Origin of the sequence: Exiguobacterium sp. U13-1, assembly GCF_001750115.1 — a bacterium.
GTDB lineage: Bacteria > Bacillota > Bacilli > Exiguobacteriales > Exiguobacteriaceae > Exiguobacterium_A > Exiguobacterium_A acetylicum.
In genome coordinates, this window is the sequence record NZ_CP015731.1 from 57,672 (window position 1) to 170,816 (window position 113,145).

General features: G+C 49.2%; 122 protein-coding genes, 1 tRNA gene, 1 pseudogene and 3 riboswitches (2 of these 127 running past the window's edge). Of the genes and pseudogenes, 43 read left to right on the forward strand and 81 right to left on the reverse strand.

From position 1 onward, the window contains the following. The 27 genes from mreB to prfA form a co-directional block, all read right to left on the reverse strand. On the reverse strand, positions 1–889 hold the 5' portion of the coding sequence (gene mreB, locus ESP131_RS00265; RefSeq protein ID WP_029342734.1) for a rod shape-determining protein MreB. Its footprint begins 92 nt before the window's first position; the window shows 889 of its 981 coding nt (coding positions 1–889); its start codon is at positions 887–889; its stop codon lies off the left edge, out of view. Between the two features lie 217 nt (positions 890–1,106). Next, entirely contained in the window at positions 1,107–2,411 is a 1,305-nt protein-coding gene (murA, locus tag ESP131_RS00270) for a UDP-N-acetylglucosamine 1-carboxyvinyltransferase (protein WP_029342735.1), read from the reverse strand. Between the two features lie 251 nt (positions 2,412–2,662). Next, a complete protein-coding gene (locus ESP131_RS00275; RefSeq protein ID WP_231925663.1) occupies positions 2,663–2,881 on the reverse strand; it encodes a DUF1146 domain-containing protein in 219 nt (72 codons plus the stop codon). 331 nt (positions 2,882–3,212) lie between these two features. After that, entirely contained in the window at positions 3,213–3,626 is a 414-nt protein-coding gene (locus ESP131_RS00280; protein WP_029342737.1) for a F0F1 ATP synthase subunit epsilon, read from the reverse strand. 26 nt (positions 3,627–3,652) lie between these two features. Further along, positions 3,653–5,071, reverse strand: coding sequence for a F0F1 ATP synthase subunit beta (gene atpD, locus ESP131_RS00285; protein WP_029342738.1), 1,419 nt, complete (start codon positions 5,069–5,071; stop codon positions 3,653–3,655). Positions 5,072–5,107: 36 nt separating this feature from the next. Continuing rightward, on the reverse strand, positions 5,108–5,959 hold the full coding sequence (atpG, locus tag ESP131_RS00290) for an ATP synthase F1 subunit gamma (protein ID WP_047394533.1): 852 nt from the start codon (positions 5,957–5,959) through the stop codon (positions 5,108–5,110). A 42-nt stretch (positions 5,960–6,001) separates the two neighbouring features. Beyond that, complete coding sequence (atpA, locus tag ESP131_RS00295) at positions 6,002–7,510, reverse strand: F0F1 ATP synthase subunit alpha (protein WP_023469496.1); 1,509 nt, start codon at positions 7,508–7,510, stop codon at positions 6,002–6,004. A 19-nt stretch (positions 7,511–7,529) separates the two neighbouring features. Next, positions 7,530–8,063, reverse strand: coding sequence for a F0F1 ATP synthase subunit delta (locus tag ESP131_RS00300; RefSeq protein ID WP_029342740.1), 534 nt, complete (start codon positions 8,061–8,063; stop codon positions 7,530–7,532). Further along, positions 8,063–8,596, reverse strand: coding sequence for a F0F1 ATP synthase subunit B (gene atpF / locus ESP131_RS00305; protein WP_023469498.1), 534 nt, complete (start codon positions 8,594–8,596; stop codon positions 8,063–8,065). The genes ESP131_RS00300 and atpF overlap by 1 nt, the downstream gene beginning before the upstream one ends. 127 nt (positions 8,597–8,723) lie before the next feature. After that, positions 8,724–8,936, reverse strand: a complete 213-nt coding sequence (gene atpE / locus ESP131_RS00310; RefSeq protein ID WP_023469499.1) for a F0F1 ATP synthase subunit C — start codon at positions 8,934–8,936, stop codon at positions 8,724–8,726. Between the two features lie 75 nt (positions 8,937–9,011). Then, positions 9,012–9,755, reverse strand: a complete 744-nt coding sequence (gene atpB / locus ESP131_RS00315) for a F0F1 ATP synthase subunit A (protein WP_029342742.1) — start codon at positions 9,753–9,755, stop codon at positions 9,012–9,014. A gap of 8 nt (positions 9,756–9,763) precedes the next feature. Beyond that, a complete protein-coding gene (locus tag ESP131_RS00320; RefSeq protein ID WP_023469501.1) occupies positions 9,764–10,150 on the reverse strand; it encodes an ATP synthase subunit I in 387 nt (128 codons plus the stop codon). Further along, entirely contained in the window at positions 10,147–10,365 is a 219-nt protein-coding gene (locus tag ESP131_RS00325) for an AtpZ/AtpI family protein (protein WP_069940036.1), read from the reverse strand. Before ESP131_RS00325 ends, ESP131_RS00320 begins: the two co-directional genes overlap by 4 nt. Before the next feature lie 777 nt (positions 10,366–11,142). Next, positions 11,143–12,276: a non-hydrolyzing UDP-N-acetylglucosamine 2-epimerase gene (gene wecB, locus ESP131_RS00330; RefSeq protein ID WP_069940037.1), complete on the reverse strand. Its 1,134-nt coding sequence runs from the start codon at positions 12,274–12,276 to the stop codon at positions 11,143–11,145. A gap of 124 nt (positions 12,277–12,400) precedes the next feature. Next, complete coding sequence (gene upp, locus ESP131_RS00335) at positions 12,401–13,030, reverse strand: uracil phosphoribosyltransferase (protein WP_029342745.1); 630 nt, start codon at positions 13,028–13,030, stop codon at positions 12,401–12,403. A gap of 72 nt (positions 13,031–13,102) precedes the next feature. Continuing rightward, positions 13,103–14,059: a tol-pal system YbgF family protein gene (locus ESP131_RS00340; protein WP_069940038.1), complete on the reverse strand. Its 957-nt coding sequence runs from the start codon at positions 14,057–14,059 to the stop codon at positions 13,103–13,105. A gap of 152 nt (positions 14,060–14,211) precedes the next feature. Next, a complete protein-coding gene (locus ESP131_RS00345; protein ID WP_047394522.1) occupies positions 14,212–14,880 on the reverse strand; it encodes an ABC transporter ATP-binding protein in 669 nt (222 codons plus the stop codon). After that, on the reverse strand, positions 14,877–15,905 hold the full coding sequence (locus tag ESP131_RS00350; protein ID WP_029342748.1) for an ABC transporter permease: 1,029 nt from the start codon (positions 15,903–15,905) through the stop codon (positions 14,877–14,879). The genes ESP131_RS00345 and ESP131_RS00350 overlap by 4 nt, the downstream gene beginning before the upstream one ends. A 75-nt stretch (positions 15,906–15,980) precedes the next feature. After that, positions 15,981–17,336 (reverse strand): HAMP domain-containing sensor histidine kinase, encoded by a 1,356-nt coding sequence (locus ESP131_RS00355; protein WP_069940039.1) that lies wholly within the window; start codon positions 17,334–17,336, stop codon positions 15,981–15,983. Next, positions 17,333–18,001, reverse strand: coding sequence for a response regulator transcription factor (locus ESP131_RS00360; protein ID WP_029342750.1), 669 nt, complete (start codon positions 17,999–18,001; stop codon positions 17,333–17,335). The genes ESP131_RS00355 and ESP131_RS00360 overlap by 4 nt, the downstream gene beginning before the upstream one ends. A gap of 74 nt (positions 18,002–18,075) precedes the next feature. Beyond that, on the reverse strand, positions 18,076–19,335 hold the full coding sequence (gene glyA / locus ESP131_RS00365; protein ID WP_029342751.1) for a serine hydroxymethyltransferase: 1,260 nt from the start codon (positions 19,333–19,335) through the stop codon (positions 18,076–18,078). A gap of 111 nt (positions 19,336–19,446) precedes the next feature. Further along, on the reverse strand, positions 19,447–19,986 hold the full coding sequence (locus ESP131_RS00370) for a TIGR01440 family protein (protein ID WP_023469511.1): 540 nt from the start codon (positions 19,984–19,986) through the stop codon (positions 19,447–19,449). Continuing rightward, positions 19,986–20,426: a ribose 5-phosphate isomerase B gene (gene rpiB / locus ESP131_RS00375; RefSeq protein WP_029342752.1), complete on the reverse strand. Its 441-nt coding sequence runs from the start codon at positions 20,424–20,426 to the stop codon at positions 19,986–19,988. Before rpiB ends, ESP131_RS00370 begins: the two co-directional genes overlap by 1 nt. Before the next feature lie 5 nt (positions 20,427–20,431). Then, on the reverse strand, positions 20,432–20,947 hold the full coding sequence (locus ESP131_RS00380; RefSeq protein WP_023469513.1) for a low molecular weight protein arginine phosphatase: 516 nt from the start codon (positions 20,945–20,947) through the stop codon (positions 20,432–20,434). Positions 20,948–20,964: 17 nt separating this feature from the next. Beyond that, entirely contained in the window at positions 20,965–21,963 is a 999-nt protein-coding gene (locus ESP131_RS00385) for an L-threonylcarbamoyladenylate synthase (RefSeq protein WP_047394502.1), read from the reverse strand. Then, entirely contained in the window at positions 21,960–22,808 is an 849-nt protein-coding gene (prmC, locus tag ESP131_RS00390) for a peptide chain release factor N(5)-glutamine methyltransferase (protein WP_029342755.1), read from the reverse strand. Before prmC ends, ESP131_RS00385 begins: the two co-directional genes overlap by 4 nt. Beyond that, positions 22,808–23,866: a peptide chain release factor 1 gene (prfA, locus tag ESP131_RS00395; protein WP_069940040.1), complete on the reverse strand. Its 1,059-nt coding sequence runs from the start codon at positions 23,864–23,866 to the stop codon at positions 22,808–22,810. The genes prmC and prfA overlap by 1 nt, the downstream gene beginning before the upstream one ends. Before the next feature lie 156 nt (positions 23,867–24,022). Here prfA and ESP131_RS00400 point away from each other — a divergent pair, with 156 nt between their 5' ends. The 8 genes from ESP131_RS00400 to treC all read left to right on the forward strand — a co-directional run bounded on the left by ESP131_RS00400 (position 24,023) and on the right by treC (position 32,526). After that, a complete protein-coding gene (locus ESP131_RS00400) occupies positions 24,023–24,391 on the forward strand; it encodes a GntR family transcriptional regulator (RefSeq protein ID WP_029342757.1) in 369 nt (122 codons plus the stop codon). After that, the gene (locus tag ESP131_RS00405; RefSeq protein ID WP_029342758.1) at positions 24,385–25,251 is read left to right on the forward strand and encodes an ATP-binding cassette domain-containing protein; all 867 of its coding nucleotides are present in this window, start codon (positions 24,385–24,387) and stop codon (positions 25,249–25,251) included. Before ESP131_RS00400 ends, ESP131_RS00405 begins: the two co-directional genes overlap by 7 nt. Further along, complete coding sequence (locus ESP131_RS00410; RefSeq protein WP_069940041.1) at positions 25,244–26,218, forward strand: hypothetical protein; 975 nt, start codon at positions 25,244–25,246, stop codon at positions 26,216–26,218. The genes ESP131_RS00405 and ESP131_RS00410 overlap by 8 nt, the downstream gene beginning before the upstream one ends. 170 nt (positions 26,219–26,388) lie before the next feature. Beyond that, positions 26,389–27,747 (forward strand): alkaline phosphatase, encoded by a 1,359-nt coding sequence (locus tag ESP131_RS00415; RefSeq protein ID WP_029342760.1) that lies wholly within the window; start codon positions 26,389–26,391, stop codon positions 27,745–27,747. An 11-nt stretch (positions 27,748–27,758) separates the two neighbouring features. Beyond that, positions 27,759–28,406: a DUF4352 domain-containing protein gene (locus ESP131_RS00420; protein ID WP_069940042.1), complete on the forward strand. Its 648-nt coding sequence runs from the start codon at positions 27,759–27,761 to the stop codon at positions 28,404–28,406. Between the two features lie 128 nt (positions 28,407–28,534). Then, the gene (gene treR / locus ESP131_RS00425; RefSeq protein ID WP_069940043.1) at positions 28,535–29,242 is read left to right on the forward strand and encodes a trehalose operon repressor; all 708 of its coding nucleotides are present in this window, start codon (positions 28,535–28,537) and stop codon (positions 29,240–29,242) included. Positions 29,243–29,424: 182 nt separating this feature from the next. Continuing rightward, on the forward strand, positions 29,425–30,864 hold the full coding sequence (gene treP, locus ESP131_RS00430; protein ID WP_047394480.1) for a PTS system trehalose-specific EIIBC component: 1,440 nt from the start codon (positions 29,425–29,427) through the stop codon (positions 30,862–30,864). Between the two features lie 21 nt (positions 30,865–30,885). Then, positions 30,886–32,526 (forward strand): alpha,alpha-phosphotrehalase, encoded by a 1,641-nt coding sequence (gene treC, locus ESP131_RS00435; RefSeq protein ID WP_069940044.1) that lies wholly within the window; start codon positions 30,886–30,888, stop codon positions 32,524–32,526. 124 nt (positions 32,527–32,650) lie between these two features. On the opposite strand, the gene ESP131_RS00440 is transcribed toward treC, so the two are convergent. Beyond that, positions 32,651–34,009, reverse strand: coding sequence for an alanine/glycine:cation symporter family protein (locus ESP131_RS00440; protein WP_029342765.1), 1,359 nt, complete (start codon positions 34,007–34,009; stop codon positions 32,651–32,653). 188 nt (positions 34,010–34,197) lie between these two features. Here ESP131_RS00440 and ESP131_RS00445 point away from each other — a divergent pair, with 188 nt between their 5' ends. Beyond that, on the forward strand, positions 34,198–35,901 hold the full coding sequence (locus ESP131_RS00445; RefSeq protein WP_047394473.1) for a methyl-accepting chemotaxis protein: 1,704 nt from the start codon (positions 34,198–34,200) through the stop codon (positions 35,899–35,901). Positions 35,902–35,946: 45 nt separating this feature from the next. On the opposite strand, the gene ESP131_RS00450 is transcribed toward ESP131_RS00445, so the two are convergent. The 9 genes from ESP131_RS00450 to ESP131_RS00490 form a co-directional block, all read right to left on the reverse strand. After that, a complete protein-coding gene (locus tag ESP131_RS00450; protein WP_047394469.1) occupies positions 35,947–36,768 on the reverse strand; it encodes a DUF6612 family protein in 822 nt (273 codons plus the stop codon). A gap of 212 nt (positions 36,769–36,980) precedes the next feature. Next, positions 36,981–37,439, reverse strand: coding sequence for a 6,7-dimethyl-8-ribityllumazine synthase (ribH, locus tag ESP131_RS00455; RefSeq protein WP_035395821.1), 459 nt, complete (start codon positions 37,437–37,439; stop codon positions 36,981–36,983). After that, a complete protein-coding gene (locus ESP131_RS00460) occupies positions 37,436–38,626 on the reverse strand; it encodes a bifunctional 3,4-dihydroxy-2-butanone-4-phosphate synthase/GTP cyclohydrolase II (protein WP_069940045.1) in 1,191 nt (396 codons plus the stop codon). Before ESP131_RS00460 ends, ribH begins: the two co-directional genes overlap by 4 nt. Continuing rightward, entirely contained in the window at positions 38,626–39,252 is a 627-nt protein-coding gene (gene ribE / locus ESP131_RS00465) for a riboflavin synthase (protein WP_029342770.1), read from the reverse strand. The genes ESP131_RS00460 and ribE overlap by 1 nt, the downstream gene beginning before the upstream one ends. After that, positions 39,237–40,277, reverse strand: a complete 1,041-nt coding sequence (ribD, locus tag ESP131_RS00470; RefSeq protein ID WP_069940046.1) for a bifunctional diaminohydroxyphosphoribosylaminopyrimidine deaminase/5-amino-6-(5-phosphoribosylamino)uracil reductase RibD — start codon at positions 40,275–40,277, stop codon at positions 39,237–39,239. Before ribD ends, ribE begins: the two co-directional genes overlap by 16 nt. Positions 40,278–40,437: 160 nt before the next feature. Further along, positions 40,438–40,582: riboswitch (FMN riboswitch) on the reverse strand. 183 nt (positions 40,583–40,765) lie between these two features. Further along, positions 40,766–41,971 carry a M20 family metallopeptidase gene (locus ESP131_RS00475; protein WP_047394456.1) on the reverse strand — a complete coding sequence of 402 codons (1,206 nt, stop codon included), beginning with the start codon at positions 41,969–41,971 and terminating at the stop codon, positions 40,766–40,768. 22 nt (positions 41,972–41,993) lie between these two features. Next, complete coding sequence (locus tag ESP131_RS00480) at positions 41,994–42,812, reverse strand: MetQ/NlpA family ABC transporter substrate-binding protein (RefSeq protein ID WP_069940047.1); 819 nt, start codon at positions 42,810–42,812, stop codon at positions 41,994–41,996. A 19-nt stretch (positions 42,813–42,831) separates the two neighbouring features. Further along, the gene (locus ESP131_RS00485) at positions 42,832–43,482 is read right to left on the reverse strand and encodes a methionine ABC transporter permease (RefSeq protein ID WP_029342774.1); all 651 of its coding nucleotides are present in this window, start codon (positions 43,480–43,482) and stop codon (positions 42,832–42,834) included. Next, positions 43,472–44,500: a methionine ABC transporter ATP-binding protein gene (locus ESP131_RS00490; protein ID WP_069940048.1), complete on the reverse strand. Its 1,029-nt coding sequence runs from the start codon at positions 44,498–44,500 to the stop codon at positions 43,472–43,474. The genes ESP131_RS00485 and ESP131_RS00490 overlap by 11 nt, the downstream gene beginning before the upstream one ends. An 86-nt stretch (positions 44,501–44,586) precedes the next feature. Further along, a riboswitch (SAM riboswitch) is annotated at positions 44,587–44,690 on the reverse strand. Positions 44,691–44,939: 249 nt separating this feature from the next. Then, a riboswitch (SAM riboswitch) is annotated at positions 44,940–45,041 on the forward strand. A 67-nt stretch (positions 45,042–45,108) separates the two neighbouring features. Between ESP131_RS00490 and ESP131_RS00495 the strand changes: the two genes are divergently transcribed. Beyond that, a complete protein-coding gene (locus ESP131_RS00495) occupies positions 45,109–45,867 on the forward strand; it encodes an alpha/beta hydrolase (RefSeq protein WP_069940049.1) in 759 nt (252 codons plus the stop codon). 82 nt (positions 45,868–45,949) lie between these two features. Here ESP131_RS00495 and ESP131_RS00500 read toward each other — a convergent pair whose 3' ends face one another. Next, positions 45,950–46,564 (reverse strand): thymidine kinase, encoded by a 615-nt coding sequence (locus ESP131_RS00500; protein ID WP_069941005.1) that lies wholly within the window; start codon positions 46,562–46,564, stop codon positions 45,950–45,952. 183 nt (positions 46,565–46,747) lie between these two features. On the opposite strand from ESP131_RS00500, the gene ESP131_RS00505 reads away from it, so the two are divergent. Continuing rightward, on the forward strand, positions 46,748–47,398 hold the full coding sequence (locus tag ESP131_RS00505; protein ID WP_029342778.1) for a DedA family protein: 651 nt from the start codon (positions 46,748–46,750) through the stop codon (positions 47,396–47,398). 35 nt (positions 47,399–47,433) lie between these two features. Here the strand turns inward: ESP131_RS00505 and ESP131_RS00510 are convergent, their stop codons facing one another. After that, the gene (locus tag ESP131_RS00510) at positions 47,434–47,679 is read right to left on the reverse strand and encodes a type B 50S ribosomal protein L31 (RefSeq protein WP_023469546.1); all 246 of its coding nucleotides are present in this window, start codon (positions 47,677–47,679) and stop codon (positions 47,434–47,436) included. A gap of 91 nt (positions 47,680–47,770) precedes the next feature. Next, entirely contained in the window at positions 47,771–49,144 is a 1,374-nt protein-coding gene (gene rho, locus ESP131_RS00515) for a transcription termination factor Rho (RefSeq protein ID WP_029342779.1), read from the reverse strand. Positions 49,145–49,497: 353 nt separating this feature from the next. On the opposite strand from rho, the gene ESP131_RS00520 reads away from it, so the two are divergent. Then, complete coding sequence (locus tag ESP131_RS00520; protein WP_047394443.1) at positions 49,498–50,175, forward strand: C40 family peptidase; 678 nt, start codon at positions 49,498–49,500, stop codon at positions 50,173–50,175. A 71-nt stretch (positions 50,176–50,246) separates the two neighbouring features. Continuing rightward, positions 50,247–51,014, forward strand: coding sequence for an SDR family NAD(P)-dependent oxidoreductase (locus ESP131_RS00525; protein ID WP_069940050.1), 768 nt, complete (start codon positions 50,247–50,249; stop codon positions 51,012–51,014). Positions 51,015–51,196: 182 nt separating this feature from the next. Here ESP131_RS00525 and glpX read toward each other — a convergent pair whose 3' ends face one another. The 5 genes from glpX to ESP131_RS00550 all read right to left on the reverse strand — a co-directional run bounded on the left by glpX (position 51,197) and on the right by ESP131_RS00550 (position 55,634). Then, positions 51,197–52,162 carry a class II fructose-bisphosphatase gene (gene glpX / locus ESP131_RS00530; RefSeq protein ID WP_029342782.1) on the reverse strand — a complete coding sequence of 322 codons (966 nt, stop codon included), beginning with the start codon at positions 52,160–52,162 and terminating at the stop codon, positions 51,197–51,199. Positions 52,163–52,194: 32 nt separating this feature from the next. After that, positions 52,195–53,442, reverse strand: coding sequence for a UDP-N-acetylglucosamine 1-carboxyvinyltransferase (gene murA / locus ESP131_RS00535; protein ID WP_029342783.1), 1,248 nt, complete (start codon positions 53,440–53,442; stop codon positions 52,195–52,197). Positions 53,443–53,470: 28 nt separating this feature from the next. Beyond that, positions 53,471–54,118: a fructose-6-phosphate aldolase gene (gene fsa, locus ESP131_RS00540; protein ID WP_023469552.1), complete on the reverse strand. Its 648-nt coding sequence runs from the start codon at positions 54,116–54,118 to the stop codon at positions 53,471–53,473. A 154-nt stretch (positions 54,119–54,272) separates the two neighbouring features. Further along, on the reverse strand, positions 54,273–55,127 hold the full coding sequence (gene fba / locus ESP131_RS00545) for a class II fructose-1,6-bisphosphate aldolase (RefSeq protein ID WP_023469553.1): 855 nt from the start codon (positions 55,125–55,127) through the stop codon (positions 54,273–54,275). Positions 55,128–55,259: 132 nt separating this feature from the next. Then, positions 55,260–55,634, reverse strand: coding sequence for a response regulator (locus tag ESP131_RS00550; RefSeq protein ID WP_069940051.1), 375 nt, complete (start codon positions 55,632–55,634; stop codon positions 55,260–55,262). 94 nt (positions 55,635–55,728) lie between these two features. Here ESP131_RS00550 and ESP131_RS00555 point away from each other — a divergent pair, with 94 nt between their 5' ends. Beyond that, positions 55,729–56,238, forward strand: a complete 510-nt coding sequence (locus ESP131_RS00555; protein WP_035395788.1) for a DUF2529 family protein — start codon at positions 55,729–55,731, stop codon at positions 56,236–56,238. A 533-nt stretch (positions 56,239–56,771) separates the two neighbouring features. Here the strand turns inward: ESP131_RS00555 and ESP131_RS00560 are convergent. The 7 genes from ESP131_RS00560 to rpoE form a co-directional block, all read right to left on the reverse strand. Beyond that, positions 56,772–58,094 carry a PTS sugar transporter subunit IIC gene (locus ESP131_RS00560; RefSeq protein WP_023469556.1) on the reverse strand — a complete coding sequence of 441 codons (1,323 nt, stop codon included), beginning with the start codon at positions 58,092–58,094 and terminating at the stop codon, positions 56,772–56,774. Positions 58,095–58,106: 12 nt separating this feature from the next. Next, positions 58,107–59,513, reverse strand: coding sequence for a GH1 family beta-glucosidase (locus ESP131_RS00565; RefSeq protein WP_069940052.1), 1,407 nt, complete (start codon positions 59,511–59,513; stop codon positions 58,107–58,109). A 12-nt stretch (positions 59,514–59,525) separates the two neighbouring features. Next, the gene (locus ESP131_RS00570) at positions 59,526–59,834 is read right to left on the reverse strand and encodes a PTS sugar transporter subunit IIB (protein ID WP_023469558.1); all 309 of its coding nucleotides are present in this window, start codon (positions 59,832–59,834) and stop codon (positions 59,526–59,528) included. Continuing rightward, the gene (locus tag ESP131_RS00575; RefSeq protein ID WP_029342789.1) at positions 59,831–60,178 is read right to left on the reverse strand and encodes a PTS lactose/cellobiose transporter subunit IIA; all 348 of its coding nucleotides are present in this window, start codon (positions 60,176–60,178) and stop codon (positions 59,831–59,833) included. Before ESP131_RS00575 ends, ESP131_RS00570 begins: the two co-directional genes overlap by 4 nt. Before the next feature lie 150 nt (positions 60,179–60,328). Beyond that, the gene (locus ESP131_RS00580) at positions 60,329–61,036 is read right to left on the reverse strand and encodes a GntR family transcriptional regulator (RefSeq protein ID WP_069940053.1); all 708 of its coding nucleotides are present in this window, start codon (positions 61,034–61,036) and stop codon (positions 60,329–60,331) included. 132 nt (positions 61,037–61,168) lie between these two features. Next, complete coding sequence (locus ESP131_RS00585) at positions 61,169–62,764, reverse strand: CTP synthase (RefSeq protein WP_047394418.1); 1,596 nt, start codon at positions 62,762–62,764, stop codon at positions 61,169–61,171. A gap of 270 nt (positions 62,765–63,034) precedes the next feature. Then, positions 63,035–63,559: a DNA-directed RNA polymerase subunit delta gene (gene rpoE / locus ESP131_RS00590; RefSeq protein ID WP_069940054.1), complete on the reverse strand. Its 525-nt coding sequence runs from the start codon at positions 63,557–63,559 to the stop codon at positions 63,035–63,037. A 170-nt stretch (positions 63,560–63,729) separates the two neighbouring features. Here rpoE and ESP131_RS00595 point away from each other — a divergent pair, with 170 nt between their 5' ends. The 4 genes from ESP131_RS00595 (at position 63,730) to ESP131_RS00610 (ending at position 65,522) form a co-directional block, all read left to right on the forward strand. Beyond that, on the forward strand, positions 63,730–64,173 hold the full coding sequence (locus ESP131_RS00595) for a GNAT family N-acetyltransferase (protein ID WP_047394413.1): 444 nt from the start codon (positions 63,730–63,732) through the stop codon (positions 64,171–64,173). Positions 64,174–64,218: 45 nt separating this feature from the next. Beyond that, on the forward strand, positions 64,219–64,536 hold the full coding sequence (locus tag ESP131_RS00600) for an ArsR/SmtB family transcription factor (protein WP_023469564.1): 318 nt from the start codon (positions 64,219–64,221) through the stop codon (positions 64,534–64,536). A 65-nt stretch (positions 64,537–64,601) separates the two neighbouring features. After that, the gene (locus tag ESP131_RS00605; RefSeq protein WP_069940055.1) at positions 64,602–65,030 is read left to right on the forward strand and encodes a DMT family transporter; all 429 of its coding nucleotides are present in this window, start codon (positions 64,602–64,604) and stop codon (positions 65,028–65,030) included. Positions 65,031–65,042: 12 nt separating this feature from the next. After that, entirely contained in the window at positions 65,043–65,522 is a 480-nt protein-coding gene (locus ESP131_RS00610; RefSeq protein WP_035395771.1) for a DMT family transporter, read from the forward strand. 333 nt (positions 65,523–65,855) lie between these two features. Here ESP131_RS00610 and ESP131_RS16720 read toward each other — a convergent pair whose 3' ends face one another. The 4 genes from ESP131_RS16720 to ESP131_RS00625 all read right to left on the reverse strand — a co-directional run bounded on the left by ESP131_RS16720 (position 65,856) and on the right by ESP131_RS00625 (position 68,567). Further along, positions 65,856–66,032: a DUF6440 family protein gene (locus tag ESP131_RS16720; protein WP_169738099.1), complete on the reverse strand. Its 177-nt coding sequence runs from the start codon at positions 66,030–66,032 to the stop codon at positions 65,856–65,858. A gap of 275 nt (positions 66,033–66,307) precedes the next feature. Continuing rightward, entirely contained in the window at positions 66,308–66,778 is a 471-nt protein-coding gene (locus ESP131_RS00615) for a heme-degrading domain-containing protein (protein ID WP_023469567.1), read from the reverse strand. Further along, positions 66,766–67,815: a Gfo/Idh/MocA family oxidoreductase gene (locus ESP131_RS00620; protein ID WP_069940056.1), complete on the reverse strand. Its 1,050-nt coding sequence runs from the start codon at positions 67,813–67,815 to the stop codon at positions 66,766–66,768. The genes ESP131_RS00615 and ESP131_RS00620 overlap by 13 nt, the downstream gene beginning before the upstream one ends. Beyond that, positions 67,812–68,567 carry a DeoR/GlpR family DNA-binding transcription regulator gene (locus ESP131_RS00625; protein WP_069940057.1) on the reverse strand — a complete coding sequence of 252 codons (756 nt, stop codon included), beginning with the start codon at positions 68,565–68,567 and terminating at the stop codon, positions 67,812–67,814. Before ESP131_RS00625 ends, ESP131_RS00620 begins: the two co-directional genes overlap by 4 nt. Positions 68,568–68,693: 126 nt before the next feature. On the opposite strand from ESP131_RS00625, the gene ESP131_RS00630 reads away from it, so the two are divergent. From ESP131_RS00630 to ESP131_RS00645, 4 genes are all read left to right on the forward strand, one after another. Beyond that, complete coding sequence (locus tag ESP131_RS00630; protein ID WP_069940058.1) at positions 68,694–69,527, forward strand: SDR family oxidoreductase; 834 nt, start codon at positions 68,694–68,696, stop codon at positions 69,525–69,527. Between the two features lie 94 nt (positions 69,528–69,621). After that, positions 69,622–71,187: a sensor domain-containing diguanylate cyclase gene (locus ESP131_RS00635; protein ID WP_069940059.1), complete on the forward strand. Its 1,566-nt coding sequence runs from the start codon at positions 69,622–69,624 to the stop codon at positions 71,185–71,187. 12 nt (positions 71,188–71,199) lie between these two features. Beyond that, positions 71,200–71,529 (forward strand): potassium channel family protein, encoded by a 330-nt coding sequence (locus ESP131_RS00640; RefSeq protein WP_069940060.1) that lies wholly within the window; start codon positions 71,200–71,202, stop codon positions 71,527–71,529. A gap of 13 nt (positions 71,530–71,542) precedes the next feature. After that, entirely contained in the window at positions 71,543–72,193 is a 651-nt protein-coding gene (locus ESP131_RS00645; protein WP_050678853.1) for a hypothetical protein, read from the forward strand. Positions 72,194–72,246: 53 nt separating this feature from the next. Here the strand turns inward: ESP131_RS00645 and mgtE are convergent, their stop codons facing one another. Next, a complete protein-coding gene (gene mgtE, locus ESP131_RS00650; RefSeq protein ID WP_069940061.1) occupies positions 72,247–73,599 on the reverse strand; it encodes a magnesium transporter in 1,353 nt (450 codons plus the stop codon). A gap of 226 nt (positions 73,600–73,825) precedes the next feature. On the opposite strand from mgtE, the gene ESP131_RS00655 reads away from it, so the two are divergent. The 4 genes from ESP131_RS00655 (at position 73,826) to ESP131_RS00670 (ending at position 76,908) form a co-directional block, all read left to right on the forward strand. Continuing rightward, positions 73,826–74,563 carry a metal ABC transporter ATP-binding protein gene (locus ESP131_RS00655; RefSeq protein ID WP_029342803.1) on the forward strand — a complete coding sequence of 246 codons (738 nt, stop codon included), beginning with the start codon at positions 73,826–73,828 and terminating at the stop codon, positions 74,561–74,563. Continuing rightward, positions 74,560–75,405 carry a metal ABC transporter permease gene (locus ESP131_RS00660; RefSeq protein ID WP_029342804.1) on the forward strand — a complete coding sequence of 282 codons (846 nt, stop codon included), beginning with the start codon at positions 74,560–74,562 and terminating at the stop codon, positions 75,403–75,405. The genes ESP131_RS00655 and ESP131_RS00660 overlap by 4 nt, the downstream gene beginning before the upstream one ends. Then, positions 75,402–76,319: a metal ABC transporter substrate-binding protein gene (locus ESP131_RS00665; RefSeq protein WP_029342805.1), complete on the forward strand. Its 918-nt coding sequence runs from the start codon at positions 75,402–75,404 to the stop codon at positions 76,317–76,319. Before ESP131_RS00660 ends, ESP131_RS00665 begins: the two co-directional genes overlap by 4 nt. Before the next feature lie 76 nt (positions 76,320–76,395). After that, positions 76,396–76,908, forward strand: coding sequence for a PCYCGC motif-containing (lipo)protein (locus tag ESP131_RS00670; RefSeq protein WP_029342806.1), 513 nt, complete (start codon positions 76,396–76,398; stop codon positions 76,906–76,908). Between the two features lie 71 nt (positions 76,909–76,979). Here the strand turns inward: ESP131_RS00670 and ESP131_RS00675 are convergent, their stop codons facing one another. Further along, positions 76,980–77,420, reverse strand: a complete 441-nt coding sequence (locus ESP131_RS00675; RefSeq protein WP_023469579.1) for a hypothetical protein — start codon at positions 77,418–77,420, stop codon at positions 76,980–76,982. A gap of 179 nt (positions 77,421–77,599) precedes the next feature. On the opposite strand from ESP131_RS00675, the gene ESP131_RS00680 reads away from it, so the two are divergent. Beyond that, positions 77,600–78,622: a zinc-binding alcohol dehydrogenase family protein gene (locus ESP131_RS00680; RefSeq protein WP_029342807.1), complete on the forward strand. Its 1,023-nt coding sequence runs from the start codon at positions 77,600–77,602 to the stop codon at positions 78,620–78,622. 204 nt (positions 78,623–78,826) lie between these two features. Then, positions 78,827–81,259 (forward strand): HAMP domain-containing sensor histidine kinase, encoded by a 2,433-nt coding sequence (locus tag ESP131_RS00685; RefSeq protein WP_029342808.1) that lies wholly within the window; start codon positions 78,827–78,829, stop codon positions 81,257–81,259. 61 nt (positions 81,260–81,320) lie between these two features. Here the strand turns inward: ESP131_RS00685 and wrbA are convergent, their stop codons facing one another. After that, entirely contained in the window at positions 81,321–81,923 is a 603-nt protein-coding gene (gene wrbA, locus ESP131_RS00690; RefSeq protein WP_023469582.1) for an NAD(P)H:quinone oxidoreductase, read from the reverse strand. A gap of 225 nt (positions 81,924–82,148) precedes the next feature. On the opposite strand from wrbA, the gene ESP131_RS00695 reads away from it, so the two are divergent. Further along, positions 82,149–83,939, forward strand: coding sequence for an LTA synthase family protein (locus tag ESP131_RS00695; RefSeq protein WP_029342809.1), 1,791 nt, complete (start codon positions 82,149–82,151; stop codon positions 83,937–83,939). A 111-nt stretch (positions 83,940–84,050) separates the two neighbouring features. Here ESP131_RS00695 and ESP131_RS00700 read toward each other — a convergent pair whose 3' ends face one another. The 3 genes from ESP131_RS00700 to groES form a co-directional block, all read right to left on the reverse strand. Then, on the reverse strand, positions 84,051–84,671 hold the full coding sequence (locus tag ESP131_RS00700; RefSeq protein WP_029342810.1) for a LysE/ArgO family amino acid transporter: 621 nt from the start codon (positions 84,669–84,671) through the stop codon (positions 84,051–84,053). 141 nt (positions 84,672–84,812) lie between these two features. Further along, positions 84,813–86,453, reverse strand: coding sequence for a chaperonin GroEL (gene groL / locus ESP131_RS00705; protein WP_029342811.1), 1,641 nt, complete (start codon positions 86,451–86,453; stop codon positions 84,813–84,815). Positions 86,454–86,486: 33 nt separating this feature from the next. Next, complete coding sequence (gene groES / locus ESP131_RS00710; protein ID WP_023469587.1) at positions 86,487–86,771, reverse strand: co-chaperone GroES; 285 nt, start codon at positions 86,769–86,771, stop codon at positions 86,487–86,489. A gap of 220 nt (positions 86,772–86,991) precedes the next feature. On the opposite strand from groES, the gene ESP131_RS00715 reads away from it, so the two are divergent. Together ESP131_RS00715 and ESP131_RS00720 are read left to right on the forward strand one after the other, a co-directional pair. Then, the gene (locus ESP131_RS00715) at positions 86,992–87,684 is read left to right on the forward strand and encodes a CPBP family intramembrane glutamic endopeptidase (RefSeq protein WP_029342812.1); all 693 of its coding nucleotides are present in this window, start codon (positions 86,992–86,994) and stop codon (positions 87,682–87,684) included. Between the two features lie 42 nt (positions 87,685–87,726). Further along, positions 87,727–87,939, forward strand: coding sequence for a DUF4305 domain-containing protein (locus ESP131_RS00720; RefSeq protein ID WP_230088481.1), 213 nt, complete (start codon positions 87,727–87,729; stop codon positions 87,937–87,939). A gap of 41 nt (positions 87,940–87,980) precedes the next feature. On the opposite strand, the gene ESP131_RS00725 is transcribed toward ESP131_RS00720, so the two are convergent. The 4 genes from ESP131_RS00725 to ESP131_RS00740 form a co-directional block, all read right to left on the reverse strand. Further along, on the reverse strand, positions 87,981–88,277 hold the full coding sequence (locus ESP131_RS00725; protein ID WP_023469590.1) for a DUF2089 family protein: 297 nt from the start codon (positions 88,275–88,277) through the stop codon (positions 87,981–87,983). A gap of 431 nt (positions 88,278–88,708) precedes the next feature. Beyond that, positions 88,709–88,996 (reverse strand): hypothetical protein, encoded by a 288-nt coding sequence (locus ESP131_RS00730; protein WP_069940063.1) that lies wholly within the window; start codon positions 88,994–88,996, stop codon positions 88,709–88,711. A gap of 182 nt (positions 88,997–89,178) precedes the next feature. After that, on the reverse strand, positions 89,179–90,474 hold the full coding sequence (locus ESP131_RS00735; RefSeq protein ID WP_047394356.1) for a cation:dicarboxylate symporter family transporter: 1,296 nt from the start codon (positions 90,472–90,474) through the stop codon (positions 89,179–89,181). Positions 90,475–90,653: 179 nt separating this feature from the next. Next, positions 90,654–91,712 carry an NAD(P)/FAD-dependent oxidoreductase gene (locus ESP131_RS00740; protein ID WP_029342814.1) on the reverse strand — a complete coding sequence of 353 codons (1,059 nt, stop codon included), beginning with the start codon at positions 91,710–91,712 and terminating at the stop codon, positions 90,654–90,656. A gap of 183 nt (positions 91,713–91,895) precedes the next feature. Here ESP131_RS00740 and ESP131_RS00745 point away from each other — a divergent pair, with 183 nt between their 5' ends. The 7 genes and pseudogenes from ESP131_RS00745 to ESP131_RS16855 all read left to right on the forward strand — a co-directional run bounded on the left by ESP131_RS00745 (position 91,896) and on the right by ESP131_RS16855 (position 97,330). Continuing rightward, positions 91,896–92,687 (forward strand): ABC transporter ATP-binding protein, encoded by a 792-nt coding sequence (locus ESP131_RS00745; protein ID WP_029342815.1) that lies wholly within the window; start codon positions 91,896–91,898, stop codon positions 92,685–92,687. A 3-nt stretch (positions 92,688–92,690) separates the two neighbouring features. After that, positions 92,691–93,602 carry an iron-hydroxamate ABC transporter substrate-binding protein gene (locus ESP131_RS00750; protein WP_029342816.1) on the forward strand — a complete coding sequence of 304 codons (912 nt, stop codon included), beginning with the start codon at positions 92,691–92,693 and terminating at the stop codon, positions 93,600–93,602. A 78-nt stretch (positions 93,603–93,680) separates the two neighbouring features. Beyond that, complete coding sequence (locus ESP131_RS00755; RefSeq protein ID WP_029342817.1) at positions 93,681–94,682, forward strand: FecCD family ABC transporter permease; 1,002 nt, start codon at positions 93,681–93,683, stop codon at positions 94,680–94,682. Beyond that, positions 94,682–95,686, forward strand: a complete 1,005-nt coding sequence (locus tag ESP131_RS00760) for a FecCD family ABC transporter permease (RefSeq protein ID WP_029342818.1) — start codon at positions 94,682–94,684, stop codon at positions 95,684–95,686. Before ESP131_RS00755 ends, ESP131_RS00760 begins: the two co-directional genes overlap by 1 nt. Positions 95,687–95,816: 130 nt before the next feature. Then, a pseudogene (locus ESP131_RS16845) lies at positions 95,817–95,879 on the forward strand (hypothetical protein); the annotation flags it as partial. A 246-nt stretch (positions 95,880–96,125) separates the two neighbouring features. Further along, a complete protein-coding gene (locus tag ESP131_RS16850; protein ID WP_231925713.1) occupies positions 96,126–96,446 on the forward strand; it encodes a helix-turn-helix domain-containing protein in 321 nt (106 codons plus the stop codon). Positions 96,447–96,451: 5 nt separating this feature from the next. Next, the gene (locus tag ESP131_RS16855) at positions 96,452–97,330 is read left to right on the forward strand and encodes an IS3 family transposase (RefSeq protein WP_231925714.1); all 879 of its coding nucleotides are present in this window, start codon (positions 96,452–96,454) and stop codon (positions 97,328–97,330) included. A gap of 73 nt (positions 97,331–97,403) precedes the next feature. Here the strand turns inward: ESP131_RS16855 and ESP131_RS00775 are convergent, their stop codons facing one another. The 9 genes from ESP131_RS00775 to ESP131_RS00810 all read right to left on the reverse strand — a co-directional run bounded on the left by ESP131_RS00775 (position 97,404) and on the right by ESP131_RS00810 (position 105,014). Then, on the reverse strand, positions 97,404–97,871 hold the full coding sequence (locus tag ESP131_RS00775) for a hypothetical protein (RefSeq protein ID WP_029342821.1): 468 nt from the start codon (positions 97,869–97,871) through the stop codon (positions 97,404–97,406). Further along, positions 97,838–98,347 carry a hypothetical protein gene (locus ESP131_RS00780; protein ID WP_069940064.1) on the reverse strand — a complete coding sequence of 170 codons (510 nt, stop codon included), beginning with the start codon at positions 98,345–98,347 and terminating at the stop codon, positions 97,838–97,840. The genes ESP131_RS00775 and ESP131_RS00780 overlap by 34 nt, the downstream gene beginning before the upstream one ends. A 13-nt stretch (positions 98,348–98,360) precedes the next feature. Beyond that, positions 98,361–98,813 (reverse strand): hypothetical protein, encoded by a 453-nt coding sequence (locus ESP131_RS00785; protein WP_029342822.1) that lies wholly within the window; start codon positions 98,811–98,813, stop codon positions 98,361–98,363. Positions 98,814–98,932: 119 nt separating this feature from the next. Beyond that, positions 98,933–99,091, reverse strand: coding sequence for a hypothetical protein (locus ESP131_RS16725; protein ID WP_014971497.1), 159 nt, complete (start codon positions 99,089–99,091; stop codon positions 98,933–98,935). 128 nt (positions 99,092–99,219) lie between these two features. Next, complete coding sequence (locus ESP131_RS00790; protein WP_029342823.1) at positions 99,220–102,966, reverse strand: S8 family serine peptidase; 3,747 nt, start codon at positions 102,964–102,966, stop codon at positions 99,220–99,222. 224 nt (positions 102,967–103,190) lie between these two features. Further along, positions 103,191–103,266, reverse strand: a tRNA-Ala gene (locus ESP131_RS00795). 104 nt (positions 103,267–103,370) lie between these two features. After that, entirely contained in the window at positions 103,371–104,150 is a 780-nt protein-coding gene (gene tatC / locus ESP131_RS00800) for a twin-arginine translocase subunit TatC (RefSeq protein ID WP_029342824.1), read from the reverse strand. 7 nt (positions 104,151–104,157) lie between these two features. After that, complete coding sequence (locus tag ESP131_RS00805; RefSeq protein ID WP_029342825.1) at positions 104,158–104,355, reverse strand: twin-arginine translocase TatA/TatE family subunit; 198 nt, start codon at positions 104,353–104,355, stop codon at positions 104,158–104,160. After that, on the reverse strand, positions 104,355–105,014 hold the full coding sequence (locus ESP131_RS00810; RefSeq protein ID WP_023469604.1) for a redox-sensing transcriptional repressor Rex: 660 nt from the start codon (positions 105,012–105,014) through the stop codon (positions 104,355–104,357). Before ESP131_RS00810 ends, ESP131_RS00805 begins: the two co-directional genes overlap by 1 nt. 167 nt (positions 105,015–105,181) lie before the next feature. Here ESP131_RS00810 and ESP131_RS00815 point away from each other — a divergent pair, with 167 nt between their 5' ends. Both ESP131_RS00815 and ESP131_RS00820 read left to right on the forward strand, forming a co-directional pair. Next, entirely contained in the window at positions 105,182–107,083 is a 1,902-nt protein-coding gene (locus tag ESP131_RS00815; protein ID WP_029342826.1) for an ATP-binding cassette domain-containing protein, read from the forward strand. Then, positions 107,065–107,505, forward strand: a complete 441-nt coding sequence (locus tag ESP131_RS00820) for a hypothetical protein (protein ID WP_152548198.1) — start codon at positions 107,065–107,067, stop codon at positions 107,503–107,505. Before ESP131_RS00815 ends, ESP131_RS00820 begins: the two co-directional genes overlap by 19 nt. Positions 107,506–107,650: 145 nt before the next feature. Here the strand turns inward: ESP131_RS00820 and ESP131_RS00825 are convergent, their stop codons facing one another. Together ESP131_RS00825 and ESP131_RS00830 are read right to left on the reverse strand one after the other, a co-directional pair. Continuing rightward, a complete protein-coding gene (locus ESP131_RS00825; protein WP_029342828.1) occupies positions 107,651–108,244 on the reverse strand; it encodes a flavin reductase family protein in 594 nt (197 codons plus the stop codon). 19 nt (positions 108,245–108,263) lie between these two features. Continuing rightward, positions 108,264–108,662, reverse strand: coding sequence for a DoxX family protein (locus ESP131_RS00830; RefSeq protein ID WP_023469608.1), 399 nt, complete (start codon positions 108,660–108,662; stop codon positions 108,264–108,266). 183 nt (positions 108,663–108,845) lie between these two features. Here ESP131_RS00830 and ESP131_RS00835 point away from each other — a divergent pair, with 183 nt between their 5' ends. From ESP131_RS00835 to ESP131_RS00845, 3 genes are all read left to right on the forward strand, one after another. Further along, complete coding sequence (locus ESP131_RS00835; protein WP_023469609.1) at positions 108,846–109,166, forward strand: winged helix-turn-helix transcriptional regulator; 321 nt, start codon at positions 108,846–108,848, stop codon at positions 109,164–109,166. 105 nt (positions 109,167–109,271) lie between these two features. Beyond that, positions 109,272–109,727, forward strand: a complete 456-nt coding sequence (locus tag ESP131_RS00840; protein ID WP_029342829.1) for a flavodoxin — start codon at positions 109,272–109,274, stop codon at positions 109,725–109,727. Between the two features lie 68 nt (positions 109,728–109,795). Beyond that, a complete protein-coding gene (locus tag ESP131_RS00845; protein ID WP_029342830.1) occupies positions 109,796–110,455 on the forward strand; it encodes a haloacid dehalogenase type II in 660 nt (219 codons plus the stop codon). Between the two features lie 47 nt (positions 110,456–110,502). Here the strand turns inward: ESP131_RS00845 and ESP131_RS00850 are convergent, their stop codons facing one another. The 4 genes in view from ESP131_RS00850 to tsaB are tightly spaced (at most 28 nt apart) and all read right to left on the reverse strand, a layout consistent with a single transcriptional unit that may run on beyond the window. Beyond that, positions 110,503–111,072 (reverse strand): hypothetical protein, encoded by a 570-nt coding sequence (locus ESP131_RS00850; RefSeq protein WP_029342831.1) that lies wholly within the window; start codon positions 111,070–111,072, stop codon positions 110,503–110,505. A 28-nt stretch (positions 111,073–111,100) separates the two neighbouring features. Continuing rightward, a complete protein-coding gene (gene tsaD, locus ESP131_RS00855; protein ID WP_029342832.1) occupies positions 111,101–112,108 on the reverse strand; it encodes a tRNA (adenosine(37)-N6)-threonylcarbamoyltransferase complex transferase subunit TsaD in 1,008 nt (335 codons plus the stop codon). Continuing rightward, positions 112,105–112,560: a ribosomal protein S18-alanine N-acetyltransferase gene (gene rimI, locus ESP131_RS00860; protein WP_029342833.1), complete on the reverse strand. Its 456-nt coding sequence runs from the start codon at positions 112,558–112,560 to the stop codon at positions 112,105–112,107. The genes tsaD and rimI overlap by 4 nt, the downstream gene beginning before the upstream one ends. After that, positions 112,553–113,145 carry the 3' portion of a tRNA (adenosine(37)-N6)-threonylcarbamoyltransferase complex dimerization subunit type 1 TsaB gene (gene tsaB, locus ESP131_RS00865; RefSeq protein WP_029342834.1) on the reverse strand. 61 nt of this gene lie beyond the right edge of the window, so the window shows 593 of its 654 coding nt (coding positions 62–654); its start codon lies off the right edge, out of view; its stop codon occupies positions 112,553–112,555. The genes rimI and tsaB overlap by 8 nt, the downstream gene beginning before the upstream one ends.

Sequence of the window (113,145 nt, forward strand, 5' to 3'; positions counted from 1 at the left end):
TTGCAAGCAGTTGATCGATTCCGTCCAGCAACGCGCCCCCACCCGTTAGGATGATACCACGATCGATGATGTCCGCTGCAAGCTCCGGTGGTGTCTTCTCGAGTACACGCTTCGTTGCCTCGACGATCTCCATCGCTGCTTCCGCAAGCGCATCGTGCATCTCTTCTGATGTCACCGTGATGTTGTGTGGTAAACCCGTCACGAGATTTCGTCCGCGAATATCCATCTGTTCGCTCCGTCCGTCTTCTGAAACAGTAGCAACCGTCGTCTTGACGGCTTGTGCCGTCCGTTCTCCGATGATGAGCTTATGTGTATCCTTGATCGAACGGATGATGTCGTGGTCGAAACGATCTCCTGCGACTTTGATCGTCTCCCCGCATACGATATCACCCATTGAAAGTACGGCAACATCCGTCGTTCCGCCACCGATATCAATGACCATGTGCCCTGCTGGCATCCAAATGTCCATACCGGCACCGACTGCTGCGACCTTCGGCTCGACTTCGAGGAAGACCGTCTTTGCGCCTGATTTTTCACCGGCTTGACGAATTGCCTTCGCTTCAACCGTCGTGATGCTTGCTGGTGTACAGATCAACATCCGGACTCCACCGAACATCTTACGGACTTCAATCTTATCGATGAAATGGCGAAGCATTGCTTCCGTCATTTCAAAATCAGCAATGACACCGTCTTGAAGTGGTCGAATGGCCACGATGTTCCCCGGCGTCCGCCCTACCATCAAGTGTGCTTCCGTACCTACCGCATGAATCTTACCTGTTGCCTTATCGATCGCGACGACCGATGGCTCATCGAGGACGATGCCTCTACCTTTGACATGAATGACGACGTTCGCCGTCCCTAAGTCGATTCCGATATCTCTTGAAAACATCTCGTGTGCTCTCCTTTACCCACTGGCTATTCTTCCAAAATATAGAACGTCGTTTGGACGTCTAACCCATTTATGTATACATACCTTTCAATTCTAGCATATGCCCCCTCGTGAAACGACTTTCTTTTTCCGCTTTTCGGATTTCATTGTCGTCCTTTTCAAAAGACGACAAAAAGAGCACCATCCCGCAAATGGGATGATGCTCTTATATAAGTGCTTAAAGTTTTGTTGCAGCTGTTTCTTCAACGACTGCTACTTCTTCAGTCACACGTTCTACGTCTGCACCAAGTGCTTGTAACTTCAAGTGGAAGTCGACGTATCCACGGTCGATGTGGTGAAGTGCACCGACGCGTGTTTCACCTTCAGCGATCAACCCTGCTGTGACGAGTGCTGCCCCTGAACGAAGGTCTGTTGAAAGAACTTCTGCGCCTTGTAATTGTACGCCACCGTTGATGATCGATGAACGACCTTCAATCTTGATGTCAGCGTTCATACGACGGAATTCTTCAACGTGCATGAAACGGTTCTCGAAGACTGTTTCCGTGATGACCGATGTGCCGCCTGCTTTGAGGACGAGTGCCATCATTTGTGCTTGAACGTCTGTCGGGAAACCAGGGTGTGGCATCGTCTTGACGTCAACTGCTTCAAGTTTTGCTGGACCGACGACACGGAGACCTTCTTCCGTATCCGTGATCTTAACGCCCATCTCTTCCATCTTCGAGATGAGTGGACGAAGGTGTTCGCGCTCAGCGCCGATGACTTCGACATCCCCTTCAGTGATCGCTGCTGCGATCATGAACGTACCTGCTTCGATCCGGTCCGGGATGACGTAGTGTGTTGCACCGTGTAATTTCTCGACGCCTTCGATGCGGATCGTTTCTGTACCTGCACCGCGGACTTTTGCGCCCATTGCGTTCAAGAAGTTAGCAAGGTCAACGATTTCTGGTTCTTTTGCGACGTTCTCGATGACTGTCGTTCCTTCTGCGAGTGTCGCAGCCATCATGATGTTCTCTGTCGCACCGACTGATGGGAAGTCAAGATAGATTTTTGCACCTTGGAGACGACCGTCGACTTGTGCCTCAACGAATCCGTTTCCGATGATCGTTTTTGCGCCCATTGCTTCGAATCCTTTCAAGTGAAGGTCGATTGGACGTGAACCGATCGCACAACCACCTGGCATTGCAACACGTGCGCGACCGAGGCGTGCGAGTAATGGACCCATGACGAGAATCGAAGCCCGCATTTTACGAACGTACTCAAGTGGTGCCTCATCTTTGAGGTCCGGCTCAGCATTGACCGTCACCGTGTTTGCTTCTGCATCGAACTCGACTTCTGCGTTCAAGTTGCGTAAGACGTTATTGATTGTATAGACGTCTGCTAGACGTGGTACGTTTTGAAGAACCGATTGTCCCTCCGATGCAAGCAATGTCGCGACAAGTGTTTTTAAGACCGCGTTCTTTGCACCTTCTACTTTGACTGTTCCAGCTAATTTACGTCCGCCACGGACAACGATTTTTTCCATTCTCCCTACTCCTCTGCTTCGTTTCTGTTCTAGTATGTTCAATTCGTGATTGGTGAGGATCATAGTTGGAATTCAACGAATGTTAGAAAAGAAACTTCCCTATAGTTGATCTCTTACTCCAAAGCCAATACGACGTTTCGATTGTAATGTTAGATGATTGCTAAATGACTGTGTTCCTTCATTGAAAGAGCAGTGTCCTGTTCCATGTTAAAACAAATTACCATTTCAGGGTTTACAATGCAGTTACAAGTTCACCCGATTAAAAACTGAAGACGTTGTGCAAAGCCGGCATAATCCAGTAAAAAGCGCGCTACGATGGATCCAAGTGCAATTGCTAGAATCGTTCGCAAGGCTACCGCATGCGGTCCTTTAGGATGTTGCAGGATTTTCTCCCATTTGACTGGTAACAAGGACCACCAGGCGAGTAAAATCGCCACGATGTAGACCAGCATACTAACTAACGCACTCACACCAATAGATGTCACTTTCGTTGCACCTCTTCTTCATAGTTTCTTCAACTCTACTATGATTTCATAAAATGAATGATTGCGCAAACAAAAAAGAACACGCTGAATTAATTTTAGCGTATAAAATATATTTATTGAAGATAAATTTGGTCTTCTACTGAAAAAAGGTTGAAGAATTCGTGAAGACGAGGCATATATTGTACTTTTACATTTTTGCAGTATTTTAAACCTATATCCTTCATCGTGTTGCGAAAACGGTTGCCATACGAAAAATCATTGACGTTTCATACAAAAAAACCCCCGGTTCCGCGAACGGAACCGGGGTTTCATCAAATCAATCGCGACCGTAGTCTTTCAAGCTGAGACGGTTAACTGCTCGTTTCAGTGAAAGTTCAGCACGCTTGAATTCGAGTTCTGATAATTTCGTGTCCTGGAGACGACGTTCTGCACGAACCTTCGCAGCTGCAGCCCGGTCGTAGTCGACCTTGTCTGCTTGCTCCGCAGTTTCCGCAAGAACCGTTACAGTATCCTGGCGCACTTCCATAAAGCCACCGCTGATAGCGATCAACGTGCGTCCGCCATCTTCGTGGCGCAACTTCAAGATGCTGATGTCGAGTGGTGTTACGAGTGGGACGTGGTGCGGGAGAACCCCGATTTCACCAGAAATCGTCTTCGCAACGACCATACGGACATCGCCATCATACACTTCGCCATCCGGGGTGACGATATTGACATGAAGTGTGTTCATCTCAAGTCCCCCTTATGCTTTGTCACTTAGACAAGCGCCTTCGCTTTTTCAATCGCATCTTCGATCGGACCGACGAGACGGAATGCTTCTTCCGTTAAGTCATCGTGTTTACCTTCGAGGATTTCTTTGAAGCCGCGGATCGTGTCCTTAACTGGGACGTACGATCCTTTTTGTCCTGTGAACTGCTCAGCTACGTGGAAGTTCTGCGACAAGAAGAACTGGATACGACGCGCACGGTGTACAGTCAATTTGTCGTCTTCTGACAACTCGTCCATACCGAGGATCGCGATGATATCTTGAAGTTCTTTATAACGCTGAAGTGTTTCCTGAACTTGACGTGCAACACCGTAGTGCTCTTCGCCGACGATTTCCGGTGAAAGGGCGCGTGATGTCGAAGCAAGTGGATCCACGGCAGGATAGATCCCCATCTCAGAGAGACGGCGCTCAAGGTTCGTCGTTGCATCTAAGTGAGCAAACGTCGTCGCAGGAGCCGGGTCAGTATAGTCATCGGCTGGTACATAAACCGCTTGGATCGATGTAACCGAACCTTTGTTTGTTGATGTGATTCGCTCTTGAAGCATACCCATCTCTGTTGCGAGTGTTGGCTGGTAACCAACGGCAGATGGCATACGACCGAGAAGGGCCGATACCTCAGAACCTGCTTGTGTATAACGGAAGATGTTATCAACGAAGAGAAGAACGTCTTGTCCTTGCTCATCACGGAAGTATTCTGCCATCGTCAAACCAGTCAAGGCAACACGAAGACGTGCACCCGGTGGTTCGTTCATCTGACCGAAGACCATCGCTGTTTGTTTGATAACGCCTGAATCCGTCATTTCGTGGAACAAGTCATTACCTTCACGCGTACGCTCACCAACACCTGCGAATACCGAGATACCGCTGTGCTCTTGCGCGATGTTGTTGATCAATTCCTGGATGAGGACGGTCTTACCTACACCGGCACCACCGAAGAGACCGATCTTACCACCCTTGATGTAAGGAGCGAGCAAGTCGACGACTTTAATTCCAGTCTCGAGGATTTCAACTTTCGTTGAAAGGTTATCGAAAGTCGGTGCTTTTTTGTGGATCGGAAGACGTTCCACGTCAGCAGCGATTTCTTTTTCATCAATTGGGTTACCGAGTACGTTGAAGACGCGACCAAGTGTCGCTTCTCCGACGGGTACCGAGATTGGAGCATTCGTATCGATTACTTCAATTCCACGGCGTACTCCATCCGTTGAGTCCATCGCAATCGTACGGACGACGTCGTCACCAAGGTGCAGGGCGACCTCAAGCGTCAAGTCGATAGCCACTTCTTCTACAGTTTGCGGCGTATATTGAATACGGAGCGCGTTGTAGATGTTCGGTAAGTGTCCTTCGAACTTAACGTCGATGACAGGTCCCATGACCGCGACGACGCGGCCTTTTAAACCGAGTTCGTTCATCGTGTTTCCTCCTACCTATCGTTACGCCAGTCGGGATTACTGCTGCGCAGCAGCCCCACTGACGATCTCTGTGATTTCTTGCGTGATTGCAGCTTGTCGAGCTCGGTTGTAGACGAGAGTCAATCGACCGATCAAGTCATCTGCGTTATCTGTCGCACTTTGCATTGCTGTCATACGTGACGCATGTTCTGCTACTTTCGCGTCAAGAAGCGCACCGAAGATCAAGCTCTCCGCATAACGCGGGAGGAGTTCAGCAAGGATTTGTTCCTCGCTTGGCTCGTACTCATAAGTCGTCGAAGACGAAGCTTCGATTTCTCCGAGTGGGAGAAGCGTTTCGACTTTCACTTCTTGGCTGATGACAGATAAGAAGTGGTTGTAGCACAGCTTGAGCTCGTCGATTTCGCCGAGCGTGAACGCACTCACTGTGCGCTTCACGATTTCAGCGACGTCGACATACGAAGGAGAATCGTTCAAGCCTGTGATCGCATCCGTGACCGTAATTCCGCGTGAACGGAAGAACTGGACACCGACTTTACCGACCACGAAGAGAACGTAACTGTCCGCAGTATGCTTTTCTTTGATTTCCCGGTAGACTTCACGCAGCACGTTGGCGTTATATGCACCAGCTAAGCCGCGATCCGATGTGATGACGATATAGCCCGTCTTTTTGACGGGACGTTTCTCGAGCATCGGATGGCTCGCACCTGTCGTGCCATTCGCAATGGTTCCGAGTACCTCTTGCATTTTCAGCATGTAAGGTTGGAACTTCGCGCTATGTGCTTGAGCGCGGTTCAGTTTCGACGCCGAAACCATGTTCATCGCTTTCGTGATCTGTTTCGTACTTTTCGTCGAGTTGATCCGCGTTTGTATCTCGCGCAACGATGCCATTTCGATTCACCACCTTGTTAGTATCAAGAGCGTTCCGCCGGATTAAACCGTCGCTTGGAACGTTTTCTTAAATTCTGAGATTGCTGCTACGATCTCTTCGTCTGCTGGAAGGTTACCTGTCTTACGGATCTCATCGCAAAGTTGTTTGCGGTTTTGATCGAGCCAGAGGTTGAGTTCCTTTTCAAAACGACGAATATCCGTTACAGCAACATCATCAAGGTGACCACGAGTCAAGGCATAGATGATGATGACTTGCTTATCGACAGTAAGTGGTTGGTTCAAGTCTTGTTTCAAGACTTCAACTGTCCGCTCACCACGGTTAAGCTTCGACTGAGTCGCTTTATCAAGGTCAGATCCGAACTGTGCGAATGCTTCAAGCTCACGGTAAGATGCGAGGTCAAGACGGAGCGTACCCGCTACCTTCTTCATCGCTTTTACTTGAGCCGAACCACCTACACGCGATACCGAGAGACCCGGGTTGATCGCGGGACGGACACCTGAGAAGAAGAGATCCGATTGAAGGAAGATTTGACCATCCGTGATCGAGATAACGTTCGTCGGGATGTAAGCTGAGATATCCGACGCTTGTGTTTCGATGAACGGAAGGGCAGTCAAGCTACCTGCGCCAAGCTCGTCGTTCAACTTCGCCGCACGCTCAAGAAGGCGTGAGTGGAGGTAGAAGACATCCCCTGGGTAAGCTTCGCGGCCTGGTGGGCGTTTCAAGAGAAGTGAAAGCTCACGGTAAGCAGCTGCTTGTTTTGAAAGATCATCATAGATGACAAGAACGTGTTTGCCTTGGTCCATGAAGTGTTCACCCATCGCGACACCTGCGAATGGTGCGAGGTAAAGAAGTGGAGCTGGCTGTGAAGCCGCTGCCGAAACGACGATCGTGTAATCGAGTGCACCGTTTTTACGGAGCGTCTCGACGACGCCACGGACTGTTGATTCTTTTTGTCCGATTGCGACGTAGATACAGATCATGTTTTCTTCTTTTTGGTTGATGATCGTATCGATCGCGATAGACGTTTTACCCGTCTGACGGTCACCGATGATCAACTCACGCTGTCCACGACCGATTGGAACGAGGGCATCGATCGCCTTGATTCCTGTCTGAAGTGGTTCGTGTACCGATTTACGCGCCATGACGCCAGACGCCTTACGCTCGATCGGGTTGTAGTGTTCTGTTTCGATTGGACCAAGACCATCGATTGGCATACCGAGTGGGTTAACGACACGTCCGAGGAGTGCGTCTCCAGTTGGTACTTCCATGATGCGGCCCGTACGGCGAACAGAGTCGCCTTCTTTGATTTCAAGGTAGTCACCGAGGATGATGATACCGACGTTGCCTTCTTCTAAGTTTTGCGCCAAGCCCATTGTGCCGTTAGCGAATTCTACGAGCTCTCCCGACATGACGTTGTCGAGTCCGTGTGCACGAGCGATACCATCACCGATTTGGATGACCGTACCTGTCTCGTTCACTTCCATCGTAGAACCGTACTGCGCGATACGCGCTTTAAGCAGGGCGCTGATTTCTTCAGCTCTAATGCTCATGCGTTTCACCCCTATTTTCTTACGCTTTTAACAGCTCACGCTCAAGGCGCGTTAGTTTAGTTTCGATCGTTCCGTCATATGTCGTGTAACCGATTTGGACGCGAAGTCCTCCGATGACGCGCGTGTCGACGACGTTCTCGACTTCAAGCGTTTTACCTGATTTTTGGCCAAACGTCTCTTTCACTTTCGTGAGTTCCTCGTCCGACAATTTGTATGCACTCGTGACGATTGCCGTCGCGACATTGCGGTGTTCATTCAACAATGCAATGAAGTGTTCCGGTAATGTAACGATCTCTGCCGCCCGGTCGTTTTCGACCATGACAAGCAATGTGTTCAAGACGATCGTGTTGAAGCCAGTGAAGCTTGTTTGAAGAACTTGCTTGAGCTCTTCAGCAGAAATCGATGGGTTATCTAAAACCGAAGCGAGCTCTGGTGTTGCGTGGAGCACTTCGCCGAGCGTCCGCACATCAGCTTCTGCTTGCTCGAGCACATGGTGCTCAAGCGCAAGATCGAAGAGCGCTTTTGCGTAGCGTCCCGCTACGTGATCACGCATTAGTTCGTGCCCTTAGTATCAGCAAGGAATTGATCGACGAGTGCTTTTTGAGCGGCTTCGTCTGTCGCAAGCTGTGTTTTCATGACGTGGCGTGCTGCAGCGATTGCTTGAAGAGCGACATCGTTCTTCAAAGCAGCTTGTGCTTCAGCGCGTTCACGTTCGATCGCACGGCGAGCTTCTTCCTTACTCATTTCGGATTCAAGACGTGCCTGCTCCATCGCACGTGCTTGCTCTGCTTCTGCCTGACGGCGTGATGCTTCTAAAAGATCGCGTGCTTCCGTACGCGCCTTGTTTAATTCTTCGCGTTGTTGTTCTACGTAGACTTCAGCGTCTTTACGGCTCTTTTCAGCCGAGTTGATCTCGCTAGCCACATGCTCTTCCCGCGCTTTCATCATGTTGACGAGCGGGCCCCATGCGAATTTCTTCAAGAGGATGAGGAGCAAGAGGAAAACGACGATCGTGACGATCATGTTGGCTAGTAAGAGTTGGTTGCCTTCGCCGCCAGCCTCTGCCGCAAGATACGTTAGATTCATTCGATTACACTCCCCTCGTGGTTGGTTCAACTTCAATATCTACATAAGGGAGCCTAAGCTCCCGTGACGGTTCACTCAAACGTTGAACGAATAGCGCCCTATGTAGTCCGTTCTCGTTAATCGTGGATTAAGAGTTGAGAAGAAGGAAACCGACCGCTACACCGATGATTGGAAGTGCCTCGACGAGACCGATACCGATGAACATTGTTTGACGAAGTTCGTTTTTGAGTTCTGGCTGACGTGCTTGACCTAATACTGTACCGTTTACGATAAGACCGTTACCGATACCTGCGCCGAGTGCGCCGAGTCCGATGATGATCGCTGTTGCAATAAGATTCATGATAAATTGCCTCCCTAGAGTATGTTCATTGATTTGTCGTGCTGTTATCGGAAAAGCGGATGCTTTACCTTCGAATTAATGGTCGTGCGCTGCCTTATGTCCGATGTAAACCATCGTCAAGATAAGGAAGATGTACGCTTGGATACCACCGATGAAGAGTGAGAATCCTTGCCAGATCAACATCGGGATACCCGAGATGATCGCGCCGATTGGTCCGAGGAACTGGAAATCGTTCGTACCAGAGACGATACCGATCGAAAGAATGATTCCGATCATGATTTCACCAGCGAAGATGTTTCCGTAAAGACGAAGACCGAGCGTCAACGTGTTTGCAAACTCCTCGATGATGGTAATGATAAACATCGGCGTCATGAATGTTTTCGCATAAGCGCCGAAGCCTCGCATCTTCACACCGTAGTAATGACTTAAGACTACTACGAGAGATGAAAGTGCCAGTGTCACGTAAGGATCTGCAGTTGGTGAGTTGAACCAAATGTAGTGTCCCGTCACGACGTTGAATGGGAGACCCATGATGTTGGACACAAGGATGAACAGGAATAATGTCATTCCGAACGTAAGGAAGCGACCCCCTGTTTTCCAGTCCATCGTGCTGCTGATGATTCCGCGAACGAATTCAAGGAACATCTCCATCACGTTTTGAGCACCGGTTGGCTTCATCACAAGACGTCGCGTACCGGCCACGGCAATCAAGAAGACGAGAGCAGCAGCAATCAATACTGTGATCAAGTTCGTCCAGCTACCGTACAGAACGAAGTCACCCCAGAGTGGGATTTCGTAAAGTGGCATTTCGTGGTTCATTTGACTATTCACCTCTTTTCCCGCTTGAGTTCGTGAGTCAAGAACTCACAAAATTGTATGACGTGGCCGGCGAGAAGGCCTATTACCACCGCAGTTAATGACAATTCAGTTTGATATTTCAAACCGATCATCACACAAAGTACCGCGACCGCCATGCGTGAAACGGTCCCTCGAGACACTGGCTTACGCCCCGTCTCGATTACACGATACATCCGATCGACGCTGAGTCGTTGAAGCGTCAAGATCAGAAAGCTGCCAGTTCCACCAAGTGCTAGTCCATAGATGACTGGATCACTCGGGCGTCCGATGAGCAGCAGGACAGCCAGGATTCCGTAAAAGAGTCCAAACCATCGTAAGTACGCACGATACAACGCATCTTGAAGGATGATGTTCATGTCTTCTCCCCTAACAAGTGCCTGATCATGGCGATCATGCAAAGAATGCCGATGAAAATCCCGATGAACACGGCGAACGTCGCACCCATTTTTTCCCACCATTGTTGTTGTTCCCCATAGTTCCCAATCAAAAAGCCAATGACGATCGGTGCAGCCAGTGCCGTCGAAATTTGCGAGGCCATGACCATACTCTTCGCGAGCCCACTTTGGCGCACTAGAGACGACCCCCTTTTTTCCCAATTGTGAGTTCTTTTTCTTTCCCACAATTTGCGGATTTTCATACTAGTCAAGAATACAATGAAGCAGCTTTCATAGTCAAATGAATTCACAATAAAAACAGAGCCGAAAAACCTATACATATCAACGATTGATAAGGTTTTCACAGATGTCATCCGTGCAAGTCATTTCACGAAGATGTGAAGAAAATATGTAGTACTATCAACGGTTAAAGAGATTGTTCATATGGTGAACAAAACCGTTGAATAGTAACGTTATATCGTGCCCGTTCAACCGAAACAAGACCTCTAAAATTGATTTGTGTCGATTTTGTGAAAAAACATTTTTTGTTCACAATTGAAAACGCTTCCGAATCGGGACATAAAAACAGCTCTGACATCTGTTTGTAACAATACATTTCAACGATTTCCATTTTTTCAATCGTGCGGTACGTCACAGCTTAAATCGTCATCGTTTCCTTTCCAGTTTCAAGGTCATCTGGTTTTACATTTTCTAAACAAATGGGCTGATTTTAGTGGAAATGGTAAGATTTAAAGATATTATTCCTGTAAACTAAAATCTTTTGCCGTCATAGATGTACTAAAACAAAAAAGAATCGCTTATTTCACGCGACTCCTACAGGAAAAAGCACAAGTCTTTGTGCTGTCAGAGACAAGTGAGACCCGACTCCTCGTCTAAGGACGATGAGACGCGGCTCACGTCTCGCCTGAGGAAAGCAAGTGAATGTAAGCGATTCGGAGGGTGATCGTCGTTTCTTATTGTGTGAGTAAGGGTGCCGGAGCTTCCCCTTGACCGAAGTGATGCAGGATTGCTTGAACGATGCGTTCAGACGCATGACCATCGCCATACGGGTTCGAGGCATGCGCCATCTCTTGATAAAGTGTTTCGTTCGTCAAAAGTTCCGTTGCCATCTGATAAATCGTCTCTTCTTCTGTACCGGCAAGCTTCAACGTTCCGGCAGCAATCCCTTCTGGACGCTCCGTCGTGTCGCGTAAGACAAGCACAGGTACACCAAGTGATGGCGCTTCTTCCTGTACGCCACCTGAATCAGTCAAGATTAAATGGGCACGGCTCGCGAAGTTGTGGAAGTCGAACACGTCGAGCGGAGCAATCAACGAAATCCGGTCATGCCCCTCAAAGACCGTCTTCGCTGCTTCTTGAACGACCGGATTGAGGTGGACCGGATAGACGACATGCGTATCCGGGAACGCATCGACGAGGCGACGAATCGCTCGGAACATCTGATGCATCTTCTCCCCTTGGTTCTCACGACGATGTGCCGTCATCAAGATCAACTTCCGGTCCCCGACCGTCTCGAGCATCGGATGGACGTAATCGGATTGGACGGTCGTCTGCAGAGCATCGATCGCCGTATTCCCCGTGATGTAGACACCAGTGTGACGATTTTCGGATGCGAGATTCGCTGCAGCTTGCGCTGTCGGAGCGAAATGTAAGTCCGCAAGCGTCGACGTCAACTGACGATTGACCTCTTCCGGGAACGGCGAGTATTTATTGTATGTCCGCAGTCCCGCCTCGACGTGACCGACCGCGATCTGATTGTAATAGGCAGCAAGGCTTCCGACAAATGTCGTCGTCGTGTCGCCATGGACGAGGACGAGATCCGGCTTGATTTCCTTCATGATCGCATCGAGTCCTTCAAGACCACGCGTCGTAATATCGACGAGTGTCTGACGTTGCTTCATGATATTCAAGTCGTGATCCGGTTCAATCTCGAACAAATCAAGCACTTGATCGAGCATTTCACGGTGCTGGGCAGTAATCGTAACATGAACATCAAAAGCAGGGTGTTGCTTCAGGGCATTGACGAGCGGTGCCATCTTGATAGCTTCCGGTCGTGTCCCGAAAATCGGCATGACTGTAATCGGCATGGTGACTTCCTCCTTTTTTCCTTTTTTCATTAAAGCATACTTCAGCAGTCTTGCGCAGTTTACGAAATAGCAACGAAAAGACCGCAGATCATCGTCTGCGGTCTTGTTGTGTATCTTACTGTTTTTACTTCGTTCCGAAGAGACGGTCTCCTGCATCACCGAGTCCTGGGACGATATATCCGTGGTCATCCAACTTCTCGTCGAGTGCCGCGAGATAGATGTCGACGTCCGGGTGTTCTTCTTGAACGCGTTTGACGCCTTCAGGTGCTGCACAGAGACATGCGAGCTTGATGCTCTTTGCCCCTTGTTTCTTCAGTGAGGAGATGGCGTCTGCCGCCGAACCACCTGTCGCAAGCATCGGGTCAACGACGACGAAATCACGTTCTGCGACGTCTGTCGGAAGCTTGAGGTAGTATTCCGTTGGCTCGAGTGTCTCCGGGTCACGGTACAAACCGATGTGACCGACTTTGACGTTCGGCATCATGCGGAGCATGCCGTCGACCATACCGAGACCGGCGCGGAGAATCGGGACGATCCCGAGTTTCTTGCCTTCGATCATCTTTTGCGTCGTCTTCGTGACCGGTGTCTCGATCGCGACATCTGTGAGTGGAAGGTCACGTGTGATTTCATATGCCATCAATGAAGCCACCTCGTCGACAAGTTCCCGGAATTGTTTCGTTCCTGTTTCGACTTTACGCATGATCGTCATCTTGTGCTGAATCAATGGGTGATCAAATACATGTACTTTACTCATTGTTTGCATCTCCTCTCCATTCTCTTTTCGCATTGTACTCTAAAAACGTACTGCTTGGGAACTGTTTTTTCGTCAGTTCCCGAGCGTACTCTTCCCTGATAGAATTGCTTTTGCGGCGTAAGACCATTCATTGTCCGGTTGTTTCGCGAGTTCTTGCAAGGTCGCACGATAATCACCTTTTTTATATTTTTGTTCATAGACCGCTTGCATCCAGAGGACGTCACTCATGTATCCGGACTTCGGGAAATCTTTCCGATAGGCAATATAATCCGCCTGTGTCGTCTGCTTGAGCTTTCCGGCAGCGATCAACTTATAGAAGCGTGCCATACCTGCTGTCTCTTTGTTCGTCAAGACGGATCCGGTCAAGACACTGTCTGCTCGTTTGTAGTCTTTCGCCTGAACAGCAGCAACCCCTTGCTCGAGCGCGTCTTTCGCAGACACTTTTGGCTCCTGCGTTTCCGTTTTTGTTTCCTTCTTCTCTGGCTTGATCGCTTTCGCCTTCTCTTGCTCACTTGCCAACTGTTCGTTTTTTTCTTTTAACTGTTCGACTTCCGTTTGCAGCGTTGCGAGTTGTTGCTCGACCTCTGTTTGTTTCGTTGCGACTGGTGTTGCGGGTTCGCTATCCAACTGTGTCCAGACGAGAACGAGAGAGATGACAGCAACGGCTCCACCAATCCACCATGGATTCAGTTTTCCGAGTCGCTTCCAGTCTTTCAATTGCGGATGATTCTGAACCGTCATGGGGAAGGATACCAATCGCTTCTGGGCAAGACGCTTCCCACCTGCTTTTCCTGCGATCGCCAGGCGATAACGATAGACTTCTGCTGGCATCGGTAAGGTCTTCCACTGTTCAAAACGAGCATCTGCCTGTTCATAAAATCCTGCCTGTTGCATGATGACGATTGCTTTGAAATCTTCGAGCATCCGGTGATATTCCCGGCGCTCGTGACTTTTATGAGTGAACCATTCTGTCAGGCGTTCCGTTTGAATGGCTTGAAGTTCTGATTGGATCAAGGTTGATAAGTTCACATTTATTTCCACCTTTATCTTTTTTTACTACGGTTAAGTATAGCAAAGATAACGCTTCCGCAAATGGTTCGTTTCCCCTATCTTCTTGACGAAGCATTGAAAAAACCTCTTGTTTTCGTACGTCAGTGTACGAAAACAAGAGGATGAATCGTTTAACGATGAGAATAGGATCGGAATACTTTTGTTTCCGTGATGCGTCCGTCTTCAATCCGCCAAATCCGGTCACAGACGTCAAGCATCCGTTCGTCATGCGTGATGACGATGACGGTCTTGTTAGAAAAATGCGCTTGTTGTTGCAACAGCTCCATCACCCGGCGACCATTCGGATAATCGAGACTTGCCGTCGGTTCATCCGCGAGTACAAGCCGTGGTTCATTGACGAAGGCCCGGGCAATCGCGACACGTTGTCGTTCGCCACCTGATAAGGCGTGCGGCAAATGGTCTTTCCGGTGCTCGAGTCCGAACACCGCGAGCGCCGATGTCACGTCAACGGTTCGCCCCGCTTCCTGCGCGACCAGCTCCAGTTGCTCTCCTGCTGTCAAAAATGGTACGAGATGCGATTCTTGAAAGATGAACCCGACTTCTTCGAGACGCAAACGACGACGTTCTTCGTCCGTTGCTTCACTGACGCACGTATCATCAAAGTAGACGGCACCGTTCGTTGGTGTCTGTAACAATCCAAGCAGCTGGAGTAATGTACTTTTCCCACTACCGCTCGGTCCGACGAGGGCAATCAACTCACCCGCTTCTGCCTGTAAGTTGATGTCATGCAGAACCGTCATCTCACCATAACTTTGCTCAATCTGATTTAATCGAATCATCCGTTCATTCCTCCCATCGCATCTGCCGCTTCGAGTTTCTTGACCATCCGTAACGGAACGAGCGCACCGAAGATTGCCGTTACGAGTAAAATGCCGCCGTACATCAGACTGGTCGACCATTCAAAACGGAATGGAAGATCCGCCGGTAAGAAACGACTTGTTAAATAGGTGATGGCGACGCTGACAGCAAAGGCGAGGCTCGTCAAGAGGATGACTTGTACGAGTAGACTCGCACCCATCGTCCGGGTCCGGATGCCGATTGCCTTCAAGACACCGAGCTGTTTCATCTTCTGCATCGTCAAGATATAGAAGAAGGCAGTCAGAATCAATGCCCCGATGACAACGAGTGCGACCCGCATCATCTGGAAGGAGTTTTGCTCCGCTGCATAGCCTGGTACGTTCTCAACGACTGCTTGTTTTGAGAAGACGACTTGATCCGTTTGCAACGACTGACCGATATACGCTGAGACGTATGATGCCCCCATCTTCGATTGCCATGCTTGCCAAGATTCATCCGTCATCCAGAGGACAGGTGCGTGACTATAACGTCCGTCCGTTACTGTACCGGCAATCCGGAACGTCTCTTTCGTCCGAAAATCCTTGATCGTATCGCCGACACGGGTTCCGCGTTGCTCTGCATACGCAGCATCGACGAGAACTTCACCTTTTTGCAACGATTGCAGCTGTTTTGGACCATAGTTCGTCGTCTGTGGTAACGCAAAGACCGTCACATCATCCTTCGTTCCATTCTTCTTCTCAAGCACCATGTTCTGGACACCGAGTGCTTCCGCGCCCTTTGGTGTCTCATCCGCCTGTAAGAACGAACGGGTCAGCTGCCCTTCCGCATCTTTACTCAGTGCAAACTGTTCGACCGGTAGATTACGGACGGCAGCCCCATTGTCGTAGGCCAGCCCGTCCGCAAGACCGGTGATCATCAAAATCAATAAGACGATCAACATCGTCACGATCGTCATCCAACTGAATCGTCCTTTCATCCGGACGAGTTCTTTCCACCCTAGTTTCATTGCGTGATCCCTCCTGTATGTTCGCTACAGGATTGATGATACGACTGCAATATGAACGGAACATGAACGCACGCGTCAAATGCGTAAAAAAGTCAATGTCACAGTCAGACCGGATGAATCAGACGACAAGTTCGCGTCCCCACCAAGTTGGCGCATCGTCTCTTTAACGATCGCAAGCCCGAGTCCCGTCCCGCGCGACGTTCGGGATGCATCGCCTTGATAAAAGCGTTCAAAGGCATGTTCCATCTGTTGTTCGGTCATACCTGGTCCTTCGTCCTTGATTCGGACGATGACCTGATTCACTTGTTCTTCCGCTTGAATATGAATCGTCGCTCCTTCGGCTGAGACTGAGACGGCGTTTCGAATGACATTTTGGAAGACATGTTCGAGCGCACTGGCATCTGCTTGAATCTGTAGTGCTGGCGATACACCGAGTGCGACAGCGATGCCTTGCTCATCCAGCTGAAAGGCAAGTGTTGTGAGTGTCGTCTCTAGACTCGTTCGTAGATCAAGTAATTGTCGCTTGAAGCGCCGTCCTTCATCGAGCTTCGCTAAGATCAATAATTGACGCGTCAGCTCCGACATTCGCGCTGCCTCTTGTTGAATGATCGTCCGTTTCGCTTCATCCTCGCTTGCGACATGTAATTGTCCAGCGTACCCTGAGATCGTCGTCAGCGGCGACTGAAATTCATGCGAGACGTTTGCAACGAACCGGCGTCGTTCCGTATCAGACGCTTCGACTGCCGTTGCCATCTCGTCAAAGCGTCGGGACAGTTCTCCAATCTCATCGCGTGCCTTCGTTCCGACGCGGATTCCGTAGTCACCGTCCGCCATCTGTTCCGTCGCTTTTGTCAGGCGCCGGATCGGACGCACGAGATACCGGATTGAGAAGACGAGCAAGAGAAAGCTGATCACGACAAGCAGTCCGAGGAACAGACCAACAAACAGGTGCAACTCACGGATCTGCCGACTTAAGTCCGGACGGACGAAGATCGCGTCCGTTCCTTGCGATGTTTTGACTGATGTGCCGTACGTATTGATGACCTCGTTATCGAACAGACCGAGCAGGAACAGATGGAACGGATACTCGCGCATCCCGTAATACGGGTGACCGTCCTTCACTTGCTCGATGACTTGACTCGAAAGCGTTTCATTGCGAAATGTGTTTCCGTAACGCTCGATTCCGTCATCTGTTTGTACATATAGTTGAAAGCCAGTTGCTTGTAACATCCGGTAAAACGATTCCGTCTTTCCGTCACCGTGCGTCTCATAATAATCGATCGCTGTCTCGACCGCTTCCTCGACTTTTTGGCTATAGCTGTCCTGCCAGAACGAATAGTAGGCGATGTTACTGATTAAAAGAGCAAGCAGGGCGGACACGAGTAAGACGACACAGACGAGTCCGACAATCTTTGTATAGAGGCTCCTCATGCTTCGACCTCCAACCGGTACCCGAGTCCGCGAACGGTCTCGATCTTCACCTGATTCGTCTCCTTTAAGCGTCCACGAAGTCGTTTGATGTGAACATCAATCGTCCGATCGTCTCCCATGAAATCAAGTCCCCAGACGTGTTCGATCAATTCTTCGCGGCTGAAGACCCGTCCCGGAAAACTTGCCAGCTGATGTAATAATTCGAACTCGCGCCGCGGGAGTGTCCACTCGGTCGACTGGATCGTCACGAGCTGACTGCGTTTATCAATCGTGACATCCCCGAGATGTAGGACGGGTTGCGCCGCTTTTTGATAGCGCCGAGCCACGGCGTGAAGCCGAAACACTAATTCTTCCGGATCGAACGGCTTTGTGATGTAATCATCAGCACCTGCTGCAAAACCATCTCGCTTATCCGTTAGTTCACCGAGCGCCGTCAGCATCAAGATCGGGATGTCCCCGTTTTGCCGTAATCGCTCACACAGGACGAGACCGGTCTGCCCGGGGAGCAAGACGTCGAGCACGGCTGCTTCAAACGTCATCGTCTCGATCCAAGCGAGCGCTTCGTTTCCGTCTGCTGTCGCTCGGACGGAATGTCCATCGGCTTGTAACGTTGAACAGACGAGTGCTTGAATATGTGGATCATCTTCAACGACTAGAATATACATCGTACGCCTCCTTTTTTAGACAAACAAAAATCCCCTTCCCCTTCTCATAACGAAAAGGACGAAGGGGATGACGGTCACCCGCGCTCTGGGTAGAGTGGGAAACGACCTGTCAAAGCAACGACACGCTCGCGTGCTTGTGCGAGAACGTCTGCTTCTTCTGGATGGTTCAAGACGAGTTCGATCAACTCGGCGATTTCTTTCATCTCGGCTTCCTTGAAGCCACGTGATGTCATCGCTGCCGTTCCAATCCGGATACCACTCGTGACGAACGGGCTCGCTGGATCGAACGGAATCGTGTTCTTGTTGACCGTGATGCCAGCTTCGTCAAGTGCATGCTCTGCGAGTTTCCCTGTGATACCGAGCGGTTGTAAGTCGACGAGGAGCAAGTGATTGTCCGTTCCGCCTGAGACGATCCGGAGTCCACGCTTCGTCAATTCCTCACCGAGGACTTTTGCGTTCGTGACGACTTGACCGATGTAGTCCTTGAACTCTGGTGCAAGAGCTTCACCGAACGCGACAGCTTTCGCGGCGATGACATGCATGAGTGGACCACCTTGGATGCCTGGGAAAATGGCTTTATCGATTGCTTTCGCATGCTCTTCTTTACAGAGGATCATCCCACCACGTGGACCACGCAACGTCTTATGCGTCGTCGTCGTGACGAAGTGTGCATGCTCGACTGGGTTCGGGTGCTGACCTGCTGCGACAAGTCCAGCGATGTGTGCCATGTCGACCATCAAGTAAGCACCGACGCTGTCTGCGATTTCACGGAAACGTTTGAAGTCGATGACACGCGGATACGCCGATGCGCCCGCGACGATTAATTTTGGTTTATGCTCTTCTGCTAATTTCGCGACGACATCGTAATCAATCATCTCTGTCTCTTGATCGACACCGTATTCCACGAAGTTGTACTGGACACCGGAGAAATTGACGGGGCTACCGTGCGTCAGATGGCCACCGTGCGAGAGGTTCATCCCGAGGACCGTATCGCCCTGCTCGAGAATCGTGAAGTAAACCGCCATGTTCGCTTGTGCACCCGAGTGTGGTTGCACGTTCGCGTGCTCCGCACCGAAGATTTCCTTCGCGCGGTCGCGTGCTAAATTCTCAGCGAGATCGACATACTCACAGCCACCATAATAACGACGACCTGGGTAACCTTCTGCGTACTTGTTCGTCAAGACACTGCCTTGTGCTTCCATGACAGCTTGCGAGACGAAGTTCTCGGATGCGATCAATTCGATGTTATCCCGTTGACGACCTAGTTCCTGGCGCATTGCCGAAAAGAGTGCCTCATCTTGTTGTTTCAGATACGTAAGCGGTGTTTGTTCCATCTGAATTCCCCCATTTCATTTCGATAGACCTATCTTAACACGAATGTTTCGTTCCCGGCATCCCTAAAAACAACATCAAAAAAGCAAGGGGTGCGCAACCCCTTGCATCAATCATTCGTATTTAGCACGTGCCCCACCGATTAATTTCGGTCGTGTCACGGCTGCCGTTACGTGTGCCTCACCGATTTCCTTGTGCGGCAAGCGCACAGGAATCGCAACAGCTTTCAAGTGCATGCCGATGAACGTATCGCCGATATCGATTCCGGCGTCTGCCTGAATCGCTTCGACGACGACCGGTGCCGAGAAGCGTTGATACGCAGCACTCGCCATCGATCCACCTGCTTCCGGAACGGGAACGACCGTTACTGGATCAAGTCCGAGTCGTTCTGCCGTTTGCCGCTCAAGTGTCAATGCTCGGTTGATGTGCTCACAGCCTTGGAAGGCAAGATCGACTTGATGCGACCGACGAAAGGCATCGAAGACATCGAACAAGGCGTCCGCGACTTCCGGTGAACCAGCTTTGCCGATTTGTTTACCGATGACCTCACTCGTCGAACAGCCGATCACGAGCAATTTTCCTTTTAAGGAAAATCGTTCATCCAGAGCGTTCAGTGCTTCTTCTAAATCGTGCTGGATGCGTGTCAAGTCCATTACTTCACCTCATAATCTGAGATTTTGCAAACGCGGTTCTCATGACGCCCGCCTTCGAATTCCGTTTCAAGCCAAAGTTGTGCGATCTCACGAGCCAGTCCTGGACCGATGACGCGTTCGCCCATCGTCAAGATGTTCGAATCGTTGTGCTGACGCGTCGCTTTCGCACTGAACGTATCATGGACGAGTGCTGCTCGGATGCCCTTGACCTTGTTCGCTGCGATTCCGATCCCGATGCCTGTTCCACAAATCAAGATACCACGATCAAACTCTCCGTTCGCGACTGCCTCAGCGACTGGAATCGCGACATCCGGATAATCGATCGAGTCGGCTGAATGCGTACCGAAGTCCGTATAGTCGATGCCGAGCTCTTGTAAGAGGTCGTTGATTTCTGCCTTTAACTTAAAACCGCCATGATCCGCGCCGATTGCTACTTTCATCTTTACTATTCCCCCGTTTGTTTAGGTTGTTTTTTCGGAAGTTTCCGTGTATCCGGAGCTTTTCTTCCGTTTCCGTTCTGCGTCAATTTTAACACAAGACGGTTGACGAGGGGTTCGAGTTCATTGCGTACTTGACGATAGACATTCATCGATCCGCCGTACGGGTCGTTGATATCCCGTTCAAGCCCTGTCACGTATTCATATAAGGTGAACGTCCGTTCCTTCAGTTCCGGATACCGTTCACCGACTTCCTGCTTGTGCTGACGCGTCATTGTCAAGATGATGTCAGACCAACGTCCGAGTACATCATCAAAGACTTGCGTATAGTGCTCGAGTTCGATACCGCGCTCACGTAACACTTGTAAGGCGTTCTCGGACGCATCAAATCCTTGCATCGAACGTAGTCCTGCTGAACGGACGTCGAATTCCTGATCAGCGACCTTAGAGCGTAGTAACGCCATCGCCATCGGGCTACGGCATGTATTTCCTGTACAGATGAATAAAACGCGACGTGTGCTCATCTCCGTATCCTCCTTCTTCAAGGGCGAATGACCCGACCACCTGCTGCTTTATGGAGGCGGTTGCGGACCGCAAGCCCCACCCCTTCTTCTGATAGGTCTCGTACAAAAATCTGATCCACCGTCGTCTGATCAAATCGCCGTAAACAATCGTAAAGACGTTGTGCCGCCGTCTCCATCGAGTTACCAAGGGAGCAGCGAACATCTGCGTCGACATCCTCCCCATCAAACAGGAGAACGCCCGTCTTGTGTCCGGTTTGTCGTGCATCATCGATGAGTTGCTGTAAGAATGAAAGATCTCCCTCAACTACGGACAGTGTTGCTTCCGGTGCATAGTGAGTATATTTCATCCCGGGTGCCTTCGGTGTAACATCTTTCATCGATAAGGCAGGATCGAGTGTGACAGGACCGATGACCGACTCGATTTGTTCGCGTGTCACGCCGCCCGGTCGTAAAATCGCCGGTGGCGTCATCGTACAATCGATGACAGTCGATTCGACCCCGATGCCCGTTTCCCCTCCATCGACGATCGCAGCGATGCGTCCCGAGAGGTCATGTGCGACGTGCGCAGATGACGTCGGTGAAGGTTTTCCGGAACGGTTGGCACTCGGTGCTGCGAGACCCAACCCTGTCGCCTCAATCAAGCGAAGCGCGAGCGGATGGTCTGGCATCCGTAATCCGATCGTATCTAGTCCTGCTGTGACGAGTGTGGATGCGGTGCCGTTCGATTCGAGGATGATCGTCAAGGCTCCTGGCCAGAACGCCTCCATCAAACGTGCCGCAACATCTGGAATGTGCGTGACGAACTGATGTGCCTGTTCTACGGATGCGACGTGGACAATCAGTGGATTGTCAGAAGGTCGACCCTTCGCGGCGAAGATTCGCCGAACAGCCGCTTCGTTCGTTGCGTCCCCTGCGAGACCATAGACAGTCTCGGTCGGCATCGCCACGACCTCTCCTTCCTGCAATAACCGAACTGCTTCATCCATCGTCTGTAAGTCAATCATTTCCGTCTTCACGCTGTACAATCCTTTCGTTCCGCATACACGATACGGTCTTTACCGTTTATATCTTTTAAAATACCCGTTTCCGCATTTGGATAACGTTCTTTTAACATCATTTGCACTTCTGGTCCTTGATTGTGTCCAATTTCAAACGCAATCAGTCGGAAATCGTCGCGTAGGACCCGTCCACTCTCTTCGACGAGACGTCGGTAAAAGACGAGACCGTCTTTTCCGCCAAACAGGGCGAGATGTGGTTCATGATCGAATACGACTTCACTGAGTAATTCCTCTTCCTCGATATAAGGAGGATTCGAAACAAGCACCCGCACGGAATTATCCGCAAGTGGCGCTAGTAAATCTCCTTCAAGGAACGTCACGTCTCCACCAAGCGCTGCTTGATTTTGCTTCGCGACCGTAATAGCGGCCGGTGAAATATCGACAGTCGTGACCGGTTGCTCGAGTTCGAGGGCGAGCGTGATTCCGATCGCTCCACTCCCAGTTCCGATGTCGACGATCTGTCCCGCGGTGAACGACTCACGTTTGAGACGCTCCGTGACGAAGACGATCAACTCTTCCGTTTCCGGTCGTGGAATCAAGACATCCGGTGTGACACGGAAATCCCGCCCATAAAACGGCTGATAGCCGATTAAATGCTGCACGGGCACGCCGTGAACATGAGCAAGCAAGTATTCACTGAAACGTAAATCTTGCTCCGGTGTCAATTCATCTGATAGACGGACAAGGAGTCCGGTCCGGTCGACATCCAAGACGTGCATGAGTAACCATTCGGCACTTGAACCCTCGCGTCCTGCTTGTTCCATCATCGTTTTTGCCTCATTTAGACGTTTTGCGATCCGCATCAGTTTGCCGCCTCCGATGCCCGTGCCTGATGTTCCATGACGAGCGTATCGATGACTTCATCCATCTCGCCTTGCAAGATTCGGTCAAGCTTTTGAATCGTCAATCCGATGCGATGGTCCGTCACGCGATTTTGTGCGAAATTATACGTCCGGATTCGTTCCGAACGGTCACCCGTACCCACTGCCGACTTTCGTTTTTCATCATATTCAGCTTGCTGTTCGCGTTGAATCTTGTCGTAGACACGCGCGCGCAAGACCTTCATCGCTTTTTCCTTGTTCTTGATTTGCGACTTCTCATCCTGACAGCTGGCGACGATTCCCGTCGGCACGTGCGTGACACGGACAGCGGACTGTGTCGTATTGACGGACTGGCCACCCGGTCCACTCGACGTGAACGTATCGACTCGGACATCCTTATCATGGATTTCGACTTCGACGTCTTCTGCTTCCGGCAACACCGCAACCGTTGCAGTAGATGTATGAATCCGTCCACCGGATTCCGTTGACGGAACGCGTTGGACGCGGTGTGCCCCGTTCTCGTACTTCAACTTCGAATAAGCACCCGTTCCTTTGATAATGAAGATGATCTCTTTGTAGCCACCGAGTTCCGTGTAGCTTGCATCGATGATCTCAATCTTCCAGCTCTGTTTCTCAGCAAACTTCGAGTACATCTTGAAAAGGTCACCCGCAAATAAGGCTGCCTCGTCTCCGCCTGCCGCACCACGAATCTCGACGATGACGTTCTTATCGTCATTCGGATCCTTCGGTAATAATAAAGCTTTCAGCTTGGCTTCGAGCTCTTTGATCTCCGGCTCAAGCATCGCGACTTCTTCCTTCGCAAGGTCGCGCATCTCAGGATCCGTTAACATCTGGCGTGCCTCTTGATAAGCTTCCATCTTCTCGCGGTAGACGCGATAGGTCTCAACGGTCGGCGCAAGTTGTGACTGCTCCTTTGAGACCTCTCGCAATTGATTCGTATCATTGATGATGGCTGGATCAGCCAACATATCATTCAGTTTTTCATAACGATCCTCTAACGCACTCAATCGATCCAACATCTCGGTCATCCTTCCTGGCGGTTCTTCTGTCGTCAGTATAGCAAATATTGCGATCAATGGCGTCATCGTCTTCTTGAAAAGAAACGTTGACAGACGGGTTTTAAATTCCTATAATTGGTGTATTAATTGAATTAGTACACTTAAGGAGGTGAAGAAATGTTCACCGTTGATCCGAAAAGTCCGTTACCGATATATGAACAGTTGGTCGCTCAAATCATCCGCTCGATTGCCCGTGGTCTACTCCGCTCCGGCGAACAGATGCCATCCGTCCGTGAACTTGCCGGTACACTCCTTGTCAATCCGAACACTGTCTCCCGCGCCTATCAGGAACTCGAGAGCCGCAACTTCATCGTCACGATGCGCGGTAAAGGCTCCTTCATCTCAGACATCCCACTTCATGAAGTCAAACAAGCCGCCATCCAAGATCCACTCATCCGCCTTTGTGCCATCGCCGACGAATTATCCATCTCAAACGAAGAACTTTATCAACACATTTTACACATAAGGGAGGATTCCTCATGTTGACCGTTTCTCATCTGACGAAACAAATTGACCGTACCATGATTTATGAAAATGCATCCTTCACCCTGCCGGCAGGAACGATTACTGCCTTGATTGGTCGTAATGGTGCCGGAAAAACGACATTACTGAAAACACTCGTTGGAGCGCTCGAGCCGACCCGCGGGAAAGTCGAATGGAATGGTGAGTCGATCCATCACGTTCCGAAGACGCGGGAGCACCTTTTCCTCGTTCCGGATTCTGTTTCCGTCTACCGCCAGATGACGCTCGGTGAACTGATCAACTTCTACCACGTCTTTTATCCGAACTTCGAGAAGACATATATCGAAAACTACTGCCGCTCGTCGAATCTCGATCGCGGACGTCGCGTCACTTCTTTATCGAAGGGACAAGCCCAATTGTTCCTTCTCCAACTCGCGTTTGCAACGAATGCCCCCGTTCTGTTGCTCGATGAACCAACCGATGGACTTGACCGGATCAATAAACGTGATTATCTGAAACAACTCGTCTCGTTACTTGCGGAGCGTCAGACAGCCGTTCTGATTGCTTCCCATCAACTCGAAGAACTCGATTCCCTTGCCGACCGCGTCATGACGATCGAAAAACACCTCGTCCGCGAACCGAAGGCACTCGATGATGCCAAAGCTAGCATGCAGAAATGGCAAGTCGTCTATGAAGACGTTCCAGAGCTCAGTCATGCCGATCTCCACGTCTTATCCCAAACGGGTCGGGTCGTGACGTTACTCGTCTTATCCGATGCAGGCGCGCAGTATCTTGAAACGACGCGTCCTCTATTAAAGGATGCTTTGCCGGTGCAGATGGAAGATTACTTCTTAGGGACATTTGGAGGGAAACGACATGGTTAAGCATTTGATCCGCTATCACATCAAGCAAGGCATCTGGCCACTCGCTTGTTTTATTCTACTGGCGATCTTCAGTTATGGGTTCGGCAGTTATACTGTTATCAATGAATTTGAAAAATACGATGTGTCTCAGCAACCCGAGCTACTCAACACCGTACTCGTCAGTCCGTTTTTCGCTGGATTCGCTGCAATTCTGATTGCGGTCTTTGCAATCCTGATGCTCGGTTCGGAGCGTGGGAGTGGTCGCAGCCTGATTTTACATGCGTTGCCGTTCCCGAAGGTCTGGCTGTTCTGGATCAAATGGGCGATTGGCGTCGTGACGTTGATCGTCTTCCCGATCATCGGCTTTTTCGTCAGTTGGTCATTACTGCAAGGATTCGGTATCAATCCGTTTGATTACGTCACGTGGTCGTCACTCCTTCAAGATTTTGGTCTATTCCTTCTATTTGATGTGACGATTTTAACAATCTTCTTATTCGCCGGAACAGTTGCCGGTGACATCATCGGACAACTGTTACTCGGAACGTTCTTCTTGTTCTTGAATTACTTCACGTATTTCAGTATCTATGCTATCGGTCAACTGGGTTTTGGCGTGGGCTATGAAGAGTTAGACAAACCAACAAGCTTTTTGATGACGATCACGACGCCATTTGCGCTCTTCTTCGAGTACAATACCGATTTCAACATCACCTATGCTGTGTTGTTCAGTTTAGCCTTGACGGTCATCTTACTGATTTTCGGTAGTCGTCTCTATGTCAAAGGTGCGAACGAACGTCTCGGGCGTTTCACGATTTTCCCAAAATTACATCCAGCACTCATCATCACCTTCTCGATCTATACGACAATCCTACTCGCGGGAATCATCGGTCTGATTTCGTCCGAGAATCAATTCCTGTACTGGCTCGCAATCGCGATTCTCGCCTGGCCGACGTTCAGCTCTTATCGTCGGATGATTGGGTGGAGTCGCTAATGCAACGAATGGACCTTCTGAAATGACTTTTCAGAAGGTCCATTTTTTTGTCATCGATTCTTCACAAAGCTTTACAAACGATAAACATGGATTTCACATTCTATCCGTAAGGTGGAGTTTGTAGGTCGTATCGATCATCAAACCCCAGCACCTTTCGAGGAGGAACCCTTATGAAATTAAAACGTATCATTCCGATTTTTGCCTTATCAACCCTTTCCCTCAGTACGATGTTCTCGATGCCTGAAGCAGAAGCAAAGACGAAACCTGTTAAATCACCGGAAATCCGGAACGTCATCTTCTTGATCGGCGACGGGATGGGGGTCTCGTATACATCAGCACATCGTTACTTAAAGAACGATCCATCGACACCGGTTGCTGAAAAAACAGCGTTTGACCAATACCTCGTTGGTCAACAGATGACTTATCCGGAAGATCCGAAGGAAAACGTCACCGATTCCGCCTCCGCAGCAACAGCGATGTCATCCGGCATCAAGACGTATAATGCAGCGATTGCCGTTGATAACGATAAATCGGAAGTCAAGACCGTCCTTGAAGCAGCGAAAGAACGTGGTAAGTCAACAGGACTCGTTGCAACATCGGAAATCACGCATGCGACACCTGCTTCGTTCGGTGCTCATGATGAGAGCCGAAAGAACATGAACGCGATCGCAGACGATTACTTCAAGGAACGCGTCAATGGGAAGCATAAAATTGACGTCATGCTCGGTGGCGGTAAGTCGAACTTCGTCCGTCCGGATGTTGATTTGACGAAAGCATTCAAAAAAGACGGTTACAGTTACGTCACGGATCTGGATCAATTGCAAGGTGATAAAAACAAACAAGTCCTCGGTCTGTTCGCAGATGGTGGATTACCAAAACGGATTGACCGCGAAAACTCGGTCCCATCACTTGAACAAATGACGAACTCTGCCATTAAGCGACTCGACTCGAATAAAAAAGGATTCTTCCTGATGGTCGAAGGTAGCCAAGTCGACTGGGCCGGTCATGACAATGATATCGTCGGTGCCATGAGTGAGATGGAAGACTTCGAGCGGGCATTCAAAGCCGCGATCGCATTTGCAAAGAAGGATAAACATACACTCGTCGTCGCGACAGCTGACCACTCAACGGGTGGATATTCAATCGGTGCAGATGGCATCTATAACTGGTTCGCTGAACCGATCAAAGCGGCAAAGAAAACACCTGACTTCATGGCGCAAAAAATCGTCGATGGTGCGGACGTCCGCAAGACGTTGACGACGTATATCGATCAGGACAAACTCGCCTTGACGGACAAAGAAATCGATAGCGTCTCCCGCGCTGCTGAATCGAAGAAATTACTCGAGATCGATAATGCGATTGAAGAAATCTTCAACGAACGCTCGCATACAGGCTGGACTACAGGTGGACATACAGGTGAAGACGTACCGGTCTATGCGTTCGGTCCTGCTAAAGAACGTTTCGCGGGACAAGTCGACAACACGGATCACGCGAAAATCATCTTCGATCTCTTGAAATCGAAGAAATAAGGAGAATGTTCATGAGACAGATACTTGCTACTTTGATGCTCGGGACGGTGCTCGCTGGTTGTGGCACTTCAGCATCACAAGACACACCAAAAGAACCAGCGTCTGCGAAACAGGAGCAGCCGGTATCGCTTGAAAAAACAAGCGCCTACGTTCCAAACCCGCAAATTCCAGATGATCGCGATTTGACAAAAATCGATCAGACCGTCACGGATGATAAGGGCGACCTGACGCTTAAACAATTCAAACGAGTGAACGAAACACGGAAGATTGGTCCGATCGAGATGACGATCGAAGAGATCAAAGTATTCCATGCTCGTCCAAGCTATGGCATGATTGATTTCTTCCATGGCTTTACGCACGATGAATCCTTTGATTTGATCAAGACACGGGTCACGATCAAGAACACAAGTAATGAACCGGTCACGTTCAATCCTGTCGCCCACTTCAAACTCGATGCTGCGGCAGAAAAGACGCTCGAGGAGGACGTCTATTTGGAGTCGCTTGCGAAGACTTATGCCCCGTCCGAGTCACGGAGTGGTAACTTAGGCTTCATCTTGGAACATCCGGTTGACTCGATTGAACTCTTGACGAGTGATGTTCTCGATGAAAAACAAGATGTCCTCAAAAAAGGAACGACGTTTTCGACGTCTCTTCGTTGACTGACATTCACACTTCTACGCTCTATCTATTTTCCGGTCATGTCCGGATCATAGGTGGAGCTATTTTGATGCCTGTAATCGTTCCATGCTACACTAAAGACATTATTTGAGTGTAAAGGACGGATCATATGCCGAAGTATTTAAACATCTATCACGAGCTCGCACAGCGGATTCAGGAAGGAACGCTCCCGGCCGAAACGAAATTACCTTCTGAAACGGAATTGATGCATGAATTCGAGGCGAGCCGCGGAACGGTTCGAAAAGCGATTGATGCCCTGCAAGAAAAAGGCTTCGTCCGTAAACACCAGGGGAAAGGTGTCTTCGTCCTGTCGCAAGAAGCGATCGAGTTCCAATTCAACGGCATCGTCAGCTTCTCGGAAGCACATCGCCGGATGGGGCGTCATACCGTCGAGACGGATGTCTTATCCTGCGAAGTCCTTTCCGCTTCTGCTGAACTCGCTTCGTTATTACATGTGGCACAAGGAACGGACGTGACGCGCATCGAGCGAATTCGCCAAATCGATGGTGAACGTGTCATCCGTGACATCAATCATTTCGTGACAGCACTCGTACCCGGACTCACGACTGACATCGCTCAAGGTTCGATCTATCAGTACATCGAAGAGACACTTGGTCGGCAAATCAGCTACGCAAAACGAAAAATCGAAGCTCGCCCTGCGACAATGGAAGACCAAGAACGACTCGACCTTCACGATATGACGCATGTCATCGTTGTCACGAACGATACGTATTTCTATGAAGGACAACATTTCGAACGGACGGAATCGCGTCACCGGCTCGATAAGTTTCAGTTCACTGATATTGCCCGTCGTTGAATATAGGCTGCAAGATGAGGGAATTCGTAGATGACGGATTCTCTCTTTTTTATTCTCCCCAACTTATCTATATAAGTTCTTGACCAACTTATATAGATAAGTTAAGATAAGTGTGCGCAGATAAGAAAACGTTTTCATTTTAAAAGTGGTCGAGTATGTCACTTCCAAAAAGGAGCATCGAGATGAAACCAAACTATCGTCAGATTGCAGAGCAAATCATTGAGAACATCGGAGGTAAGGAGAACGTTGAGCAGGCAGCTCACTGTGTCACCCGTCTTCGTTTAACGCTTAAGAATCAAGAGCTTGTCGATCAAGAAGCCTTACTTGAAGTTCCGCTCGTCAAAGGCGCGTTCTTGAACGCGGGTGTCTATCAAATCGTCATTGGTGCCGGAGACGTCGACCGGGTCTATGCAGAATTCATTCAATTAACCGGTTTACAGGCAACAACGATCGCAGATGTTAAATCGTCTGGCGCTGCCAAGATGAATCCGTTCCAAAAGTTGATCAAAGTCTTTTCTGATGTCTTCATGCCTATCATCCCGGCGATCATCGTTGCTGGTCTCTTAATGGGAATCAATAATCTATTCGGTATCGAGTTCGGTGGCAAGACGATGATCGATCGTTATCCAAACTTACAAGGACTTTGGGATCTCATCAATATGATGGCAAACACGGCCTTCGTCTTCCTCCCGGCACTCGTCGGTTGGTCAGCGACGAAACGCTTCGGTGGAAGTGAGATTCTCGGGATTGTCATGGGTCTGATGCTTGTTCACCCAGATCTCTTAAACGCTTGGAACTACGGACAAAGTGCTCTAAAAGGTGAAATCCCGACGTTCAACATTCTCGGTCTCTTTGAAATTGAAAAAGTCGGTTATCAGGGACAAATCCTCCCTGTACTCGCCGCTGCTTATGTTCTCAGTACGATTGAACGTTGGCTCAAAAAACGGGTACCGAATGCGATTCAATTACTCGTCGTACCGATTACGACGATCACATTGACGGGCTTCCTCGCCCTTGCCGTCATCGGACCGGTCACGCGTCAAGTCGGTGACTGGATTACGATCGGTGTCGTCAATACGTTCGAAGCTGTTCCGTTACTTGGTGCCTTACTCTTCGGCGCACTCTATGCGCCGCTCGTCATTACCGGCATGCACCACATGTTCATCGCCGTTGATCTACAGTTGATCGGACAAAGCGGAACGACGTTCATCTGGCCGATGATCGCGATTTCGAACATCGCCCAAGGTTCAGCAACACTCGCGATGCTTTTCCTCGCGAAAAACGTTAACGATAAAAACATGGCATCAACGTCCGCTTTATCCGCCTACTTCGGGATCACGGAACCAGCGATGTTCGGGGTCAATCTCCGATTCAAATATCCGTTTTACGCGGCACTCGTCGGTTCAGCGATCGCGTCAGCTTTCATCGCCGTCAGTGGCGTTCTTGCTCCTGCGATCGGTGTTGGCGGATTACCTGCTTTCATTTCGATCGTACCAGGCTCGATTCTGTCATTCATCGTCGGCATGGTGATAGCGATCATCGTTCCTGTCGCCTGTACGTTCCTGTTCCACTATGTCTCAACGAAACGCGCAAAAAAAGCTGCCCTGAAAAAAGCAGCGTAATTCTAGAAAGGTGTGTATCTAATGATCACGACAACCGATTGGCGCAAATCCGCCGTTTATCAAATCTATCCGAAGAGTTTTTATAGTCCGGAGGGCAAAGCGACCGGTACGTTACGTGGCGTCACTGCCAAACTCGATTATCTGGCGGATCTTGGTGTCGATTACCTTTGGTTGACGCCGGTCTATGCTTCACCTCAGAACGACAATGGCTATGATGTCAGTGATTATTACGCGATTGATCCATCCTACGGAACAATGGACGATTTCGAGACGTTACTTGCAGAAGCAAAACAACGCGGTCTGTCTGTCATGATGGATATCGTCGTCAACCATTGCTCGACGTCGCACTCTTGGTTCGAAGAAGGACGTCACCCGGACAGCCCGTATCACGACTATTTTATCTGGCGCGATACACCGAACGACTGGGTATCGAAATTCGGCGGTCCCGCTTGGTCATTTGATGAGGTAGCTGGCAAGTATTACTTGCACCTGTTCGACAAGACACAAGCGGATCTGAACTGGGAAAATCCACGTTTACGGGAAGATGTTTACAACATGATGCGCTTTTGGCGGGATAAAGGGGTCAGTGGCTTCCGACTCGATGTCATCAATTTGATTTCAAAAACGCCAGGTCTTCCGAACGATCCAGCAGGAGACGGTCGTTCGTATTATACGGACGGACCGAACGTCCACTACTACTTGCAAGAGATGAACGCAGAAGTCTTTGCCGGACACGATCTCTTGACCGTCGGTGAGATGTCGTCGACGTCACTTGAACACTGCCTTCGTTATTCATCACTTGATGAACAAGAACTGAAGATGACGTTCAACTTTCATCATTTGAAGGTCGATTATCCGAACGGTGAAAAATGGACGGCAGCACCGTTTGATTTCAAGCAACTGAAACAGATTTTCTCCGACTGGCAATTCGGCATGAACGGACAAGCCTGGAACGCAATTTTTTGGTGCAATCATGACCAACCACGCGTCGTCAGCCGATTTGGTGATGACGTCACGTATCGCGTCGAAAGTGCGAAGATGCTCGCGACGACGCTTCACGGTTTGCAAGGTACACCGTACATCTATCAAGGAGAAGAGATCGGCATGCCGAATCCGGACTTCACGGATTTGTCCGACTACCGCGATGTCGAGACATTGAACGCCTATCAGGAAGCTCGGAACAACGGTATATCGGAAGAAGCGATTCTCGCTGCGATTCGTCAAAAATCGCGTGATAATGCGCGGACGCCGATGCCATGGTCAGACGCACTCAACGGTGGCTTTAGTACAAGCGATCCGTGGATACCGGTCTCGCCGACGTATGACCAGATCAATGTCGAGTCGGCTGTCGCAAACCCTGACTCGGTCTATCATCATTACAAACGATTGATTCAACTCCGTAAACAGTATGACGTGCTCACGGATGGTTCGTACCGTCTGTTGACACCAGACGATCCGTCACTCTGGGCGTACGAACGCGTAACGAACGAGGAAGAGTTGCTTGTCGTTTCGAACTTCTACGGAACAGACACGACGTTCACGTTACCTCGTGACGGGTCGGACTATACGGTGTTGATTCACAATTATCAGCAGATACAGACAGAGGGTCAAACTCTGACGTTACGTCCTTATGAATCCTTGATGCTTTATCGTAAAAAGTGATGCATCTCTCGTTGTTCTCTTGATCAAATAAAAAGGGAAATCACCATCCGAGTACATGACCCGGAACGTGATCTCCCTTTTCTCATACTTCATCATACACGAACTCGTTTTTAGAGCATGTATCCTACGAAACCTTCCGATTCGCTTCTTCTCGTTTCAACTGTTCGCGGAACAGTCGTGTCTCGGCAATAACGACACCAGACAATCCAATTAAACCAATCAAGTTCGGAATCGCCATCAATCCGTTGAAGACATCGGAAATCGCCCAGACCATGTTCAAGTTCGTCGTCATCGCACCCGCTCCGGCGACTAAGACGAACAGGATGCGGTACGGTAGGATTGATTTTTGACCAAACAGATAATAGATCGATTTTTCCCCATAATATGACCACCCAAGGACCGTCGAGTAAGCGAACATGACGAGACCGATCGTAACGATGTATTTCCCAGCAGGACCGAGGAAGACTTCGAAGCTCGCCGTCGTCAATTCAACACCCTCCAATTTCGTATCGAGCTGCCCTCCCATGACGAGCGTCAGGCCCGTGATCGAACAGACGACCAATGTATCGAGGAACACTTGCGTCATCGAGACGAGCGCTTGACGCCCCGGGAAGTCCGTCTTCGCAGCAGCGGCTGCGATCGGTGCTGAACCAAGTCCTGCTTCGTTCGAGAAGACACCACGCGCGACACCGTAACGAATTGCCGCCCCGATTGCCCCACCCGTGATTGCCTCGTTTGAGAACGTACTACTGAAGATCGTTGAAATCGCACCTGGAATCAGATCATAGTTCATGATGAGAATCAGCAAGCCACTTCCGACATAGAAGAAAATCATGAACGGAACGAACAGACTGACGACTTTCCCGATTGACTTGACCCCACCGAGAATGACGACACCCGTCAGTACCATCAATACGATCCCCGTCACGTAAAGTGGCACATCAAACGTTGATTTCATCGCGAGGGCGACCGAGTTCGTCTGGACCCCGTTTCCGATCCCGAACGCAGCGATCGAAGCGAACGCGGCAAACAAGACACCGAGCCATTTCTGCTTCAGTCCACGCTCGAGGTAATACATCGGTCCCCCTGCCATCTGTCCTTTTTCATCAACGACACGATATTTGACGGCAAGAATCGCTTCCGCGTATTTCGTCGCCATCCCGAACAGACCGGACAGCCACATCCAGACGATCGCGCCTGGTCCCCCGAGGACGACGGCGGTTGCGACACCGACGATATTTCCCGTACCGACGGTCGCAGCCAGTGCCGTCATCAACGCTTGAAAGTGACTGATGTCACCTTCTGACTTATCGTCCTGATGCTTTGAAAACGCAAGCTTCAGCGCATACGGCAGTTTGGTAATTTGAATGAATCCTAAGCGAATCGTCAAGTAAATCCCCGTACCGACCAACAGAATGAGTAACGGTGGTCCCCATACGATATCGGACACCGCACTAATCCACTCACTAAATGAATTTCCCATTCGTCTTACCTCCCTTTATGAGATATGTAGTTCCTTACCATTTTTTCAGAATTTACTGATAATTGTCAAACTATTTTTTCATGAAACTATTTTACGTTTTAATTTTTTTGATAATAAGTAAATTTTTTACTTGTGAAGGTATAATCAAGAAAATAAATAGTTCATCTTGCAAAAAAGGAGCGAATCATATGAAGATTAAAACGAAGCTTATCTTATTGTCCTCCATCCTTTTGCTAAGCTTGATTGGCGTCGGACTGTACGGCGGATTCTCGCTCGACCACGTCGACAAACAGAGTCAGACCATCACGTCCTCCTGGATTCCTGGTCTGAACTTATCCCATGAAACGAACACGGCACTGTCTGATTTGCGACGTGTCGAATTATTACACATTCAAGAAAATGATCCAGAGATCAAAGCCGGTTATGATAAGCGTGTCAAAGACGGTTTAGCGACCGTTGACGCGAATCTCGCGAAATACGAGAAAACGATTTATTTAAAAAGCGATCGCGAACTGTTCAATGATCTCACGAAAAAATGGCAAACTTTCAATGAGACGACTGATCGTCTTCTCGCCCTCAGTACACCAGAAACCCAAAAAGAAGCAGTCACCTATTATGAAGGTGAGAGTCGTGATTCATACTTCGCTGTCTCTGATCAATTAACGAAAATCGTGAAATACAATAATCAACAAGCGAAAATAAATGGTGATGCCATCACAAGTTCTGCCAATACAGCTCATATCCTTCTCTTCACGATCATCGGTGTCGTCGGATTACTCGGTGTCATCTTCACCGTCTTGATTTTACGCTCGATCTTCGTTCCACTCCGTCAACTGCAGGCGAAAACGCATGAACTGGCAACACAAGGCGGCGACTTGACGGCTCAACTCGACGTCGTGCGTGATGATGAAATCGGACAAATCGCCCAGTCGATGAATCAATTCATCGCCCACTTACGGACGATCATCATTCAAGTCGATGATACAGCAACCCACGTCGTATCGACCTCACATCACGTCTCCGGTCGAATCAGCGAACTCGATCAGGATATGGCGTCGACTTCCCATACGATCGAAAACTTATCAGCCGGTATGCAGGAGACAGCCGCCTCTGCCGAAGAGATGAACTCGTCTGCTGTCGATATGGAAGCGACGATTCATGATATCGTCTCCGGCGCAGAAGCAAATGGAAAACGGGCACAAGAAGTCGGCGGGCGTGCTGAATCGCTTCAAGTCGTCGCGACAGAAGCGAAACAGACCGCGAATCACATCCTTGCCGAGACGAAAAGTAAACTCGAGGACGCGATGACACGTGCGAAAGCCGTCAAAGAAATTTCCGTCTTATCGGATGCGATTCTCTCAATCGCCGCACAAACAAACCTATTGTCCCTTAACGCTTCGATTGAAGCAGCACGCGCTGGTGAAGTCGGTCGTGGCTTCGCCGTCGTCGCCGATGAGATTCGTAAACTTGCTGAAAGTAGCCGGGATACCGTCGAACAAATCCAAGACGTCTCGATTTCCGTCATCGAGTCCGTTGAACATTTAAACGCTGCTTCCGGTGAGATGCTCTCCTTCATCGATACGAAGGTCGTTAAGGACTATGATTTATTCGAAGACGCCTCCGTTCAGTATCGAAATGACGCACAATTATTCGGTGATGCAGCGGAACACTTCGCCGCTCAAGCCGGTCAACTCCAGGAACTTACAGCAAACATGCTCGGTGTCATCCATGATGTCGCCGTCACCGTCAACGATGGAGCGCAAGGCACACAATCAATGTCGGAACAAATCAATCATTCCGTTCAAGCATTCCGGGATGTGCACAACCAGACTTCCGTCAGTCAACAACAGGCGGAGTCACTAAAAGAGGTCTTACGCCAGTTCCAAGTCTAAACGACAAGCCCCTCGTCTTCAGATCAGAAGAGAGGGGCTTGTTTTTTATTGACCGGCACCTGTGAGTGGTTGTGCGTCTTTTGCTTCCGCCGGTAATTTGATCTCGTCGATCTCATTGAATTTCGAGAACGTCGACTCATTCTTCATGTTGAACTCGGTCTCTTTTTCAATCGCAAACACCATATCCATGTCGAGTGACTTCGGATAGAATGTCTTCGCGTCGTACGTCATTTTGTAGTTCATCTTTTTATAATCGATGCTATCCATCGCATCTTTCATCTGCGCCATCTGTCCTGTCTGTTCGAGTGAATCCTTCATGAAGGCCTTCAGGTCATCCCCACTCAGCTTAACGTCGATCTGATAGACATCGCCCTCTTTTTTCGCTGTCCAATTATCTTTGTATTTCTTTAGGAGCTGCAAGTTTTGTTCCGTCGATGCCGATGATTCCATCGCTTCGACCATCTCGCCTAGCTCCGACACATCTTGAACAATCCATTGTCCGTTTTGCGAGAGATACATTTTATCGTCAACGATGTAACTTTCAATCGTCACGTCTTTCCCGTCTTCAGGATTTTTCATCGTCATCGTCTGCTTCATCGCGAGTGGCTTTTGAATGATATCTGCTGAAACCTTCTGATCCATCGCCATCTCACCTGCTTTAGAGCTGACTGTTCCGTCCATGTGGAACGATTTGATGTCCTCTTGAGCGGCTGTCGCTTTCTTTAACAGCTCTGTGTTCGAGAGTTCCCCCGACTTCTTCGAACCAGATCCGCTGCCACTACCTGAATCCGTCTGTCCATCTTGGCATCCGGCAAGTCCAATCGATGCTGCGACAATCCCGGCTGCTACCCACCTTGTTTTCTTCATATTCATTTCCTCCTTTATACGCGTTACCCTGATTTACGAAAAACATTGGAAAATGTTTCAAAGTTTCTTTAGTAGACCATTACCGTTCTCCTTCAAAACGAACCCTCAAATTTCAAATCTACTATCCTTTTTTTGAAATTTGGTTCAGTGCTCGTGAGATTTTTGCAAAAAAACAGGCTGACGGAAGCTTCCATCAGCCTGTTTCTGGTTTGTTAAATCGTCCGTAAAAGATTCGCCATCTCGATTGCAGAAACCGCTGCTTCGTAACCTTTGTTCCCAGCTTTCGTACCGGCACGTTCGACTGCTTGCTCGATCGAATCCGTCGTCAGGACACCGAAGATGATCGGTACGCCTGTGTCGCGTGATGCACTCGCGACACCTTTCGCGACTTCGTTACAGACGTAATCATAGTGTGACGTCGCCCCACGGATGACGGCGCCAAGTGTGATGACTGCGTCATACTTGCCGCTTTTCGCTAACTTTTCCGCGACGAGTGGAATCTCAAATGCCCCAGGAACCCACGCTGTATCGACAGCATCCGCTGCAACACCGTGGCGGCGGAAAGCGTCGTTTGCTCCACCGACGAGTTTTGATGTGATCAATTCGTTAAAACGTGCTGCGACGATTGCGACGCGTAGTCCTTCTCCTGTTAAGAAACCTTCGTAGATCATGATGTGTGTCCTCCTTGGATGTCGAGCCAGTGCCCGAGTTTCGTTTGTTTTGTTTTCAGATAGCGCTGATTTTCTGGTTCAGCCGGTACTTGATGGGGTACACGTTCGATGACTTCGATCCCTTCTTGTTCGAGCACCCGTTGTTTATCCGGATTATTCGTCATCAAGCGGATCTTCGTCACGCCTAGATCGCGCAACATGTTGGCCGCGACCGTATAGTCACGCATATCCGTCGGATAACCGAGTGCATGGTTCGCTTCGACTGTATCAAGTCCTTGTTCTTGTAACTCGTACGCTTTTAACTTCGCCATCAGACCGATGCCGCGTCCTTCCTGGCGTAAATACAAGACGGCTCCACCTTCTCGTTCGATCCGTTCGAGTGCCGCATCGAGTTGCGGTCCACAATCGCAACGCTTCGAACCGAAGACGTCCCCCGTCAGGCATTCCGAGTGCAGCCGGACGAGCATGCCGTCGTACGCTTCACCCGACAAGACAGCGACGTGTTCTTTATCGTCTTGCGTCGTATAGCCGATCATCCGGAAAGCTCCGAACGTCGTCGGAAGTAACACTTCCGCTTCCCGCGTCAATGGACGCTCGAAGTACGCGACGAGTGCTTCGATCGTAATCAGTTTTAAACCGTGTTCTTCCTTATAGAGAAGTAGATCATCCACACGTGCCATCGTGCCGTCTTCCTTGATGATTTCACAGATGACGGCGATCTCATCGCTGCCGGCAAGACGGGCAAGATCAACGCCCGCTTCCGTATGTCCGCGTCGTTCCCGGACACCGCCTTCTTTTGCGATCAACGGGAAGATATGACCTGGTCGTTTAAACCGTTCCGGTCCATCGATTAGCATCCGCTGGATCGTTAGCGACCGTTCTTCAGCGCTGATACCGGTTTTCGCGTCTTCATGATCGATACTGAGTGTGAATGCCGTCCCATGTGGGTCCGTATTATTCGCTGTCATCGGAGCAAGTTCGAGTCGTTGTGCAATCCGCGGACTGACTGGTACGCAGACGAGTCCTTTTCCATGCGTGATCATGAAGTTGATGTTTTCTGGTGTCGCGTGTTCCGCGAGCATGACGAGATCGCCCTCATTCTCACGGTCCTCATCATCACAGACGATGATCGGTCGTCCGTTCTTCAAATCTTCTATTGCGTCTTCAATCAAGTCGAATCCATTCATTACATGTCGCCTCCTAAGAATGCTGCCCAGTCCGTCTGCTTCTCATGCTGCGTGAAATGATAGAGATGTTTCGCCATCATGTCACACTCGATATTGACGACTGCACCGCTTGCCAATCGATCAAACGTCGTCACTTGACGTGAGTGCGGAATTAATGAAATCGAGATTGTTTCCGGCGTGACGCGTTGCAACGTCAGGCTCGTGCCGTTGATTGCGATCGAGCCTTTTGGAATACAATACTTTTGCCACGATCCGACATCAAACGTATAGACCATCGCTTCTCCATCCGGTCGCCGACTAATCAGCCGTGCTGTGCCGTCGATATGTCCACTGACGAAATGACCGCCGAAGCGACCGTCTGCTGGCATCGCCCGTTCAAGTTGCAACGGGCTGCCGACCCGGTACGTGCCGAGGGCTGTTGACCGAATCGTGTCATGGACGGCATCGGCCGTAAAACCAGTCGGGCTCATCGACGTGACGGTCAAACAAATCCCGTCGACGGCGATGCTGTCACCAATCTTCGTTCCTTCGAGCACCCGGTGCGCTTCAATTTCAAGCGCTAATCCATTCGGTCGCGGAATCTTTCGTTTTAAGGTCCCGACTTCTTCAATCAATCCGGTGAACATGTCGTCTCCTCCTTTCGGATGTACGTCAGATGGAGATCCGGTCCGACCGTTTCGATTTGGTCGATTTGAAACCGATCTTCGATATCGTGTTGACTGTTCCAGGCATTGCCTTCAAAAATCGATGGGGCTTGATAGACTTCAAGCCGATCGACGAGATCCGCCTCAAGGAAAGCGGCTTGAATCGTTGGTCCACCTTCAATCAAGACACTGCGGATGTCTTGTTCGTATAAGCGTTTCAAAATCGCTTCTGGCGTCTCATATTCACCGACGAGGACTGTCACTTGATCATGACTGACCCGCGGAACACTCGTCAGCCAGTAGGTTGGATTTTTACCCTCGTGGAAGACTTGCGCCGTCTCCGGGACCCGACCACGGCGATCGACGATTACTCGAATCGGTTCGATGCCTGACGCCGCGCGTAATGTCAGTGCCGGATCATCGATAAGGACCGTCTCACTGCCGACGAGGATTGCATCGTGGCGTCCGCGCAGGGCGCGACCGTTCTCGCGTGCTTCTTCTGACGTGATCCAGCGTTGTTCACCTGTCGCTGCGATCCCGTTCATCGTCTGAGCGATTTTGACGGTCACGGTCGGACGTTTTCGTTCGATCGTCTTCCAGAATTCCGTGTAGAGAGCTTCTGCCTCATGTCGTAACAAGCCGACCTCGACTTCGAGTCCCGCGTCTTGTAGGCGTTTGATTCCTGAACCGGCGACGATCGCATGTTTGTCTTCCGTTGCGACGAAGACCCGTTTGATTCCGGCTTGTAGAATCGCTTCCGTGCATGGTGGTGTCTTACCGTGATGATTGCACGGCTCAAGCGTCACGTAGAGATCAGCACCACGGGCGGCTTCTCCTGCCATTCGCAAGGCTTCGACTTCCGCGTGCGGACCACCGGCAAACCGATGTGCACCAAAGCCAATGATGCGTCCTTGTTTGACGATGACACAGCCGACACTTGGATTCGGACTTGTTTGTCCGTGTAACATATGTGCTAATTGCATGGCATAACTCATCATCTGTGACATCGCGTTCACTCCTTTCAAATGAAAAAAAGACGCCCCTTGAAAAAGGGGCGTCTGTATAGAAGGGTTCACGAAATACACGGTTCGCTCCCTGCATTTTTTCATGCAGAAAGAGACCGTCTCCTGAAAACATTTTTTCAGAAAACAGCTTGAATCGCGTCGTTTCGTTCTTCTCCCATCCGGACTTTACCGTCGGCCCTGGAATCTCACCAAGTCAGCCATGATGCGTACATCATGGGTCGCGGGCTCGTCGATCGATTGATCGCATCACCGCCGGTTGGGATTTTCACCCTACCCCGAAGAACTGGATTATTGAGTTATACAACTTTAGCCTAGCATATCTTTTTCAAGAAAACAAAGCGCAAATGCTTCTGTCTTGTCTCTTTTTTGATTTCGCTCCAGTTCTGTCATCTCTCACCAATTCGTCATCGACTACATCGCAAAAACGACTGGATCACCTGATAACAGTGTGTCCAGTCGTTGTTTTCCGCTTACAAATACCCGTTCTTCCGGTCGTGGAATTCTTGAGCAATCGCCCCGCGCGTCCGTTCATCCGCAAGGACACGAAGTGCTGTCCGAGCGAGGATTTTTGCCCCCGTGATTAATGCTTCATCTCCTGCTTCTGAACGTGCCGCTTCTTTGAACGCTTCCGTATGGGCGACGAGATCATCTGGTCCAATCTTGATATACGGATGGATTGTCGGGATGACTTGACTGATGTTACCGGCATCCGTCGAGCCAAGACCCGGGCGTTCGTCCAAGTGAACGATTTCGCCGAGCGCCTCTGCTTCTTCTTGGAACAGACGGTCGAACGCCCGGTTGAAGACGAGGTTATCGACTTCATTTTGGAAAGCGATGACGTCAAGCGTCGCCCCGGTCGCGAGTGCCGCGCCTTCAGCAACGGCTTTGACTTTTTCCGTGACGGCATTCAGTCGTTCCCGTGTCGTCGCCCGGATGAAGAAACGTGCTTTTGCGTATTCCGGGATGATGTTCGGTGCATCGCCACCATGCGTGATGATTCCGTGGATCCGGACATCGTCCGGTAACTGCTGACGTAAGGCATTGATGCCGTTGAAGAGTTGGATGACCGCGTCGAGAGCATTGATGCCTTCTTCCGGTGACGCCGCAGCATGCGCCGGACGACCAGTAAAGGCAAAGTCGAGCGGATCGACTGCAAGCGAAGAACCCGTGATCCGTGTTTGTCCGGACGGATGGACCATTAAGGCTGCATCGATTCCTTCCAGCAACTGATGTTTGACGAAACTACCTTTCGCACTACCGTTCGGTCCACCTTCTTCGGCCGGTGTTCCCAGCACGACGACACTTCCACCGACTTCATCGAGCACTTTACTAAGTGCGATCGCTGCCGCAACACTCGTCGTACCGATGATATTATGACCGCATGCGTGCCCGATGCCTGGCAACGCATCGTATTCTGCCAGAAAGGCAATCGTCGCGCCTGATCGGTCGCTCGACTTCTTCGCGAAAAATGCTGTATCGTGCCCCGCGACACCAAGTTCTACCGTAAATCCTTCAGCCGTCAGACGTTCCGCATGGAGCCGCGAAGCAAAGAATTCCTCGTTCCCGATTTCCGGTGTCGCATGAATCCGGTGACTCGTCTCAAGATACGATTCTCGTTTTTGTTCGATGTCTTGTTCAATCGTCTCTACCCATGTCGTGCGTACTGGTGTCGTCATATAGTCCACTCTCCTTTTGAATTTATTCGCCGATGTCGCTTAGTGGAACGAACGTCGGGATCGTACTACCTTTGTATTCTTTTTTGATGAAAGCCGCGACATCTTTTTGTTGGTAAAGCGACGCGATTTTTTTCAATTCTTTTTTGTTTTTGTCTTCCGTCCGTGTTGCGATGATATTGATGTATGGTTTTGCTGTCTCGTTCTCATGGACGATCGAGTCCTTGATTGGATTGAAGCCAGCATCAACGGCAATGCCATTGTTGATGATCGATGCCGCGACGTCCGGTAAGACGCGCGGTGTTTGCCCAGCGACGATCGGAACGATTTTCAGTTTCTTCGGATTCTCGACGATCTTATCGACTGAACCGTTACCGTCGAAGTCGTCCGGTAACTTGATCAGACCGGCTTCTTGTAGTAACAAGAGGGCGCGCCCCATGTTCGTCGCTTCGTTCGGAACGGCGATTTTTCCGCCGACCGGAATGTCTTTGACATCCTTGTATTTATCCGAGTAGATCCCCATCGGTGCAATGACGGTCGTCGCGATCGGTGACAGCTTCAACTTGTGTTCCTTCTTGAAGGCGTTGAAGTAGGAAATCGTCTGGAAGGCATTGGCGTCGATCTCACCCTCAGCCAGTGCCATGTTCGGCTGGACATAATCGGAGAACTTGACGAGCTCGATTTTGATGCCCTCCTTTTCTGCTTTTTTCGCGACATAGTCCCAAACTTGTGTGTCTGAACCGCTGACACCGAGTTTGATCGTCTTTTCGTCTTCTCCTGATGCTGCGCACCCGGCAAATAAAATCGTCGTTAGTGTTGCTCCAATTGCTACTGCTTTTTTCATGGCTGAATCGCTCCCTTGATTAATGTCTTCTGATTTTTCGTGCGACGATATTGCCTGTCGTCTGTAAGCCTTGAACTAAGATGACGAGAATCCCGACCGTGATGATCATGACTTTCGTGTCGAATCGTTGATAACCATAGGTGATCGCTAAGTCACCGAGACCACCGCCTCCAATCGCACCTGCCATCGCTGACGCCCCGATCAAGCCAATCGTCGCGATCGTTAAGTTCAGGATCAGTGAACCGAGTGCTTCCGGTAGGAGGAAGCGGAAAATCGTTTGAAACGGTGTCGCACCCATCGCTTCTGCTGCTTCCAGAACACCTTTATCGACTTCGAGTAACGAGCTCTCGATCAGACGCGCCATGTACGGTGCGGCGTAAAAGACGAGCGGGACGATGGCGGCTTCGGTTCCGATCGATGTCTGGACGATCAAGCGCGTCAACGGGATGATCGCGACGAGTAAGATGATGAACGGAATCGAACGGAAAATATTGACGATACTGTTGAAGAACGTGAACAGCGGGACATTTTCAAGCAATGCTCCTTTTCGCGTGACGACAAGTAGGATACCGAGTGGTAAGCCAATCAAAGTCGAGAATAAGAGTGAGACGGATACCATCGTCATCGTCTGCAAAAATGCCGTCCAAATATCACTGTAATTAACTAGCATGGGCAAGCACCTCCTCGACTGTCACCTGTGCCTGATCGATATAGTGTAACGCTCGTTTTACTTCAGCCGGCTCACCGATCAACTCGACGAGTAAGGTGCCAAACGGCGTATCCTGCAACTCTGTGATGCTCCCGTGCAAGATGTTGACATCGACGTCAAAGCGTTTCGCGACTTGCGATAAGAGCGGCTGCCCCGTGTGATGTCCGAGAAAATGAATCTTATAGATTGGATGTGCATTTCGCGACTCGATCAACTGACGAATCGATGCTGGAATTTCGTCATGCATGACGGACCGGACGAAGTTTTTTGCCGTCTCGGTCTGAGGGCTTGAAAAGACGTCGAAGACCGTTCCTGACTCAATCAACTTTCCAGCTTCGATGACGGCGACCCGGTCGCAAATCTCCCGGATGACGCCCATCTCGTGGGTGATCAAGAGAATCGTGATCCCGTACTCCGCATTGATGCGTTTTAATAACTGGAGAATATGATGCGTCGTCTGGGGATCAAGTGCTGATGTCGCTTCGTCACATAAGAGGACGGAAGGTTGCGTCGCCAGTGCCCGGGCGATGCCAACACGCTGTTTCTGTCCACCGGACAATTGATCTGGATAATGATCCGCCTTGTCCGCGAGATCAACGAATTCGAGCAACTCCGTCACTCGGCGGCGAATCTCATCTTTCTTGACGCCTGCGAGAACGAGTGGCTTTGCGACATTCGTAAATACTGTGTTCGCATTCAATAGATTGAAGTGCTGAAAGATCATTCCAATCCGTTGTTTTGCTTGGCGTAATTTTTTCGGAGACAGTTGCGTTAAATCTTCCCCATCGACCGTCACCGTTCCTGATGTTGGTCGTTCTAACAGATTGACACAGCGGAGCAGTGAACTTTTTCCGGCACCGCTAAAGCCGATGACACCAAAGATTTCGCCTTTTTCGATCGTCAGGTCGACACCGTCGAGCGCTGCGATCGTCTGATCCTTCGTGACGTACGTTTTTTTGACTTGATGAAATGCGATCATTCCGTTTTCCCCCTTCATTCAACAAAAAAGGTCCCTTCTTGAGAAACAAGAAGAGACCTGGATCCGCACAGTGGCAGAATCCACTCCACTCATCTCTCAGACATCTGTCTGATGGAATTGGCACAGTGCTCATAATGAGTCTGTTGCCGAGGTTTCGTAGGGCCAGTCCCTCCACCTCTCTGGATAAGTATTGCGGTATGAAATTCGTATGTGTGGTGTTGCGTTGTTGCTTATGTCGTAAAACTAATTTTTACATTACGGGTCGAACCTTTAAAAGTCAACCAACTTTGCAAAAATAATCCATTTGACGCATATCGATTGATTGACAAGTTATGGATTAGCTTAATGAACGAATCGTGATTCGTCAAGAACGATTTGACAAGTCATTTTTGGTCGTGCTACCATCGTCTCAATGATTAATCCGACAATTCCAATATGATATTTATCAAGAGTGAACGAGAGACCTGGCTCTATGACTTCACGGCAACCTGCAATCTGTAAGGTGCTCCGACCAGCAAAGCGCGGCTTTGGATGATACGGTGAAAAACTCGTGGGCGTCCAAGCAGTGACGTCGACGAGTTTTTTTCATGAATGGAGGAAAAAGAGTAATGATGAACTATCCTGTATTGACTGGTGCTGAAGCGTTTTATTTTCAAGGTGGACCGATTGGTATTCTAATCTGTCATGGTTTTAACGCCACTCCGCAAAGTGTCCGGGACGTCGGTGAGGCATTCGCCGCTGAAGGTTTTACCGTCTATGCCCCGCGCTTACGTGGACATGGAACGAACGTCCGCGAGTTTGAACAATCGACTGCTCGATGTTGGAAGCAAAGCCTGCAAGACGGCTATGAACGTTTACAAGAAACATGCGATCAAGTCTTCGTCATCGGTCAATCGATGGGTGCGACGCTCGCGTTATCGCTCGCCGCTGACGGGATTCCGTTTGCCGGCATCATTACGATCAATGCTGCACTCTCCGTTCCATCCTATGAAGCACTTTCGTTCGAGGACGGTCCACAGTATTTACCGGAAGGAGCACCGGACATCAAACGGTCTGCTTTCGAAATCATCTATGATCTCGTTCCGAGCCGTTGTGCGTTCGAACTCGTCCGTCTGATGGATGAGACGAAAGGACGTCTTGGATCGATCCTTCTTCCGACATTGATTCTTTACTCGGCGACGGATCACGTCGTTCCGCCGTCGAGCTCGGATTATCTACATCAGCATATCGGGACGAATGATAAACGCAGCTACTGTTTACTCAACTCGTATCACGTCGCGACACTCGATCATGATCAGGATTTGATCGTTCGTGAGACAATCCACTTCATCGAACGCTCAAGCCGATTCTCACAGGAAACAGGATAATAAAAAAAACAGCTATTCGTTTCCAAGTAGAAGCGAATAGCTGTGAGATCAAAGGACGACCATCATCGGCTCGTCTTTTTATTTATCTTTCTTGATGCTGCACCGATTGGAGCGGCTTCGGTTTTCCAGGCACCTCATGACAATGGCGGCACCGTGGCTCATACGACTCTGAAGCGCCGACTAGGATGATCGGATCATCGTAGTTCGCTGGTTTTCCATCAATCAACCGTTGTGTCCGGGAAGCCGGATCACCACAGGAAAGACAGATGGCTTGCAGCTTCGTCACGAATTCTGCGCGCGCCAGTAATTCCGGCATCTTGCCGAATGGCTCTGCCCGGAAATCTTGATCAAGGCCTGCACAAATGACGCGTTTTCCGTCTTGTGCGAGTGCTTCGATGACTTGTACGATCTCATCATCAAAGAATTGAACTTCATCGATTCCGACGATTTGTGTTTCCTCCGCTACTGCTGCGTAGAGATCGCGACTCGTCGCCATCGGAATCGCCACGACGGAGTTGCCGATATGAGAGACGACATGCTCTTCATGGTACCGGTCGTCGATTGCCGGCTTGAATACTTGAACGGGCAGTTTGCCGTACTGCGCCCGTCTAACACGACGAATCAACTCTTCCGATTTCCCGGAAAACATACTGCCACAAATTACTTCGATCCAGCCGTACTGATTTATTACATGCATCATCGTCCGACACCGTCCTCTAAAAATAGTCACTTTAACGAGTATAGCCCGAAACGGTATCGAGAAAAAGGGTTGACTTCCGGAAATCAAAATTCATTTTTTCTTTACCTAGAATTTTTGTCCTTTCATTCCAACCGTCCCCTATTTCCTGTACACTGAAGAAGAAGACTCTCACGAAAGAAGGTGTCCCCGATTCATCATCTCTTACATGACATCCTGCACCAATATGGTGCCCTTGGTCTCTCCGTCCTTCTCGCAGGTGGTATCGTGGGATTGCCGGTTCCTGATGAGACCCTACTCGTCCTGTCCGGTTTTTGGATGCATCAAGGCAATCTACCACTCGTCGGTACGATTCTCGCCGCTTACGCCGGTAGTTGCATCGGGATGACGATCAGCTATTTACTCGGATTAAAACTCGGTATGCCACTACTGCATCGTGTCGGACCGAAAATGCGCATCTCAGAAAAACATATTCTTTCCGCTGAAGCCGGATTTCGTCGTTACGGAAAATCGGTCTTGATCATCGGTTACTACATACCCGGTCTCCGCCAACTCTCTGCCTTTTTTGCAGGTGTCTCGAAAATGCCATTTCGCGTGTTTGCAAGTTACGCGTATACAGGTGCGTTGATTTGGATCAGCGTGTTCTTAGGTGCCGGCTACTTCGTCGGTCGTCATCTCTCGTTCCACAAAGTCATGGATTATATCTTGGCACATCCGGAAGTCATGCCGTATTTAACTGGAATCGCCGGTGGAATCGCCTTCTCGTTCGTCTTGAAGACGTATCTCGCTTACCGTTCACAATTCAGTCTATACAAAAACAGCCTGCTTCCGTAATGGAGGCAGGCTGTTTTTTAAGAACCGACAAGTAATTACTTGCGGCCGTATTTTTTGTTGAAGCGATCGACACGACCATCTGCCGCGTTGAACTTTTGACGACCTGTGTAGAATGGGTGCGAGTCTGAAGACACATCCACACGGATGAGTGGGTACTCGTTACCATCTTCCCAAGTGATTGTTTCGTTCGAAGAACGAGTAGAACCGCTTAAGAATTTGTACTCAGTCGTTGAATCCATAAATACTACTTTGTTGTAGTTAGGGTGAATTCCTTGTTTCATGGTTGATTTCTCTCCTTCCGCCCTGGTTCATTTGCTGAGCCAGAGTAAGTTACCTTCCTATACTAAACGATTTTTTTATGCGTCGCAATAGTTATTTTTCGGTCGGTGTTTCCTTCTTGACGGTACGCGGTTTTGCTGGTGCGCGTCGGACCGCCTTCTTCTTTTCTTTCTCGAGTTCAACGAAAAATTCTTCATTGTTTTTCGTGTCACGAATCTTACGCAGGAACGTATCGACGAACTCGTTCGACTCGTTCATCGTCCGGCGAATCGTCCAGAGCGCATCGAGCTGCTCTTTTGGAAGCAACAGTTCTTCCTTCCGCGTACCCGATTTTCGGATGTCAATCGCTGGGAAGATTCGACGCTCTGACAACTTCCGATCAAGATGCAGTTCCATGTTGCCAGTTCCTTTGAATTCTTCATAGATGACGTCATCCATGCGCGATCCCGTCTCGACAAGCGCCGTCGCAAGAATCGTCAAACTACCACCGTGCTCGATGTTTCGCGCCGCACCAAAGAACCGTTTTGGTTTATGGAATGCAGCTGGGTCGATCCCGCCTGAGAGCGTTCGTCCGCTTTGCGGCACCGTTAAGTTATAGGCCCGTGTCAGACGCGTGATCGAATCCATCAAGATGACGACATCCTTCTTGTGTTCGACGAGTCGCATCGCCCGCTCGAGGACCAGCTCAGAAATCCGGACATGATTGTCTGGTGTTTCGTCAAACGTCGAACTGACGACATCTGCTCCTGGAACCGAACGCTCGATGTCCGTGACTTCCTCAGGTCGCTCATCAATCAAGAGAATAATCAGTTCGACATCCGGATGATTCTCTTGAATCGAGTTCGCGATTTCTTTGAGGAGTGATGTCTTCCCTGCTTTTGGTGGTGCGACGATCAAACCACGTTGACCAAATCCAACCGGTGCGATCATATCCATGACACGAACGGATAGATGGCGTGGCTCTGTCTCTAGACGCATCAAACGATCCGGATAAATCGGTGTCAATGCCGGGAAGAATAGACGATTACGGGCTGTATCCGGTGCTTCACCGTTAACGGCTTCCACGCTAAGTAATCCTTGGAACCGTTCGTTTTCCTTCGGTGGACGGACTTTACCTGTGACGACATCACCATTACGTAGATTAAAGCGTCGGATTTGAGATGCTGCGATATAAATATCTTCAGAGGATTGGGAATAATTGATAGGACGAAGGAAGCCAAAGCCACCATCGTTTTGCATTTGTGGATTGCCAGGGATGACTTCGAGTACCCCTTCGAGGAAATAAAGACCAGTCGATTCAGCCTGTGCTTTTAGAATCTTGAACATCAACTCGCGTTTACGAGCTTCCCGGTATTGTGGGACATTTTTTGTCTTTGCGATTTCATAGAGTTCTTTTAATGTCAGTTGACTCAATTGAGCCAGTGTATAGGAACGTTCTGGTTTATCTTTTTTATCAGTTGTTGGCATGTTCTTCACCTATTCTTTATAAATTCAACTGCATTCAGCATACTTCCATACATACAGCAGGAGGTATGTAATTTTATTCGTGAACTAAAGGTATCATATTTTTTTGATTCGTCGTCAACAATCCTTTGCGTTTCTTACTTTGTAATATTCAAAGATATTATTTCAGTTATGTTACAAAAACATCTGTTTTGTCTTCTAACTGAAAAAACGTTTTCAAGTGTGCTCGTGCTAAGATATTCCTGCAGACAAAATTCTTACACAGTTGTAAGGTAGACTGCTTAATCACACACTTAATGATTTCATCATATAACTTACGGACGCAACACACTACATTAAACGGAGGAATTCTTAACATGAAACGTTTTCTAGCATCGATCGCGACAGCAGCCTTAGTGGTTTCAGGTTTTACATCAGTGGGTACAGGTAAAGTTGAAGCAGCGACAGTCACGAAAGTCAAGATCACGGACAACGGTCTTCGTGTTCGGACAGCACCTTCTACGAAAGCAAGCATCGTCGGGAAAGTCAACGCTGGTCAAGTCTTTACATACAAAGGCAAATCAGGCAGCTGGACAAAAATCTCATACGGCGGTAAAACACGCTATGTCTACTCACAATACACAAAGACATACAAATCATCTTCAAGCGCTAAAAAATCAACAAGCTCTTCTTCAAAACGGACGAAAATCCTGAACGAAGCAGCTAAGCACAAAGGAACTCCATATGTATGGGGTGGAACGACAACTCGTGGATTCGACTGCTCTGGTTTCACAAGCTATGTTTACAAGAAAGCAGCAGGCAAAACATTACCACGTACGTCTTCTTCACAATATTCTTCTTCTAAGAAAGTCAGCGTTTCAAGCGTACAACCAGGAGATCTTGTCTTCTTCTCACACGGTAGCGGCATTCAACACGTCGGGATCGCAACGAGCAAGTCAAGCATGGTTAACTCAGAAACAGGTGGCGTTAAATACTCAAGCTTCAAATCAGGGTACTGGGGTTCACGCCTTGTCGGCGCTGGATCTTACCTATAATTCATCATCTCAAAGCGGTTGAGCATTGGCTCGATCGCTTTTTTTCATCTCATTCATAAGGAGGAAACAAGATGCATGTCTTAATCACAGGTGCTTCAAGAGGTCTTGGTCGCGAATTCGCTTATCTCCACGCAATGCAAGGGGATCACGTCCTGCTCGTCGGACGCGATGCGACAGCTCTATTCGAAACGAAGTTCCATGTCGAGCGACTCGGTGGAACGGCAACCGTCTTTCCGTATGACTTAACGAAGCGGACGCATCGACTGGCACTGTTTCGGGCAACGGAACAGATTCCGGTCGACTGTGTCATCAACAACGCCGGGATTGGTGTCTTCGGTTCTTTCCTTGAGACCTCGTTTGAAGACGAGTCTCGGATGATTGCCTTGAACATCGAAGCATTAACACACGTAACGAAGGTCTATGCCTCTCGCATGAAAGAACAGGGAATCAAAGGACGGATCGTCCATCTCGCGTCAACGGCTGCATTTGAAGGTGGTCCATGGCTGAGTGTCTACTACGCGACGAAAGCCTATGTCCTTCACTTCTCGGAAGGATTAACGGAAGAGCTTGCAGCAGACGGGATTCAAGTCAGCGTCGTCTGTCCGGGCGCGACACATACCGGTTTCGAATCAGCAGCAACCCTTGAACAATCTCGGCTGTTCCTGCGAACGGGTGTCATGGATGCTCCGACGGTTGCGCGTATCGCCTACCGCGGCTATATGAAGGGGAAAACGTTCATCGTTCCTGGCTTCGGGAATGCCTGGTATATCTTTTCGACACGTTTTCTACCGCGTCGGTACGTCACCCGACAAGCAGGAGAAGTCCAGCGCCCGCGGTAATCTTCAAATGACGATTCATTTACCAGTCAATGTTCAAATCCTCACTTTCCTGTAAAAGTTGAAGACGAACGTCTTGATTCCCTGAAACATAGCAAAAAAGAGTTGGCGTTTTGGATTATCTCCGGAACGCCAACTCTTTTTATGTGTGGATCCAGACGTTCTCTTTGGGGAGTCGGTCTGTTTTACTTAATGACAAGCTTCGGTTTCTTCTTGAACGAGTGGATACCCTCGACAAAGCGAACCGTTCCAGATTTCGCGCGCATGACAACAGAGTGTGTCTGACCGCCTTGTGCCGTGAACTGAACACCTTTCATCAATTCACTGTCCGTGACGCCTGTCGCAGCAAAGATACAGTCATCTCCGGCAACGAGGTCGTCCATCATGAGGATCTTCGATGGATCTTCAATGCCCATCTTCTTGCACCGCTCGACTTCTGCCTCGTCTGCTGGTAACAAGCGTCCTTGGAGCTCACCACCGAGACATTTCAAGGCAACGGCAGCAAGAACGCCTTCCGGTGCACCACCTGAACCGAGTAAGATATCGATCCCTGTGTGCGGGAATGCCGTATTGATCGCAGCAGCGACGTCACCGTCACCAATCAAGCGAATCCGCGCCCCTGTTGCCCGAATTCGTTGAATGATCTCTTCATGGCGTTCACGATCAAGGATCGAGACGACGACGTCTTCGATTTCTTTGTTTTTCGCCTTCGCGACTGCCGCGATGTTTTCTTCGATCGTCGCATCCAGACTGATGTGTCCTGCCGCTTCCGGACCGACTGCGATCTTATCCATGTACATATCCGGTGCGTGAAGCAAATCGCCTGCATCCGCGACAGCGAGGACAGCAAGTGCGCCCCATGTTCCTTTTGCGACGATGTTCGTTCCTTCAAGCGGATCGACAGCGACGTCGAGTCGTGGTCCATACCCATTTCCTAGCTTTTCTCCAATGTAAAGCATCGGTGCTTCATCCATCTCGCCTTCCCCGATGACGACGGTTCCTTTCATCGGAATCGTATCGAAGACGTCACGCATTGCGCTTGTTGCCGCGTCATCCGCTTCATTCTTCAATCCTTTTCCCATCCAACGCGCAGAGGCAAGCGCTGCTGCCTCCGTGACGCGTACAAGTTCCATTGATAGACTTCTCTCCATGTGTATGTCCCCTCTCCCTTGTTACAAATCGGTCAAATCGTTTCACGCCATACGAGGGCGCCTAGTTCCTTCAACTTCTGATCAAATCGTTCGTAACTCTGGTCAAGCACTTCTGCGTGGTGCAACGTCGTCTCCCCTGAAGCGAGAAGTCCCGCCAAGACAAGTGCTGCGCCACCGCGTGGGTCCGGTGCCTCGATTTCCGTACCAAGTAAGGTTTCTCCACCACGAATGATGATTGAGGCGTCTTCATGCGTGATCCGAGCGTTCAAGCGCCGTAGCTCCTGTACATGTCGGAAACGTTGCGGATACAATTTATCGACGACGATACTCGCTCCTTTTGCTTGCAACAATGCTGCCGAGATGACAGGTTGTAGATCGCTTGGGAATCCACCGTAGTGGAAGACACGAATATCGACCGGCTTCGCCTCCTGAAACGTCGCCGTGACGGAATCATCCGTTGCTTCGATCAACGCACCGTACCGCTCGAGTTTTTGGATGACGCTCTCGAGATGAAGCGGAATGACGTTGTCGACGGTGACGCGTCCAAGTGCCGCCCCCATCGTCAAGAATGTCCCTGCTTCCATCCGGTCCGGAATCAAGGTATGCCGGCAACCACTTAGTTGCGATACGCCCTTGATTCGAATCTCGTCCGTTCCTGCCCCTTTGACGCTTGCCCCCATGTTCGTCAACATCGTACTGACGTCTATGACTTCTGGGTCATAGGCAGCATTTTCGATGACAGTGGTTCCTTCAGCGAAGACAGCGACGAGTAACGCACTGATCGTCGCTCCGAAAGACGGGAGATCGAGGTAAATCCGGTTGCCGACGAGACGATCGACGCGCATGTAATGGACGCCTTGCTCGTTACGTACAGAAACACCGAGACGCTCTAGTGCTTTGATGTGTAAATCAATCGGTCGTGGTCCGATGGCATAACCTCCAGGCAGACCGACGACTCCTTGTTTGAATCTGGCTGCCAGAACGCTCATGAGGTAGATCGATCCGCGTAACTTGCGCGTCTCCGCACCCGTCAACGGCATCGATTCGACCCGACTTGGATCAATCGTCACCATATCGCCTTGACGTGTCACGACCGCGCCGAGCGTCTCCAAAATCTCGATCATCGTCGCGACGTCGCCAATCTCCGGCATGCCTTCAAGAACGACCGTCTGATCCGTCAGGAGGGCTGCAGCAAGACACGGGATGGCGCTTTGCTTCGAACCACTGATTGATACGGTTCCTTCTAGGCGTTGTTGCCCTACGATATGCAAAATGTCCACGTTCCATCAACCTTTCTCTTCGCTACGATTATTGCTGCGTTTTTTCCCAGTCTGCGAGGAATTTTTCGATTCCTTGCGTCGTGAGTGGGTGGTGTGTGAGTGACTCGATGACCGAGAATGGAATCGTCGCGATGTCTGCGCCCGCAAGAGCAGCGTTCGTCACGTGTACCGGATTCCGGACCGATGCCGCGATAATTTGTGTCGGAATATCATGGACGACGAAAATTTGAGCAATCGTCTCGACGAGTCCCATTCCATCTTGTCCGATATCGTCTAGACGACCGAGGAATGGTGATACATATGTCGCACCAGCACGTGCTGCGAGTAATGCTTGGTTCGGGTTGAAGATCAATGTGACGTTTGTCGTGATCTTTTCTTTTGAAAGTGCTGCGACCGCTTCGAGTCCGGCCGGAGTCATTGGAACCTTAACCGTAATGTTCGGTGCGATCTGGGCAAGTTCCTTCCCTTCACGAATCATTCCTTCTGCATCAAGCGCGATGACTTCGGCGCTGACAGAGACGTCCCCGACGATTTCACAAATCTCACGAAGTCGTGTATGGAAATCGACGCCTTCCTTAGCGACGAGTGACGGATTCGTCGTGACACCATCTAAAATCCCCATTTTATGTGCTTTCTTGATGTCCTCTACGTTTGCTGTGTCAATGAAAAATCTCATCTTTCTCGTTCCCCTTTCATCCCTTGAAATCGCTTACGACTCTATTATAGGTTTTTTTCACGAGAAGTCCTACTGTTTTCCATTGAATACACGTTCACATGATATGAAAAAAGCACGGTAGACCGAAGTCTACCGCACTTTAAAGAGGAGTCGATTAAGCTTTGTTGCTTGAACCGAACTCACGCATCTTACCGATGACAGTTTGTTTGATTGCTTCACGACCTGGTGCGATGAATACGCGTGGGTCATATGCTTCTGGTTTCTCAGCTAACACTTCACGAACGACTTTCGCGAATGAGATTTGGTTCTCTGTGTTAACGTTGATTTTTGAAGTTCCGAGTGAGATCGCTTTTTCGATATCGTGTGTCGGAATTCCAGTTCCACCGTGAAGAACGAGTGGAAGGTTTGTAGCGTCACGGATTTCTTCCATCTCTTTGAATCCGAGGTTTGGTTCACCTTTGTATGGTCCGTGAACAGAACCGAGTGCAGGAGCAAGCGTGTCGATTCCAGTTTCTTTGACGATGCGTACACACTCGTCAAGTTTCGCGTACATGACATCACCGATGACGTCGTCTTCTTGTCCGCCAACTGTACCAACTTCCGCTTCTACTGAAACGCCTTTAGAATGAGCGTATTCAACGACTGCTTTAGTTGTTTCGATGTTTGTATCGATCGGGCTGTGCGAATCATCGATCATGACAGATGTAAATCCAGCGTCGATCGCTTCTTTACATTTTTCAACGCTCGAACCGTGGTCGAGGTGGATTGCAACTGGAACTGTGATTTTCATGTCGTGTACGAGACCTTCAACCATTTTCACGACAGTGTAGAATCCGCCCATGTGGCGTGCTGCACCTTCAGATACTCCAAGGATGACTGGTGACTGCTCTTCTTGAGCCGCACCGAGAATCGCTTGTGTCCACTCGAGGTTGTTGATGTTGAATTGACCTACTGCATACTTACCTTCGAGAGCTTTGTTTAACATGTCTGTCATAGATACTAATGGCATAATGACATCCTCCTCTGTTTTGATCGCTGTTTACACGAACTCGTGCAATTTCAGACTGATTATAACATACTGATTCATCGGAACGTACAGCATTTCGCTCGGTTTTTTGGTTTGTGACGGCGACGTGAAAGATTAACCGCTTACATCGTGAGAAATTTGCACAGTCACTTCTTTTTTTAATTCAAAGATGTCAAATGGCTTCCCGAAGAAGGCAACGACCCCTAATCGTTTCGCTTCTTCCATCGCTTCTTTTTCACCGAGTGCCGTCATTAGGATCGTCCGGACACGTCGTCCGATTCGGTCCTGATGACGCAAGACCTCAATCCCGGTCCGTCCCGGCATGTTGACATCCATCAACAATAAATCGTATGCCGCTTCTTGTAAGTAGACGATCGCTTCCTCTCCATCGACGGCGACGTTCGTTTCATACCCTTCTGCCCGGAACAATTGTGCAAGTAAGTTCCGGATTCCCGGCTCATCCTCGACGATCAACAATCTGCCTTTCATCTCTGCCACTCCCCCTCTAGTTATTTCCATTCTACACTAAAGCAAAACTTGCTTTATACTGTCCTTGAGAGAAACATAGAAAGGATGAAGAAAAATGATGAAAATCTTAGCTACACAATTCAACGGAAAATTGCAAACGCTCGCAAAACAGGAAGACGAACTATTCGATGTCGTCCGTCTACTCGCACAGGCGCTCGTCGGGGAAGGCACGGTCTACGTCGACGCCTATGGTGAATGTGAAGGACTCTATCCAATGCTCTCAGAAGGACCAGACCAGATGAAACGCGTTACGAAGATCAAGGATCGAAAGACCTTGCACGCTGTCGATCGCGTCTTGATCTTCACGCCGGATACGGAACGCTCGGATCTCCTGGCTTCTCTTGCCCGTTACGACGCATGGCATACACCTTATGCGATCGTCACACTCAGTGACGTGACGGAAACGCTCGAACGTTCGATTGCTCCGCTCGCATTGAAATTCAATAAAGGACTGCTTCCGGCAGAGGACGGTTCACGCCACGGACTGCCGAGTCTTGCCCTTTGCGCGTTTCTCCTGACACATATCTTGACGCAACTACAAGAGATGACGGAAGAGTGGGATTGACGTTTTTCTTCTATAATATAAATATAAAGTTCACTGGATACGTGTCCGTGTCTGACTAAGCTTACGATCTTCATTGAATCAAAGCGAAACCGTCAATGACCGTTATACAAAAAGGAAGCGCTGTTTGCGCTTCCTTTCAGATTGTAGACAAATGAGCTGACTCAAAAAAGAATGACTTGTCTTTTCACGCCCTTTCCTCAGGCGAGACACAAGCCCGTTTCCCCGCTCCATTCGAGCAGGAAAACGGGTCTTGTTTGTCTCTGACAGCGCAAAATTGCGCTTTTTCCTGTAGGAGTTGCGTGTAACGCGTCATTCTTTTTATACCGAAGGATCACAGAAGCGTTTTGTTCACTCGACATCGCTTCCTAGGGAAAAACAAGCAAGAGCGACCCTGCAGCGAAGCGAAGCAGCGCGATACTTGTCCCAGGAAAACGATTCGAAACGAACAAAAAAGCGCAATCCTTCTCGTTAGAGAAAAATTGCACTTTGTCTTCAGTCTCAAAGGAAGCGCCATTCGCGCTTCCTTTTTTTGATCATGCCGAAGCATGTTCTTCTTGTGCTTTTAGTTCTTCACCGTAAGACAGCTGATCCTGCATGCGGACGAACGGTAGATAGATTGCGACCGACATCGCAATCGTCGCCAGCTGGAGCAAGGCACCCTGCCAGCCGCTGATCAAGAAGCCAGAGATGACGGGTGGCGTCGTCCATGGTACTTGAAGCGCATTGAATGGTTCGACCCAACCCCAGAGGATTGAGAAGTAGACCATGAAGGATGCAATCGCTGGTACGATGACGAACGGAACGAACATGATCGGGTTGAAGACGATCGGCATCCCGAAGATGACCGGTTCGTTGATGTTGAACAAACTTGGCGCGAGTGATAGCTTCCCGAGTTGCTTCAAGTGAGCCGATCGGGCAACGATCAATGTCGCGATGATGAAGCCAACCGTGATCCCTGTTCCACCGAGCTTCGTAAAGACATCGAGGAATTGAATCGTAACGATCTTCGCGTTGTCACCGACAACAAGTTCTTTCCCAGAGTCGATGATCGCTTGGTTTTGTAAGGCATTTGCTGTCAGCAACGGTCCCATGATACCCATGATGATTGCTGCACCGTGAATCCCACACCACCACATGACAGACATCAAGATCATGATCAAGACTGCTCCCGCGAGCGTATCCGTCAAGTTCTGAATCGGTGCTTGTAAGACGTCATAGACGACTTCCGTGAACGTCCGGTCAGCGAACGCTTGGAAGACGGCAAACGTGACGACAGACAACGTGATGATCGCAAGTCCCGGAATAAGGGCCGAGAACGAGTTTGAAACGCCCGGTGGTACACCGTCTGGCATCTTGATCCGGATGCCCCGTTTGATGAACTGCGAGTAGATGAAACCAACGACGAGTCCGACGACGATCGAGGCAAGGACCCCTTGTCCGCCCGTCCATACTTTCGGTACGACACCCGTGACGACTTCCCCTGACTTCGACAGGACAGATGATTGTGTGATGATCAAAAAGGCGATGATTCCGAGAATTCCGGCTGGAACCCCTTCGATCTTCTCGTTTTTAACGTACGAATAGGCAATACCGAAGACACCGATCAACGCGAGGATATCAAACGTCGCACCAACGACCTGCGTCAGCGGTAATGTCCAGTCGGCACCGAATAGGCCCGTCATGAACTTCTCCCAGCCTGGGATTGGTAACGCGAGAATCAATAGGAATAACGAGCCGATGATCGTCATCGGCATCGTTAAGATGAAGCCGTCCTTGATCGCAAGGACGGGCTTGGCGTTCGCGAATCGTGCGAAGGCAGGAGTGACTTTTTCAAATACGGTTTCTAATCGGTTCATTCCGACTCCTCCTTATAGTTCAGCAGCACGTGTCGCGATGATTTCCTGATACCAATGGAACGACTGTTTCTTCTTCCGTGCCAGACCATTCGCATGATCGACATAGATGAATCCGTACTGCTTTTTATATCCGTTCAACCAGCTGAGTAGATCGATGACGGACCATGCATAATAACCAGAGACATTGATGCCCTCTTCGACGGCACGCTTAACGGCACGAAGGTGACTTTCGATGTACTCGATTCGTGGTGTATCCATGATTTCTTCGCCGACGATCGGATCCTCGTCACCGAGACCGTTCTCCGTGATGTAGATTTTGATGTCGCCGTATCGTGCTTGGAGCATCCGCATTCCTTCAAGGAAGGCATCCGGCGCGATTTCCCAGCCCCACTTCGTGTAGACTTTATCGTCCATCAAGACTGTCTTATAGACGCCATCAAACGATGGATTCCCCGGACGTCCGGTTGAGTTTTCGCGACCACCTGCCATGACGAGCGCCGAATCATTCTTCATGACACGTTGTGGACAATAGTAGTTCAGTCCGATGAAGTCGTTCAGCGGTGCTGTCCGTTTCAAGAGATCAAGCTCTTCTTCTGTCCATTCTGGCAACAAGCCCTGCTTTTCTAAATCCTTCACGACATATGCTGGGTATTCACCTTTTAAAATCGGATCATAGAACCAGTGTGTCGCGTATTCATTCGCATGGACTTCAGCTTGTTTGTTCTCTGGCGCTTCATCGATGCTGAACGCTGGGTTGAAGACGTGCGTGATGCCGATTTCTCCTTCATATCCCGCTTCCTTGAACGCTTCGACGGCGCGAGCGTGAGCGACGAAAACGTTGTGCGTCGTTTGGAAGTACGCTTTTGCATCGCCTGTGATGCCGGGTGGGTGTGCGCCCGTCAAGTAGCCGAGCGAACAGAAGATGACCGTCTCGTTGAAGGTGATCCAGTTGCGGACACGATCGCCGAACGCTTCGAAACAGGTCTTCGCAAAACGCACGAAGGCATCTGCTGTTTCAGGACTACGCCAGCCACCCTGTTCTTCAAGGACTTGTGGTAAATCCCAGTGATAGAGTGTCACGAACGGGACGATCCCGTGCTTAAGGCACTCATCGATCACGTTGTTATAGAACGCAAGTCCTTTTTCATTCACTTCACCTGTGCCGTTCGGGAAGATGCGTGGCCATGAGATCGAGAAGCGATACGATTCAAGACCCATCTCTGCCATCAGACCGATATCTTCTTTATAACGGTGGTAATGATCGATTGCGACATCCCCGTTCGTCGCTTCAAACGTCTTTCCAGGAATCTTCGAGAAGACATCCCAGTTCGAGACGCCTTTTCCGTCTACGTTCCAAGCACCCTCTACTTGATAAGAAGCAGAAGCAGCGCCGAATAGAAAATCTTTTGGCATTTTCATCGTCTTCACCTCTTATTTGTTTGCGAGTTTGATTGCTTGGTCGAGTACTTTCGTTCCGTTCATCATGCCGTAATCGATCGTGTTGATGACATCGATCGGCACACCTTTTGGTTCACAGATCTGTTTTCCTTTTGCGAGAAGGTATTTCACCTGTGGTCCGAGGAGAGCGACGTCGAGTTCGTTGACGTATGTTTCCATCTCTGATTCCGGGTATGCTGCGATGTCCGCTTCTAAGCCGCGCTCTGAGGCAACCGCTTTCATTTTTTCTACTAACATACTCGTCGACATACCTGCCGCACAAAAGAGTCCGATTTTCATCATTTTTGATCCATTCCCTTCAATTGGTTGATTTCGTTTTGCATGTTCATCATATATCCGAGCATTTCTTTGACGAGGATCGTGTTCATGAGGTGATCCTGCGCGTGTACCATCAGGACGCCGACGGTTGCTGTTTTGCCTTGTGCTTCGAGTGTGACGAACTTCGTTTGAATACTGTGAGCATCCTTGAGTGTCGCGTCACCTTCTGTAACAGCAGCTTGTGCTTCTTCGACTTTGCCTTCTTGCATCAGTAACATTGCTTGGTGGTAGCTTGCTTTGGCGTCGCCTGACAAGGCAATCAATCCAAAAATATCTTCAGGGGTAATTTCAATCGTTTCAGAAGTCATGTTGTCTCTCCTTTTTTGTATGGATAACTTAAATTCATAGGTACAAATTATACAGTTCGATAATAGCATGCGCTTTCATAACGTGTAAACCCTTTCTTTTTAAAAATTTGAAATAAAAAAACACACGAATTTTCTTCGTGTGTTTCCTTCTTATTTAATATTCGAGACCTTCAGCATCTTCACGTGGCGAAAATGATGCGTCGCTCGCGAGACGTCGAAGATTTTTCCATTCGTCAAATAGACTGTATTGTCGACGAGTAAGGATGGATCGTTCTCTTTTAATCCAAGCAACTCGGCGTCATTGCTATTCAAGTAATCCGCATAGATGACGCGATCCGCAAATCCAATCGACAGATTTTGATCGTTGCGTAAATACGTATAGATCGATTTTTGAACGATGTTCTCATCGAGATACATGACGAGATTTTTCCGGAAATAGGACGCTTCGATCGAAAACGGATGATCATCGACGAGACGTAGTCGTTTGACGTAATAGACCGGTGTACCGACCGGACATTTCATGCGTTCCGCGACTTCTTCGTCTGCTTTCGTCTGTTCGAAGGCAAGGACGCGTGTCTCGACCTTCCGTCCACTGAAGTCACTCGTCAATCCTTGTAGTTTTTCAAGATTGACGTAATCACTCTTATAATGATCGCGGACGAAGACGCCGCTCCCTTGTACTTGGTAAACGTACCCTTTATTGACGAGAATCTCAATCGCCTTCCGGATCGTGTTCCGGCTGACATCGAATTTTTGGGCGTATTCGTCTTCCGTCAACAGTTTATTCGTATGTTGATAGACGTGCTCATTGATCTCGATCTCGATTTGTTCAGCGACATGTTTATACTTCGGAATCAATGATATTCCCCCCTCTATCTAAAATTTGTAGGAATGAATCCGCTACCATTATAGCAGATATGGTTTTTTTCGATAGGGATAAATGAAAATAAACCCGTCTCCTTGAAGAAGACAGGTTTATTGGAACACGACTTATTCACCAAGTGAAGCTTGGATGAAGTCATGGAAGAGTGCTTGTGGACGTTCTGGACGCGAGATCAATTCTGGGTGGAACTGACATGCGACGAACCATTTGTGTTCTGGAATTTCGATGATCTCAACGAGACGACCGTCTGGGCTCGTACCTGAGAAGACCATGCCGTTCGCTTCGAACTGCTCACGGAACTCGTTACCGAACTCATAACGGTGACGGTGACGTTCGTAGACGAGCTCGCTTGAGTACGCGGCACGTGCTTTCGTTCCATCTTCGAGTTTACATGGGTAAAGTCCGAGACGGAGCGTACCACCGAGATCCTCGATGTCTTTTTGTTCCGGCAACAAGTCGATGATCGGGTATGGTGTCGCTGGATCGATTTCCGCTGAATGTGCGCCCTCAAGGTTGAGGACGTTACGAGCGAATTCGACTGTCGCGAGTTGCATTCCGAGACAGATACCGAAGAACGGTACGTTGTTTTCACGTGCGAAACGTGTCGCTTCGATTTTCCCTTCGATGCCGCGTTCGCCGAATCCACCAGGAACGAGGATGCCGTCTGCTGAACCAAGCAATTCGTTGACGTTTTCACGCGTCACGTCTTCTGCGTTGATCCAGTCGATTTCGATGTCACTGTTGAAGGCGAATCCAGCGTGTTTCAATGCTTCTGCGACCGAGATGTACGCATCACGCAATTCGACGTATTTCCCGACGAGTGCGATCTTCGTCGTCTTCTCGAGGTGCGTCACTGTGTGGACGAGTTGTTTCCAAGCCGTCATATCAGCAACTGGTGTATCGAACTTGAAGTAGTCACAGACGAGTTGGTCCATGCCTTGACGTTGCAAGTTGAGTGGTACTTCATAGAGTGTCGATGCATCTTGTGCTTCGATGACTGCTTCCGGACGTGTATCACAGAAGAGGGCGATTTTATCTTTCATCTCTTGTGGGACTGGGTGCTCCGCACGTAAGACGATGATGTCTGGCTGGATACCGTAGCTACGGAGTTCTTTGACACTGTGTTGTGTCGGTTTCGTCTTGAGCTCACCTGCTGCTGCAAGATACGGAACGAGCGTACAGTGGACGTACATGACGTTTTCTTTCCCGATATCGTTTTTCACCTGACGAATGGCTTCGATGAACGGAAGCGATTCGATATCCCCTACTGTTCCACCAATCTCCGTGATGACGACGTCAGCGCCCGTTTCTTTTCCAGCACGGAAGACGCGATCCTTGATTTCGTTCGTGATGTGCGGAATGACTTGGACTGTTCCACCGTTGTAGTCGCCACGGCGTTCCTTCTTGAGGATCGTCGAGTAGATACGACCAGACGTGACGTTCGCGTTCTGGCTCAAGTTGATGTCGATGAAACGCTCGTAGTGACCAAGGTCAAGGTCCGTCTCAGCGCCATCATCCGTGACGAATACTTCCCCGTGTTGATACGGGCTCATCGTACCCGGGTCGATGTTGATGTACGGGTCGAATTTTTGGATCGTGACGTTGAGGCCACGGTTTTTCAAGAGACGAGCGAGCGATGCAGCGGTGATCCCTTTACCGAGTGACGATACGACGCCACCTGTTACGAAAATATACTTTGTCATGTTAAATCTTGCTCCCTTCCCTAATTCACATCTCAACAATACAGAGGTGGTAAAAACAAAAAAGCAAAAGTGCCCCCATTGGAATAGGAGACACTTTTGCTGAAATAAGCACGTTGCTTAAAGAAGCCCATGACTAACTTACGTCATTCGGAAAACTTCGTCAAGCCTAATTTTTCAAAGAAAAATTTCCGTGCTCGTTCGTCAGCCGTCAACGAAAAAACTGCCATTTCTATAGGGAAATAGCAGCTGTACAGTTGTGGTTGATCGTGCTTAGACTTCTTCTTCTTCTTCAAAGTCTTCTAAGTCTTCTTCGTCGAGATCGTCATCGAGATCATCGATGGCTGCGACTTTTTTGAACGTATCGTCGTCTTCGCTGTCGTCAGCTGAATCATAGTCCGCTGTCTTCGCGAATGTATCGAGATCGTCTTCGATCGTCTCGAACTCATCTTCTTCTGCATCATAGTTGAACTCTTCTTCAAACTCATCGAGTTCTCCACGTTGACGCGCTTCGATGACGAGATCCTCATCCGACTTATCGAACGGATACCAAGCGCGGAGTGACCAACGGTTCGCTCCGACGTTGACGAAGTTTCCGTCGATGTTCATGTCTGTATAGAGTTGAGCAAGTTTCTCGAACTTGTCTTCTTCATCTGTAAACGTATGGTACTTTTCGATTTCTGACGTGATGTCATCGAACGTGATTGGCTGTTCGCCAGCTTCTTGCAACATTTCGTTGACGAATTCGATCAGCGAAAGATTAGTAATCTCTTCTTTACTTAAACGGCTGAGGCTCATTGTGACGGCCACTTCCTTTCATTTGCGTTCAATCCATTACTTCTCATTATACGCAAAATGGCTTTTAAAAATCCAGTCTCTATTTAAAAAAAGCTCGAATTGATTCTCGATTCGTGTTTTTCCCACTCCTGAAAAAGGAATATCCAAGGGAGAAGAAGGAGGAATGACAGATGGAGATGACAATCGAACGGGTCAACGATTTTGATGACTTCAACTGGTTACCAATCTTATCAAAGAGTACACAGGAAGGCTATCCCTTCATCGAACGGATGCTACGTGAACGCCGAAATGAAACGTATCGAGAAGACGGAGAAGCAATGTTCGTCGTTTTGTCGCTTTCCGGTCACGTCATTGCGTGCGGAGGTTATATGAAACAAACCGACGCGATCGACGTCGGTCGGATTCGTCATGTCTATGTCTTGCCAGAAATGCGACATCACGGTGTCGGTACGCAACTGCTTGAGAAAATCATACCGGAAGCGCTGTTGACGTATTCCGAGCTCTGGCTCTATACGAATGATGCCAGTACGTTTTATGAACGATTCGGTTTTGAGCCGTATACGGCAACCAAAGTGACACATCGACTTTTAAAGCATGCATTCGTCCAACCTTAAGTGTCTTGGATTGACATATCGAGAATCATCGATTAGTTTAAGCGTATGACAAATCAAGTGGATCTATTCAAGGCATTATCGAACGAGGTACGTCTTGATATCTTACGCTGGCTCAAGGATCCCGAGACTCATTTCAATAAGCCGACGGCCCATCTCGCGACGAATCTGTCGGACAAGGGAGGCATTTGCGTCGGAGATATCCAAGAGAAGGCGAACTTATCTCAATCGACCGTCTCCCAATATCTTGCGATGTTGCAAAAAGTCGGATTGCTCGAATCCGAACGTCACGGCAAATGGACGTATTACCGGCGAAATGAAGAAAAAATCCAGGAGCTCGCAGCGTACCTCAAAGGAGAACTTTGATCCGTTCTCCTCGTCTTACATATCGACATTTCTCGATATTTAGATTCGTGAAAGGATGAATTCTGTTGAAAATCGTGTATTACTTACTCGCGTTACTTGCGGGTATCGCACTCAGTGTCGAAGGGGCCATCTATGGTGAGCTCGGGAACTTCGTCGGAAAACTCGAAAGTAGCTTTTATAATTTCTTCGCCGGTACGATCATCATCGGACTGATCGTCCTCTTCTTCGGAAAAGGTTCACTCGGCTATACATTCCGCGCACCGAAATGGACCTTGCTCGGTGGTCTACTCGGTAGTATCTACTTGACGATCTTGATCATTAGCATCCCGCTCGTTGGTGTCGGTCTCGCCATGATCAGTGTCATCATCGGACAGATGATTGCCAGCATGGTCATTGAACATTACGGCTGGCTCGGTAGTCCGAAACGTCCAATCAATCGTGACAAGCTGACAGCTTCTGCTTTGATGCTCGTCGCTCTATTTCTTATCTTTTAAGGAGGTTCGCTCGTGAATATTCTATTACTCGGTTTTACATTACTCGGCGGCGTGATGCTGAGTGCGCAGTCATCGATCAACGGTGCCTTCAGTCAAAAGGCAGGGGCTCTAGAAAGCACGTTCCTGACATTCTTCACCGGGATGCTGATTCTCGCACTCGCCATCCTGTTCTTTGGTCAAGGAAATGTCTTGCTCTTGCTCGAAGCACCACGTTGGCAACTCAGTGCCGTCCTGTTTGGGGTCAGTTATCTATTCCTGACGATTCTTGCTGTTCCGCAAATCGGTGTCACGGCAGCTAGTATCGCGACTGTCATCGGTCAACTCGCAGCAGGGATGGTCATCGACCACATCGGTGCATTCGGTGGCGTCGTCGTGCCGCTCGACGGAAAACGTCTGCTCGGTCTGCTTGCGATGCTTGCTGCGCTTTACTTCGTCTATCGCGGGAACACACGCAAAGACGTGTCGGCTTCATCTGATTCGATGGCATCATGACGATTGTCCTCACGATTCGTTCACGCGCTTTTCTCAGGCGAGACACAAGCCAGTCTCGACTGTCATGGACAGTCGATTCGGGTCTTGTTTGTCTCTGACAGCTCAAGATCGTGCGCTTTTTCCTGTAGAAGTCGCGTGAACAACGTGAGTCCGACTGTTTCTCATGGTCCATCAAAATAGAACAAAAAAAATCCGAAATGCCGAAGTGATGCTACTTCAGTGTTTCGGATTTTTTAAATCAGTTGATGAACGTGAAAAGTGAAATAGCTAAGACCCCTTGAGCGAGTACTTGTAACAGGAATACGATTCGGGACAAATAAATGCACTTTTTCTTCAATTGATCGGCTTATCGATAACGACTTTACCTTCTTTGTCTAATAGCGGTGTCATTCCGTTCAAACCAAGTCCACTTGTCATTAAATAATTTACACCTGTTTCAGTGTCTACGACAATTTTGATAATACCACCACTTAGGTGTTGTTTTGATTTAAGTATGAATCGTTTACTCATTATTTTGTATGACCTCTCGTTCTTTCCGATTTCCACGTAAAATCATAACTTACTGTGTGAGGATAGGTTTAACGCTTTTTTACCAAGGTGTTGCCTATCTACTTAGAACAGTCCTCACATTCCCACACGACTCCTACAGGAAAAAGCACGATTCATCGTGCTGTCAGAGACAAACAAGACCCGATTCGGCTGTCTGTGACAGCCGGCACTGGCTTGTGTCTCGCCTGAGGAAAGCGGGTAGGAAATCGTGAGGACGTCTTATCAAGTCCAGTACTTCACTGCCCCAGCTGTTGCCTCTTAAGTAAGCGCAACGCTTCCGTCGCAAGACGATGATCTGCTTCCTGCGATAGACCGGAAACGGTAATCGTACCAACGACACCGACTCCTTCGATCCGGATCGGGAACGATCCGCCGGCATCGGCATAATCAGCTGGCGAGACCGCATACATCGAGTGGTACGAGCGATGTTTACTTTCATTATAACGACGCATGTAGAGCGAGCTATAGCCATGCCGTAAGACGACGTTCGATTTCCGGCGGATCCATTCTTCCTGATCCGGTGCCGTACCATCGAGCGCCGCGTAATATAAACGCTGTCCATTCCGTTTGATTTCAACGGCGATCGATAAGTTCTCTTTCATCGCCCGTCCGATCAATTCATGTCCCATCCCGATCGCTTCCGTATTCGTCAGGGACGTCAAGACGAGTTCGTCCTCTTCCGCTAGCAACACCTTCAATTCTTCCATGCATCCCATTCCTTTCGTAAGAGGCGTCGTCCTTCATCACTGCTGATGCGCACTGCTTCAATCAAACGCATCGTTTTTTCAGCGTCGCGTAAATCGACAGGTACTCGTCCCCCGCGAAGTCCTTCCGCCAACTGTTCATAAAACGTCGCATAACTGCCTGGAAGTGTCGCGAGACGCTCGACTGGCTGATCAGCGATTTGAAGGTAGCCGTAGGAATCTACTTCATCTTCACCGAGCTGTTCGTCCACCGGATGACCTTTCGCAAGCCGTCCTTCTTGCGGATCCATTCCATATTTGACGTAACTACCGCGTGTCGCATGAAACTCGAAACGAGGTGTTGGTCCTTGAATGAAGGACGTCGAACGGAGAATGACACGACGCGTACCGTAATGTAGCGTGACATGGAAACCATCGTCGACGACAGCACCGTCACGTTGCAGGTAGACGTCGCCCGTGAGTGCATCCGGTTCTCCGAACAAGGCAAGTGATTGATCGAGTAAGTGTGAGCCGAGATCAAACAGGATGCCGGCGCCACTTCCCGCTTGTTCCCGCCAGCGTTCCCGAACGACCGGACGATAGCGATCAAAGCGTGATTCGATGACTTGCCAGTCGCCGATCTCGTTCATTTCCATCAATTGTTCAAGTGTCAGGAAGTCCCCGTCGAAGCGACGGTTTTGATAGATGGCGACCTGCACCCCGTGTTGTTTCGCTAACGTTTGCAACGCTAGTGCTTCTTCGATCGTCACGACGGCTGGCTTTTCGAGTAAGACGTGCTTCTTTGCTTCAATCGCTTGTTTTGCCATTTCGAAATGCAGTGCCGTTGGTGTCGTGATGATGACGAGTTCCGTGTTCTCATCCTGCAAGGCTTCAGCAAGTGTCGCGACGACAGCCGCATTACTGAAATGTTGTGCCACCTGCTCCGGTCGACTCGAGACGACTTGCGTCACTTCAAATGCCGGTAATGCCTGTAAGAACGGAACGTGGAACGTCACCGCTGAAAAACCGAATCCGACGAGCGTCGTTTGAATCGGGTTCATGTTGTTTCCTCCTCTGTCACGTCGAGATCGACATGATAATGATCTAGTCGCTCTTGCCACGTTGCATCTGGTACTTGATCCGTAACGAGCACATCGATTTGCTCCCAGTCACAGACCTTATGCAAAAAACGCTTATTGAATTTCGTATGGTCTGCGAGGACGATGACACGGGTCGCACTTCGAATCATCGCTTTCTTTACGACCGCTTCTTCGAGTTGTTCCGCAAAAAGTCCTTCTTCCGTCAATCCACATGCTCCAAGAAAAACACAATCGACTTGATAATTCAGGATGTCGTCTGCCGTCTTGATCCCACTCAAGCTTCGCGCATGCCGGTCGAAACGTCCTCCCGTGACGTACAGCTCAATATCCGTACGAGCTCCGACATAGTCTGCGATGTCGAGGGAGTTCGTGATGACTTGTAGTGGATAAGGCGGAAGTGCTCGTGCCATCTCAGATACCGTCGTCGCAGCGTCGAGCAATAAGCGATCGTTCGCTTGGACGTGACGCGCTGCACGTTGTCCGATCCGTCGTTTTTCCGGTTTCTCTGTCCGTTGCTCATACGCAAGTGTTCCGCCAGCACGGACTAATCCATTTTTAACGCGAATGATTTCCCCTTCTTGTTCGAGGACGATGACGTCACGACGTGCGGTATCTCGTGAAATCTGATACTCCTGCATCAGTTGATCCAGCGAAATTTCAGGACTCGTCTTGATCCATTCCCGCATCTGTTGCAGCCGTTCAATTTGCCCCATCGATTCCCGCCTCCTTTTTCTTTATATTAAGTTTTTTCATTACAATATGCAATTTTAATGCAAATAGTTCAACGGTAATTCGGGTAAATAATAGAAGACAACTACTTTCAGAACGGAGGAATTGATATGCAAACGATCTTGATCACGGGTGCTTCTTCCGGTATCGGTCTTGCGACGGCGCGGCGATTTGCAGAAGCCGGATGGTTCGTCTACGCTGGTGTCCGGAGTCCAGACGAAATGACCGTGTCGTTGCCGACGCTCACCTTCTTGCCGCTCGATGTCACGGATGAAACAAGCGTGAAAGCAGCCGTTCGTCAAATTGAACAGGAGGTCGATCATCTCGACGTCGTGTTCTGCAATGCCGGTCATGGTTTACTGCGCGCACTCGGTCAAGCGACGAGTTATGAAATCAAGCAACTCTTCGAAACGAACGTCTTCGGTGTCATCCGGACGATCGAAGCCTGCCTTCCCCTACTCAAACAAACACCGGATGGTAGTCACTTACTCGCGACTTCAAGCGTCAGTGGTCTCGTCGGTCAACCGATGAATGAACTGTATTGTGCCAGTAAGTTCGCGATCGAAGGGCTGTTCGAAAGTCTTGCGACCTACTATAAACCATACTTCAACATCGACGTCACCCTGATTGAACCAGCCGCCGTCGAGACGAACTTTACCGCAAATGTTCTCGATCAACTTGAACGGACGGGTGGCTTACACGAAGACGACTTCAAACCGATCATCACGGCTTATTTGCAGACGTATCGGACACGACATGCCGATCGCCAATCGGCAGAAGCTCTGGCTGAGGTGATCTTCGAGGTCGTCCACCGTGACGAACGTCCGTTACGAATCCGGACGACGGAAGCCGATGAACATTTCGTCGCCCATAAGACACATCATGATCCGTCAGGTCTCGAAGGGATCGCTAAAATACGACGGCTGACATTAAATCTTGACTGATTCCCCTTTTTTTGAAATTTCAATCCGCCTCAGCAATCTTCGCCCACTATACTGAGACTATCTACCTAAAAATTATCTAGAAGGGCGGAACGCCATGCCATCCTTATTTCTTTTTACAATCGTCTATCTGATTCCGACCTTCATCATGTTCTACATGTCGATTGATATATTTTTACGCAATCCATCACGTCCACAACACCGACTGCTTAGCTTATTTACGTTCGCTTACGGGATGTTATTCCTCGGTGAATTTTTCCGGAATGCTTCTCCGATCGAATTTAGTCCGGCATTCGTGACCTACTGGTTCGGAAACGCTGGTCTGATCGTCTTCAGTACATCGCTTCACTTCATCTTTCGCGTCTCGAATTTGTGGAAACGAATGCCACGTTTATTGTACCCATGGATCTTCTATCTTCCGATGGGCGTCGTGCTGACGACATACGTATTCCAGACGAACGTCATCAACAGTCAGCAATTCACACAGGTCGGACAGTTCATTTACCCTGAATTCAACACACAATATCTAGTGACGATGACGGTCGGGAACGTCTTTCATCTCCTCGTCATCGGTCTACTTGTATATGCACGGACGCAGTTAAAGGATGCGCGGCGCGGCATCATCAACGTCTTATTGAGTGTCGCGATTCTCGTTCTCGCATGGGATGTCGCCTTCGGTTACTGGTCGTTCTACGGCATCATGCCACCGTATGCCTATATGTATGGCGGTTTGTTCTGGGCAGGAGCTCTTGCGATCGCAATGCGTCGATTCGATTATCTCGCGTCCTATCAAAAGCGTTTCGCGACGCTCTACAATTTGAATCCTTCAGCAATCCTGTTGCTCGACCGGGATGGACGAATCGAGAGCGCCAACCCAGCTGCTCATCGCCTGTTCGAGACCGATGACTTAACGGCATGTACGTTTTCGACTTACTTACCGGAGAAAAAACAAGCGGATTGGATGTTACACTACATGACGCATTTTTTATCGCAACGTAAGTTCAACGAATTCGAGACGAAGATTTTAACAGCACAACAGCAAGAACGCTACGTCGTCATGGACGCTGATTTCGTCTTCATCGAACAGGAACTGCACGGGATGTTATTGATTCGTGATATCCAGTCCTTCAAGGAAGCGGAGCAGACGATTCGTTTCTTCGCCTATCATGATCCGTTGACGAAGATTGCGAATCGCCGGAGCTTTTACGAACGTGCGGCGCAAGAGTTACTCGAACTTGATCACGCGGCGATCATCGTCGTCGACCTCGACGGTTTCAAAGCGATCAACGATACGTATGGGCATCAAATCGGTGACGCCTTCTTGATTCATATCGCTCGTCTACTTGAACACCACGCGGAACAGAATGGATTCGCCGCCCGTGTCGGTGGCGACGAATTCTTCTTACTCTATCGTCATCCGTCTGTCGCTACGCTCCATACCTATGCTTCGAATCTGTTGACGTACTTGCAAGACAACCCTTACCGATTCGCTGAAGAAACCATTGAAATCCGAACGAGTATCGGACTTAGCTACTCACCCAATCATGGCGTCGATCTCGACACGCTGATTCAGCATGCTGACCAAGCGATGTATCGTGTCAAACATGCCGGAAAGAACGATTATTTCATTCATGATACGATGGACTCGACGCAACGATCCTAAAGGAGAGATTCCATGATTTCTGTACTGACGATTTTTTCACGTTTATTCAAGGGATTGCGCCGCGCCTTTCACTTATCTTACTTTCGTGGTCTATTGATTCTCTGCCTGTTGACGCTCGTCTCCGGTACGACCTTCTATAGCACGGAAGAAAACCTGTCGATGGTGGATGCACTTTACTTTTGTATCACGACATTAAGTACAGTCGGGCATCCAACGTTCGTTCCGACGACGACGCTCGGTAAGGTCTTTACGATGGCATACATCACGATTGGCTGCGGGCTGTTCTTAACACTGATTGCCACGTTATCGTATGTCCTGATTAAACAACCGGAGGATGAATAAGGGGGAATGATCCATGCGCCAAGCTGCCATCCAAAATAATTTCGATTGGTGTCGCCTCGTCTGTGAGTCAGCCGGTTGCCGGGTGACAGAAACTGATTCGACCTGGCACGCTCAAGGAAACGTACCAAGCTATTATCCGGAACTTATGGTTCGGCTTCCCCATCAGCGAATTGGTGTCACGGATGTCTACAGTATCAAGGACTGCACGGCAAGCTATGATTTCTCGAGTGCCGGTCTCAGTCATCTGTTCACAGCGGAATGGATGACCCGCCCTGCCATACTCGATCGCCGTGCTCTTCCCGTCGATTGGTCCGTCGTGACGGATCTCGATCAGTTCGCTCGCTTCCAGGCTATCCAGGCAACACCGGAGTTGCCCACAACGTTATGGCAACATCCCGCTGTCCGATTCTTCTATTCGGAGGCGCAACAAGCAAGTTGCATCGCCTACTCGAATCAAGTGACGACCGGACTGACGTACGTCAATTCCGATTACCTCGACGAACGCTTATGGGATGATATCGCACGTTTGAGTTCAGCACATTTTCCCGGTCAATCGCTCGTCGGTTACGAGTATGGCGATCACCTGATCACAGCGCTTGAAGCCGGCTTTGACGACGTTGGTCCACTCGCGATCTGGATTCGCACGACGAATGATCACACATGAAAAAACCGAACCGATTCCCTTCCTCTTGACGAAGATGAATCGGTTCGGTTTTTTTACATCAAGCGGCTAATGAATGCCGTTGCAATCCCGAAGTAAACGAGGAGCGATAAGATATCGTTCAACGTCGTGATCAATGGTCCGGATGCGATTGCTGGGTCAATCTTTAGGCGATGTAAGATGAGCGGAATGATCGTTCCAGCAAGTGTCCCGAAGATCAACGTGATGACGAGCGAACTGCCGACGACAAGACCCAAGACGGCACTCCCTTGCCAGACGTAGGCAATGATGGCGATCAAGATACCACAAATGACACCAATGATTAAACCAACCCAGAGCTCCCGTAGGATCAACCGAGTCGCGACCCGCTTATCGACTTCACGCGTGATCAATCCGCGGACGACGACCGCGAGCGATTGGGTACCGGTATTTCCGGTCATACCAGCAATCATCGGCATGAAGAAGGCGAGCGCGACGACTTTTGAGAGCGTCTCTTCGAACTGACTGATGATTGATCCGGAGACGAGCCCGATGAACAGTAGCAAGACGAGCCACGGTAAACGACGGGTCGCAGCAATCCACGGCTTCGTCTCGAAATCAATTGATTTACCGGACGCCGAGAGTTTCTCGATGTCTTCGTTCGCTTCTTCCCGTAAGACGTCAAGCGCATCATCGACCGTGATCAGTCCGACGAGAATGTCGCCCTCGACGACGGGTAACGAGACAAGATCATAGCGTTCGAACAGTTGCGCGACTTCTTCCTGATCGGTCTCCGCCGCGACCCGAATCACCTTCGTCTCCATGACGTCACTGATCCGTTCCGTATTTTCAGCTAAGATGACATCCCGGTATGAGATGACACCAACGAGTTCACTGAGTTGATTGACGACGTAGACGTAGTTGATCGTCTCCGAGTATTCGATGTAGTCGCGCATCTTCTCGACCGTCTCACCGACCGTGAAATCTTCTCCGACCCAGATGAACCGGTTCGTCATCAAGCGCCCTGCCGTTTCCGGTGGATACGTCAAGAGATTGCGGACGATCAGAGCCTCGTCCGTCCGCATGCTGCCAAGCAAGCGGTCGGTCTCTTCCGGTCCCAGTTCCTCAAGTACATCCGCGACATCATCGTTCTCCATTAAATCGAGGACGTGCCCGGCACGCTCGATGTCTAAACGACGTAAGACGGCGAGACGTTGCTCCCCTTCGAGCTCCTCAAGTACATCCGCCAATCGCTCGTGATCCAGATAGTCGAGGAGTCGTGCCTGATCGTCTTCGCCCAACTCTTCATACACTTGCGCGATATCATACGGATAGACCTCTTCGATGATTTGCTGTGCTTGCTCCCGTTTTTCTTTCGCGAGAGCATCGAGCAATAGCCACTTCCATTGTTGTTCTGCTGTCTGACGCAATCTCCTCACCCCCTGTATTCTGCCTTTTCATCTTAGCACGAGTTGATTCGCGATCGATATCGAAAAACAGTTGACATCTGTTTCCTATGGCTTTAAAGTTTGCCTTAAGGAAACATTATTTGTAGACCGAATCTTTTCCAGTGATTGGAGTTAAAATTTTTATCTTATTTTTTGCCCTAAGGAAACTTTCCTTCTATATACCACAAAATCAAAGGAGTGATTATTCATGTACGCCCTTGACGTTGATCGTCTCACTGTCTCTTATTTTGATACCCATGCACTCGACGGAGTGTCCGTTCGTCTCCCGGTCGCTTCGTTGATTGGCATCATCGGACCGAACGGCGCTGGTAAATCCACATTCTTAAAAGCCGTCCTCGGTTTGATCCCGGCTCGCATCGAGCAGTTACGCGTGCTTGACCAATCACTCGAAGACGTTCGGTCACGCGTCGCTTACGTACCGCAACGAAGTGCAATTGATTGGGACTTCCCGGTTCGTGTGCAGGACGTCGTGCTGATGGGCTGTTATCCGAAGCTCAGCTTATTCAAACGACCATCGAAAGCACAAAAAGTGTTCGCCATGGAGTGTCTCGAGCGCGTCGGTATGTCTGATCATGCCGAACGCCAAATCGGTGAACTGTCAGGCGGACAGCAACAACGGGTCTTTCTGGCGCGTGCCCTTGCCCAAGAAGCAGAGCTACTATTGCTGGACGAACCGTTCGTCGGCATCGATGTTGCGAGTGAGCAGATGATCATCGAACTCTTACGGACCCTCCGAGCCGAAGGACGGACGATCGTCGTCGTCCACCATGATTTGCATAAAGCAGAGGACTACTTCGACACATTGATGCTGTTGAACAAACAATTGATCGCTGTCGGTCCACCGGCTGATATCTTGACGCCGGAATGGCTCGAACCAGCGTATGGCTTACCCCTATTCGAACGACGCAAGGAGGGACAAGGATGACGTTCATCGAGGCATTACTTCAGTATGAGTTCTTACAAAAAGCGATGATCACCGCCATCATGGTCGGCATCATCTGTGGTGTGATCGGCTGTTTCATCATCCTTCGCGGGATGTCGTTGATGGGGGATGCAATCTCGCACGCCGTTTTACCCGGTGTTGCGATTTCCTACCTACTCGGGATCAACTTCCTGATCGGTGCTGTCGTGACGGGTCTCGTGACAGCGCTCGGAATCGGTTTCGTTAGCCAGAACAGTCGCATCAAGAACGATACGGCAATCGGAATCATGTTCACATCCGCCTTCGCCCTCGGGATCATCCTGATCTCGTTCTTGCGTAGCAGTAGTGATCTCTATCACATTCTGTTTGGTAACGTCCTCGCGGTCCGTCCGAGCGACATGTGGATGACCGTCATCATCGGATTGATCGTCCTCGGTGGAATCTTCTTGTTCTACAAAGAGTTGCTGATCAGCTCGTTTGATCCGACGATGGCGCAAGCCTATGGACTATCGACGCGTTGGATTCATTACGGACTGATGACGTTACTAACACTCGTCACCGTCGCTTCACTTCAGACCGTCGGCATCATCCTCGTCGTCGCGATGCTGATCACACCAGCAGCGACCGCGTATTTACTGACGAACCGCCTCTCACGGATGCTGTTCCTAGCGGCAGGATTCGGTACGCTGTCCGCCATCGTCGGACTGTATTTCAGCTTCACCTATAATCTATCTTCCGGTGCGTCGATCGTCCTCGTCGCGACGACGTTGTTCGCACTCGTCTTCGTCTTCTCACCACGTCACGGTCTGATGCGTCACCGGAAACGAAAGGAGTCTACTGTATGAAAGTAAAACTTTTTCTATTCGTCCTCCTCAGCACGGTCTTACTTGCTGCTTGTTCGACACCAGCAGAAGATAACGGGAAGCTGAAGGTCGTTGCGACGTATTCGATTCTCGCTGACCTCGCACGTGAGGTCGGTGGTGAACATGTCGATGTCCACAGCATGGTCAAGATCGGGGCAAACCCGCACGAGTATGATCCACTTCCGGCAGACGTACAAGCGATGGCAGATGCTGACGTCGTCTTCTACAACGGGTTGAACCTGGAAGCCGGCGGTGCGTGGTTCGATAAACTCCGGGCAACGACTGGCAAAGACGCGTCTGACGCGCCAGTCTATCGTTTAAGCAAAGGCGTCGAACCGAAATACCTGACGACGAAGGGCAAAGAATCGGAGACTGATCCGCATGCGTGGCTCGATATAAGCAATGGGATTCGCTACGTCGAAAACGTCAAGCAGGCATTAATCAAGGAAGATCCGAAGCACAAAGCCGACTACGAAAAAAATGCCGATGCCTATATCAAAAAATTGCAGACGCTTGATCAGGAAGCGAAAAAGCAGTTTGCCGCTATTCCGAAAGCAGAACGTCATCTCGTCACGAGCGAAGGAGCCTTCAAATACTTCGGAACTGCCTATGACGTCAAAGCGGATTATATTTGGGAGATCAACTCAGATAATCAAGGGACTCCGGCTCAAGTCCGCCGGATCGTCGATACGATCAAGGAGCAAGATATCCCTGTCCTGTTCGTCGAAACGAGCGTCGATCGGCGGAGCATGGAAACCGTCTCAAGGGAGACTGGTGTTCCGATCGGTGGTACTCTCTTCACTGACTCACTCGGTGCACCGGGTAAGGATGGCGACACCTACTACAGCATGATGCAAGCAAACATCGAGACGATCACGGAAGCACTCGCCAAGTAAGCGTCAACAAATCGTCACGCCTTCTGGATACGTCTTTCCTTATAATGAAGGCAAGACGATGAAAGAGAGGCACATTATGCAAACACGACTATATCGTTACGCCTTTCCCCTCAGTATCAGCCTGTTGCTCGCTGCATGCGGAACAGCTGATCAAACGGGTGCTCCGAAGACAGAACAAACGAATCACGGAGATCATGCTGACCATGCCAGCCACGGTGTTGGTGATCAACTCGAGAAGACCGCGGGACCAGACACGTTACCCGCTTTTCTGAACGAACAGGATGAGTCGATCCAGACGATTTACCGCTCCGTCGCTAAACATCCTGATCTCTTGAAGAAGATGCCTTGTTATTGTGGTTGCGGTGAATCTGCTGGTCATACAAGCAACTATGACTGCTTCATCGAAGAGCAGACTGCTAGTTCCACGACCTGGACGACGCACGGCATCACGTGCGGCACGTGTCTCGATATCGCAGCACAGTCAATTGTCGCTTATCAAAAAGGTAGCTCCGTCAAGAAAATCCGGACTGCCATCGATCAAGCTTATAAAAAGACCGGTGTCACACCGACGCCAACGCCAGCACTTTAATAAACAGTCCGCCCTCCTCGCGATGAACGTAAGGAAAGGCGGACTGCTTTTTCATGTTCCGTTTTTCTGTCTCATGTGGAGCGCTCTTGACTTCTAGCACGCAAAACGAGCGGTCGACCCGACAACAGCTCATCCAGTTGATAGTACGTATGCGCCCGAATCGGTCGATCCGTTCGTGGCAGATGACGGAGCTCGTATGCCACTTCGAGTAAGTAAAATTTGTATTCCTCCCCTTCATCAAAACCGAAGCTCGCGCGACGTTCTTCGATATACGCTAGGACACGCTCCTGTTGCGAGAACGAGAGCCGCTGGACTTGTGGGGCGAGTGCCTCGTGCGGAGAGAGCACGATTTCCCGCTCCGTGCGATACAGTCGATGCATGACGCCACCACTTTGACGTAAGGCAATCAAACGCGCGGGTCTATACGGACGGGGGTGCGGGTGGGCATGGACGAGGTAACGTTCAATCGTGACTTGAGTCGGTCCTGCCGGTAGAGAGATGACGTCATACATACAAAATCGCTCCTTCTCGAAATTGATAGCTACTCTCATATGCTACCATATCTATCCAGCATTCTTTCGTTGACGACAGAAGGGGAATCCGTTTTCAAAGTTTCGCAACTGGTTTTAAGACTGAATAGGCGTGGAACAGATGGAGAGAAACGATTCCTATCTGGAAAGGATGATTGTCGATGTCGAATATGTCCGCCGTCGGTTTCCACCGACACTTACCACTGACGGAACACGAAAGTCTGATTGACCTGGAACTACCACGCCCGGAAGCAACGGGACACGATCTCTTAGTTGAGATCAAAGCTGTCTCCGTCAACCCGGTCGATACGAAAGTCCGTGCTCACGGGAAAGACGAAGACGCCCCGAAGGTTATCGGTTACGATGCAGCCGGAGTCGTCGTTGAAGTCGGCGATGATGCCTCCCTCTTCCAAGTCGGTGATGAAGTTTATTACGCCGGTGCAATCCAGCGCCCCGGTTCAAACAGTGACTTCCAACTCGTCGATGAACGCATCGTCGCTAAAAAACCGGAACGGTTGACCTTTAGCGAAGCAGCTGCTCTGCCATTAACGACGCTGACTGCCTATGAAGCATTGACTGATCGTCTCGGATTGACGTTTGATGCTAAGTCGAACCTCGAGAAGACGATCCTCATTATCGGAGCCGCTGGGGGTGTCGGTTCAATCGCGACGCAACTCGCGAATCATGCTGGATTGACCGTCATCGGAACGGCGTCACGCGACGAGACGATTGATTGGGCGAAAGAACACGGTGCACATCATACGATCAATCACCATGAGGCATTCCGTCCACAGCTCGAAGCACTCGGTTATCAGTACGTCGACTACATTTTCTGCTTGAATGCGACAGACCAACATTTCGAGACGATGGTCGATGTGATTGCACCGCAAGGGAAAATCTGCAGCATCGTCGAGACAGACCAAAAACTCGATTTGAGTGCACTTCAACAAAAGAGTGCAACGTTCGTCTGGGAGTTCATGTTCACCCGTCCGCTGTTTAAGACAGAGGACATGATTCGTCAACATGAAATCCTAACACAAGTCGCAGCTTGGATTGAAGAGCATACGCTCGAGACGACTGTGACACAGACATTGATCGGCATGAACGCCGAAAATCTAAAAGAAGCACATCGTCTCGTCGAGAGCGGAAAAACGATTGGGAAAATCGTCGTCGAACATCATTAAATGAATTAAAACAGGACGGGACTAGACTCCCATCCTGTTTTTTGTCGTTCTTTGTGAACATGAATCTCTTACTTTGAAGATATTTTAAGCATTATGACTATATTTATCCGTCTAAAAAATGTACGATTACGGTAACAAATATTCCAACGTAATACATCTAATCGACGCTTTCCACACATACACAAAGGAGCATCCATAATCCATATGCGAAAATGGTTCAATCAAAAGATCAGCCGACAGATCATGTCTTCGTTTTACCTGATTCTCATTGCCCTATCCATCTCATCCATCACCGCCTATTTTTATACGAATCATCAGGTCGCACAGGCGAAACAAGAACTCGATGCGATTAGTGTGCGCGAAGACCGGGCGACAAAACTTTGGGATGATTGGCAGTCCCTCCAGTACGAAATGCGCGGTTATATCGTCTTCGGAGATGACGCGGTACTTGACGTCATCGATGAGAAAAAAGCGTCACTTGAACAACAGACCGCTTGGTTCGAGAAAAATCGTCTGTACAAAGCCGATGAAGTCTATGCGTCGGATATTCGGTCGCTCTATAATTCCTACGCGAACTTCGTGATGCCAAGCTTGATTAAATACGTCCAAGCGAAACAAGCTGGGACGATCGACGAAACGTTTTTGCAGATGCCGAGTCTGAAGGCGATGATGCCTGAAGCACCACGCGATCCCAATCGGAAATTCAAGATGAATGCCTCGAACAGTGAGACGATGCGTAAAAGCGTCAACACGATGGAGAGTACATTCACAAGCTACCGAAGTAGTCTCCGCGCGAAAGAACTCGGTGCGAAAGAGCAACTCGTCACGCAGACGAAGTATGCGGAGTGGATCTGGCTCGTCAATCTACTCGTTCTGTTCCTTGTCATCTTGTTGATCGTCCGCCCGTTCATCGAACGGACGACGCGACAAATTCATCTCCTCAGCAAGGAAAGTAAACTGCTTGCGAGTGGTGAACATACGTTACCATTGATTCCACTCAACCGTGCCGATGAAATTGGAGAACTGAGTAAATCATTCCATCAAATGGCGACCGCGTTGATCGAAAACAAACACCAATTGATGTCAACGAACGTCAATTTGGAAGATGCCTTGAAATTGACGCAACGGAACGAATCCCACTTGCGTCTACGGAACCAATTGACGGAAACACTCGCATCACGTGATAGCATCAGCGCTTACCCTGCGGTCATCCAAAAGATGGTCGAGATTACGAATGCGACGCAAGGTGCCTTGATTTTCAAGGATGGTACGAAAGTGATCGACATCGTCTTTTATCCAAAGACGAATCTCGCGACCGAAGACTGGATGCCGACGATCGAACCTTTACTACGTGAAGCACGACAGGATAAACGACCGCATACACAATTCGAACACGAAGTCGCACGCGCCGTCACACCGGTTCTGGATCCGAGTCAAAACGAGATCATCGCCTATATTTTCTTATCTCGTGATCAAGCTCCGTTTGATCGTTACGAGCAGGAAGAATTAGCTGCCTTTGCGCGACAACTGGCATTGTCGCTCCTACGGATGCGGACGTTTGATGAGATTGAACGCGAACGAGAGAAAACGGCGCGACTGCTGAACTCGATTCGTGAATCGATCGTGTATATCGAACCAGACGGTGACATTCAGTTGATCAACCGACCGCTCCTCGATCTGTTTGATCATCCAATTGATGAGAGCATCGATGAGAACGGACTGATGAACATCACACCGTCTGTCGTTCAACTCAAACATCGCGTGGATCAACTACCGGAATTCGAACGTTACTTGAAAAAGACATTCGTTCAGCGGGAAATCGGCGAAGGGATCACCTTCTCGATTGATCACGAGCGCCGCTTCATCAAGACATACTCAGAGAGTATCCATTATGGCGGACAGTTCCGCGGCATTCTGCTCGTTTTACGTGACGTGACGAACGAAGTCGAAATTGACCGGATCAAAAACGAACTCGTCTCGACGATTTCTCATGAACTCCGGACACCGCTCTCGTCGATCTATGGCTTTACTGAACTGATGATCCAACGAGATTTACCTCCGAAACGCCAGAAGAAGTATTTAGAGGCTGTCCACTCGGAAACAGAACGTTTATCGCTGTTGATCAACGACTTCCTCGACTTGCAACGAATGGAAGCGAACCGTCAGGAATACGAGATGGCGCCATTCGATATCGTTGCGATGATTCGCGATTTGAAACAGTTGCACAGCCTGTCGTCGTCATCACACGCGATTCAGATTTCACGAAACGTCGAACCGTTGATCGTCGAAGGAGATGCGAAGAAGATTCGCCAACTGTTCAGTAACTTGATCAACAATGCAATCAAATACTCACCGGCTGGTGGGACGATCCAGATTCAGCTGACGCGACAAGAGACACGCGTCACGGTTGCGATTCAAGATAACGGAATCGGGATCCCTGCTTCCGCAATGAGTAATCTATTCCAAAAATTCTATCGCGTCGACAACTCGGATACCCGCCAAATCGGTGGTACCGGACTTGGACTCTCGATCTGTCGCGAAATTGCCCGAGGACACGACGGAGAGATTCACGTCGAATCGATTGAAGGACAAGGATCGACATTCACGGTCGAACTACCGCTTACGCAAACGACATGATGCATACGAAAAAGCGCCGGAATGCGAATCAGCATTCCGGCGCTTTTTGAGTTAGGTAATGTTATGAGTTGAGACGGCTTGCCACTTCAACCGTCCGTTTCGCTTGATGGCGTACAGCCGGTTCGACCGATTCGACCATGTTGCCGTCTTGGTCGACAGTGACTGATGTACCATATGGATTTCCGCCGGCTGCGAACAAGACAGGATCCGAATAACCTGGTGCCGCAACGATCGCACCCCAGTGGAACATCGTCGTATAGACTGCGAGAACAGTCGCTTCCTGACCGCCATGCGGATTCTGTGCCGACGACATCGCACTGACGACTTTATTGACGAGTTTGCCTTGTGCCCACAGTCCGCCTGTCGTGTCGAGGAACTGTTGGAATTGACCCGGAACATGACCGTAACGTGTTGGGACACTGAAGATGATTGCATCTGCCCAGTCGAGTAGATCTGGTGTCGCTTCTTCAATATCACGTGTGGCATCCGCATGCTTTTGCCACAACGGGTTCGAAGCGATCGCTTCTGCTGGTGCTGTCTCCTTAATTTTCGCAAGGCGGACTTCTGCTCCTGCTGCTTCTCCCGCTTCTTTTGCCCATGAGGCAAGTTGATGGTTCGTTCCGGTTGCGCTGTAATAGATGACCGCTAGTTTCACGTTTGACATGACTTCGCTCCTTTTTTAAAAGACAGTGACGGACAATGAACGTACACGCTTTCTATTCCCGCTTTCCAAGCAAATTAACGTCAATTGTTTGAATTCAAGAGAAAATATAGACCTATTTTCGACTACATCATGGAACGAGCTCACATGGCTGTCCACATCTGAGCGTTCCACCATCAAATGTTTAGGGTAAAGACTGTGTGACGACACACGTAAGGAGTACTGACCATGGCAATTCGCTACACCCTTTATCTGTTACTCGGCATGCTGAAGTTCATGCTGTTTAGTTATTTTACAAAAACTGACCTTTCGCTCCATTTAACACTGATGAACCTTGCCGGTATGCTGATCCTGTCGAGCTGGACGTTACTGATCCCGTGGAATAAACGCCGCTGGGTCTGGCTCGGTCTACTGCTGGCGCACAGTTTTCTACTTGCTTCCGACATGTGGTACTACCGTTACTTCGAGGACTTCCTCTCTGTCTCGCTCCTCTCACAGATGACGCAGATGAGTGACGTCAGTAGCGGCTTCACCGCTTTGATCGTACCGCAAGACTTCCTTTTGTTCGCCGATAGTTTGATTTTCGTCCTACTGCTCTTTATTTTCCGCAAACGACCGGAAGTGACGACGGCAAAAGCACGCCGCCGGACGTCTGGAATCCTTGCAGTCAGTGGCATCATTTTGTCTGCCTCACTGCTGACCTACCGGACGCTAACGGAAGATCGTCAACCGACGGCAACGATCTCCGATATGCGTGACTATTACCTATTCGGCTTTTGGGGTTATCACGGGTGGGATGTGTTCAAAGGCGTGACCGGACGACCGAGTGACGGACTGACGGCACAGGAGCAACAGCGCATCAATCAAAAGGAACAGACGAATCCGACGGGTCCGAAGCAAACACCGAATATCATTCTGGTGCAGCTCGAGTCGTTCCAAGCTTCAGTCATCGACCAAACCATCAACGGCGAAGAAGTGACGCCGAACCTGAATCAGTTGAAAAAGGAATCGCTCTACTTCTCGTCGCTCTACCACCAGACGCATGAAGGACGAACTTCGGACGCCGAGTTCATTACGAACACCTCACTTTATCCATTAAAATCAGGCTCCGTCTATACGCAATACCCGACGAATGAATTCGAGCCGCTCCCTGCATTACTTGAGAAAAACGGATACGATACGGCAGCGATGCATGCCTACGAAAAAGGTTTTTGGAATCGTGACGATGTCTACAAGAACATCGGTTTTAAGCACTTCTTCAGCCAAAAGGATTATTCAAAAGAGAAGAAAATCGGAATGGCGCTGAACGATCAGCAGTTCTTCCTCGAATCGATTGATCACATGGAGACGCTGCAAGAACCGTTCTTCTCGTTTTTAGTTGCGTTGACGAGTCATACTCCGTATGAGATCGACAAGGAAGACCAGACGCTTGATCTGTCCGGTTATGAGGATCCAATGCTGAAACGATATTATCAGACTGTCCATTACGTCGATACCGGTATCGGGAAGATGATTGACGAATTGAAACAACGGGATCTTTGGGATCAATCCCTCGTCATCTTTTATGGCGATCACGATAGCGGACTCGTCAATGAAGACAGTGAGATGCGCAAAAAAGCGGATGTCTCGTCTCCGGTTGCTGCCTTTGAACTCGAGCGCCGCATCCCGCTCTTCATCAAAAAACCCGACCAGCAAACCGGTCGGATCATGAAAGAGAATGGCGGACAAATTGATATCGCACCAACGATCATTGACTTATTGAATCTCAAGACGTCCTATATGATGGGACAATCCCTCGTCGACGACAAACCGAATCTGACGGGCTTCCGCGATGGTTCGTTCCGCTACAAGGACTATTACTATGAAGCGGATTTGACGAAAGCCTCCGGTGAAGGCACCTGTTATGACGTGTCGACTGAGAAAAAAACCGAGATGAAGCTCTGTCGCAATCAGGTGAAAGATGTGAGCGAACAATTAAAGATATCGGATAAGATTATTGAAGAGAATGAGCTGAAGTAATCGCATCGTGTCTAATTTTCTAAAAAGCCAACAAGCCTGACTTTTTTCACGTCTCTTGAGGAGTCAAGCTTGTTGGTCTATTTGTGTTTCATTATTAATCTTCAAGTCTTTTTAAATTGCTTCTAGTGCAAACTGAATCAATTGATACGAGAGCCAAAACATCAAACAACCGATTCCAAAATCTAATACTTTCCAAGCCATCGGTTTTTTAAATACAGGCATTAACCATCTCGCCCCGTATCCTAAACCAAAAAACCAGACAAAGGAGGCAATCAAAGCTCCGATCAAGAAATTGACTTTTTGATCAAATGTCAAAGTCCCAGCTATACCACCGATGATGACGACCGTATCTAAATACACATGTGGATTTAAAAGTGTAATCGCTAATGTGAGTAAGATTGTTTTGGGAATGGTCATGACTTTAGGAGCTGTTGAAACATCCATTGTGTGTGATGACGAAAATGCACTACGAAAAGATTTGAATCCGTATAGGAGTAGAAATAGTCCTCCAACACTCGCAAGACCAACATTTGCAAACGTATTATTCTTAATGACGGTACCAATCCCTAGTACGCCCATGCACATCAACAACACATCGCATAAAAAACAAACTAGCGCTACCCAGAAAATATTATTCCTTAATAAGCCTTGTTTAAGGACAAAAGCGTTTTGAGCACCGATTGCGACGATAAGCGTACCTGATGTTACTATGCCTTTTAAAATTTCATTCACTTGACGTCTCCTCTTTCATTATCTTTATTTCTAAACTGATGAGTGGTGCTTATGTAATTCTTTCAACTATTAAGTATACTATCGTAAATAAAAAGTACCGAACCCTATTTATTAGGATTCGGTACTTACAGATGAAATAGCTTACATCATTCCGCCCATTCCACCCATGCCGCCCATATCAGGCATTGCAGGAGCAGATCCAGCTGGTTCTGGTTTATCGGCGATGACGGCTTCCGTCGTCAAGAACATCGCTGAAACGGACGCTGCGTTTTGAAGTGCTGAACGCGTTACTTTCGCTGGATCGACGATTCCTGTCTCGATCATGTCGACATACTCGTCCGTTGCCGCATTGTAGCCCATTCCTGGCGCTTCATGCTTGAGACGCTCGACGATGACCGAACCTTCTTGACCTGCGTTTTCCGCGATTTGACGAAGCGGTGCTTCAAGTGCACGAAGAACGATGTTGACACCTGTTGCTTCGTCACCTGTTGAGACCGACAGAATCGATTCGACGGCTTTCGTGACGTGAATGAGAGCTGTTCCCCCACCTGCTACGATTCCTTCTTCGACGGCTGCGCGTGTCGCGTTGAGCGCATCTTCAATCCGGAGCTTACGTTCTTTGAGTTCTGTCTCGGTTGCTGCCCCGACTTTGACGACTGCTACGCCGCCTGCGAGTTTCGCAAGACGCTCTTGTAATTTCTCACGGTCGAAGTCGCTTGTCGTCTCTTCGATTTGCGCACGGATCGTACCGACACGTGCTTCGATCGAATCCCCGTGTCCGTGACCTTCGACGATTGTCGTGTTGTCTTTTGAGACGACGACTTTCGACGCGCGACCAAGTTGCGTGATTTGTGTTTCTTTCAGATCAAGACCGAGGTCTTCTGTGATCAATTCTGCACCTGTGACGATCGAGATATCCTCAAGCATCGCTTTCCGGCGGTCACCGAAGCCTGGTGCTTTGACTGCTACCGCGTTGAACGTACCACGGAGTTTGTTGACGACGAGTGTCGCAAGTGCTTCGCCTTCAACGTCTTCTGCGATAATAAGGAGTGGTTTGTTTTGTTGAACGACTTGCTCGAGGACCGGAAGAATCTCTTGGATGTTTGAGATCTTTTTGTCCGTGACGAGGATGTATGGGTTCTCAAGGACCGCTTCCATCTTGTCTGAATCCGTGATCATGTATGGTGACGCGTAACCACGGTCGAACTGCATCCCTTCGACGACGTCGAGTTCTGTCGTGAAGCCGCGTGATTCTTCGATCGTGATGACACCATCTTGACCGACACGTTCCATCGCTTCTGCGATCAATTGACCAACTTCTTCGTCTGCTGCTGAGATCGCTGCGACTTGGGCGATTGCTTCTTTACCCTCAATCGGTTTAGCGATCGTGTGCAGCTCTTCGACGGCACGACGGACTGCTTTTTCGATTCCTTTACGAATGACCATCGGGTTTGCGCCCGCTGTGACGTTTTTAAGACCTTCGCGAATCATCGCTTGTGCTAGGACTGTCGCTGTTGTCGTACCATCCCCTGCGATCTCATTCGTTTTCGAGGCAACTTCTGCGACGAGTTTTGCACCCATGTTCTCGAAGTGATCTTCGAGTTCGATTTCTTTTGCGATCGTTACACCATCATTCGTGATGAGCGGTGAACCGAACTTCCGCTCGAGGACGACGTTGCGTCCTTTTGGTCCGATCGTGACTTTGACTGCATCCGCTAATGCGTCGACCCCGCGGAGCATTGCCCGACGTGCTTCTTCACTGAATAAAATCTCTTTTGCCATGACTGAAATCCCCCTTATAGATGATTGACTGAATTACTCGGCTACTGCCAAAATATCGCTTTCGCGTAAAATTAAGTATTCATTGCCGTCGACTTTGACTTCCGAACCGGCATATTGTGCATAGATGACGTGATCTCCGACACTCACTTCAAGTGGTACACGTACGCCTTGCTCTGTCACACGGCCTGTACCGACAGCGACGACTTTACCCTCTTGTGGTTTTTCTTTCGCTGACCCAGGAAGAACGATTCCTCCGAGTGTTGTTTCTTCTTTTTTAACGACTTCGATCACGATGCGATCACCAAGTGGTTTTAACATGCGAAACATCCTCCTTGAAAATGACTGTTTTTTAGCACTCACTTTAGTTGAGTGCTAACATATTTTTATCTTATACGCTTTCTCTTCTGAATTCAAGCCTGAACCTTTATCCGTTTTCCCGAAATCGACACCTTTGAATCATCGTCAATCGTGCGCCAAGACCGTTTGTTTGTTACAATCGGGACAGTACCTTCATTACAAAGGAGTTGTGTCCTGTACGATGAAAAATCCAATCAGTCTGCCTTTCCTGATGGCGGAGAAGTGGCAAAAGCGTCATGTCATCCCGATCATCATCTATCTGATCGTCCAATTGGTTCCGGGTTCGTTCCAGTATTTCCTTCCGAAGAACGTCATTGCTGACGTCGCCGGTTGGTGGCTTGCGATCGGCTTTACGGTCGCCGTCATCGTCTCCTACTACTGTCTGCGTCCCGATTGGCAGAAGTGGAAGGCAGAGGGACGTCAAACCGATCCGATGGATACGTTGAAATGGATCGGAATCGGGATCGTGCTCTTGTATGCGCTCTTGATCAGCGTCAATTTGATTGATGCCTGGATGGCAGGCGGGATCGAAAATGTCGCGAAATCGCAAAATACGGATCAGATCATCCAAGCGATCCAAGTCATCCCACTCCTGCAAGTCATGGTCGTCTTGCTTGGACCGATCATGGAAGAGTTCTTGTTCCGGCATATCCTGTTCGGCAATCTCTCATCGAAGCTCGGTTTCTTCTTCAGCTTCATCTTGACGGGTGCCTTGTTCGGACTGATTCACCAAGACAACAAATTTTTAATCTATGTCGCGATGAGTTTCGTCTTCTCGCTCGTCTTCGTCAAGACGCGCCGGATCATTGCTCCGATCGCCATCCATGTCTTTAACAACGGAATCGTCGTACTCGCCATCTACGCGATGTCTTAATTTACGAAAGGTCGTGTTTTCATGCGTCAAAGCTCGAACTTCATGGCAGTGTTCTATGCCATATTCGGTATTCTCTTCATGTTCCTTGCTTACAACAATTCAGTCGAGGCAGGAACGGTCTTTAACTTCTGGACGATCCTGTTGACGTTGTTCGCTGCGATCGACTTCTACCGTCTCTACTTGATCTTCCGCTTCCGCGCAGCAGCAAAGAAGATGATCAAGAAGGAACAGGACAAAAAGAACGACAAGCAATAAAAAAACGAGATTTCCGTCAGGCGGAAATCTCGTTTTTTGGTTTATTCTTTCGCTTGACCCTTGCGGTAGGAATCGATGATCGTCTTCGCCACATCGAGACTCAACCGTTCATCTAAGACCAAGTTCTTGATCATATTGACGAATTCGACATCTTCCTGCTGCACCGAATCAATCCGCTCGATCAACTGGTTCAACTTCGCCCGGACGGTCGGGTAGGATACTTGATAGGCAGTTGCCATATCCTTCAACGAACCAGAGCTCAAGACGAACTTCCGGATGAACTCGAGATGTTCCTGTTCGAGTGCCAGTACCCAAGCGGGCACGTCTTGTCGTTCCATCGTGTTCCCTCACTTCTCTTACAGATTTTACAAACGGGAAAGCCCATATCGGGCATAGCCAGCCTTTAGGCATGGGATGAAAGTGAGTTCGGATGTTTTTCCATCCGACGTTCGGGTATATCTATCCCATAGACAAGTACAAGTCTCTAAAACACCTGCGTCCATCGCCCCTTGAAAATCGTATACGGTTCGGTCATGAAAACATGTGACCGGTAAAACGATGCCTGTCGTCATGCAAAAGACGCTAAAACATCAGATGGACACACCTGCAACGACCTGTGGTGGATGGTAACAGTCCACCAGCCTGAGAACCTATACGGTCTGTCTCAGGAGGGGTGATGGCACACCCTTATCTGAAGGCTTGAGCAAAACAGAAATGGACTGCGCTCACATAAGCACTTCAGAATCCCACGGTTTTAATCGTGGGAGTGTCAAAAATCTTGAATCTCCATTCGTTCTTTTTCACGCTTTAGTTGCTTGCGGCGCGAGTCGACGCCCATCTCAGCCATTGAGATCATCATGGACAACCCCACACACGTACCGATTCGGATCACTGACTCCCGATCCGATGTGTGTGGTCCTGTTCCGTAATACCTGTAAATTCCGAGGCCGATAATGATGGCTGGAATGATGAGACTCCAGACTCTCCCACGCCTTGCTAAGTAAAATTGTAAGATACAGACTGCGACAATACCAATGACGATTCCTACCGTTTCCATCCTATCGCCTCTCCCCTATGATTATATAAATAATATTAACTTTATAATTAATAATATTCAACATTATTTTAACTATAATCAAAAATTAGAAGTCTTCTTTAAAAACAATCGACTTTAATCTATTTTCAAGGACGAAAAAAAGGAAGGACTGACGATTCAGTCCTTCCTTATATTTACGACAATCATGCACTGCGGACGTCGTCTTTTTTACCTTCGGTCGACATGAATGTCTCGAGTTGGTCTTCGTCCAGAACACCTTCCCACTTCGCGATGACGAGTGAAGCGAGCGTGTTTCCTGTGACGTTGACGACCGAGCGCATCATATCCATGATTCGGTCAATCCCCGCGATGAAGGCAAGTCCTTCTGCCGGGATACCGACCGTACCGAGTGTTGCGAGTAAAACGACGAAGGAGACGCCAGGAACGGCAGCCATCCCTTTTGATGTCAGCATTAAGACGAAGACAAGCGTCAGCTGTGTTCCGATCGAGAGATCAATCCCGTACATCTGTGCGATGAACAAGGCTGCGAGCGCTTGATAAAGCGCAGATCCATCAAGGTTAAACGAATAACCCGTCGGTACGACGAAGCTAACGATTGATTTCGGAACACCCATCTTCTCGAGTTTTTCCATGATCCGTGGCAGTACCGTCTCAGACGACGCCGTCGAATACGTCAGCAATAACTCGTCCTTGAAGATACGCGTGAAATCAGAAACACGAATGCCGACCCACTTCATGATGGCACCGAAGACGATGACCATGAAAAGAAGCGCTGTGACGTATAATGTCGCAATCAGTTTAAACAATGAACCGAGCGATTCAATCCCGAACGTCGAGACCGTTACACCGATCAAGGCGAAGACACCAATCGGCGCGAATTTCATGACGATATTGACGAGATTGAACATCGCTGCTGCGACGCCTTCAAAGAAACGAACGACCGGTTGGCCCTTCTCTCCTGCAAAACCGACACCGAGTCCGAATAAGACCGAGAAGAAAATGATTGCAAGCATGTCACCGCGGACCATCGCGTCCAAGATATTCGTCGGGACGATGTTGACGATCTTGTCGACGAGTCCTGCGTCTTGTGTCGTCTCTTCCGTTTCGACATACGTCGAGATGTCCGTTTTATCGAGTGTCGACATGTTAATACCAGCACCCGGTTCAACGAGATTGGCTGCGAACAGCCCCGTGAAAATCGCGATCATCGTCACGATCGTGAAGTAACCGAGTGTCTTGACGCCAAGACGTCCGAGACTTTTCGGACTACCGACTGATGAGACACCGAGAACGATTGTCGTGAAGACGATCGGAACGACGATCATTTTCATCATTCGGATAAAGATGTCACCGATTGGCTTAAGCCACTCCGCGACATGGGGATTCCCATAAAATACACCACCGACTGTGATCCCGAGAATCAAGCCGATTAAAATTTGCCAGGCAAGGCCAATTGGCTTACGTTTCGTAGTTGTCATACCCTTCCTCCTTATACATCCGTCTTACTTGTATCCTACATGTAGTGGAACATAAGTAGAATTTTGTCCTAAATACAGTACGTTGTCAAATCGTTCTGTTATATTACAAAAATGAAATTCATACAAAAAAACGTCCAAAATCCGCTTGTTTCCAAGCATTTTGGACGTTTAAACATTATTCAAGATTGTTGATTAACGCGTTCCTCAATCAACGCCCGATTGCGTTTTTTGAAGACTTCGTTGTGTGACGAGACCATCGCCACTTTTGGCGCTTCCGGCTCGATGAAGCGTTTCGCCCGGTTGACGGCGTTCGCCGCATCTTGGAAGGCACCTGAGATCAAGTGGACCTTCCCGTCGTGCGAAAGAATATCTCCGGCAGCATATAGACCCGGTACACTCGATTCGCTCGCCGCGTTACCCGCGATATAGAAGTCATCGACCCGTGCGATATCGAGATCACACGCGTCAAGCAGTGCCGCATCCTGTTCATACCCATGATTGATAATGACTTCATCAATTGGAATCTCGACGATTTCGTCTGTTTGACAGTCGATCAATTCGACCGATGCAATCCGCTGGTGATCGGGACTTGCAATCAGCTTGTGAATCGTCGTATTAAGGAGACAGACAGCAGAACTTTTGACGAGCTGGTCGACTTGCGCCTCGTGCCCCGAGAAACAATCCCGGCGATACGTGACGTAGACTTTTTTTGCGACCGGTTCGAGCTCGTTCGCCCAGTCGATCGCAGAGTTTCCACCACCTGAGACGATGACGGTCTTTCCTTTAAAGCGTTCAATCGATTTGACCGTATAGTTCAAGTTCGACACTTCAAAGCGTTCCGCACCTTCGACTTTTAATTTTTGTGGATTGAGGATGCCGCCGCCTACCGCGACGATGACCGTCTTCGAATAATGGATCCGACCCGATTCTGCTTCTAAGACGAAGTTGCCGAAGACGTCTTTTGCGATCGAGATGATCTTTTCATTCAATTGAACAGTCGGTTGGAACGTCAGTCCTTGTTCGACGAGTTGAGCCATGAGTTTTTCACCAGTGATCGGTGGCTGTCCGCCGACGTCCCAGATCATCTTTTCCGGATAGACGTGCAATTTTCCTCCGAGTTCTGCTTGATACTCGATCAATTTCGTCTTCATGCCCCGAAGACCACTATAGAACGTCGAATATAACCCTGCAGGTCCTCCGCCGATGATCGTTACGTCGAACAACTCCTGTTCCCTCATCTCACTCACTCCTCGTCTTTGATTACGATTGATTATCATTCTCACTCCCTCATGATAACGTGAACATCTCTTGAACACAAGAAAAAATGTTGACAGCGTTTTTATAGGACTGGTATGGTTAATGAGACGATAGTGATAATCATTATCATTGAAACGGAGAGAACAACGAAGGAGTCGTCGCGTATGGTACGTCTAGCAACAGAAGAAATCAATATCGGCTACGGTGATCGTCCCATCGTCAAAGATTTGTCCGTCCAAATTCCCGATCGACAAATCACGACGATCATTGGGGCGAACGGATGTGGCAAATCGACTTTATTGAAAGCGATGACACGGATCATTCCTCATCAATCAGGACGTGCATTGCTCGATGGTCTCGATATCGCCAAGGAAAGCACGAAGCTACTTGCCCGGAAAATGGCTATTCTGCCACAAACTCCAGAGAGCGCAAGTGGTCTGACGGTCGCAGAGCTCGTCTCATACGGTCGTTTCCCGTACCAAAAAGGATTCGGACGCTTGACGAAACACGATTACGAGATCATCGATTGGGCACTCGAAGCAACGGATACGATGGCATTCAAACACCGTCCGGTCGATGCGCTGTCGGGTGGTCAACGTCAACGGGTCTGGATTGCAATGGCACTCGCCCAAGAGACGGATATCATCTTCCTCGATGAACCGACGACTTATCTTGATCTCGCCCACCAACTCGAGGTGCTCGAACTGCTCGAGCATCTCAACCGGACCGAAGGACGGACGATCGTCATGGTCCTGCATGATTTGAATCAAGCGGCACGGTTCGCCGACTATATCATCGCCATGAAAAACGGCGAAGTCGTCAAAGCCGGGACGTGTGAGGAAGTCATCGCAAAAAACGTCTTACAAGAAGTATTCCATATCGATGCTGAAATCGGACGCGATCCGCGTACGAACAAGCCGATGTGTATCACCTACAACTTAATTAAGGGAGATTAAATCATGAAGAAACTACTTTTACCGGTTTTACTCATTCTCACGCTCGTCATCGCAGCGTGTGGCAATACAGAGAAGAAGGACGATGCAGCATCTGGGTCGAAAAACGAGACGATCACGTATAAATCGGAGAATGGCGACGTCAAAGTTCCGGCTAATCCAAAACGTGTCGTCGTCCTCGCTGGGTTCGCTGGTAACGTCATGGCACTCGACGTTCCTGTCGTTGGTGTCGATTCGTGGTCAAAAGCGAATCCGAAGTTCGACAAACTCAAAGATGTCACGGAAGTATCGGAAGAGAACGTTGAAAAAATCATCGAACTCGAACCCGATTTGATCATCGGCTACTCAACAACGAAAAACCTCGATAAAATTAAAAAGATTGCTCCGACGGTCACGTACACATACGGAAAAGTCGACTACTTGACGCAACATATCGAAATCGGTAAATTGCTCAACAAAGAGCAAGAAGCACGCGACTGGGTCAAAGACTTCAAAACACGCGCTGCTGCTGCCGGTAAAGACATCAAAGCAAAAATCGGTGAAGATGCTACTGTTTCTGTCATCGAAAGCTTCGATAAACAACTCTACGTCTTCGGCGATAACTGGGGTCGTGGAACAGAGATTCTCTATCAGGAAATGAAATTGAAAATGCCGGATAAAGTCACGAAGATGGCATTAAAAGACGGATACTACGCGTTGTCACCAGAAGTCCTTCCTGAATACGCAGGCGACTACCTCGTCTTCAGTAAGAGTGCGGAAGCGGACAACTCATTCACGAAAACGGATACGTTCAAAAACATTCCAGCCGTCAAAAACGATCGTGTCTTCGAAGTCGATTCGAAGGAGTTCTACTTCAACGATCCGCTCACACTCGAACGTCAACTCGAGTTCTTCAAGAAAAGTTTCCTTGGCGCATAATGAATAAGGGAGGGAACCTGCGGGATCCCTTCCTTTTTTTGTGGCTCACTCACTGAATCAGAAATGGAGGCGACATTCATGTCAGCTGGTCGAATTCCGTTCGGCATTAAAATCACACTCGGTCTCGTCCTCTTTTTCGGGATGTTCTGGATCGCGATGACGTTCGGTGCCGCCGATACGACGACGCGCGAAGTCTGGAACGCTTTGACGTTCGGACCGTTGAATGAAAAAGCAAAAATCGTCCAGGAAATCCGCTTGCCACGGGAACTGGCAGCGATCCTCGTCGGAGCGGCACTCGGTGTCTCGGGTGCCATCATGCAGGCGATGACACGCAATCCCCTCGCCGATCCCGGTCTGCTTGGTCTGACGGCAGGGGCGAATGCGGCACTTGCGCTCGTCATCGTCCTGTTCCCGAAAGTTGACTACTTCGGAATCATGATCGCGTGTTTCGTCGGAGCAGCACTCGGGGCAGCACTTGTCTTTGGAATCGGGGCTTCGAAAAAAGGCGGCTTCTCACCGCTCCGGATCGTCCTTGCCGGTTCCGCGATCTCAGCTTTTCTATACGCGATTGCGGAAGGGATCGGTATCTACTTCAAGATTGCCCAAGATGTCTCACAGTGGACGTCTGGGGGACTCGTCGGGTCGACATGGGGACAACTGCAAGTCATCGCGCCAGTCATCGCAATTGGAATCGTGATTGCGTTCATTTTCTCACGACAATTGACGATTCTCAGTCTATCGGAAGAAGTCGCACTCGGTCTCGGACAGAACATCCAGCGGATCAAAGCGGTCCTCTACGTCGTCGTCATCCTGCTTGCTGGCGCTGCCGTAGCACTCGTCGGTAACATGGCATTCATCGGGCTGATGATTCCGCATATCGTCCGTGCGATCGTCGGGACGGACTATCGGTTCATCCTGCCGATGACCGCAATCTTCGGTGCGACGTTCATGTTGCTTGCCGATACGATCGGACGGACGCTGTACGCACCCTATGAGACTCCGGTCATCGCAATCGTCTCGATGCTCGGGCTACCATTCTTCCTCTTAATCGTTCGAAAAGGAGGGCGTGCTTTCTCATGATGGAATCTCGTTTACGCCGTCGCCAGCAACTGACGTTTTGGACGTTACTGGCACTATTGATCGCAACACTCGTCGTCAGCATCGGTCTTGGACCTGCTTCCCTGTCGTATGATCGTCTATTGCCGACGTTACTTGGAAACGGATCGTTCAAAGAGGAATTCGTCCTCTATTCGCTCCGCTTGCCCCGACTGCTCATCACCGTCATGGCAGGAATGGCGCTCGCCCTATCCGGCGCCATCTTACAAGGAATCACACGCAATGAACTCGCTGACCCTGGTATCATCGGCATCAACACGGGAGCTGGCGTCGCTGTCGCCTTGTTCTTCCTGTACTTCCCGACTGATGTCGGATCATTCATCTATCTGTTACCAATCGCTGCTTTCCTCGGTGCACTCGTCACTGCGACAGCGATCTACCTGTTCTCATACGACCGTGTGCAAGGACTTCAACCGATTCGCTTGATTTTAACCGGCGTCGGCTTCTCGATGGCGCTGTCTGGAATCATGGTCATCCTGATTTCATCGACGCGTCGTGAAAAGGTCGACTTCATTGCCAAATGGCTCGCCGGTAACATCTGGGGAACAGACTGGATCTTCGTCTACTCGCTCTTGCCGTGGTTGCTCGTCTTGATTCCGCTGACGTTCTATAAAGCGAATAAGCTCAATCTGCTTGCCTTGAATGAACCTGTCGCGATTGGTGTTGGCGTCGCGATTGAAAAAGAACGGATCCAACTCTTGTTGACAGCCGTCGCGCTCGCTGCTGCTGCCGTCTCTGTCACCGGTGGAATTTCCTTCATCGGTCTGATGGCGCCGCATATCGCCCGCGCGCTCGTCGGACCACGGCATCAATTCTTCCTGCCAATTGCCCTCTTGCTCGGTGGCTGGTTGCTTGCGTTCGCTGATACGATCGGGCGCAACATCGCGGGACCAGACGGTGTACCGGCTGGAATCGTCGTCGCCTTGATTGGAGCACCGTACTTCATCTATCTACTGTTGAAGAAATAATCAAAAATCTGATATGCTCCCCAAAAAGTAGACAGTTGAAATAACAAAAACTGTCTACTTTTTTTTGAAGGGAGCTTTTTCTATGACTAAATCTAAGTTTTCGTCAGATGAAAAACTACGAATCATTAAGATGTGTGAGGATGGAATCGACTCAATCAAATCGATTGCCTCGCTCTTCGAGCTTTCAGTCAGCACCTTAAATAGATGGAGGACAAAATATCGTACGGGCGGCTCCATGGCACTTCGTAATCGAACAGAGTGGACGCGTTATCCGGAAGAACTGAAAATGAAGGCTATACGTGCAGTACTCGACCAAAAGGAATCGCTTATTAGCGCTACGGCACGGTTTGATATCTCGGATAAAAGCCTACTTGCGAAGTGGATAGAGAAGTATACTAGTCATAGTACTCAAGGGAAACCATTGAAGGAGCGATCCACTATGACTAAAGGTAGAACCACTACATTCGAAGAGCGTGTCCAGGCAGTCATGGACTGTATACAGAACAGAAAAGACTATCAAAGCATCATGAAGACCCATCGGATCTCGTACCAACAAATTTATAGCTGGGTAAGAAAGTTCGAGAAGGACGGAATCGACGCACTGATGGACCGCCGCGGACGTCAGAAGCCAGTAGAAGAATTGACGGATACAGACCGTTTGGCGTTGGATCTGAAACGACTCGAGAAAGAAAATGAGCGTCTACGCATGGAGAACGATTTCTTAAAAAAGTTAGAGGAGATCGAGAGGAGGTCACGTTAAGTCAAATTCGTCTTCAAGATAAATATGAAGCCATCCAATCATCGGTCGAGCAATTCGGTTATCCAATCATCGTCCTATGTCACCTCGCAAGTGTCTCGCGCGCTGCCTATTACAAGTGGTTACGTCGGATTGGTATACCGCAGAAACGTGAGACTGAGAATATGAAAATCATCGAAGAGATGAACGAGATCCACCTTTCGGTGAAAGGAATCTATGGCTATCGCCGAATGACATTGAACCTGAAACGTCGTTTCGGAAGAAACGTTAACGCAAAGCGTGTCCGTCGCCTGATGCATGTCGCTGGTATTCACTGTGTCATACGTCGGAAACGTCCTTTGTATATTCGTAATCGTCCTCAACAGACCGCAGAGAACATTCTGAACCGTGATTTCAACGCAGCAGAGCTGAATCAAAAATGGGTGACGGATGTCACGGAATTGAAGTACGGCGCCTCTCAGAAGGCATATTTGAGCGCTATTCTGGACCTATATGATGGATCCATCCGCGCCTTCGTTCTTAGGCACTCAAACAATAATCAACTCGTATTCGATACACTCGAACTCGCCCTTCAAGGTGCACCCGAAAGTCGTCCCTTGCTTCATAGTGATCGAGGATTCCAATATACGTCGCATACGTTTCGTCACATGACACGCGTGGCAGGCATCACACAAAGTATGTCTCGGGTTGGTAAATGTATTGATAACGGTCCGATGGAGTCTTTTGGGGGAGCGTTGAAGTGCGAAAGTTATTATCTACATAAGTTTGTGGAGTTCGACGAACTCCGACTCGCGATTCAGAAATATATTTACTTCTACAATGAAGAACGATATCAACAACGATTAAACGGCTTGGCTCCATTAGAATACAGAGCGCAAGCCGTTTGAAGGATTTTTATTATTTGTCCTGTCTACTTGACAGGGAGCAGTTCACTTTCACTGATTGATGCGGATTTTTGTTTTACCGTTTCCACCATGCACGTTCGATTTCCCCCATCGTCACGTACGCTGGATCGATTTGTTTGGCCAACCGGTTCATTCGAGTGACGCCAAGACCGACTCCGCCGTTCCAGACAAGTAAGAGAACGAATAAATAACCGGGAACATTTGGAATCGACAGCATGACGAAGGCGATGAGCCACGCCACGACATAACCGATGATCGTCAGACGAGCGACCTTCCGAACAGTCTGTTGATAGATACTTTGCGTTAAATAGGACTTCATGAGTCGTAGCCGAACGATTTCCCGAACGACTCCAATCCCGCAAAGACAGAAAAACAAGGTTTGTCCAAAAACGGATTCAACCGCTGGTAAAAACCAAGCAAGTACAGCGACAATCAATCCAGGGATTAAAAAGACATAGGTGACGATACGCACCGGTCGTTTCATTACATTCAGACGTGCTTGTCGCTCGAATAGGTGTTCCACTTCGATGTTCCTTTCTGTCTGACGAAGCGGGCTACCTCAACGTCACTGATATAATCCGGGTCACGCGCCCCGTCGCGTCGGATGATCCATTCGCTGATGAAGTAAAGCGGTGTTAAAATCGCAAAAATTGCCACAAGCATCTGCCAGAACGGTTCCTCGATCGTCTGGATGATGACGATCGTCAAGATCGCGTACAGCAGGACGTGACTACCGATGCGTAGTAAAAATTGTCGACGGATCTGAGCTTTTGAGATATAGCCGTCTAAAATTTTTCGTTTTTTTAGTTGATAGCGAAAATCGGAGCCGAGAAAAAGGGCTGGAATCGTCAAAATCAACAAGGGGATATCGGTCCACTCGATCAAGATACCAACTGTTATGAATAGAAGCACGTTCCAGTACCAGCGTGTGCCGAGCCACTCGACATCCCGGTACGCGAGCGCAAGTTTTTGTAGACGTTCTTCACGAGCCGTTTGCATAGTACCTTCTCCTTTAGCGGGCTTTGTGAATTTCTTTTTCCGTGATATACGTTGGATCAATCTTTCGTGAGACGAACTCTAACGTTTTTCGGCAGATCCAGTAGAACGGAATGACGACGATGACGAGACCGATCAAGAAAGATGTATTCGGGCGATCGACTGCCCAAACGATCAGACCAGCGAGTGCTCCGTATTGTAAGATACCGATCAACACATGCACGTGATAAAGCCGTCTTGCAGAAGTCTCTGATGTATATTCCGCAACAAGCGCGAACCGCTTGCGTTGTACGAACATGTCGTAGCCAAAATACAATAACGGGACGATCATCGCGTAGATCGGTTTCTCGAGTGTGTTACTGAGCGCTAAGAATGCCGCAAGCATGACCCACATGCCGGTCTGTGTCTTTTGGTGCATCTCTTCGTATAGCGTCGCTAAGGCATCCGTTTGTGTATGTACGTGTTCCATGGTCATCCACCTCTCTATACTGTTATATACTTACATTTTACTGGATCGGTTTCATCTGTAGTACGAATTTCAAAAAAAAAGGTGTCCTACCGCTTAGGGTAAGACATCTTCCATGAAGACTACGCACTGACCTGGATGATCAGATAGATGACGCTATAGGCAACAATCGCGAGCGGTATCATCGCGACACCGATCAGCCAGCCGTTTTTGTCACGGATACCAAGATATAAGACGAGACACCCTACGATGAAGGCGATTAAGGTCGTGAACGGATTCATGGTTGTTCCCCCTCTGACTTGTTTCTGTTCTTAAATTTCCCCCTCTTCTCGTCTCATAAACCCTTCAAGGCGCTTCGGCACGCAAGAAAAGCCAGACGGATACCCGCCTGACTTTAGTCTATAGTTACTTATTTTTTCGTGATGACGACTGTTTTCGTAACAACGTGTCCACCGAGGTCCTTCAGTTTCAAGTTGTACGTGTTTTTCCCCTTCTTGAGCGTCACTTTTTTCGTGATTGTCTTTTTGAAGGCTTTCATCTCGTACGGCTCTTTGAACGTCCGGCGGTATTCCGCGCTACCATTGAAGTCAAAGCGTAATTCGCTGTAGTTATCGCGAAGAACGATCTTCATCTCGGCTGTTTTTGTTTTGCTTGAAACGGTTTTTGGTGCAGTGACGCGAATCGTCGGTAATTCTGTGTCGATGATGACTTGGCGACTGAACGCCACACGGTTTCCTTTACCATCGTACGCCTCGACTTTGAATGACTTGACGCCATCCGTCGTGTACGTCACGTCGTGGCTGAAGGCATAGTTTTGCTGGGCTGCATCGAAACTTAATTTAACGGATTTTCCGTTGATCTTGAACGATTTGATGCCTGATTCATCAGAGACATGACCCGCGATGTTGATGACTTTTGATGTCGCAAGACCAAGTGCAACTGGTGTATCGATTTGAACGTTCGGTACCGCTTTATCGACACCTGTCGTGTTGACGTCTTTTTTCACACTGTTTCCAGCATAATCCTTCACAACAAAGGCAATCTTCGCGCGCTCTGGAAGATCCGTCAACGTGTACGCTTTTTCTGTTGCTGCAAGTGGTTGTTTCAAGACACTCTTACCATTGACGAGGATATCGTATGACGCGACACCTGTTCCTTGGTCACCTGCTGTCCACGAGAGCGTTGATTTCGACGCATCCCACTTCACAGTTGCAGCTGGTTTTTTCGTATCGATATAGACTGGGAAGAGATTCGACTGCCATTTTGCATTCGGATAATCGATCACGGATTTGACTTTGTAGTAGTAAAGACCATCCTTGACCGGTTTCCCGTTGATCGTTCCGTCCCAAGCAGCGCTTGTGACTGGTGTGTATCCGTCCTCTGAACCGCTATCGTAGTAGTTCTTGACGACGTCCGTTTGCGTATCGAGCTTCTGAAGCGTTGCTTTGTTACGGTCAAGAATCGAGTACTCGACTTTTTTCGCATTACGGAGGAACGAGATGATCGGGAATGCTTCATCTGCGCTACCATCGTTGTTTGGTGAGAACGATACTTTGTTCGCGACGACATCGCCAGCAGCGTTTGCGCCGAGGAATTCGAAGTTATCCTTCACTTCTGTCGCTAGACCTGTCAAACCATAGAACGTGTTGTCTTCATCGTACAATGGTGCGTCTAGAATCGGCGCTTGATCCCATTTCCCTTTGAAGCCAACGTAAGGAACCGTCAATTCTGGATTCTTACTCTTCGTATCGATCAAACGGACGAATCCTTCGACGAAGTAGCCGTTCTCAAAGACTTGTTCGAGCGGAAGTTCGTTTGCCCAGTCCGTTGTATCCTTTAGATCGACCGATACACTGACTTTCGTTGAACTCTTCGGATTAATCGAGACCGAGCTTGCTTTCTTCGAGCCAACTGCGAATGAGATCGGATATGTGCCCTTGTTCGCGTCCACCGTACCGATCGTTCCCTTTTTAAAGATTCCGTTTGCTTCGAGGAAGTTCGATCCTTCTGCGCCGAGATCCGATTGAACCGTTCCGGCTAACTTATACGTCACTTTTTCACTGCTGTAGTTTTTCAAATCAAGTGTGAACGTGAACTTCTCGCCGACTTCCTTCAAGGATGCCTTACCTTCACCCGACTTCGTCTCTGTGACGACGACTGGCGTCTTCATGGCAGCACGAAGATCCATCAGTCCAGCTCCCTCACGACGTGGGGAGTAGAAGTTGCCTGTTTTTAGCTGCGCATTGTATTTTCCTTGATCGAGTTGTGGACGCGACGTGTTCATCAAGATGTTCTTCGCGAGTTTGACGCGTGTCGCACCGTCGACTTTGAAGTCCTTCGCGATCCGTTGCATGACGAGTGCCGTTCCACCAGCGACGTGTGGTGCCGCCATCGATGTCCCACTCATGACGCCATACTCGTTATCGTTGAGCGTCGAGTAGATTTTTCCACCTGGTGCCGTGATTTCTGGCTTGAAGTCAAGACTTGGTGTGACACCCCATGACGTGAAGTCAGACATTTGTCCTGCGACCGGGTTATCGGCTGAGACTGCTTTTCCGTCGAACGTGACAGCGATTGCTTTGCCTTCTTTTGCTTTTGCTTCGAGGTTGTTTCCGTCTTCGATGCTGAGTGTGACGAGTGGAATCGTTGGGTTATTGAGCGCCATGCTGACGTAATCCCCGTGATCGACTTTACCACGGACGATGACACCTGCTGCGCCTTGTTTTTGAGCTTCTGCTTGAATCATGCCATAGTTAAAATCACCCGTCCGAACGACGAAAACGACTTTCCCTTTGACATCTTTGCCTTCGTAGTTCGAAGCTTGACCGTCACCGACATAGACGACATCCTTCTTCTCTTTATCGAAGACGGCAATCGGATTCGGTGAATCTTGTTTTTGGTATGCCAAATAACCAGCATCCTGACCGTCGATCGTCAGTGCCATGCCTTCGAGTGTCAATTTCGTATTTTCGAGTGATGCGACTTGGAGTGCTTGGCTTGTTAAACCTGGGGCACCGACGACACCGATATCCGGGTTCGCTGTGTACGGGTTACCTGCACCATGACCTGCGAATGCCGAGTTACCAGCAGAAATCGCACACAAGATGCCGTTGTTCATCGCGTTGACGATTGCGCGTTGTTCTGGATCATCTGCATTGACGAACGATGCCGTCGAACCGAGACTCATGTTGATGACATCGGCTCCGAGTGCAATCGCATCATCGATCGCTTTAATGTAGATATCGCTGAATGTCGATGGCATTCCTGGATCGTTTCCGAAGACTTTCATCGCGAGGAGCTGTGTTTCCGGCGCGACCCCTTTGATGCCACCGTTTGCTTCATCGCCGTTTGCTCCGACCGTACCCGCGACGTGCATACCGTGCATCGATGCGCCCGCACCTAAATCACGGATTTCGCTATCGTGATCGGCATAGTTATAGCCATACGGTACTTTTTCCGTGAAGTACTTTCCTTTTAAGCCTTTTGTTTCTTTCGCACTATCGACTTTTGAAGAAGTCAAATCGATCTTCGTCTCTGGGCTCAAGACCATGTCCTTATGCGACGGATCGATTCCTGTATCGATGACGGCAACGATCGTTCCTTCCCCTTTAAAACCATAGTCTTGCCATGTTTCCTTCGCATTGACCATGTCCTTGCTGTACAGCATGTCTGGCTTTGCACCTTTAGCAACTTCCGGACGCGCGTATTCATGGGCGATATGTACGCTCTTGACGCCGTTAAGTTGTTTTATGTCTTCGATATCGCCGAACTTGACTTCACCACTGAATCCGTTGATGACGGTCGTGAAGCTCTCCTTATATGTAACGGGAATCGATTTTTTAGCGATGGCTGACTTGACTGATTTTTGAACGCTGACGAGGCGATCTTTAATCGACTCTTTTTCGGCATTGCTCAATGTGCTATACCGCTTGTTTTGAGCCTGGGCGATTTGAATCGCCGGCTTCTCTTCCATCTCGATGACGACACGGACTTTATCCGATTGTTTGTAGTTCTTCTCTTGCCCCGATTTCTTCAGTGAGAGCGCTTGCGGTTTTTGACCCGTTGCTTTGTCTTGCGACGACAGTGCACCTTGCGCACTGACTAGATTGGAAGACGTCATTAAGACGGCTGCCATAAGTGCAATCTTCTTCTTCATGCGTTCGTTTTCCCCTTTTCTGTAAAACCATAGTAGTACTACTGATAAAACAGTTAAACGAAAATTCTGTATATTTAGTTTAATGAATTTAATGGAAATAAACAATTTATATTTGTCTATTTTTTTAATTTATTTGTTTTACATGACATTTTATATTTGTAAGGAATTTAACTGGGAGTAAAATAAAAACTCCTCGACGCTTCGAGGAGTTAGATATTTGGTATTGGTGGAGACTATCGGGATCGAACCGACGACCTTTTGGCTGCCAGCCAAACGCTCTCCCAGCTGAGCTAAGCCCCCATGAATTATCTTTAGTATACGCATCACTAACTGCTTTATCAATATAAAAAGAACGCTTTCCTAAAAAAGAATCCCTTCCAAAATCGTCGGAAGGAATTCACGATTCATTTATTCAATTCACGCATCAAGTCCGCCTGTCGTTCAAGCTCTGCCTGTTGCTCGAGGATCAAGACCTTTTTGTACGTCCGCGCAGAAATCAAGATGCTGATCTCATAGAGAACGAACAATGGAACCGAGATCATCAAGTGTGACGTCACGTCCGGCGGTGCGATCAATGCCGCAACGACGAACAGCGCAAAGTACGCATATTTCCGATTCTTTCGCATGAAATATGGCGTCACGAGACCAAGACGTGTCAGGAACATCGTCACGACCGGCAATTGGAACAGAAGACCGAACGGCATCGTCAACCGGATTAAGAAACTGAAGTAGTTCTCGACTCCGATGACTTGTTCGATTCCGAGCTCTTTCCCGAGATCCGTTGAGACTTCAAGCAAGAAGGGAAGCAACCAGAAATACGAGAAGGCTACGCCAGCCAAAAACAGAAAGAAGATGACCGGAATATACGTCAATGTCGCTTTTTGCTCCTTGTCATAAAGTCCTGGTCGGACGAATGCCCAGAGTTGATACATCCAGAACGGTGACGCTAAAATCAGCGCAATGATGAACGCAAGATTCAAATACAACATTAAAGGATCGGCGACGTTGAAGGCATTCAAACCGATGCCGAGCTCTTTTAAGTCCGCTTGCAAGAAGCGAACGAGCGGTCGGACGAGCGGAAATGCGACAGCGAACAGGACGACGACGATGATAAGCGACCAGACGATCCGCTTGCGCAGTTCGTCAAGGTGCGACGTCATGCTTTGCTCTTGATCAACCGTCATGATTCAATCACTTCTCTTTCGGTTCGTCCTTTTTATCGTCGTCCATGATGCCGTTCGTAGCATTCTTGAACTCTTTCAATGTCTGACCCGCAGCGCGTCCGAATTCTGGTAACTTCTTCGGTCCGAAGATGATCAACGCGACGACCGCGATTAATCCGATGCTCGCTGGTCCGATACCTAGTGTGAGCGGGATAAGGTTTTCCATTATGATTTCACTCCTTCAGCTGATTGCGAATAATGCTTCATGAAATAAACTAACGACTGCAACTCGATCGATAAATCGATGTGATGGACCCGGACGCTCGCTGGCACGTTCAACCGCGCTGGCGTAAAGTTCAGGATGCCTGTCACACCATACTCGACTAACTCATCCGCTACTGACTGTGCGAACTGCGATGGAACCGTCAAGATGGCAACATCGACCTGATTCGCTTCGATTTGTTCTTTCATGTCCGAAACATGATAGATTGGAACGTCATGCGTCGTTGTTCCGACCTTCTCTTCGTCCGCATCAAACGCAACGACTATCCGAGTACTATTATTCTTTAAAAAGTTATAATTTGCAAACGCTGTTCCGAGATGACCGACCCCGATTAAGGCAACATTCGTCACCTCATCTTGATTCAAGGTTTTGCGGAAAAACGTTAAGAGATGTTGAACGTTATATCCATACCCCTTCTTCCCTAATGCCCCAAAGTAGGAAAAATCGCGACGAATCGTTGCTGAATCAACCTTCACCGCCTCGCTTAACTCAGCAGAAGAGACGCGGAGCTTGCCTGAATTGTATAAACTTTGGATGAAGCGATAATATAGCGGCAACCGTTTTGCTGTCGCTTGTGGAATTTTTGTGTCTGGTCCATTCATCCTGCAGTTCCCCCTTCGGCCACATCCATCGTGGCACCCAAATCTTTGCAAAAAGCTTTCTACTCTCCTTGATTGTAAACCACTTCACATAGAGTCACAAATAATATATTCCGCAGGACCTCGCGCTTTTGTTCGTGATAGACTAAAGGGTGGAAGGATGGATGGAAATGATACTCTTACAAGTCAATCAACTCTCGAAATCATTCGGCGTCGAGCCGATTTTAGAAAATATCAAACTGGAAGTACAAGAGCGAGATCGGATTGCGCTCGTCGGACGAAACGGTGCCGGTAAATCGACCTTGCTCAAAATCATCGCTGGTGAACTCAGTCATGACTCGGGTGACATCATGAAAGGCAAGGATGTCAAAATCGGTTATCTCGCACAAGACAGTGGTCTCGAATCGAATGAGACGATCTGGAACGAGATGCTGACCGTCTTCGAACATCTCCAGGAACAAGAACGGACACTGCGCCGGATGGAAATCGAAATGGGCATGGAGCATATCTTGAACGACCCGGTCGCTTACGATCGTCTCTTGAAGACGTACGATCAAGCGCAACACGACTTCTCAGAAGCCGGTGGTTATCAGTTCGAAGCGAATATCCGCTCCGTTTTGCACGGCATGCGCTTTTATCCGGATGATTACTCGCGCCGGATTCAGACATTATCCGGTGGTCAACGAACACGACTCGCCTTAGCGAAGATGCTTCTGCAAGCACCAGAGCTCCTCATTCTTGATGAGCCGACCAACCACCTTGATATCGATACACTCGCTTGGCTCGAAAGTTACCTCGGCGGTTATCGTGGCGCCGTCCTGATCGTCTCACACGACCGGTACTTCCTCGACCAAGTCGTCAATGTCGTCTATGAGCTGTCGCGCAATGTCTGTCGTAAGTTCACCGGGAACTACACGAAGTACTTGGAACAAAAAGCGGCCTTGTACGATCAAGAAATGAAACAGTTCGAACAGCAACAAGAAGAAATCGCAAAGATGCAGGACTTCATTCAACGCAACATCGCCCGGGCGACGACGACAAAACGTGCCCAAAGTGTCCGGAAACGGCTCGAGAAGGTCGACCGACTCGACCGACCAGATGGGGATGAACGTAGCACGGTCCTGTCCTTCCCAATTGAAAAACAGAGCGGGAACGATGTTCTTCAAGTCAATCAACTGGCGATCGGTTACGAAGAAGCTGTCTCAAAAGACATCACGTTCCGCTTGCAACGCGGCGAATCACTGGCACTCGTCGGACCAAACGGAATCGGAAAGTCGACGCTCTTGAAAGTTCTCGTCGGTCGCTTACGCCCCCTATTCGGTGATTTCCGGTTCGGTACCGGCGTCTCGATCGGATATTACGATCAAGAGCAGGCGGAACTCAATGACCGGAACCGTGTCATCGATGAGATTTGGAACGAATGGCCACTAATGCGTGAACAAGAAGTCCGTTCTGTCCTCGGGCAATTCTTGTTTAGCGGTGACGATGTCTTCAAGATCGTCCATGAGTTATCCGGTGGCGAACGCGGACGTCTCGCACTCGCAAAACTGAAACTCCGGAAGACGAACGTCCTCGTCCTCGATGAGCCGACGAACCACTTGGATTTGGATTCGAAGATGGTCCTCGAAAACGCCCTCGTCGACTACGAAGGAACGCTGTTATTTGTCTCTCACGACCGTTACTTCATCGACCGGATCGCGACACGCGTTATTGAGATGAGTGAAGCGGGCGTGACGGAATACCTCGGTGATTATTCGTACTACACGGAGAAGAAGGCGGAGCAAGAAGAGATTGCGCGTCTTGAAGCGGAGGAAGCAAAAGCCGCAAAAGTCACGGCGTCGAAGACGATCGACAAGGAAGCACAGAAAGAAGAACGCAAGCGCCGTCAGCAAATCGAACAGCTCGAACAAGACATCGAGCGGCTCGAACAGCGTTCGGCAGAAATTGAACAGTTGCTTTGTGAACCGGAAGTCTTCAATGATATTCCGAAAGCGACAGCTCTTTCAGCAGAACGTGATCAGATTGATGTCGATCTGCTCGAATTGATGGAACGATGGGAGAACCAACACTGATGCGGACGAAAAGTTTTTTCATTAACTTGATTCAAGGACTGCTATCCGGCATCCTTTATTTCGTACCGATGTATGCGGACTACGTGTCCACCTTCATCCGACCGGATGCTTTTAATGCCGCGCTTCCTTTGTTCCTCCTGATTTCTTGTATGATCGGTCTCGTCATCCAAACATGGAGCGGTCTTTTCGTCAGTTTACTTTCGGGATTATGCTGTACGCTCCTGACGACACAGCTATTCGTCGAACTCACTGACCCGTTGATCTTATCGTATTACGGTAGTGTCTCACCGCTCACCGCTTTCTTGATCAGCTGTGTCGGCATTTGGGCACTCGCGATCGTCTTTTATTTGCTCGATGGCTATCAGTACAGTAAACGTCATGGTCTTGAAGCCTCTTCAAACGAAATTGATCCACAACCTTGAAGTCCGATCGATTAATCATATGAACAACATGAAAAATGGAGTGGAGATTCCGGTAGCTAGTCCGGTCTCTCCACTCCTTTTTGTTTGAGTCGAAACGTTCGTCGTTAATATGGATCGTATAATGAATCAAACATTCACGCCTGTATCATTTGGTAGGTCGGGCAATCGTAAACGTCTTCCCGATCGTCGCATAATCATTCCCCGCTAAACGAGCGACAGCCTTCAAACCTGCCGCATCAATCCGGAACGACTCGACGAGTTCATCCGCAACGTGGTAACGCAGTACTTCTCCGATCAAAAGATCGGCACCTTCCAGCTCAACGTGTTGCGTCAAGCGCATCTCGAACCGGATTTTCGCTTCCGCGATTCCGGGTACATCAATCGCGTCGCTATCGACAAGTGTTAAATCCGTCCGTTCGAGCTCACTTTCACCATACGCAAGTGGCGCAGCTGTTTCATTCACAGCCTCGACGATTTCTTCGCTGACGATATGGATGACATAACTTTGTTTCGCAAGGATGTTGCGTGCCGTATCCTTTTGTCCCTTGTCCGTCCGTTGTACGGCAATCACCAGTTGTGGTGGACTGCTCGACGCGACCGTAAAGAACGAAAATGGTGCGGCGTTGACCGTCCCGTCTTCTCCTTGCGTCGTCACGAAAGCAATCGGACGCGGAATGATGCTTCCGATCAGTAATTTGTAATTATCTTTTGCACTAAGCGTTGATGCCTCGAACTTCATGAATGACCCACCTTTTTCTTCACCCGATGAGTGCAGCGAGTGAATAGTCTCCAGCACCGATCATCGCTACACCAAGGGCGATGACGATCAATGCCATGTTGTATTCGTACCCGTTCTGCGTCACCCAGTAACCATTCGCACCGTGTACTTTAACGATCGCGACAAGCATTGATCCGATGATGAGGAGCGCGGCAATCCAGAGGAATACGCCTCCTGCGAACAATAAGCCGCCGATCAATTCAGCAAGACCTGCCGTAATCGCGAGTGCCTTCCCTGGTTTCATGCCGATTGATTCGAACCAACCGCCTGTTCCAGCGATTCCGTGTCCACCGAACCAACCAAATAATTTTTGTGTCCCGTGTGCAGCGAACGTTAAGCCGATGATTAAACGAATAATTAAAAGTCCTGTATCCATCATTTCTCTCTTCTCCTTTTACCTAATGTTTTTTAGTTACTTTAAGTAACTCAATAAACAGACTATATCTTATCACTTACTAAAAGTAAATAGATTTGTTTTAGTTCTTTTTGTTACATTAAGTAAAATGATTCGATTTTTTTAGCAGAAGCGGGTATACTACAACTATAGAAAGGATGAGTGCTGATGGAAGAAGTCGCAATCCAACCGGCTCTTTGTCCCAAAGTCGAACATGCCTTTGAAATCTTAGGTAAGAAATGGACAGGTCTGATTTTACGTCACTTGTTGACGAAGACATGTCGTTTCAATGAGATTCAAGATGCCATTCCCGAATTATCAGGTCGTATGCTCACGGAACGTATGAAGGAGCTCGAAGCGGAAGGCATCGTCATCCGGACTGTCATTCCCGATCGTCCGATTAAGATTCAATACAGTTTGACCGACAAAGGGCGTCAACTCGAACCGGTCATTCGTTCCATTGAGGAATGGGCCGAACTACAAGACTAATATATAAAAAAGCATCTTCTTCGGAAGGTGCTTTTTTATATGCTCTTTGACATTGATAATCATTATCAATTAAAGTAGAGAAGTACACCGAAAGGAGGAAGATGCATGCATATCGCGATTGGATTCGTCAGCATGTCCGGTAATACGGAAGATATCGTCTCGCTCATTCAACGTGAGCTCGAGCAACACGATGTCAACGTGACGATCACGGAACTAGATCAATTCGTCGGGGAGGACTTATCACGTTTTGATGGTCTATTACTCGGCTCATATACATGGGGAGACGGTGATTTACCGTATGAAGCAGAAGATTTCGTTGAGGAGCTCCGGGAACAATCCTTACAGGGAATACCGGCGGCTGCTTTTGGTTCGGGGGATCTTGATTATCCGAAGTACTGCGCAGCCGTTGATTTGATCGAAGACGCATTAAAAGAAGCTGGGGCGACGATCGTCACGGATGGCTTGAAGATCGAGTTTGATCCGAATACCCCGGAGAAACAGGCCGCTTGTCGTGCATTCGCACAGACATTTCATCGCTTTTTACAACAGGTCCGTTCCTAAGGTTCGTTTGTATCCTTACTGTAAGGGAATCGTTAAAACAGACTCTATGAAAGTGAGATGAATGTTTTATGACGATTCAAGCACTCGTCTTTGACGTCTACGGTACATTATTCGATGTCCATTCCGTCAAAGAACAAGCCGAAGCGCTTTATCCGGGGCACGGAGAGGCAATCAGTAAACGCTGGCGGGAGAAACAACTGGAGTACTCTTTCCTCCGGCAATTGAACGGACAATATGTGCCGTTCAGCCAAGTGACACAAGATGCGCTCCGCTACACGTTACTCGAACTGAAGCTCCATGTGACCGAGGAACAAATCACGACCTTAATGGAGACGTACCTGACACTTGATGTATATCCCGAAGTCAGCTCCGTTCTCGAGACGATGGCAGATAAGCGCCTCGTCGTCTTCTCGAATGGTTCCCATGATATGCTCGATCCACTGATTGAGCAGTCAGGCTTAGCCGATCGGTTCGAACATCTCGTCAGTGTCGATGACATCAAACAATATAAACCAGCTCCTGCATCCTACATGCACGCCTTAAACACGCTCGGTCTAAAACGCGAGGAGATTTTATTCATGTCCTCGAACGGTTGGGACATCACCGGGGCGAAGAGTTTCGGCTTCAAAACGGCATGGATCAATCGAAATGGACTTCCGGTCGAGGAATTGAATCTCGATCCCGATCGCATCTATGATGACTTGACGGGTATCACTGAATGGCAATGAACGAACAACAGCGGACTCCTATTTAGGAATCCGCTGTTTTCATGGATTTAGTAATTAGACAAACGTGAGTAACCCTTCTTGAATAGATCGAGTTTCAGACCGCCTTCTTTTTCGATGAAGAAGAGGTATTCGTTTTGATCCGTATCCTTATAGAAGACCTTAAATAACGTCAACGTCCGTTTTTTATTGTTCTCGACAGCCGTCACCTCATGCTTTGAGATCACCTCGGCTTGGACTTGTTCTGCATCCATCTTTTGAATCATTGGTTCGAACGATTTCTTTTCTTGATCCGTCACCGGTGTTCCGGAAGCAATCATGAAATAATCATCACTCGCCTTGTTCGTTAAACCATACTTCCGATCGACGATGACGACGTTACTGAGCTTACCATTGACTGTCTGATCAAAAGCATATAACTTTTGAATCCGGGTCTTTTCCCCTTCTGCTCGTCCGATTTCGTAAAGTGGACGTTGTTTCGTATTCGTCTCGACCGCTTTTTTATCGGGTACGAGTTCTTCCTTATAGGCGACTTGGTATGCGTTGACGATTTCTCGGACCTGAAGTCCGATCGCGACGATGACCAGTACCGCTAACAATGCGATGATGACTTTTTTCATTCCATTTCCCCCAAGTTGTTCGGATTCCTTACTTTAAATCTAGCCCAGGTTCTGCATTCATGGCAAGTGTCGAATGGCGTAACGCGCGATATGGATGAATCGCAGCCGCTCCGATCATCGCCGCATTGTCTCCACACAGGTGCATCGGCGGAATGACGAGATCAATACCTTCTTTCGCACACGCCGCTTCGAGACCTTGGCGTAATCCTTTGTTGGCAGCGACGCCACCAGCAAGCAGTAATTGACGTCCCCCTTTATCCTTCACGGCACGGACCGCCTTCGTCACGAGTACCTCGACGACGCTCGCTTGGAAACTCGCAGCTAAATCTTCCGGGATAATCGTTTCTCCCCGTTGTTCGGCGTTATGCACGGCATTGATGACTGCTGACTTCAAACCGCTGAAGCTAAAGTCATACGAATCCTTTTCGAGCCAGACACGTGGAAAATGGAACGTATCCTGACCGGTCTGTGCCAATTGGTCGATTCGTGGACCACCTGGATACGGTAACTTCAACGTCCGAGCAACTTTATCATATGCTTCCCCCGCGGCATCATCCCGTGTTTCACCGATGACTTCGTATACACCGTCTTCTGGCATGTAGATCAGTTCCGTGTGCCCACCTGATGCAATCAAACAGACGAGCGGGAACTCAAGCTCTTGCACGAGACGATTCGCATAGATATGACCTGCGATATGATGAACACCGATTAATGGTTTGTTGTGCGCAAAGGCGAGTGCCTTCGCTGCGCTGACACCAACGAGCAGTGCTCCAACGAGTCCAGGTCCTTCCGTGACGGCGATCGCATCGATATCGTCGATCGTGACGTTCGCTTCCGTCAAGGCATCATCGATGACGTATGTGATCCGTTCAACGTGATGCCGTGAAGCCACTTCAGGCACGACGCCACCGAATCGTTTATGACTTTCGATTTGAGACGAGACGACGTTCGATAAGACGTCGGTTCCTCCACGGACGACGGCAGCCGCCGTTTCGTCGCAACTCGATTCAATTGCTAGAATCAATGGTTGTGTCATAGGTCTTCTTCCTCCAGTTCCAGCCAGTAGATGGCAGCATCTTCGTTGTTATCTTGATAATATCGTTTTCGAACACCGACATACTGGAATCCAAGTTTTTCGTATAAAGTCCGCGCCGGTGTGTTCGAGACACGTACTTCGAGTGTCATTGCCCGCAAACCAAGCGCACGACCGACGGCGATCAATGCCGTTAGCAAATCTTCACCAAGTCCTTGTCCGCGGTGTGACTGCTTGACGGCAATATTCGTAATATGTCCTTCATCCGCAATATGCCACAGACCAGCAAACCCAACGATACCATCTTGATCGGCAACGACATAATAGGCATTCGGATTTTGTGTCATTTCCGCTTCGAAGGCATCTAGCGTCCACGGTGTCGCAAATGATTCGAGTTCAACCGCATGAACACCTGCAGCATCCTGTACGGTCATGCGACGAATGCCCTTACTCATGACGCTGTGCCTCGATCCATTTCGCTTCTGCTTCAGCCAAGCGCAGGTAACGTGGCTCAAACGCATGCGCTTCGACCGTCTGACGCGTTGCACCGAGTAAAGCGAGTACGCCGGCACGTGGCGTCTGAAAAGCAGGAGCCGCCTTTTCGAAGGGCTGAAGAATCTCTTCGAACGCATCAACGTCTCCTGTGACGAGCGTATCTGCCGGTAACGTCTTCACAAAAGAAGCGATCTCGACATGTTGCTCTTCACCAATTCGTTTCCCGGCGTCGTACACTCCGACAAACCCTGCTCCACGCCGCGCATCTTGAATCGCTGCGACACGTCCCGTATGACCTGTCGAAGCTGCCATCAGTTCAAGTGTCGAGATGGCAACGAGCTCGATGCCGAGTGTATACGCGAGCGTCTTTGCTGTCGTCGCTCCAATCCGTAAACCCGTATAAGAACCAGGACCGTCAGCAACGACGACGCGTGTCAGTTGAGCCGGTGTCCATTTTGCTTCCGCCATCAAGCGCTCAAGTAACGGCATGAGTTTCGTCGCATGATTCAAAGACGTGACGTAAGATGCTTCTGCTACGATCTGTT

Excerpts from the sequence above, each read along its gene's own strand:
- ESP131_RS00495 (WP_069940049.1), top strand. The coding sequence starts at position 45,109 with ATGATGAACTATCCTGTATTGACTGGTGCTGAAGCGTTTTATTTTCAA.
- ESP131_RS00655 (WP_029342803.1), top strand. The coding sequence starts at position 73,826 with ATGTACGCCCTTGACGTTGATCGTCTCACTGTCTCTTATTTTGATACC.
- ESP131_RS00475 (WP_047394456.1), bottom strand. The coding sequence starts at position 41,971 with ATGACGACACCAGTACGCACGACATGGGTAGAGACGATTGAACAAGAC.
- ESP131_RS00405 (WP_029342758.1), top strand. The coding sequence starts at position 24,385 with ATGTTGACCGTTTCTCATCTGACGAAACAAATTGACCGTACCATGATT.
- ESP131_RS00670 (WP_029342806.1), top strand. The coding sequence starts at position 76,396 with ATGCAAACACGACTATATCGTTACGCCTTTCCCCTCAGTATCAGCCTG.
- ESP131_RS00345 (WP_047394522.1), bottom strand. The coding sequence starts at position 14,880 with ATGATTCGATTAAATCAGATTGAGCAAAGTTATGGTGAGATGACGGTT.
- ESP131_RS00750 (WP_029342816.1), top strand. The coding sequence starts at position 92,691 with ATGAAGAAACTACTTTTACCGGTTTTACTCATTCTCACGCTCGTCATC.
- ESP131_RS00685 (WP_029342808.1), top strand. The coding sequence starts at position 78,827 with ATGCGAAAATGGTTCAATCAAAAGATCAGCCGACAGATCATGTCTTCG.
- atpD (WP_029342738.1), bottom strand. The coding sequence starts at position 5,071 with ATGAACGAACTCGGTTTAAAAGGCCGCGTCGTCGCGGTCATGGGACCT.
- ESP131_RS00525 (WP_069940050.1), top strand. The coding sequence starts at position 50,247 with ATGCATGTCTTAATCACAGGTGCTTCAAGAGGTCTTGGTCGCGAATTC.
- glyA (WP_029342751.1), bottom strand. The coding sequence starts at position 19,335 with ATGGAACAAACACCGCTTACGTATCTGAAACAACAAGATGAGGCACTC.
- wrbA (WP_023469582.1), bottom strand. The coding sequence starts at position 81,923 with ATGTCAAACGTGAAACTAGCGGTCATCTATTACAGCGCAACCGGAACG.
- ESP131_RS00755 (WP_029342817.1), top strand. The coding sequence starts at position 93,681 with ATGTCAGCTGGTCGAATTCCGTTCGGCATTAAAATCACACTCGGTCTC.
- ESP131_RS00450 (WP_047394469.1), bottom strand. The coding sequence starts at position 36,768 with ATGAAGAAAACAAGGTGGGTAGCAGCCGGGATTGTCGCAGCATCGATT.
- ESP131_RS00825 (WP_029342828.1), bottom strand. The coding sequence starts at position 108,244 with ATGAAGTTCGAGGCATCAACGCTTAGTGCAAAAGATAATTACAAATTA.
- fba (WP_023469553.1), bottom strand. The coding sequence starts at position 55,127 with ATGCCATTAGTATCTATGACAGACATGTTAAACAAAGCTCTCGAAGGT.
- tsaD (WP_029342832.1), bottom strand. The coding sequence starts at position 112,108 with ATGACACAACCATTGATTCTAGCAATTGAATCGAGTTGCGACGAAACG.
- murA (WP_029342735.1), bottom strand. The coding sequence starts at position 2,411 with ATGGAAAAAATCGTTGTCCGTGGCGGACGTAAATTAGCTGGAACAGTC.
- groES (WP_023469587.1), bottom strand. The coding sequence starts at position 86,771 with ATGTTAAAACCACTTGGTGATCGCATCGTGATCGAAGTCGTTAAAAAA.
- rho (WP_029342779.1), bottom strand. The coding sequence starts at position 49,144 with ATGCCAACAACTGATAAAAAAGATAAACCAGAACGTTCCTATACACTG.
- ESP131_RS00490 (WP_069940048.1), bottom strand. The coding sequence starts at position 44,500 with ATGATCGCATTTCATCAAGTCAAAAAAACGTACGTCACGAAGGATCAG.
- ESP131_RS00780 (WP_069940064.1), bottom strand. The coding sequence starts at position 98,347 with ATGCAAACGGCTCGTGAAGAACGTCTACAAAAACTTGCGCTCGCGTAC.
- ESP131_RS00625 (WP_069940057.1), bottom strand. The coding sequence starts at position 68,567 with ATGGGGCAAATTGAACGGCTGCAACAGATGCGGGAATGGATCAAGACG.
- tatC (WP_029342824.1), bottom strand. The coding sequence starts at position 104,150 with ATGACGGTTGATCAAGAGCAAAGCATGACGTCGCACCTTGACGAACTG.
- ESP131_RS00350 (WP_029342748.1), bottom strand. The coding sequence starts at position 15,905 with ATGAAACTAGGGTGGAAAGAACTCGTCCGGATGAAAGGACGATTCAGT.
- ESP131_RS00745 (WP_029342815.1), top strand. The coding sequence starts at position 91,896 with ATGGTACGTCTAGCAACAGAAGAAATCAATATCGGCTACGGTGATCGT.
- ESP131_RS00740 (WP_029342814.1), bottom strand. The coding sequence starts at position 91,712 with ATGAGGGAACAGGAGTTGTTCGACGTAACGATCATCGGCGGAGGACCT.
- ESP131_RS00630 (WP_069940058.1), top strand. The coding sequence starts at position 68,694 with ATGCAAACGATCTTGATCACGGGTGCTTCTTCCGGTATCGGTCTTGCG.
- ESP131_RS00555 (WP_035395788.1), top strand. The coding sequence starts at position 55,729 with ATGATGAAAATCTTAGCTACACAATTCAACGGAAAATTGCAAACGCTC.
- atpF (WP_023469498.1), bottom strand. The coding sequence starts at position 8,596 with ATGAATCTAACGTATCTTGCGGCAGAGGCTGGCGGCGAAGGCAACCAA.
- ESP131_RS00840 (WP_029342829.1), top strand. The coding sequence starts at position 109,272 with ATGCATATCGCGATTGGATTCGTCAGCATGTCCGGTAATACGGAAGAT.
- ESP131_RS00730 (WP_069940063.1), bottom strand. The coding sequence starts at position 88,996 with ATGGAAACGGTAGGAATCGTCATTGGTATTGTCGCAGTCTGTATCTTA.
- ESP131_RS00520 (WP_047394443.1), top strand. The coding sequence starts at position 49,498 with ATGAAACGTTTTCTAGCATCGATCGCGACAGCAGCCTTAGTGGTTTCA.
- ESP131_RS00585 (WP_047394418.1), bottom strand. The coding sequence starts at position 62,764 with ATGACAAAGTATATTTTCGTAACAGGTGGCGTCGTATCGTCACTCGGT.
- ESP131_RS00790 (WP_029342823.1), bottom strand. The coding sequence starts at position 102,966 with ATGAAGAAGAAGATTGCACTTATGGCAGCCGTCTTAATGACGTCTTCC.
- ESP131_RS00380 (WP_023469513.1), bottom strand. The coding sequence starts at position 20,947 with ATGAGCACACGTCGCGTTTTATTCATCTGTACAGGAAATACATGCCGT.
- ESP131_RS00480 (WP_069940047.1), bottom strand. The coding sequence starts at position 42,812 with ATGAAAAAAGCAGTAGCAATTGGAGCAACACTAACGACGATTTTATTT.
- atpE (WP_023469499.1), bottom strand. The coding sequence starts at position 8,936 with ATGAATCTTATTGCAACAGCGATCATCATCGGACTCGGCGCACTCGGC.
- ESP131_RS00845 (WP_029342830.1), top strand. The coding sequence starts at position 109,796 with ATGACGATTCAAGCACTCGTCTTTGACGTCTACGGTACATTATTCGAT.
- ESP131_RS00355 (WP_069940039.1), bottom strand. The coding sequence starts at position 17,336 with ATGAGGAGCCTCTATACAAAGATTGTCGGACTCGTCTGTGTCGTCTTA.
- fsa (WP_023469552.1), bottom strand. The coding sequence starts at position 54,118 with ATGAGATTTTTCATTGACACAGCAAACGTAGAGGACATCAAGAAAGCA.
- ESP131_RS00360 (WP_029342750.1), bottom strand. The coding sequence starts at position 18,001 with ATGTATATTCTAGTCGTTGAAGATGATCCACATATTCAAGCACTCGTC.
- ESP131_RS00560 (WP_023469556.1), bottom strand. The coding sequence starts at position 58,094 with ATGAACCGATTAGAAACCGTATTTGAAAAAGTCACTCCTGCCTTCGCA.
- ESP131_RS00300 (WP_029342740.1), bottom strand. The coding sequence starts at position 8,063 with ATGCGTGATCACGTAGCGGGACGCTACGCAAAAGCGCTCTTCGATCTT.
- ESP131_RS00645 (WP_050678853.1), top strand. The coding sequence starts at position 71,543 with ATGCGCCAAGCTGCCATCCAAAATAATTTCGATTGGTGTCGCCTCGTC.
- ESP131_RS16850 (WP_231925713.1), top strand. The coding sequence starts at position 96,126 with ATGACTAAAGGTAGAACCACTACATTCGAAGAGCGTGTCCAGGCAGTC.
- ESP131_RS00320 (WP_023469501.1), bottom strand. The coding sequence starts at position 10,150 with ATGAACATCATCCTTCAAGATGCGTTGTATCGTGCGTACTTACGATGG.
- wecB (WP_069940037.1), bottom strand. The coding sequence starts at position 12,276 with ATGCCGATTACAGTCATGCCGATTTTCGGGACACGACCGGAAGCTATC.
- treC (WP_069940044.1), top strand. The coding sequence starts at position 30,886 with ATGATCACGACAACCGATTGGCGCAAATCCGCCGTTTATCAAATCTAT.
- ESP131_RS00420 (WP_069940042.1), top strand. The coding sequence starts at position 27,759 with ATGAGACAGATACTTGCTACTTTGATGCTCGGGACGGTGCTCGCTGGT.
- prfA (WP_069940040.1), bottom strand. The coding sequence starts at position 23,866 with ATGTTGGATCGATTGAGTGCGTTAGAGGATCGTTATGAAAAACTGAAT.
- atpG (WP_047394533.1), bottom strand. The coding sequence starts at position 5,959 with ATGGCATCGTTGCGCGAGATACAAACGCGGATCAACTCGACGAAAAGT.
- ESP131_RS00660 (WP_029342804.1), top strand. The coding sequence starts at position 74,560 with ATGACGTTCATCGAGGCATTACTTCAGTATGAGTTCTTACAAAAAGCG.
- ESP131_RS00620 (WP_069940056.1), bottom strand. The coding sequence starts at position 67,815 with ATGAACCCGATTCAAACGACGCTCGTCGGATTCGGTTTTTCAGCGGTG.
- ribE (WP_029342770.1), bottom strand. The coding sequence starts at position 39,252 with ATGTTCACCGGATTGATTGAAGAAGTCGGGACCTTAAAACGAAAGATT.
- ESP131_RS00615 (WP_023469567.1), bottom strand. The coding sequence starts at position 66,778 with ATGGAAGAATTGAAGGTGTTGCTAGCGGAAGAGGACGAACTCGTCTTG.
- ESP131_RS00460 (WP_069940045.1), bottom strand. The coding sequence starts at position 38,626 with ATGAATGGATTCGACTTGATTGAAGACGCAATAGAAGATTTGAAGAAC.
- ESP131_RS00410 (WP_069940041.1), top strand. The coding sequence starts at position 25,244 with ATGGTTAAGCATTTGATCCGCTATCACATCAAGCAAGGCATCTGGCCA.
- ESP131_RS00370 (WP_023469511.1), bottom strand. The coding sequence starts at position 19,986 with ATGGACTTGACACGCATCCAGCACGATTTAGAAGAAGCACTGAACGCT.
- ESP131_RS16725 (WP_014971497.1), bottom strand. The coding sequence starts at position 99,091 with ATGAATCCGTTCACGACCTTAATCGCCTTCATCGTAGGGTGTCTCGTC.
- ESP131_RS00570 (WP_023469558.1), bottom strand. The coding sequence starts at position 59,834 with ATGATGAAAATCGGACTCTTTTGTGCGGCAGGTATGTCGACGAGTATG.
- glpX (WP_029342782.1), bottom strand. The coding sequence starts at position 52,162 with ATGGAGAGAAGTCTATCAATGGAACTTGTACGCGTCACGGAGGCAGCA.
- ESP131_RS00415 (WP_029342760.1), top strand. The coding sequence starts at position 26,389 with ATGAAATTAAAACGTATCATTCCGATTTTTGCCTTATCAACCCTTTCC.
- ESP131_RS00695 (WP_029342809.1), top strand. The coding sequence starts at position 82,149 with ATGGCAATTCGCTACACCCTTTATCTGTTACTCGGCATGCTGAAGTTC.
- ESP131_RS16720 (WP_169738099.1), bottom strand. The coding sequence starts at position 66,032 with ATGAGTAAACGATTCATACTTAAATCAAAACAACACCTAAGTGGTGGT.
- ESP131_RS00850 (WP_029342831.1), bottom strand. The coding sequence starts at position 111,072 with ATGAAAAAAGTCATCATCGCATTGTTAGCGGTACTGGTCATCGTCGCG.
- ESP131_RS00485 (WP_029342774.1), bottom strand. The coding sequence starts at position 43,482 with ATGCTAGTTAATTACAGTGATATTTGGACGGCATTTTTGCAGACGATG.
- ESP131_RS00835 (WP_023469609.1), top strand. The coding sequence starts at position 108,846 with ATGGAAGAAGTCGCAATCCAACCGGCTCTTTGTCCCAAAGTCGAACAT.
- ESP131_RS00785 (WP_029342822.1), bottom strand. The coding sequence starts at position 98,813 with ATGGAACACGTACATACACAAACGGATGCCTTAGCGACGCTATACGAA.
- ESP131_RS00550 (WP_069940051.1), bottom strand. The coding sequence starts at position 55,634 with ATGAAAGGCAGATTGTTGATCGTCGAGGATGAGCCGGGAATCCGGAAC.
- ESP131_RS00600 (WP_023469564.1), top strand. The coding sequence starts at position 64,219 with ATGACAAATCAAGTGGATCTATTCAAGGCATTATCGAACGAGGTACGT.
- treP (WP_047394480.1), top strand. The coding sequence starts at position 29,425 with ATGAAACCAAACTATCGTCAGATTGCAGAGCAAATCATTGAGAACATC.
- ESP131_RS00725 (WP_023469590.1), bottom strand. The coding sequence starts at position 88,277 with ATGGAACGACAAGACGTGCCCGCTTGGGTACTGGCACTCGAACAGGAA.
- rpiB (WP_029342752.1), bottom strand. The coding sequence starts at position 20,426 with ATGAAAGTAGCAATCGGCGCGGATCATGGCGGTTTTAAGTTAAAGGCA.
- ESP131_RS00500 (WP_069941005.1), bottom strand. The coding sequence starts at position 46,564 with ATGCATGTAATAAATCAGTACGGCTGGATCGAAGTAATTTGTGGCAGT.
- ESP131_RS00400 (WP_029342757.1), top strand. The coding sequence starts at position 24,023 with ATGTTCACCGTTGATCCGAAAAGTCCGTTACCGATATATGAACAGTTG.
- ESP131_RS00815 (WP_029342826.1), top strand. The coding sequence starts at position 105,182 with ATGATACTCTTACAAGTCAATCAACTCTCGAAATCATTCGGCGTCGAG.
- ESP131_RS00665 (WP_029342805.1), top strand. The coding sequence starts at position 75,402 with ATGAAAGTAAAACTTTTTCTATTCGTCCTCCTCAGCACGGTCTTACTT.
- ESP131_RS00280 (WP_029342737.1), bottom strand. The coding sequence starts at position 3,626 with ATGAACACACTTCATGTCAATATCGTCACCCCGGATGGCGAAGTGTAT.
- upp (WP_029342745.1), bottom strand. The coding sequence starts at position 13,030 with ATGAGTAAAGTACATGTATTTGATCACCCATTGATTCAGCACAAGATG.
- ESP131_RS00810 (WP_023469604.1), bottom strand. The coding sequence starts at position 105,014 with ATGAATGGACCAGACACAAAAATTCCACAAGCGACAGCAAAACGGTTG.
- rimI (WP_029342833.1), bottom strand. The coding sequence starts at position 112,560 with ATGAGTAAGGGCATTCGTCGCATGACCGTACAGGATGCTGCAGGTGTT.
- ESP131_RS00680 (WP_029342807.1), top strand. The coding sequence starts at position 77,600 with ATGTCGAATATGTCCGCCGTCGGTTTCCACCGACACTTACCACTGACG.
- treR (WP_069940043.1), top strand. The coding sequence starts at position 28,535 with ATGCCGAAGTATTTAAACATCTATCACGAGCTCGCACAGCGGATTCAG.
- ESP131_RS00760 (WP_029342818.1), top strand. The coding sequence starts at position 94,682 with ATGGAATCTCGTTTACGCCGTCGCCAGCAACTGACGTTTTGGACGTTA.
- ESP131_RS00735 (WP_047394356.1), bottom strand. The coding sequence starts at position 90,474 with ATGACAACTACGAAACGTAAGCCAATTGGCCTTGCCTGGCAAATTTTA.
- ESP131_RS00635 (WP_069940059.1), top strand. The coding sequence starts at position 69,622 with ATGCCATCCTTATTTCTTTTTACAATCGTCTATCTGATTCCGACCTTC.
- ESP131_RS00830 (WP_023469608.1), bottom strand. The coding sequence starts at position 108,662 with ATGATGGATACAGGACTTTTAATTATTCGTTTAATCATCGGCTTAACG.
- ESP131_RS00720 (WP_230088481.1), top strand. The coding sequence starts at position 87,727 with ATGGCAGTGTTCTATGCCATATTCGGTATTCTCTTCATGTTCCTTGCT.
- ESP131_RS00440 (WP_029342765.1), bottom strand. The coding sequence starts at position 34,009 with ATGGGAAATTCATTTAGTGAGTGGATTAGTGCGGTGTCCGATATCGTA.
- ESP131_RS00565 (WP_069940052.1), bottom strand. The coding sequence starts at position 59,513 with ATGAAAATGCCAAAAGATTTTCTATTCGGCGCTGCTTCTGCTTCTTAT.
- ESP131_RS00510 (WP_023469546.1), bottom strand. The coding sequence starts at position 47,679 with ATGAAACAAGGAATTCACCCTAACTACAACAAAGTAGTATTTATGGAT.
- atpB (WP_029342742.1), bottom strand. The coding sequence starts at position 9,755 with ATGAACCACGAAATGCCACTTTACGAAATCCCACTCTGGGGTGACTTC.
- ESP131_RS00445 (WP_047394473.1), top strand. The coding sequence starts at position 34,198 with ATGAAGATTAAAACGAAGCTTATCTTATTGTCCTCCATCCTTTTGCTA.
- ESP131_RS00640 (WP_069940060.1), top strand. The coding sequence starts at position 71,200 with ATGATTTCTGTACTGACGATTTTTTCACGTTTATTCAAGGGATTGCGC.
- rpoE (WP_069940054.1), bottom strand. The coding sequence starts at position 63,559 with ATGAGCCTCAGCCGTTTAAGTAAAGAAGAGATTACTAATCTTTCGCTG.
- prmC (WP_029342755.1), bottom strand. The coding sequence starts at position 22,808 with ATGCGGATCGCAAAACGTCTAAATGAGGCAAAAACGATGATGGAACAA.
- ribH (WP_035395821.1), bottom strand. The coding sequence starts at position 37,439 with ATGATCTACGAAGGTTTCTTAACAGGAGAAGGACTACGCGTCGCAATC.
- ESP131_RS00715 (WP_029342812.1), top strand. The coding sequence starts at position 86,992 with ATGAAAAATCCAATCAGTCTGCCTTTCCTGATGGCGGAGAAGTGGCAA.
- ESP131_RS00595 (WP_047394413.1), top strand. The coding sequence starts at position 63,730 with ATGGAGATGACAATCGAACGGGTCAACGATTTTGATGACTTCAACTGG.
- ribD (WP_069940046.1), bottom strand. The coding sequence starts at position 40,277 with ATGTCACAGATGATGAGTTATGCCATGCAATTAGCACATATGTTACAC.
- ESP131_RS00675 (WP_023469579.1), bottom strand. The coding sequence starts at position 77,420 with ATGTATGACGTCATCTCTCTACCGGCAGGACCGACTCAAGTCACGATT.
- atpA (WP_023469496.1), bottom strand. The coding sequence starts at position 7,510 with ATGAGCATTAGAGCTGAAGAAATCAGCGCCCTGCTTAAAGCGCGTATC.
- ESP131_RS00805 (WP_029342825.1), bottom strand. The coding sequence starts at position 104,355 with ATGGAAAACCTTATCCCGCTCACACTAGGTATCGGACCAGCGAGCATC.
- ESP131_RS00820 (WP_152548198.1), top strand. The coding sequence starts at position 107,065 with ATGGGAGAACCAACACTGATGCGGACGAAAAGTTTTTTCATTAACTTG.
- groL (WP_029342811.1), bottom strand. The coding sequence starts at position 86,453 with ATGGCAAAAGAGATTTTATTCAGTGAAGAAGCACGTCGGGCAATGCTC.
- ESP131_RS00575 (WP_029342789.1), bottom strand. The coding sequence starts at position 60,178 with ATGACTTCTGAAACGATTGAAATTACCCCTGAAGATATTTTTGGATTG.